Here is a 115,343-nt window from a genome sequence, read left to right as displayed (position 1 = left end):
CCGCCACCGAGGCGATCCCCGCGTCTCGGCAGGCCCGGGCGACGCGCACCGCGATCTCGCCGCGGTTGGCGATGAGCACCTTGGTGATCATGCGGTTCCCGTGTCGTCCCATCTCGCCCGCTCCGTCCGTCGTCATCCCAGCTCCCTCCGGCCCGGCGTGAGCCTAGCGAACGTCAGTGTCGTCATCTGTCCCTGCATCGGTCGGTGCACCAGGGCCACCCTCGGCCAGCGCCGTCAGGTCGTCGTGGCAGCGCCGCTCGAGGTCGTCGAGCTCGGTCAGGGCCGCCTCGACGTCGCGCTTGCGTTGCTCCAGCTCGGCCCGCCGGTCGTCGATCTGGCCAAGCAGGTACCGCAGCTGGCCGGCCTCGCCCGGCTGCTCGTCGTACATGTCGACGATCGTGCGGATCTCCTCGAGCGGGAAGCCGAGGCGCTTGCCCCGCAGCACGAGCTGCAGGCGGATGCGGTCGCGCGGGTGGAACACCCGCACGGTGCCGCGCCGCTCGGGCGAGATGAGGCCGAGGTCCTCGTAGTAGCGCACGGTGCGGTGCGTGATGCCGAGCTCCTCGGCGATCTGCGCGATCGTCCACGTGCCGCTTGCCACGCCCGGCATCCTGCTTTACGTTGACGTCAACGTCAAGGAGGACCACTGTGACCGCGTTCGAACTCAGCAAGGACCACGAGGACTTCCGGGCGGTGGTCCGCGAGTTCGCCGAGGAGCAGGTGGCCCCGCACGTCGAGCAGTGGGATCGCGAGCACCGCTTCCCGGTTGAGCTGGTGCCGCAGCTTGGCGAGCTCGGCCTGTTCGGGCTGGTCGTGCCGGAGGAGTACGGCGGCGCGGGTGGCGACTTCACTTCCCTTTGCGTGGCCATCGAGGAGCTCGGCCGCGTCGACCAGTCGATCGGCATCACGCTGTCGGCCGGGGTGGGCCTGGGCATCAACCCGATCCTCAGCTTCGGCACCGACGAGCAGAAGCAGCGCTGGCTGCCCGACCTCGTCGCCGGCCGTGCGCTCGCGGCATTCGGCCTCACCGAGCCGGACGCCGGTTCCGACGCGGGTGCGACCCGCACCAAGGCGCGCCTCGAGGGCGAGGGCGACGATGCGCAGTGGGTGGTCGACGGCGCGAAGGCCTTCATCACCAACTCGGGCAGCGACATCACGAGCGTCGTCACCGTCACCGCGCGCACCGGCACGCTGGACGACGGCCGCGCCGAGATCTCCGCGATCATGGTCCCTTCCGGCACACCGGGTTTCACCGTCGAGCCGGCCTACCGCAAGCTCGGGTGGCACGCGAGCGACACCCACGGGCTCACCTTCGACGGCGCACGCGTGCCGGCCGACCACCTGCTCGGCGGCCGCGGCGAGGGCTTCAAGCAGTTCCTCAAGACCCTGGACGACGGCCGCATCGCCATCTCGGCGCTCGCCGTCGGCCTGGCCCAGGCCTGCCTCGAGGCGACGACCGAGTACGCGAAGACGCGGATCGCGTTCGGCAAGCCGATCGGCGTCAACCAGGGTGTGTCGTTCCAGGTCGCCGACCTGGCCGTGGCGGTCGAGGCGGCGCGCATGCTCACCTACAAGGCGGCGTGGCTGAAGGACCTGCACCACGAGGGCAAGCGCTCGGTGGCCGAGGTGAAGCAGGCGGCAGCGATCGCCAAGCTGTACTCCACCGAGGCCGCCGTGTCGGCCACCCGCGTGGCGACGCAGATCTTCGGCGGCAACGGATTCATGGAGGAGTACCCGGTGGCGCGGTTCTACCGCGACGCCAAGATCCTCGAGATCGGAGAGGGGACGAGCGAGGTGCAGCGCATGGTGATCGCCCGCGGGCTGGGTCTGCCGTCGTGACGTACGCGAGCGACCCGCGCGTCGAGCAGGTGCGTGAGCGGCTCCACGCTGCGCACGAGGCCTCGGCCGCGCCCACCCCCAAGGCCGCTGACAAGCTCGCGAGCCAGAACAAGCTCTACGTCCGCGAGCGCATCGCGCTGCTGTTCGACGAGGGGACGTTCATCGAGGACGGCCGGTACGCGAACGCGATGGCCGACGGGCTGCCGGCGGACGGCGTGGTCACTGGGCGCGGGCTCGTGGACGGACGTCCAGCGATCGTCGTCGCCAACGACCCCACCGTGAAGGCCGGCTCTTGGGGTGCGCGCACCGTCGAGAAGATCGTGCGGGCCACGGAATCGGCTCTGCGCGAAGAGCTTCCGGTGTTCTGGTTCGTCGACTCCGCGGGCGCGCGGATCACCGACCAGGTCGACCTGTTCCCCGGGCGCCGCGGCGCCGGTCGCATCTTCCACAACCAGGTGGCGCTCAGCGGCAAGGTGCCGCAGATCTGCTGCCTGTTCGGCCCGTCGGCCGCGGGTGGTGCGTACATCCCGTCGTTCACGGACTGCGTGATCATGGTGGAGGGCAACGCCTCCATGTACCTCGGCAGCCCCCGCATGGCCGAGATGGTGGTGGGCGAGAAGGTCACGCTCGAGGAGATGGGCGGTGCGCGCATGCACTGCACCGTCTCGGGCTGCGGCGACCTGCTGGCCGACGACGACACCGACGCCATCGAGCAGGCGCGACTGCTGTTCTCCTACCTGCCGTCGAGCTGGCGCGACGCCCCACCGTCGTACGCGCCCGAGCCGCCGGAGTCGCCGCTCGACGCCACGGTCGTGCCGGAGGTCGAGAGCCAGCCGTTCGACGTCCACGACGTCATCGACGGGCTGGTCGACGACGGGTCGTTCTTCGAGATCAAGCCGCTGTTCGCGGCGGAGCTCGTCACGGGTTTCGGTCGCATGAACGGCGAGACCATCGGCATCGTCGCCAACAACTCGGCGGTGAAGGGCGGCGTGCTCTTCGCCGACAGCGCCGACAAGGCCGCGCGCTTCATCTGGTGGTGCGACGCGTTCAACGTGCCGCTGGTCTACCTGGCCGACGTGCCCGGCTTCATGATCGGCTCGGACGTCGAGCGCGGCGGCATCATCCGGCACGGCGCCAAGATGGTGAGCGCGGTGTCGGAGGCGACCGTGCCGCAGGTGAGCGTCGTGGTCCGCAAGGCCTACGGCGCCGGCCTCTACGCCATGGCCGGCCCCGGCTTCGGGCCCGACGCGTGCATCGCGCTGCCGACCGCCCGCATCGCCGTGATGGGGCCAGATGCCGCCGTGAACGCGGTGTACGCCAACAAGATCGCGGCCATCGAGGACGACGCCGAGCGGGCGCAGTTCGTGGCCGACCGGCGCAGCGAGTACGAGGAGGACGTCGACCTCGAGCGCCTCCTCAGCGACCTCGTGCTCGACGGCGTCGTCGAGCCCGAGGACCTGCGCGACGAGCTGGTCATGCGGCTGCGGTACGCCGCGCGCCGAGACCGCGCGTTCAGCCAGCGGCGGCGCGGCGTCCCGCCCGTCTAGGGCCGTCAGGCGAAGAGGTGGTCGGCCCAGGTGCGTGAGGGGTCGGGCAGGCCGCGCGGGCAGGCCCAGACACCGCTGCCGGTGTGCTTGATGTACTCGTTGAGGGCGTCGTGCCGCCCGAGCTTGCGCTGCAGCGCCACGAACTGCTCGGGATCGCGCTGGAACGAGATGAAGAACAACCCGGCGTCGAGCAGGCCGAGGTCGTCGATGCCGTCGGTGTAGGAGAAACCGCGCCGCAGGATGCGCAGGCCGTCGTTGTTCTCCGGGCTCGCGAGCCGGATGTGCGCCTGGTCGGGGATCACCGGCTCGCCATCCGCCGCGGTGGCTGCGTAGTCGGGGTCGTCGGACTCGGCCACGCCGGTGAGCGGTGCCCCGGAGTGCTTGCGCCGCCCGAAGACCGCCTCCTGGTCGGAGAGGACGTCGCGGTCCCACGCCTCCACGAGCATGCGGATGCGACGGGCCATGAGGTACGTGCCGCCGTCCATCCACGGCTGCCCGGAGTCGGCCCCCGCCCACACGTGCCGGCGCATGGCGGCGAGGTCCTCACCCACGATGTTGCGCGTGCCGTCCTTGAACCCCATGAGGTTGCGCGGCGTCGACTGCGTGCGGCTGGTGGTGGAGGTGCGGCCGAAGCCCAGCTGCGACCACCGCATGGCCACGGTGCCGGCCCCGATGCGCGCGAGGTTGCGGACGACGTGGAACGCGACCTGAGGGTCGTTGGCGCAGGCCTGGATCGCCAGGTCGCCGCCGCAGCGACGCGGGTCGAGCTCGTCGCCGGGTAGCGCCGGAACCGGTTGCAGGGCAGCGGGTCGCCGGGAAGCGAGGCCGAGGCGGTCGTCGAACAGCGACGGCCCGAAACCGATGGTGACGGTGAGCCCGGACGCCGGAAGTCCTATCGCCTCGCCCGTGTCGGCGGGCGGCGCCGAGGGCAGCGATGACGTGCCAGGCACCGCCGCGCCTCGGGTCATCGCCTCGGCGGCTGCCGTCCACTCGGCGAGCAGGTCGCGCAGCGCGGCGCGGTCGTCGGTGGTGACGTCGAACGCCGCGAACGCGAGGCGGTCCTGCGACGGCGTGGCGATCCCGGCCTGGTGCTCGCCGTGGAACGGCACGCGGTCGGCGACGTGCGGCGCCCGCGGTGCGCTGGCGTGCGCCGTCGCCGCGATGGCGCTCAGCCCTGCGCCGGCGCCGGCCGCACCGAGGCCGCCCAGGAACCCCCTCCGGCTGACGCTCATGCGACGAGGGGAGCGATCTTGCTGAGCGTCTCGGCGAGCGCGTTGACCTGCGTGGTCATCGTGCGTCGTTGCTCGTCGGTCACGGCGGAGTAGTCACGGTAACCGTCGCCAGTGCGGTACCGGGCCAGCGACGCCTCGACGTCAGCGAACTGCGACTTGGCTGTCTCCAGCAGGGTCGGCTGCTTCTCGCGCAGCACTGGCCCGAGGACGTCGAACGCCTGGCGAGCGCCGGCGAGGTTGGCGGCGAAGTCCCACAGGTCGGTGTGGCTGTAGCGCTCCTCCTCGCCGGTGATCTTGCTCTTGGCGACCTCGTCGAGCAGGCCGACGGCGCCGTTGGCGATCTGCGCGGCGCTCAGCTCGACGTCGTCCATCTCGCCCGACAGCTCGCGGACGTCGGCCAGCAGCTGGTCGGCGACCGGCGCCAGGCCCTTCAGGCTGCGGTCGGCCCACAGCGCCTTCTCGATGCGGTGGAAGCCGGTCCACGCGTCCGACGGGTCGACGTCGTTGACGCGCGCGTCGATCCGCGGGTCGAGGTCGCCGAAGGTCTCGGCCACCGGCTCGATCCGCTCGTACCAGCTGCGGGTCGGGGCGTAGAGCGCCTTGGCCTGCTCGACGTCACCCGCCTTCACCGCGGCGGTGAACTCGGTCGTGGCCTTCACCAGCGATGCGGTCTGCGAGAGCAGGTAGGTGCGGTACGTCGACACCGCCTCGTCGAGCCCGGCCGCAGCGGTGGTCGTCGCGGCCCCGCCCGCCGCGCCCCTGACCGTGAACGTCGACTGCTCGGTGGCGGCGTTCGGGCACAGGACGACGTACTCGCCGGCGTCCAGGCGCAGCGTGAAGGTGCCGGACAGGCCCGGTGTGAGGTTCTCCTTCTCGCCCAGGATCTTGCCGTCGCGCAGCAGCTCGACCTCGGTGACCCGGCGCGCGTCGCGGTTCGTCACCTTGAACGTCACCGGCCCGGCCGCGGACGACGCCGGCTCGGCGGTGCAGCCGTCGTCGGTGGCGGTGACCGTGACGGTCGTGGCACCGGCGGCAGCGGGCGAGGCGTCGTCGCCACAGGCGGTGAGGACCAGCAACGAGGCAGCGAGGGCGCCGGCGAGCGCGGGCACGCGGGCAGGGGACATCACGGGAAGTCCTTTCAGGGCAACGGAAGGAGGGTCAGGCGTCGGCGGGAACGCGCGGCGTGGCGGTGCTGCGCGCGGGCCGTGGCGCCCGCGGGCGCCACAGCACCACGAGCAGCATGGGCACGAGATAGAGGGCCCAGGCGAGCACCTCGATCAGTGTCGGTCGCGGCTGGATCCCGAGGACGCCGGTGACCAGAGCCGCCTGCGCCGTCCCCGGTGCGACGACTCCGGACAGGTCAGCCACCGCCTGCTGGCCGACGTTCACCCACCCCGCTTCGTGCGCGGTGTGCGCGGCCGTCATGAGCAGACCGGCCGCGACGACGACGAGCACTGCGCCGGTGGCCGTGAAGAACCGCTGCAGGTTGATGCGCACCCCGCCGCGGTAGATGCCGTAACCGATGGCGAGCGAGACGGCGATGCCCAGCAGCGCGCCGCCCGAGGCGGCCGTGGCGTTGGTGCTGCTCTGGAACACCGAGAGCAGGAAGACGGCGGTCTCGAAGCCCTCGCGCAGCACGGCCAGGAAGGCCATCACGACCAGGGCCCGGGCCGAGCCGGAGTCGAGTGCGGCGGCGGCCGCCGCCTCGAGGCCGCCCTTGAGGCGACGGGCGTTGCGGCGCATCCAGACGATCATCCAGGTCACCATCGCGACCGCCAGCAGACCGATGACCGTCTCGAGCCCCTCCTGCGCCTGCTGGGGGAGGCTGCGCTCGAGCGCGTGCAGGGCGAAGCCCACGCCCAGGCACAGGACGACGGCTGCGCCCACGCCGAGCCAGACCTGACGCAGCGCGTCACGACGCCCCTGGCGCGCGAGGAACGCAGCGATGATCCCGACGACCAGGGCGGCCTCGAGGCCTTCGCGCAGGCCGATGACGAACGTGGGCAGCACAGCGAACTCCCGCCAGTTGAGAAGGTAAGGCTTACCTAATCAACACGCGGCCCGCGGCGTCAAATCAGGCGGTGACCCACAGGTCGGTCCAGCGCACGCCGCACTCGGCGAGCAGGTCGCGCAGCACCGGCAGGCTCACGCCGACCACGGTGTGGTGGTCTCCCTCGATGCCGCGCACGAACGCACCGCCGAGCCCGTCGGTGGTGAAGGCGCCGGCCACGCCGAGCGGCTCCCCGGTGGCGACGTAGGCGGCGATCTCCTCGTCCGTGACGTCGGCGAAGTGGACGGTGGTGGAGGCGACCGCGCCGAGCGTGGCGCCGCTGCCGCCGTCGTCGGGGTCGCGCAGGTCGATCAGCCAGTGGCCGGTGTGCAGGACGCCGGAGCCGCCGCGCATGCGCTGCCAGCGGGCGGTCGCCTCCGCGGCGTCGCGCGGCTTGCCGTGCTGCTCGCCGGCCAGCTCGAGCACGGAGTCGCAGCCCAGCACCAGGCAGTCGTCGAGCGTCGCCGCGACGTCCTCTGCCTTGGCTCGCGCGAGCAGCAGGGCGACCTGGTCGGCGTCGAGCTCGCCGTAGGTCTCGCGGGCGGCGGCCTCGACGGCCTCCTCGTCGACCTGCGAGACCTGCACCTGCGGCTCGACGCCAGCGGAACGCAGCGTCTTCAGCCGCGCAGGGGACTGCGAGGCGAGGACGAGGGTGAGTGCACGAGGGTCGGGCGCGGAGGAGGTCACGCGCCCGACCCTAGTGCGAGGTGCGGCTCAGGCCGCGCTGGGCACCGGCTCTCGGGTGCGCTCGCCGGTGCCGGGCACGGCGTCACGCACCGCCTGCTCGCGGGCGTTGTAGACCGCCCGGTCGAGGATGCCCGCACGGGCCGACACGATCACGGGCACGAGCGCCTGGCCGGTCACGTTGACCGCGGTGCGGCCCATGTCGAGGATCGGGTCGATCGCCAGCAGCAGGCCGGCGCCCTCGAGCGGCAAGCCGAGCGTCGACAGCGTGAGGGTCAGCATCACGATGGCGCCGGTGAGGCCCGCCGTGGCCGCCGAGCCGACGACCGACACGAACGCGATCAGCACGTACTCCTTGACCCCCAACGGAATGCCGAACACCTCGGCCACGAAGATCGCCGAGATCGCCGGGTAGATGGCAGCGCAGCCGTCCATCTTCGTGGTGGCGCCGAACGGGACGGCGAACGCCGCGTACTCGCGCGGCACGCCGAGGTTCTCGGTGGCGACGCGCTGGGTCAGCGGCATGGTGCCCACCGACGAGCGCGACACGAACGCCAGCTCGATCGCCGGCCAGGCGCCGGCGAAGAACCGCACCGGGTTGAGCTTGGCGACGCCGGCGAGCAGCGTCGGGTAGACGACGGCGATGACGAGCGCCAGGCCGACGTACACGGTGACGGTGAAGGTGGCGAGGGGCGACAGGAGGTCCCAGCCGTAGCTGGCGACGGCCTTTCCGATGAGGCCCAGGGTGCCGAGGGGCGCGAGGCGGATGACCCACCACAGCGCCTTCTGCACGACTTCGAGCACGGCCTCCGACAGCGCGACGACGGGCTCGGCCTTGGCGCCGACGGCCAGCACGGCCGCAGCCGTGACGGCACCGAGGAACACGATCTGCAGCACGTTGCCGTCGACGAACGCGCCCACCGGGTTGGTCGGCACGATGCCGGTGAGGAAGTCCAACCACGAGCCGACGTGCTCGGGCTTGGCGGCCTTCGACACGTCGAGCTGCACGCCGCGGCCGGGGTGGGTGATGGTGCCGAGCACCAGGCCGATCGTCACGGCGATCGCACTCGTGATGCCGAACCACAGCAGGGTGCGCAGGGCCAGGCGCGCGGCGCCGGTCACCTCGCGCAGCCGCGTGATCGAGACCAGCACGGCAGTGAAGACCAGCGGCGGCACGGCCAGCTTCAGCAGCTGGACGAACAGGCTGCCGATCGTGGTGAGGGTCTCGGTGAGCCAGCCGAGGTCCTGTGCGCGGGCCAGCAGGCCGAGCGCGACGCCGAGGACCAGGCCGAGCAGGATCTGCGCGCCGAACGGCACGCGGGGCAGTGCGGACGCGCGCCGAGGGCGCGCCGAAGTGGCGGAAGACATGGGAGTCCTAGGGTGAGTGACGAAGGGGGACGGTGGCGCGCGTCAGCCGCGACAGCCGTCACCGGCCCAGCGGCGCAGGTCGAGCCAGCGCCGCGTCGTCAATCCCCAGACGTTTCCCATCTCGAGAGCAAACCCTAGGCGCCGTGCAGGGTATTCCCGAGCGGCGTCTCAGGTCGTGGGCAGCGCTCGGCCGACGAGCGCCTCGCGCAGGACGTCGAGCCCGACCGACCCCAGATCGAGCGCTCGGCGGTGGAAGCGCGCCAGGTCGAACGCGTCGCCCTCGCGCGCCCTCACCTGCTCGCGCGCGTCGAGCCACAGTCGCTCGCCAACCTTGTACGCCGGCGCCTGGCCCGGCCACCCGAGGTAGCGGTCGACCTCGAAGCGGATGAATGACTCGGGCATGTTCACCTTGTGCCGGAAGAACTCCCAGGCCTTCTCGGCGTCCCAGGTGCCACCGCCCAGCTCAGCCGGGGCGTCCTTGCGGCAGTGCACGCCGATGTCGAGGACGACGCGCGCCGCACGCATGCGCTGACCGTCGAGCATGCCCATGCGGTCGCCCGGGTCGTCGAGGAAGCCCAGGTCGGCCATCAGCCGCTCGGCGTAGAGCGCCCAGCCCTCGCCGTGGCCGCTGACCCAGCAACCGAGGCGCCGCCAGCGGTTGAGGAGGGCCGAGCGGTAGACGGTCTGCGCCACCTGGAGGTGATGGCCGGGCACGCCCTCGTGGTAGACGGTCGTGGTCTCGCGCCACGTGCCGAAGCTGGTGACGTCCTCGGGCACCGACCACCACATGCGGCCCGGCCGTGAGAAGTCCTCGCTCGGGCCGGTGTAGTAGATGCCGCCCTCGTGGGTCGGCGCGATGCAGCACTCCAGCCGGCGCACCGGGTGCGGGATGTCGAAGTGCGTGCCGGCCATGGCCACGATCGCGGCGTCGCTCAGCTGCTGCATCCAGGCCTGCAGCGCGTCGGTGCCGTGCAGCTGGCGGGCGGGGTCGTCGTCCAGTGCCTTCATCGCCTCGTCGGGCGTCGAGCCAGGCTTGATCTGCTCGGCGACCGCTCGCATCTCGTCCTCGATGCGCGCGAGCTCGGCGCGGCCCCACTCGTAGGTCTCGTCGAGGTCGACCGTGGCGCCCAGGAAGTAACGGGAGCGCAGCTGGTACTCATCGCGGCCGACAGCGTCGTCAGCGCGCGCGACGGGCAGCAGCTCGTCGCGCAGGAACCTCGAGAAGTCACCGAAGGCCTGCGCTGCAACGTTTGTAGCGTCGGATAGGTCGGACGAAACGCTCGTCGGTAGTTCGGCGTCACCGGCACGTGCACCGGACGCGAGCTCGGCGAAGAAGCCGTTCGCGGATGCGTGCTGCTCGGCCTGGGCCGCGCACTTCTCGACCTGCCGCCGCGCGGGCGTGACGCCTCGCGCCATGCCCTCGCGCAGCGACGCGACGTACTGCTGCATGGCCTGCGGCGTCCGGGTGAGGCGCGTGGCGATGGTCGCCCAGTCGTCGACAGTGCCCTTGTTCATCAGGTCGTACACCGAGCGCAGGCTCTGCAGCGGACTCGCGAGCACGTTGAGGTCGTAGTCGTCCGCACCGATGGCGTAGAGCTCCTCGGCCAGCCCGAGCCGTTCGCGCATCGCCGCGATCGTCACGCGGTCGACGTCGTCCGCGGGCTCGACGTCGTCGAGGGCTCGCAGGGTGCGCAGCCCGACCTCGCGCCGGGCCGCGTGGCCCTCGGGGGAGTAGTCGGTGAGCTCGGTCTCGTGGCCGGGCACCCCGAGCGACGTCGCGGCGATCGGGTCGAGCGCGATCTCGGCGTCGAGGTGGGCGTCGGCGATCTCGTCGACGGCGGTGCGCGGGCGAACGGCGTCTGTGGAGTCGGTCACGGCGGTCACCCTAGTGGCGCGCAGGGATAACCGTTGGCCCCCCGGCCCGCGTGCTGCCTAGCGTGGTCGCTCGTGGGCACGCTGCATCTCGACACCGTCCACCGCGTCGACCTCGCGGACGACGCGGTGCTGGCGCAGCTGTACGGCGTCGAGGCAGCCAGCAAGCGGGCCGGGCGGCCGTGGCACGATCCGGAGTCCCCGAGCGCCTTCGCCGCCGACCAGCGGTTCGTCGACCCCGCCGAGGACCACCTGCTCTGGGCGGCCTGGTGGGACGGGAGACCGGTGGGGCTCGCGCACTGCTGGTTCCCGCTGACCGACAACGTCGACAAGGCCTACTGCATGGTGGAGGTCGAGCCGCAGGCGCGCGGTCGCGGACGGGGAACCGCGCTGCTGCAGGCGGTGCTCGACGAGGTGCACCGGCGGGGCCGCCCTGAGGTGCTGTCGGAGGTGTTCGTGCCGCTGGACGCCGGCGACGAGCACCCGTACCGGCGCTTCGCCGCACGACACGGTTTCGCCGAGGCGAGCCGGGACTCCATGCGGCACCTGGCGCTGCCCGTCGACGCCGGTCGGCTGGACGACCTCGAGGCCGGCGCCCGCGCCGGCTGGTCGGGCCGGTACCGGCTGGAGACCTACGTCGACGGTGTGCCAGAACACCTGCAGGCGTCCTTGTGCGACACCGAGAACCAGCTCGCGGTCGACGCCCCGGCCGGCACGGTCGAGTACGAGCCCGAGTCGCTCACCCCCGAGCGCTACCGCGAGCGGTTGCAGCTGTTCACCGACATGGGCCGCGAACGGATCACGACCGTCGCGGTCGACGGCGACGGCCAGGTCGTCGCCTACACCGACCTCGTCATCGGCTCTGGCACGCGGACGTCGGTGTGGCAGTGGGGAACCCTGGTGCGCCGCGAGCACCGCGGCCACCGGCTCGGGCTCGCCGTCAAGGTCGAGAACCTGCGCCGCCTGCAGGCCGCCCACCCCGAGCGCACCGTCGTGATGACCGGCAACGCCGACGTCAACGCGCACATGCTGGCCATCAACGAAGCACTGGGCTTCCAGCTCGTCGAGGCGTGCCCGCAGCTGCAGCGCCGGCTCTGACTGCGTGGTTCAGCGTCGATGCCGGAGGACGACGAGCCGGCCGAGGACACCGACGGCCAGGACGCCCAGCCCGGCGAGCACCGACGCCGAGGGCAGCGTCACCACGAGCACCAGGCAGCCGACCAGCCCGACGAGCTGCAACGCCCGCGGCCAGCGCCGCTGCGCCGCCGGTTGCCGCACCGCCGACAGGTTCGCCACCGCGTAGTAGATGAGCACGCCGCAGGACGAGAACCCGATGACGCCGCGCAGGTCCGACGTCAGCACGAGGACGACGACGACCGCGCCGATCGCGAGCTGTGCGCGGTCGGGGACGTGGTGGCGGAGGTCGACGGACGCCAGCGGCCCGGGCAGATCGCGCTCGCGCGCCATCGCGAGCGTCGTCCGCCCGACGCCGGCCAGGAGGGCCAGCAGCGCACCGAGGCTCGCCGCCGCGGCACCGATGCGTACGACCGGCACGGCCCACGCTGCCCCCAGCGCGTCGACCGCCGAGGCGACCGGCGTGGCCGAGGACGGCAGGTCACGCCCCAGCACGGCCACCAGTGCCAGCCCGACCGCGAGGTAGAGCAGCACCACGACGGCCAGCGCGATCACGATGGCCCGACCCAGCTGCTCCGGACGCCGCACCTCCTCGGCCAGCGTGGCGATGCGTGCGTAGCCGGCGAAGGCGAAGAAGATCAGGCCCGCTGACTGCAGTACCCCGCCGACGCCGCCGTGCACCGGCAGAGCGGAGGGGTGCACGTCGGCAGCGCCCGTGGCGGCGAGCGCGAGGAACCCCACGAGCACCGCACCGGTGGCGACGAGCAGCACGCGCGCGGCGGCCGCCGTCCGCGTGATACCGCGCAGGTTGGCGACCGTCAGCAGCACGACAGCGCCGGCCCCCACGATCCGCTGCCAGCCGCGGCCGGCGGGCACCGCGTAGGTCGCGAACGTCAAGGCCATGGCCGCGCACGACGCCGTCTTGCCGACCACGAAGCCCCAGCCGGCGACGAAGCCCCACCACGGCCCGAGCACCTCGCGGCCGTAGACGTACGTGCCGCCGGACGTCGGGTACGCCGCCGCGAGCTGCGCGGACGACGTCGCGTTGCAGAACGCCACGACGGCGGCCAGCCCCAACCCGACCAGCAACCCCGACCCCGCGGCCTGCGCCGCCGGTGCGAAGACCGCGAAGACGCCCGCGCCCACCATGGCGCTCAGCCCGACGACGACGGCGTCCCCGGTGCCGAGGCGGCGCGCGAGCTGGTGCGGGATCGGCGCGCTCATCCCATGCGGTCCGCGATCTCGCGGGCCGCCGTCAGCAGCTCGTCGTCCGTCACGTTCGGCAGCACGTCCTCCCACAGCGGCAGCATGGCGCCGTTCGCCTCCAGCATGCCGAGCGGACGCGGCAGGAACCACACGTGGAAGTGCGCACCGCCGTCACCCCAGCGGTAGAGGTGCACGCGGCCGACGTCGCCTCGCGCGAGGATCGCCCGCTCGACGCGCGCCACCATCGGCCCGAAGGCCTCGGCCGCCGCCGGGGACAGGTCGCAGAAGGAGTCGACGTGCTCGGTGCTCGCCACCCACACGGTGCCCGGCAGGCTGCCGCCGACGGGAGTGTGCATGGTGAAGTGCGCGTCGGACCACACGGCCTCGGTCGCGTGCCCTTCGCACACACCGCACGGCGGGCCGCCCGGCTCGCCGCGCCGCGGCGGTTCCGGGACGACGCGCGGCCCGCGCTCTACGGGTGCCAGGGGTTCTGCCCAGGGAATCGTCATGCGTCCAGCGTGACCTGCGAGGCGCCGTCCAGGCTTGATCGCCGTTGCGGCGTCAGCGCTCCAGGCCGCCTGCGAAGGCTCGGACGGCGTCGGCGAAGAGGTCAGGTTGCTCGGCGTAGGTCACGTGCCCGCAGTCGGGCAGCTCGAGCAGCTGAGCCGACGGCACCGCTGCCGCGATCACCCGAGGCGTCGCTCGCAGGAACGGGTCGCTGTCGCGGCCCGCGATGGCCAGGACGGGGACCCGAACCGCCGCCAGCTCATCGGCCGTCACGGTGAGCGGTGGCTGCTGCAGGTCGGCGACGAGCATGGCAGCGCTCGCTCGGTACGGCTCCCGACCGGCGTCGTCGAGTTGGCGCCACAGCCCGGGGCACACGACCTCGAAGAACGCGTCGACCGCTCCCCGCAGGTCTCCTGCGTCCAGACGCGGCTGTACGGCCGGGACGACCCGGCCGAGGAACTCCCGACCGAGCTGCGGTTCGAGGGAGAAGACAGGTGGTTCGGAGAGCACGGCGCCGGCCAGCAGTCCGGGATGGCGCAGCGCGACGTCGAGCGCGACGCGGGCCCCGCCGCTGGAGCCGACGAGCACCACAGGTGCCAGGGAGAGGTGCTGGATGAGCGCGGCGAGGTCGTCGCCGTGCAGCGGCACGGTGTGCGGCGCGTCGGCGTCGGAGCTGGACCCGTGACCCCGTCGGTCGTACGTGATGCAGGTGAAGGCGTCCGACAAGCGCTGGACCTGGCCCTCCCACACGTCCCCTCGGCCGCACATGCCGTGCACGAAGACCAGGGGCGGCCCCTCACCGGTGACGTCGTAGTGAAGGGTGACGTCCTGCACCTGGGCCTCTGGCACGGTCGCCTCCCACGGGCTGCGCCTTCTCGCACTCTAGGCGCAGCGGGCCAGGGCTTCCAGGGGCGCGGGAGCCGCGTGGGGCACGTCGAGGTCAGCGCGGCAGGGCGCTGGCCCGCCAGCCGCCGCGGGCCGGGGCGGTCGCACCGTGCGGACGCGCCGAGGCGGCCCACCGGGACGTCGGCGCAGGAGCGGGCGCGTCGTCCCCACCACCGGCAGCCGCGAGCACCACGACGAGCGCGGCGACGTCGTCCGGCGTCGGGTTGCCGCGCACGATCCGCAGCACCGGGGGCTGCTCCTGGTCGCTCACAGCGGGATGTTCCCGTGCTTCTTGGGCGGCAGCGTCTCGCGCTTGGTCTGCAGCATCCGCAGCGCCTTGATGACGTACGACCGCGTGTAGGAGGGCGGGATGACGGAGTCGACGTATCCGCGCTCCGCCGCGATGTAGGGGTTGGCGAGGGTGTCCTCGTACTCGGTGATGAGGCGCTGGCGGGCGGCCTCGACGTCCTCGCCGCGCTCGGCGACCGCCTTCAGCTCGCTGCGGTACACGATGTTCGCGGCGCCCTGCGCGCCCATGACGGCGATCTGCGCCGTGGGCCAGGCGAGGTTGATGTCGGCGCCGAGGTGCTTGGACCCCATGACGTCGTAGGCCCCGCCGTAGGCCTTGCGCGTGATGACCGTGATCTTGGGCACCGTCGCCTCGGCGTAGGCGAAGATCAGCTTGGCGCCGCGGCGGATGATGCCGTTCCACTCCTGGTCGGTGCCCGGGAGGAAGCCGGGCACGTCGACGAAGGTGAGCACCGGGATGTTGAAGGCGTCGCACGTGCGCACGAACCGGGCGGCCTTCTCGGAGGCGTCGATGTCGAGGGTGCCCGCGAACTGCATCGGCTGGTTGGCGACGACGCCGACGCTGCGGCCCTCGACGCGACCGAAGCCGACGATGATGTTCGGCGCGAAGAGGGCGTGCACCTCGCAGAACTCGCCGTCGTCGAGCACGTGCTCGATCACCGTGTGCATGTCGTACGGCTGGTTCGCCGAGTCGGGGATGAAGGAGTCGAGGAACGCGTCGTCCTCGCCCACCTCGTCGTCCACGGCGCTGTCGAAGGCCGGCACCTCGTCGAGGTTGTTGCTCGGCAGGTACGACAGCAGCTGCTTGACGTACTCGATGGCGTCGTCCTCGTCGGACGCCATGTAGTGCGCGTTGCCGCTCTTGGTGTTGTGGGTCCGCGCGCCGCCGAGGTCCTCCATCGTGACGTCCTCGCCGGTGACCGTCTTGATGACGTCGGGCCCGGTGATAAACATCTGCGACGTGCCGTCGACCATGACGACGAAGTCGGTGAGCGCGGGGGAGTAGACGTGGCCACCGGCCGCAGCGCCCATGATCAGCGAGATCTGCGGGATGACGCCGCTGGCGTGCACGTTGCGCTGGAAGATCTCGCCGTAGAGGCCCAGCGAGACGACGCCCTCCTGGATGCGGGCGCCCCCGCCCTCGTTGATGCCGACCACCGGGCAGCCGATCTTCATCGCCAGGTCGAGCACCTTGACGATCTTCTCGCCGTAGACCTCGCCGAGGCTGCCGCCGAAGACGGTGACGTCCTGGCTGAACACCGCGACCGGGCGGCCGTCGACGGTGCCGTAGCCGGTGACGACGCCATCGCCGTACGGGCGCCGCTTCTGCTGGCCGAAGTTGGTCGAGCGGTGCCGCGCCAGCTCGTCCATCTCGACGAACGAGCCCTCGTCGAGCAGCGCCTCGACGCGCTCGCGGGCCGTCTTCTTGCCCTTGGCGTGCTGCTTCTCGACCATGCGGGCCGATCCGGCGTGCACGGCCTCGTCGTTGCGGCGGTGCAGGTCGGCGAGCTTGCCGGCGGTGGTGTGGATGTCCGGCTCGGGCGTGGTGTCATCAACGGAGAGTTCGGGCACGGCCCGCAGCCTAGTGCGCCACCGCCATCTAGCCTCAAGGTGTGACCGCTTCCACGCCGTGGGCCGACCTGTCGCGGCCGCCGTTGCGGGCGACAGCCCTGCGTCGGGCGCTGGTCGACCCGGACGGCCCGTGGACGTCGCTCGACGTCGTCGCGGCTACCGGCTCCACGAACGCCGACCTCGCGCAGCGCGCCCGTGCGGGCACGGCCACCGCGGGCGCGGTGCTCACCACGGACGACCAGCAGGCCGGTCGAGGCCGCCGCGACCGCACCTGGACGACGCCGCCGCGGTCGGCGGTGGCCGTGTCGGTGCTCCTGCAGCCGCGCGAGGTCCCGCGCTCGGCCTGGACGTGGTTGCCGCTGGTCGTCGGGGTCGGCGTGGTCGACGCGCTCGTGCGCGTCGCTGGCCTGGACGCCCGGCTGAAGTGGCCCAACGACGTGCTGGTCGGTGACCTGAAGGTCTGCGGCGTGCTCGCGGAGGTGGTGGAGACCCCTGACGGCGCGGCGGTCGTCGCCGGCGTGGGTCTCAACGTGAGCCAGTCGGCCGACGAGCTGCCCGTGCCGACGGCGACGTCGCTGGCCATCGCGGGATCGGCGACCACCGACCGCGACACCGTGCTGCGGGCCGTGCTGCGCGGTGTGGCCGCCCGGTACGGCGCCTGGGTGCGGGCGGACGGCGACCCGCGGCGCAGCAGCATCGGCGCGGCGTACCGCGAGCGCTGCGCGACCATCGGCCAGCGGGTGCGCGTCGAGCTGCCCGGAGGTGACGCTCTGGAGGGCGAGGCCGAGGGCGTGGACGACGACGGCTGCCTGCTCGTGCGCCCCTCGACCGGTGACGTGCGGGCGCTCGCGGTGGGCGACGTCATCCACGTGCGTCGCGCGGACGCCCCCTCGGGCGCGCCGGGCACGGCATGATCTGACCATGGCCTACCCGCGCAGGCTCCTGTCGCAGGACGAGGACGTCGAGCTCGAGCTGCACCCGCACTGGAAGGCGCTCGTGCTGCCGGTGCTCGCGCTGCTCGTCGTCGTGCCGTTGGCGTCCTTCGGCGCGGCGCGCGTACCCGACGGCGGCGCCCAGCCGATCGTGCGGATCGCCATCGCGACGGTGGCGGTGGTGGTGCTCGTGGCGACGACGCTGCTGCCGTTCCTGCGGTGGGTCACCACCCACTACGTCGTCACGACCCGCCGGCTCATCACGCGGCGCGGTGTCATCGCCCGCACCGGACGCGACATGCCGCTCACGCGGATCAACGACATCTCGTTCTCGCACACCGTGATCGAGCGCCTCTTGGGCTGCGGGACGCTCGTGGTCGAGTCGGCCGGCGAGCGCGGCCAGCTGACCCTCGACGACGTGCCGGGTGTCGAGGACGTCCAGCGGCGGCTGTACGAGCTGGCCGACGCCGCGGGCGAGGGTTGGGACGACCGCAGCGAGGACGACCGCCGCGACGACGAGGCGTACGACCCGCGGCATGGGTGAACCGACGGGGCCCNCGCTGAGCCCGCTGAGCCCGCTGAGCCCGCTGAGCCCGCTGAGCCCGCTGAGCCCGCTGAGCCGGATGACGAGGCGCTGCTGAAGGCACCGCGCACGCTGCGCCGTCGTGAGGTGAGCCGGGCGGCCGGTGTCTCGCTGCTGTCGGCGCGCCGGTTCTGGCGCGCGCTCGGATTCCCGATCGTCACCGACGAGGACGAGGCCTTCACCGACGAGGACGTCGCCGCCCTGCGCGCCGTCACCAGCATGGTGCGCGACGGGCTGATGGACGAGACGACGGCGCTCGGCATGACCCGGGCCGTGGGCCGCTCCGTCGACCGCCTGGCCACCTGGCAGGTGCAGCTGCTGGCCGAGTACATCGCCGGGCTCGACGCCGAGTCGGCCGCCGTCGCCACGCCTGATCGGGCGGCCGCGCGCCGTACCTCCGAGCTGTTCACGCAGATGGCCGACCGGCTCGAGCCGCTCGTGGTCTACGCGTGGCGGCGGCAGGCGGCGTCGGCGCTCGCGCGCATCATGGCCGACGCCGAGCCCGACCCGCACGTGGGTGCGGTACCCGACGAGCACGACCACGACCCGAGGACCACGGTGCGGGCCGTGGGCTTCGCCGACCTCGTGTCGTTCACCCGGGTGGTACGGCGGCTGTCGGAGCGAGAGCTCGCGGCGCTGGTGCAGCGCTTCGAGGCCGTGGCCTCCGACGTCGTCACCGCCCACGGCGGGCGCGTGGTGAAGACGGTCGGTGACGAGGTGCTCTTCGTGTGCCGTCCCGGCGCGCCGGCAGCGCAGATCGGCCTCGGCGTGGCCGAGGCGATCGGGCAGGACGACCTGCTGCCCGAGGTCCGGGTCGGCATGTCGACGGGGCCGGTGGTGGGGCGGCTCGGCGACGTGTTCGGCACGACGGTCAACCGCGCCAGCCGGCTCACCGCCCTGGCGCGCCCCGGCACGGTGCTGGTCGACGTCGCGACCGTGCACTCGCTCGCCGAGGTGCCCGACGTCGAGGTGCACCAGCTGCGTGGGCGCTCGTTGCGCGGCATCGGGCACGTCGTGCCGTGGGTGCTGCGCCGCCGCACCGGCTGAGGCGCCTGGCGGTCAGCGTCCGGGGCGCAGCCGGCGGGCCAGCGAGCGGGCCTGGCGGCGCAGGCCGCCCGCTGCTGTGGCGGGTGCGGCCGGGGCGTCGTGCCGCACCGACAGGGAACCGTGCTGGGTGCGGTACACGGCGTAGGGGTGCTGGTACGGCACCCCCGAGCGCACCTCGTGCACCACCCGCACTCGCTCCTCGCCCGGAACCTCCACCCAGAAGTCCACGATGTCACCCGGCTCGGTGGTCGGTAGCGTCACCGTGCAGGTGGCCGCGCCTCCTCGCACCGGCGTCGTGACGGCCTCGTCCGAGCCGCGCACCTGCGCGACCAGCTGGGCTTCGACGGCGAACGGCTCCGCGAACGACAGCTGCAGGCTCTCGCCGTCCCACCGGGTGGCGCTCGCGACGGGCCGTTCGGACGCCGGCGCGAAGACGCGGACGGCGAGAGTACCTCGCTGCGTGACGGCGGCCCGAGCGGCGCGACGGCCGTCCGCCGACCGCGTCCCGGTCTCTCGCGGTACCTCGGCGACGACGAGGCGGTGGACCCGTGACTCGCCCAGGAACTGGGCCCGCACGAGGACGTCCCACACGCCGTCGTCGAGACACTGGCCGAAGAGGCCGTTCCACGGGTCGATGACGCCGGACCATCCGGCCGCGAGTCGAGCACCCTGCGGCGCCTCGACGTCTGGCCGATCCTCGTCGCGAGGCAGCGGCCACTCGACACCCGACGTGCGGTGCCGCACCGTCAGCTCGAGCCGGCCGAGGTCGCTGGCCGTCAGCTCGGCGTGCGGTGCGACGCTGGTGGTCCAGCGCGAGAGGTCCAGGGCGGCTCGTGCCCCTGAGCGCGTGATGGTGACCTCGAGGTCGTCCGGCCACGAGAGCGTCGCGGTGGCCGAGAGGTGGAGCGCGCCCGCAGACCACACGGCGTGGTCGAGGTGCACCTGCACGTCCAGCGCGGCCACCATCTCCTGGAGCCGGTCGAACGTCGTCAGGTCGTCCGAGCGCAGGGCCTGGACCCGCAGACGCTTCAGCACTGGCACGAGGTGGTCGACGCGCGCCGGGATCTCGTCCTGGGCCAGCGCCGCGATCGGTGCGACGGCCTCCACGCGGGCTGCCGGGTCGAGGGCGAGGTAACCCTTGGGGCGCACCGGGTGCAGCATGCGGCCGGCCGCCCAGGCGAGGCCTGCGTCGGCCACGCGCCCAGGCCCTGCGCCCTCGTCGAACAGGTGCAACGACGTGCGGAAGTTCTCCCAGTAGCCGGGCGCTCGGAAGAGGTCCTGGGAGTTGTTCGTGCCGTCGTTGCGCAGCACCCAGCGGTAACAGGGGTAGTCCGCCACGAGGGAGATGCTCTGAGCCCTCGGCAGCAGCGGAGCCATGAACAGGTGGTCCTCGAGCGGTGCCGGACCCTCGGGGAACCGGATCGCGTGCTCGAGCAGGAAGTCGCGCCGGAAGAGCTTGTGCGTCATCCGCCAGATGAGCAGCTGGTCGTCGACCAGGTCGCCGTCGGTGAGGTTGCGGCCGGCGAGCTCCCAGAACGGCGTGTGCATGCCCTCGGTGACGAGCTTGGGGCACACGACGTCCGCGGCGTCGCGCCGACCGACGGCGTACATGCGCTCGAGCGCCTCGGGGAAGAACTCGTCGTCGTGGTCGGCGAAGAAGACGTACTCGCCGCGAGCGAGGTCCAGGCCGATGTTGCGGGGCCGGCCCGGCCACCCGGAGTTGGGGATCGTCGTGACGATCGTGCCGGGACGGTCGTCGGCGAACGAGTGCAAGCGCTCGAGGGAGCCGTCGGTCGACCCGTCGTCGACGAAGACCAGCTCGAGGTCGGCGACGGCCATCGTCTGTCGCACCAACGAGGTGAGGAGACGCTGCAGGTGGTCACCGGGGTTGTAGACGGCGACGACGACGCTGACCGGCGGACGCCCAGAGCCTGGTGCCGTCGCTGCCTGCTCCATGGGGGACATGCTATCGGCGGCTGGCGCCGTGGGCGTGCCTGCCGACCTTCGCTACGGTGCGGTCGTGACCACTGACGCCCTCGCCGCCGAGCTCCCCCGCGACCTCGAGAACATCACGCTGCGCGCCCACGGTGAGCACGTCGTCGAGCTGGTGCTCGACCGCCCGCAGGCGCTCAACGCGGTGTCGACGGCGATGGCGCGCGACCTGGTGGCCGCCACCTCGGCGCTCGCCGCCAGTGCCCGCACCCGGGCGGTCGTGGTGTCGAGCGCCGCCGACCGCGCCTTCTGCGTAGGTGCAGACCTGAAGGAGCGCAACGGTCTCAGCGACGCCGACCTCGCGGCCCAGCGGCTGGTGACCGGCCCGGCGTACCGCGGGGTGCTCGACCTGCCCATGCCGGTGGTGGCGGCGGTGCACGGCTTCGCCCTGGGCGGCGGTTTCGAGATCGCGCTGTCGTGCGACCTGGTGGTCGCTGACGAGACCGCGGTGGTCGGCCTGCCCGAGGTGAGCGTCGGCGTGATCCCCGGGGGCGGCGGCACCCAGCTGCTCACGCGTCGCGTCGGCTGGTCACGCGCCGCCGACCTCATCTTCACGGCGCGTCGTCTCACCGCCGCCGAGGCCCTGGCGCACGGCTGCATCGACCGGGTCGTGCCCGCCGGCGCCGCCCGCGACGCCGCGATCGAGCTGGCCACCACGATCGCCGCGAACTCCCCGATGGGGGTGCGGCAGGCCAAGCGCGCCATGCGCCTCGGGCTCGACGTCGACCTCGCGACCGGGCTGGCCGTCGAGGACTCGGCCTGGCGCACCACGGCGTTCTCGCCCGACCGCGCCGAGGGGGTGCAGGCCTTCAACGACCGGCGTTCGCCGAGGTGGCCGAGCGACGACCAGCCCCTACGATGACCGCCATGACTCGGGTGCTGCTCGCGGAGGACGACGCGTCCATCGCCGAACCACTGGCGCGCGCGCTGCGCCGGGAGGGGTACGACGTCGACGTGCGGTCCGACGGCCCCGGCGCGCTCGAGGGTGCGCTCGAAGGCGTCGACCTGGTCGTGCTCGACCTCGGGCTGCCCGGCATGGACGGCCTCGACGTGTGCCGCGAGCTGCGTTCCCAGGGCAGCGAGGTGCCGGTGCTGGTGCTCACCGCGCGGGCCGACGAGGTCGACACCGTCGTCGGCCTCGACGCCGGCGCTGACGACTACGTCACCAAGCCCTTCCGGCTCGCCGAGCTGCTCGCCCGGGCGCGGGCCCTGCTGCGCCGCGGCGGCCACGAGGCCGCCGACCCGCCCGTCGCCACCGGTCGCGTGCGGATCGACGCCGAGGCCCGTCAGGCCTTCCTCGACGACGATGAGCTGCAGCTCACCGCCAAGGAGTTCGACCTGCTGCGCGTGCTGGTGCGTGAGGCCGGCCGCGTCGTCCCCCGCGAGCAGCTGATGCGTGAGATCTGGGACGCCGACTGGTACGGCTCCACCAAGACGCTCGACATGCACGTGTCGTGGTTGCGCCGCAAGCTCGGTGACGAGGCGGGGCAGCCACGGTTCATCGCCACGGTGCGGGGGGTTGGCTTCCGCTTCGAGCGCGACGCCTAGGCGCTACGGTGCGCGCCCGGCTGCTCCGCTCGTCGCTGCTGGCAGTGGCAGTCGGCGTGCTGCTCGTCGGGCTGCCGCTGCTCGGCCTGGCCACGTGGGACACCACCCGCCAGGCCCGGCACGACCTCGAGCAGCGCGGCGACGACATCCTCCTGGTGCTGCAGACCCGGCCCGCGGCACCTCTCGAGGGCACGCGCGACCAGGTGCAGGCGGTGCTCAGCGGGGGACGGTACGGCTCTCAGCTGCGGGCCACCATCACGACCAGCGGGGGACGGCTGGTCGTCGGGCCGGCTCCTGATGGCGGCGTCCTGACGCGCACCCGATCGCAGGGCGGTGACGTCGTCACCGTGGCGGTGCCGCGCGCTGCAGTCACCGCGCAGGTGGCCCGCTGGGCGGTCGCCATCGTGCTGCTCTCGGTGGTCGCCTTCGCCCTCGCGGCGCTGACTGCGGTCGTGCAGGCCCGACGGCTGACCCGGCCGCTCGATGTCCTGGCCGACAACGCCGAGCGTCTCGGGCGTGGCGAGTCGCGCCTGCGCACCGTGCGCTCGGGCGTGCCCGAGCTCGACCGGGTGGCCGACGGGCTGGCGCGCAGCGCCGAGTCGATGGCCGCGGCGCTCGCGGCCGAACGCGACTTCGCCTCCGACGCCAGCCACCAGCTGCGCACGCCGCTCACCGCCCTGTCGATGCGGCTGGAGGAGATCTCGACCAGCTGCGACCTCGACGAGGTGCAGGAGGAGGCGCGCATCGCGCTCAACCAGGTCGAGCGGCTGACGCTCGTCGTCGACAGTCTCCTGGCGCGCTCGCGCCGCACCCGCCGCACCGCCATCGCGCCGATCGACCTGCAGCTGGTGCTCGAGGAGCAGATCGAGGAGTGGGAGCCGGCGTTCCGGGAGCGCCGGCGGCGCCTGGTGCTCGGGCCGCTCGAGCCCGTGCGCGTGATCGCGACGTCGGGGGCGCTGTCGCAGGTGCTGGCCACCTTGATCGAGAACAGCCTGCAGCACGGTGCCGGCACGGCGACCATCACGGCCCGCCGCACCGGGCGGTCGGTGGTCGTGGAGGTCACCGACGAGGGCGCCGGCGTGCCCGCTCACCTGGGGTCACGGGTGTTCGAGCGCACCGTGAGCTCCAGCGGCAGCACCGGCCTGGGGCTGGCGCTCGCGCGCGACCTCGCCGAGGCGGACGGCGGCCGGCTGGAGCTGGTGCGCGCGAGCCCGCCGGTGTTCGCGCTGTTCCTCAACGCTCCGGAGCAGTCGACGTGAGGTCGGCGCCGTTGTCGGGGCCGCCGTCCGGAACGACACCTTCATCGACGAGCTCGCGCCGGAAGACGAAGGTGCGGTAAGCCCAGAAGCGAAACAGCGTGCCCAGCACCAGGCCGACGCCGTTGGCCGAGATGTTGTCAGCACGCGCCGAGCGCAGATCGAGCCCGTAGTGGCTCACGGCGAGGCACCCGAGCGCGATGAGCATGCCGGCGATGTTGAACACCACGAACAGCGCGAGCTCGTGGCCGGCGTGGTTGCGCCGTCGGTGGCGGAAGGTCCAGACCCGGTTACCGACCCACGCGACGACGGTCGCAACGGACGCCGAGACCACCTTCGCCGACAGCGGCTTGCTCTCGAGCGGTCCGCCGTCGCCCAGGCCGAAGCGCAGCAGGTTGAACAGGCCGATGTCGACGACGAAGGCGAGGGCCCCGACGGCACCGAACTTCACCATCTCGCGCACCACGACGTCCATGGCCCCGCGCAGCCGACCGTAGAGCGAACGCGGCGAGGTCATGGCGTCAGGCTAGCTCCACACCATCTAGGCTGCGTGCCGTGGCGAACCCCACCGCAGACACCAGTCCTGACGTCGTCCGGCACCCCGGTGGCTTCCCCCTCGTCGGGGTCGTCGGTGCTGGCCAGCTCGCGCGCATGATGTACGCGCCGGCCGTGGCTCTGAGCATCGGCTTGCGCGTGCTGTCGGAGGCCGGGGACGCGAGCGCCGCCCTGGTCGCCGCGCAGGCTCCGGTGGGCGCGCACACCGACCTCGACGCCCTGCACCAGCTCGCGGCGGACTGCGACGTCGTGACGTTCGACCACGAGCACGTGCCCACCGAGCACCTGCACGCGCTGGAGGAAGCCGGGGCCGTCGTCCGGCCAGGGCCGGCTGCGCTCGTGCACGCGCAGGACAAGCTGGTCATGCGCCAGCGGCTGTCGGCGATCGGGGTGCCGTGCCCGCGCTGGGCGGCGGTGGGGTCGGCCGAGGAGCTCGAGGCGTTCGGCGCCGAGGTCGGATGGCCGCTGGTGCTCAAGACCCCGCGGGGCGGCTACGACGGCAAGGGCGTGCTGGTGGCGCACAGCCTGGACGACGCCGCCGACTGGCTCGGGCGGCTCGACGCGGGCGGCCACCTGCTGGCCGAGGAGAAGGTGGCGTTCCGCCGCGAGCTCGCGGTGCTCGTGGCCCGCAGCCCGATGGGGCAGGCCGCCGCCTGGCCGGTGGTGGAGACGGTGCAGGAGAACGGGATCTGCACGGAGGTGATCGCTCCCGCGCCCGAGCTGAGCGAAGACCTCGCGGCCGCGGCCACCGAGGCGGCGCTGCGGATCGCGGGTGAGCTCGGCGTCACCGGCGTCATGGCGGTCGAGCTCTTCGAGGTGGACGGCGGCGCCGACGTCGAGACGGATGGCGCGCAGTTCGTCGTCAACGAGCTCGCGATGCGGCCGCACAACAGCGGGCACTGGACCATCGACGGCTCGGTGACGAGCCAGTTCGAGCAGCACCTGCGCGCGGTGCTCGACCTACCGCTCGGAGACACGCGAGCGCGGGCCCGGTGGACCGTCATGGCCAACGTGCTCGGCGGCGACTACGACAACCTCTACTCGACGTACAAGCACGTGCTGGCGCACGACCCCGAGCTGAAGGTGCACCTGTACGGCAAGTCGGTGCGCCCGGGACGCAAGATCGGCCACGTCACGGTGTGCGGTGACGACCTCGACGACCTACGTGAGCGCGCACGGCACGCGGCCGACTACATCCAGGGAGTGGTGACGCAGTGAGCGAGACGGCGCAGGTCGGCGTGGTCATGGGCAGCGACTCGGACTGGCCGGTCATGGAGGCTGCCGCCGCGGTGCTCGAGGAGTTCGGCGTGCCGTACGAGGTCGACGTCGTCTCGGCGCACCGGATGCCGCGCGAGATGGTCGAGTACGGCGCGAACGCGGCCGAGCGTGGGCTGCGGGTCATCGTGGCCGGGGCCGGGGGAGCGGCGCACCTGCCGGGCATGCTCGCGTCGGTGACGCCGCTGCCGGTGATCGGGGTGCCGGTGCCGCTGCAGCACCTCGACGGCATGGACTCGCTGCTGTCGATCGTGCAGATGCCGGCGGGCGTGCCAGTGGCCACGGTGTCGGTGGGCGGGGCGCGCAACGCCGGGCTGCTCGCCGTTCGGATCCTGTCGGCCGGCTCGGACTCCGCCGCAGGCGCGCTGCGCGGCAAGATGGTGTCGTTCCAGGACGACCTCAACGCGCAGGCCAAGGCCAAGGGCGAGCGGCTGCGGTCGCGGCGTTCGGGGGGCGTCGGGTTCGGTCGCTGAACCGCGTGGATCGAGTGCAAGGGCGCGTCCCGGTAGGTTGGCGGCCATGACGTGGCTGGTGACGGGTGGGGCGGGGTACATCGGCGCGCACGTGGTGCGCGCCCTGCGCGAGGACGGCGTCGACGTCGTGGTGCTCGACGACCTGTCGACCGGTGACGCGTCGCGGATCGGCGACGTGCCGCTGGTGCAGGCATCGCTGCTCGATCGCGACGCGGTCGACCGCACGATCGTCGAGCACGACGTCCGCGGCGTCGTGCACATCGCGGCGAAGAAGCAGGTCGGGGAGTCGGTGGCCGACCCCTTCTACTACTACCGGCAGAACGTGCTGGGCCAGCTGGTGCTCATGGAGTCCATGCGCGACCACGGCGTCGGGCGGTTCGTCTTCTCGTCGTCGGCCGCGACGTACGGCGCGCCTGACACCGCGCTGGTGGAGGAGAAGTCGCACCTCGAGCCGGAGTCGCCGTACGGGCAGACCAAGGTCGTCGGCGAGTGGCTGGCGAAGGACGCCGAGGCCGCGTACGGCGTCCGGTCGGTGTGCCTGCGCTACTTCAACGTGGCCGGTGCAGCGACACCCGAGCTCGGCGACCCCGAAGCGCTCAACCTGATCCCGATGGTGTTCGAGCGGCTCACGCGCGGCGAGCGCCCGCAGATCTTCGGTGACGACTACCCGACGCCGGACGGCACGTGCATCCGCGACTACATCCACGTCGCCGACATCGCGACGGCGCACGTGTCGGCCGCGCGGTACCTGGAGGGGGAGGGCTCCTCGCTGGTGCTGAACATCGGGCGCGGCGAGGGCTCGTCGGTGCGCGAGGTGATCGACATGGTCGGTGAGGTCACTGGCCTCGACGTCACCGCGGACGTGGTCGCCCGGCGTCCCGGTGACCCACCGCGCACCGTCGCCTCGGCCGACGGCATCCGGCGCTGGCTGGGCTGGGAGGCGCAGTACGACCTGCGCGACATGGTGAGCTCGGCCTGGGACGGCTGGACGCTGCGGCACCCCGAGGCGCTCGACCTGCCCCGCCGTCCTTAGCTCCGTCCTTAGCTCCGTCTTCAGGCCGTCACACCAGCCGCGGGTACTCGATGCGCGGGCAGGTGTCCATGACGACGTCGAGCCCGGCGTCACGGGCTCGCGCGGCGGCGTCCTCGTCGACGACGCCGAGCTGCAGCCACACGGCACCGATGCCGAGCCGCTCGCGCTGGGCGATGGCCTCGTCGACCACCTCGCCGACCCGGCTGCTGTTGACGTAGCAGTCGACGACGGCGACCTGCTCGCCGTCGGGGATCTCGCTCAGGCTGCGGTAACCCGGCTCGTCGAACACGCCCTCGCCGCGTGGGTTCACCGGCACGATGCGCATGCCGAGCGTCGCGGCGACCCAGCCGCTGACGCTGTGAGCGGTGCGTGCGGTGTTGGCCGACAGCCCCACGACGGCCCACGTGGCGGGGGTCGTGAGCAGGCGGCGGACGACGTCGGCATCGTTCGTGTGGGTCATCCGGCCAGCGTAGGAGCCGCCCGGCACGTGGCTCTCGAAGGGTGCGACTTGACGGTCAGGGACCCACGATCGGTATGTTCCTCGCGGGCCGAGTGCCCCTCTCATCCGCGTGGAGGCTCCAGGGGGCAACGTCATGTCGTTCGCGACGCCCATGTTCTTGTGGGTGTTCCTTCCCGCGCTGCTGCTCACCTACTGGCTGCTGCCGGCCCGCTGGCGCGGCGGGGTGGTCTCCGCCGCGAGCATGCTGTTCTACACCTGGGGCGGCGGCCCGTTCATCGCCCTGCTCCTGGGCTGCATCGCGGTCAACTTCGTGGTCGGCATCGCCGTCGCGGCGCCCCAGCGCAGCCAGGCCTGGAGACGCCGGCTGCTCCTGTTGGCCGTCGGTTTCGACCTCGGCGTGCTGGCGGTGTGGAAGTACGCCGACTTCGCCTCGCGCCAGGTGCACGCGCTGGCCGACGTGCTGGGTGCGGGCTCGACGCCGGTCGTCAGCCTGGCGCTGCCCATCGGGATCTCGTTCTTCACCTTCCACCACATCTCCTACATCGTCGACGTCTACCGCGGCAGCAAGCCGGCGCAACGCAACCTGCTGCGGTTCGTGACGTACATCGCGATGTTCCCCCAGCTGATCGCCGGGCCGATCGTGCGCTACCACGAGATCTCCGACCAGCTCGACGACGTGCCTCGCCACCGGGTCGACGACTTCGTGGCCGGCTTTCCCCGGTTCGCCCTCGGCCTGGCGAAGAAGGTCGTGGTCGCCGACACCGTGGCGCCGATCGCGGACGCCGGCTTCGCGACGGGCGCGCCGTTGACGACGGCGACCGCCTGGGTGGCGGCGTTGGCGTACACGATGCAGATCTACTTCGACTTCTCCGGGTACTCCGACATGGCGATCGGGTTGGCCCGCATGCTGGGTTTCACCTTCCCGGAGAACTTCGCGCGGCCCTACTCAGCGGTGTCGATCACGGACTTCTGGCGGCGCTGGCACATGTCGCTCTCCCGCTGGTTCCGCGACTACGTCTACATCCCGCTCGGCGGCAACCGGCGCGGGGGAGCGCGGACGTACCTCAACCTCCTCGTCGTCTTCGTCCTCACCGGCTTCTGGCACGGTGCCGCGTGGACCTTCCTCGCGTGGGGCCTCTACCACGGCGCCTGGCTGGTCGTGGAGCGCGCTTCGGGCTACGGGCGCAGCGACTCGGCCCGGCTGGAGTGGCTGCGGCGCCCGGTCACCTTCGTCATCGTGGTGTTCGGCTGGGTGCTCTTCCGCGCCGACTCGATCGGCCAGGCCGCGGCCATGATGAAGGTGATGGTGGTGCCGGTCGGCGGGGGTCTGACCGACCGGGTGGCCGTGGCGCTCACCCACGAGCGCTCGGTCGTGCTGGCGCTGTCGCTGCTCGTGCTGCTCATGCCCCGAGACGTCGTGCTGGGCCGGCTCATCGACGCCGGCCGCGGCGCGAGGGCTACGGCCCTGCGGCTGGCGAGCAGCTGGGTGGCGGCGCCGCTCGCCGGCATGCTCGTCGCCGTCGGCTCGCTGAGCCCGTTCCTGTACTTCCAGTTCTGAGAGGCGTCCTGTGGCAACCCCCGAGCCCCCGCTCGACCGACGTTCCCGGCCTCGACGCCCCGTGGGCCGCGCGAAGGCGGTCATCGCGGTCGCGGCCTTCGGCTTCGTCCTGGCGCCGGTGGTGGCCTTCGCGCTGGGAGGTCGCGCGACCGAGCTGGAGAACCGCGAGCTGGCGCCGCCGCCGTCGGCGTCCGACGGGTGGAAGGTCTTCGACCGCGCCTCCGAGTACACCACCGACCACCTGCCGCTGCGGCCCGCGGCGGTGCGGGCCAACGAGGAGCTCACCCGCGAGGTCTTCCGGCAGCCGCCCGACGTCGCGACCATCACCACGGCCGACGGCACGCAGTACCCCCGCGTCGTCGTCGGCGAGGACGGCTGGCTCTACTACGGCGGGGACTTCCTCAACCCCTGCACCGCTCGTGGCCCGGTGAAGGCACCGATCGACCAGCTGCGCCGGTTCACCGCACTGCTGCGGGCCAGTGGGCGCCACGTGGCGGTCGTGGTGGTTCCCGACAAGAGCGATGTCGCGGTGGAGCACCTGCCGCACCGGTACATCGGGCGAGTCTGCGCCGCCGAGCGACGCCGCGCGTTCTGGCAGGCCTACGACGCAGTGGACGACCCCGGCTTCGTCGACCTGCGCGCGCCGCTGCGTCACGCGCAGCGGGAGCCGGGCGGCACCTACCTGCGCTCCGACTCGCACTGGACGGCGCTCGGCCAGGTCATCTACGCCCGAGAAGTGCTGCAGACGATCGCCCCGGGAGTCTGGGACCCCGAGGCGGTGCACCAGCGGGGCACCTTCCGAAAGCGGGGTGACCTGGGGCCGTTCGTCCAGGCCGAGCGCGTCGACGTCGTGCCCGGCTACGTCATCGAGCGGCCAGCGGTGCGCCTGGACGCCGAGGCGTTCCCGTCGTCCAAGCACCTGAGCCCGCGGCTGCGGGCCACCGCCAGGCCGGAATCCACCGGTGACCCGTCGAGGCTCGTCCCCGGCCGCACGGTGCTGATCGGGGACTCGTTCACCTACAACTCGGTGCCTGGCTGGCAGCCGTGGTTCAGCGACATCACCCCGTACCACCGTGAGCGGTCGTCGCGGGCGCAGATGGTGCGGGCGGTCGCCGGCGCCGACACCGTGGTGCTCGAGGTGGTGGAGCGCGACGCGGTGGCCGGGCGGTTGATGCCGGGCTGGGGCAGCTTCCTGAAGAACCTGCAGTCGGCGCTCGCTGAGCAGAAGAAGTAGCGCCCGCCTAGGCTGCGGCCATGCGCTTCGGACTCTTCATCCCCCAGGGCTGGCGGCTCGACCTCGTCGGCATCGACCCGGCCCAGCAGTGGGACGCCATGCGAGGGCTGGTGCAGCGCGCCGACGCCGGCGACGTCTGGGAGTCGGTCTGGGTCTACGACCACTTCCACACGGTGCCGGTGCCCACGGACGAGGCGACGCACGAGGCGTGGACGCTCATGGCCGCGTTCGCCGCCGTGACCTCCCGCGTCCGGCTGGGGCAGATGTGCACCTGCATGAGCTACCGCGACCCGATGTACCTCGCGAAGGTCGCCGCCACCGTCGACGCCGTCAGCGGCGGACGCACCGAGATGGGCATCGGCGCAGGCTGGTACGAGCACGAGTGGCGCGCCTACGGGTACGGCTTCCCGCGCGCCGGCGAGCGCATCGCCCGACTCGACGAGGGCGTCCAGATCATGCGCCAGGCCTGGACCCAGGGCACGGCCACCCTGAAGGGCGAGCACTACCAGGTGGACGGCGCCATCTGCCGCCCGCTGCCCCTGCAGGACGGCGGCATCCCACTGTGGATCGCCGGCGGGGGAGAGAAGAAGACGCTGCGGATCGCGGCGCAGTACGCGCAGTACACCAACTTCGACGGCGCACTCGACGGCTTCACGCACAAGTCGCAGGTGCTCGCCGAGCACTGCCGCGACGTGGGCAGGGACTTCGACTCGATCACCCGCAGTGCCAACTACAACGTGGTGATCGGGCGCGACGAGGCCGAGGTCGAGGAGCGGTTCGCGTGGATCGAGGAGCACTACCGGCCTGTGCTGGGCGACGACGGCGCGCGCAAGCGCGCGGCGGAGTTCCGAGATGGTCCGGCCGTCGGCACGCCGGAGCAGATCGTCGAGACGCTGCGCGAGCTGAAGGACGCCGGCCTGACCTACGCGATCACGTACTTCGCCGACGCGGCCTACGACACCTCGGGCATCGAGCTGTTCGAGACCGAGGTCGTGCCCGCGTTGAGGTGACCGGTCGGTAACATCGTCTCGTGAGCGACTTCGACCTGTACCGGCTGAGCGACGACCACGAGGCCCTGCGAGAGGCGGTGCGGGCCGTCGTCGACGCGAAGGTCGCGCCCCACGCGGCCGAGGTCGACGAGAAGAGCGCCTTCCCGCAGGAGGCGTACGACGCCCTGCGCGCCGCCGACTTCCACGCACCGCACATCCCCGAGGAGTACGGCGGTGCGGGCGCCGATGCCCTCGCCACCTGCCTGGTGATCGAGGAGGTCGCCCGCGGCTGCGCGTCGTCGTCCCTGATCCCGGCGGTCAACAAGCTCGGCACGATGCCGCTGCTGCTGGCCGCGAGCGACGAGATCAAGCAGCGCTACCTGCCCCCGGTGGCCACGGGCGAGGCGATGTTCAGCTACGGCCTGTCCGAACGCGAGGCCGGCAGCGACACCGCCAGCATGCGGTGCAAGGCCGTCGAGGACGGCGACTCCTTCGTGCTGAACGGCCAGAAGTCGTGGATCACCAACGCCGGGATCAGCGAGTACTACACGGTCATGGCGGTCACCGACCCCGACGCTCCGCGCGGCCGTGGCGTCACCGCCTTCGTCGTCGAGAAGACCGACGAGGGGTTCACGTTCGGTGAGCCTGAGCGCAAGCTCGGTATCAAGGGCAGCCCGACGCGCGAGCTGCACTTCGACAACTGCCGCATCCCGGCCGACCGCATGGTGGGCGAGCGCGGCGAGGGCCTGAAGATCGCGCTGCGCACGCTCGACCACACGCGCGTCACCATCGGCGCCCAGGCGGTCGGCATCGCGCAGGGGGCGCTCGACGCGGCCCTCGCCTACGTCAAGGAGCGCCAGCAGTTCGGCAGGGCGATCGCCGAGTTCCAGGGCGTCCAGTTCATGCTCGCCGACATGGCGATGAAGCTCGAGGCCGCCCGTCAGATGGTGTACGTCGCGGCCGCCAAGAGCGAGCGCTCGGACGCCGACCTGTCGTTCTTCGGCGCCGCCGCCAAGTGCTACGCCTCGGACGTCGCCATGGAGGTCACCACCGACGCCGTCCAGCTGCTCGGCGGCGCGGGCTACGTCAAGGACTTCCCGCTCGAGCGGATGATGCGCGACGCCAAGATCACCCAGATCTACGAGGGCACCAACCAGATCCAGCGCATCGTGATGGCCCGCCAGCTCCTGGCCGGCCGATAAGGGCAGCCGCGCTCACGCGCCCCTGAGCCGCGCAGCCGACACGCCCACCACATCTGGGTGTCGGATCGTCGTGACACCGCCAGATATGGTGTTACCTGCAGCTGGTTCGGCCGCCCATNGGTCGTCGCAAGAGGGAACCCGGTGCGAGTCCGGGACTGCCCCGCAGCGGTGAGTGGGAACGAACGCCGTCACCAAGCACTGGACGCGAAGCGTCTGGGAAGCGACGGCCAGTAGGCGAGCTCGCCGCACCGATCGGCCACGGCCGAATCGGTGCGGCTCTCCGGCCCACGAGTCCGAAGACCTGCCAGCGCACCGCACGGGACGCCCCGTGCGGTGGTCCGCGGCCTCGTGGGAAGGCCAGGGGACACTGTGACCGCGCCCCTGGCGTGCCCTCACCGGCCCCTGCCCGCTCCTGCCGTCGTGGACCTCACCACGACGAGCGAGGAGTCAGCCGTGAGTGTCAGCGTGACCAAGCGGGACGGCAGCCGCGAGCCGTACGACGCGGATCGGATCAACCGGGCCATCGAACGGGTCACCGACGACCTGGCCGACGGCATGGCGATCACCATGCAGATCGCGTCCGAGCTGGGGATCACCCTCTTCGACGGGATCACCACCGAGCAGCTGGACCAGGCAGCCATCCAGGTCGCCGTGCAGAACGTCAAGGACGACCCGCAGTTCGACACGGTCGCGGCCCGGCTGCTGCTCAAGACCATCTACAAGCGGGTGCTCGGCACCTACGAGACCCAGACCGAGCTCGCGCTGCTTCACCGGGCGCGCTTTCCCGGCTTCATCCGCGACGCGGTCGACGACGGCGTGCTCGACCCGCGCCTGGCCGAGCGCTTCGACCTCGAGCGCCTGGCGGCCGAGCTCGACCACACGCAGGACGAGCTGCTGCGCTACATCGGCATCGTGACGTTGCGGAACCGCTACTTCGTGACTGGACCGGGCCGCCGTGAGCTCGAGGTGCCCCAGTACTTCTGGATGCGCGTCGCGATGGGCATCGCGCTGGACGAGGACGACGCCACCGACGTGGCGATCCGCTTCTACCGCAAGATGTCTCGGCTGGAGTACCTCGCGGCCGGCTCGACCCTGGTGAACGCCGGCACCGTCAACCCGCAGCTCTCCAACTGCTTCGTGATGCAGATGGAGGACGACATCGACCACATCGCCAAGAGCGTGCGCGACGTCATGTGGCTGACCAAGGGCACCGGCGGGATCGGGCTGTCCGTCACCAAGCTGCGCGCCGAGGGCTCGCCGATCCGCAGCAACCACACGACCTCGACCGGCCCGATCCCCTTCATGCACACCATCGACTCGACCCTGCGTGCGGTGTCGCGCGGCGGCAAGAAGTTCGGTGCGCTCTGCTTCTACATGGAGAACTGGCACCTGGACTTCCCCCAGTTCCTCGACCTGCGGCAGAACTCCGGCGACCCCTACCGGCGCACCCGCACCGCCAACACGGCGGTGTGGATCTCCGACGAGTTCATGAAGCGCGTGGCGGACGACGAGGCGTGGTACCTCTTCGACCCCCTGGAGACGCCGGACCTGGTCGAGCTGGTCGGTGCGCAGTTCAGCGCCCGGTACCGGGAGTACGTCGCGCTGGCAGAGGCCGGCGGCCTGCGAGCCTTCAAGAAGGTCCGCGCACGCGAGCAGCTCACGGCGATCCTGGTGTCGCTGCAGACGACGTCGCACCCGTGGCTGACGTGGAAGGACACGATCAACACTCGAGCGCTGAACGACAACACGGGCACGATCCACCTGTCCAACCTGTGCACCGAGATCACCCTGCCGCAGGACAGGGACAACGTCTCCGTCTGCAACCTCGCGTCGATCAACCTCGCCCGCCACCTCGTCGACGGGTCGAACGGCCCGCAGATCGACTGGCCCCGGCTGGAGGAAAGCGCTCGGCTCGCGGTCCGCCAGCTCGACGACCTGATCGACATCACGCGGTCGTCCGTGCCGGAGTCCGAGCACTCCAACGACCAGAACCGGGCCATCGGCCTGGGGCTCATGGGCTTCACCGACGTTGTCGAGCGCCTCGGCCTGAGCTACGAGAGCGAGCCGGCGTACGAGCTCATCGACCGCGTGACGGAGTTCATCAGCTACCACGCGATCGATGCCAGCGCCGACCTGGCGGCCTCGCGTGGTGCGTACGCCAACTTCAGCGGCTCACGCTGGTCAAAGGGTCTCGTGCCCTTCGACACCCTTGACGAGCTGGCCCGTGACCGGAGCGTGCCGGTAGACGTCGACCGCACCGCCCGCCTGGACTGGGACATGTTGCGGGCCAAGGTGTCTCAGGGCATGCGGAACGCGACCCTCATGGCCATCGCGCCCACTGCGTCCATCGGGCTCGTGGCCGGGACCACGCCCGGCCTCGACCCGCAGTTCTCCCAGCTGTTCAGCCGGGCCACCAGCTCGGGCAAGTTCCTGGAGGTCAACCGCAACCTGGTGCGCGCGCTGCAGGAGCGGGGACTGTGGGAGCAGGTGCGCGAGGAGCTGCTGCGCTCACAGGGCGACATCCAAGGCATCGAGGCCATCCCCGCTGATCTGCGGGCGGTCTACCGCACCTCCTTCCAGCTGTCTCCCTACGCCTTCCTGGAGGTGGCGGCCCGCGCCCAGAAGTGGATCGACCAGGCCATCAGCCGCAACATGTACCTGGAGACGAGGGACGTCGGCGACATGGCTGACATCTACTCGGCCGCCTGGCGCAAGGGCGTCAAGACCACGTACTACCTGCACATGAAGCCGCGGCACACCGCCGAGCAGTCCACCGTCAAGGTGAACAAGGCCGTGGCCAGTGGCCGGGCCGCCGGGTTCGGGTTCGCCACCACCCGCTCCGCGCTGACGGAACCCGCAGCCGTTGCGCCGGTCGAGACAGCGCTGATCGCCGCGCTCGAGGACGACGCGACCTGCCCGGTCGACCCGCAGGAGCGCCTGCAGTGCGAGGCCTGCCAGTAGGCCCGACCCTCGCCTCTCACCCCTGATCGACCCAGACCCCAAGGAGTTTCCCCATGACCACCAACGACCAGCCCGCACGCTCGATCCTCGGCACCGGCATCAGCGACGGCCTGCTCCTGAAGCCGATCCGCTACGAGTGGGCCTACGACCTGTACAACCAGGCGGTCGCGAACACGTGGTTCCCCCACGAGATCCAGCTCGGCGAGGACCTCGCTGACTTCGGCCGGATGACCGACGAGGAGCGGCACGCCGTCACCTTCTTGATGAGCTACTTCAACCCCAACGAGCTGCTGGTGAACAAGGCCCTCGCGTTCGGGGTGTACCCCTACGTCAACGCCCCTGAGGCGCACCTCTACCTGGCCAAGCAGATGTGGGAGGAGGCGAACCACTGCATGGCGTTCGAGTACGTTCTCGAGACCTTCCCGATCGATCGGGACGAGGCGTACGCGGCCCACGTCGCCGTGCCCTCGATGGCGGCCAAGGAAGAGTTCGAGGTCCGCTACATCTCCCGGATGGCCGAGCAGACGCTCGACATCAGCACCCTCGAGGGCAAGCGCGACTTCGTCCGCAACCTGGTCGCCTACAACGTGGTGCTCGAGGGCATCTGGTTCTACAGCGGCTTCATGGTCGCGCTGAGCTTCCGGCAGCGGAACCTGCTGCGCAACTTCGGGTCGCTGATCGACTGGATCGTGCGCGACGAGAGCCTGCACCTGAAGTTCGGCATCAACCTCGTCCTCACGGTGCTCGAGGAGAACCCCGAGCTGGCCACGGCCGAGTTCGCCGCCGAGATCCGCCAGATGATCCTCGACGCTGTCGCGATGGAGGAGCAGTACAACCGCGACCTGCTGCCGAACGGCATCCTCGGGCTGAACTCGACGTACATCAACAGCTACGTCCGGTATCTCGCCGACCGGCGCCTGGAGGAGCTCGGCTTCGCGACGCACTTCGGCGACTCCAACCCGGCCAAGTGGATGGCCACCGCCAACGACACGCTGCAGCTGGTGAACTTCTTCGAGGCCACCAACACCAGCTACGAGGTGAACGCCATCGCCCGGGCTCAGCGATGACGGCTCCAGCGCTGACGGCGCCGAGGCCGCGGCTCGCCGGCCCGGCCGCCCTGGGCCCGGCGTTCGTCGCCGCGGTGGCGTACGTCGACCCCGGCAACGTCGCCACCAACACCTCCGCCGGAGCGGCGCACGGGTTCCGGCTGCTGTGGGTGGTCGTGCTGGCCACGGTGATGGCCGGCCCGGTGCAGTACAGCGCGGCCAAGCTCGGGCTGGTCACGGGGCAGTCGCTGCCCCGGCTCGTGGCGAACCGGTCGAGGCGAGGGCCCCGCATCGCCTACTGGGCCCAGGCCGAGGCCGTCGCCGTCGCCACCGACGTCGCGGAGGTCGTGGGGGCCGCGGTGGGTCTGCACCTGCTGTTCGGCCTGCCGTTGCTCGTGGGCGGCGTGCTGGCGGGAGCAGTCAGTCTCGGTGTCCTCGTGGCGCGTGACCGCCACGGCGCGCGCTTCCTCGAGCGGTTCAGCGTCGGCTCCCTGCTCCTGGTCGCAGTCGGCTTCGCCGTGGGGCTGGCCCTGGCGCCGCCTCGCCCCGCCGACCTCGTCGCAGGGCTCGTGCCGCGCCTCGGGGGCGCCGACACCGTGCTTCTGGCGGCCGGGATCGTCGGGGCCACGGTGATGCCGCACGCCGTCTACCTGCACTCGGCGTTGACCGCAGAGCGGGCGACGTCGAGCGCAGGCGGCTCGGCCGACCGGACGCTGCGGGCCATGCGCTGGGACGTCGGGCTGGCCATGGTGGCGGCGGGCGGCATCAACGTGGCGATGCTCGTGCTGGGCACCGCGGTGCGAGGGGCGCAGGGGTCTCTCGGTGCCGCGGCGGGCGCTCTGGCCGATCGGGCGGGGTCGGCTGCCGCGGTGGCCTTCGCGGTGGCGCTGACCGTGTCCGGCCTCGCCTCCACGGCAGTCGGGACTCAGGCCGGGTCCGTCATCATGAGCGGGCTCCTGCGTCGGCGGGTGCCCGGGCTCGCCCGTCGGCTCGTCGCGTTGGTGCCCGCGCTGCTGCTGCTGGCTTCGGGCCACGACCCGCTGCACGTCCTCGTGCTGTCGCAGGTCTGCCTCGCGGTCGGTCTGCCGTTCGCGCTGGTCCCGCTGCTGCGCTGCTGCGCCGATCGCGCGCTGGTCGGCGTTGACGTCCACCGCCGCGGCACGACGGGGATCCTCGGTGCCATCGTCGGTGTCGTCGTCCTGCTCGACCTGGCCCTCGTGGCGCTGACCGTGAGGGGAGCCGCATGACCGCGCCGTCCGACACCCGGCTCACGCTGTCGCACGTGATGAGTGCCCACGACACCAACCTGATGGGCACGGTGCACGGGGGAGTGGTCATGAAGCTCGTCGACGACGCGGCGGGTGTGGTGGCGGCGCGCTACGGCCAGGGAGCAGCCGTCACCGCCGCCATGGACGAGATGGTGTTCGTGACGCCGGTGCGGGTCGGTGACGTCCTGACGATCAAGGCGCAGGTGAACTGGGCGGGCCGCTCCTCCATGGAGGTCGGTGTGCGGGTCGAGTCGACCCGATGGGACGACCTCACCCCGCCCGTCCACGTCGCGAGCGCCTACCTCGTCATGGTCGCGCTGGACGCAGCGCGACGACCGCGCCCGGTCCGCCCGCTCACGCCCTCGACGCCGGACGAAGCTCGGCGGCAGCGGGAGGCGCTGATCCGTCGCGAGCACCGCCTCGCGCGGCGCCGCGCGATCGTGGACTCACGCAGCTGACGGCCGTCACCGGGCTGACGGGTCGGGCTGCTCGTGCCGGTGCGAGGAGGCCAGCCACCGTTGGGCCGTCTGCGTGGAGACCCCGTAGTGTCCTGCGATCAGAGGGGACGGCGCGACGCCCCAAGGCTTGCCGGCCGCGGTGAGCTCCTGAAGCCGGCGGCGCGGCGGCGCCGTCAGCAGGACGCTGGCCAGCTCGGCGTACGGCACGTACTGCTCGGCGGCCGCCGAGCCGCGCCCGACCAGGCTCGCGAGGTGGTGCAGCCGTTGGTAGCCGCGGGCGAGCAACCGCCATTCCGGCAGCGGCACGGCGTCGCGCACCTGCTGCAGGGCCTCCGGCAGCGCGACGTGGCGGGCGCTGGCCTCGACGAGGTCTCGGTCGTGCCCCGCGAACAGCAGCCCGAGGTGCCACGCGCAGTCGGCGCAGTCGTCCGCTGTGCCGGCCGGGTGCACCTCGATACGCACCTGCCCGGGTTGGGGGACCACGCACCGCACCGACATGGTCGCGCGCGTGATCGTCAGGGTGGGTGGGTCCATCAGCGGCCTCCGTCGCAGCAGCTGTCGGCGAAACACGTTGGCAGGTCTTCGGACTCGTGGGCGCGTGCTCGGCCGCGTGGTGCAGCGCCGCACTCCTACTGGCCGTCGCTTCCCGGGTGGTCGGCACCCAGTGCGTGTGACGGCGGNCACTCACCGCTGCGGGGCAGTCCCGGACTCGCACCGGGTTCCCTCTTGCGACGACCGACCTGGCGAGCCGGTCGAACCAACGATCGACCCACCCTACTGCGAGCGCGCCGCACGGCGGGGGGTGCGCGACAGCCACGGGGCTAGACTCGGCGCGTGGATGTCAGGGTCGTGACCACCGTCTTCGGTGCGCTCATCCTGCTGGGAATCGTGGAGATGCTCCGCCGCAGGCGGCTGCGGGAGAAGTACGCGGTGCTCTGGCTGATCACCTGCATCCCGATCATCCCGCTGGCGGTGTTCCCGTCCGCCCTCGACCACTTGAGCACCGCGGTGGGCGTCAGGAACGGCGTGAGCCTCGTGCTGTTCCTGGCGATCGTCTTCCTGCTCGCCCTCTCGATGCACCTGTCGTGGGAGGTCAGCACGCTCGAAGAGGAGACGCGCACGCTCGCCGAGGAGATCGCTCTGCTGCGCCTCGAGCTGCGCGGCGACACCCCGCGCGAGACCGTCGAGGGCGGCCCGTGACGTCAGCGCGCGTGCTCGTGATCATCCCGGCGTTGAACGAGCAGGACGCCATTGCCGGGGTCGTCCGCGAGGTGCGTGAGTGCCTGCCCGACTGCGACGTCCTGGTCATCGACGACGGCTCGCGCGACGACACCGCCGCGCGCGCTCGGGCGGCGGGCGCGCGCGTCGCCGTCCTGCCGTACAACCTCGGTGTCGGTGGGGCGATGCGGCTCGGCTACCGGTACGCCGTGAGCCGCGGGTACGACCGGGCGGTGCAGGTCGACGCCGACGGGCAGCACGACCCGCGTTTCGTCCCCGAGCTGCTCGCCCGGGTCGATGAAGGGGCCGACCTCGTGATCGGCGCGCGGTTCGCGGGCGCCGGCGACTACGAGGTGCGGGGCCCGCGCCGCTGGGCGATGCGTCTGCTCAGTGGCGTGTTGTCACGCGTCGCCGGGACTCAGCTGACCGACACCACGTCGGGCTTTCGCGCCACGTCGCGGCCGATGATGACGCTCTTCGCCGACGCCTACCCGGTGGAGTACCTGGGTGACACGGTCGAGACCCTCGTGCTCGCCGCTCGCCGCGGGTACACCGTGCGCCAGGTGCCGGTCTCGATGCGCGTGCGCACCACGGGGCGCCCGAGCCACTCACCCACGAAGGCGGCGATCTACCTCGGGCGGGCCTTCCTCGTGCTCCTGCTGGCACTCATCCGCAACTGAGCCGAAGCCCCCGGGTAGCATCCTTCGGGTGAGTCACTGCGTCCCCGGCCCGCCTATGCCCGTCCTGGAGCTGGTCCGGGCGAGGTCGACGCGCGAGTCCGACGCCCGGTGATTCCCGCGGACCCGACGTCCTGGGCGGCGGCCTGGCCGGCAGTGGTGACGCTGCTCGCCGTGCTGTTCCTGCCGGGCGGCGCCATCGCCGCGGTGCTGGGGCTGCGCGGTCTGGGGGCGGCCGCGGTGGCGCCCCTCGCGTCGGCCGGCGTCATCGCCACCGGGGGAGTGGTCTGGGCCGCCCTCGGCCTGCGGTGGTCGCCGTGGGCGCTGCTCGTCTGCACCGTCGTCGGCGTGGGGATCGCGGCCGCTGCCGCAGTCGCCACGCGCCGCCGAGGTGGCCGGCTCGCCGCAGCGCCGGACGACGCCGCGCCGGACGACGCCGCGCGGCCGGTTGAGCCCGTCGCCGTGCTGCTCGGGCTGGGGGTGGCCGCGCTGCTGGTGGGCGCGACCTACATCCACCTGACGGGCACCGCGAGCGCGTTCCCGCAGCAACCGGACACGATCTTCCACCTCAGCGCCCCGCAGTGGATGCTCGACCACGCGGACATCTCGTCGTTGCACGCCAACGGCTACTCGACGCCGAGCGGCACGGGCTTCTACCCCGCTGGCTGGCACGGGATCGTCGTGTGCGCCGTCCAGCTGTCCGGGGCGCCGATCGTGGTGACGTCCTCGGCGCTCGCACTGATCACCAGCGCGGTCGTGTGGCCGCTGGGCTGCATGCTCCTTGCGCGGCTGGTGGTCGGGCCCGGGCCGGCCGTCCTGCTGGCCGCCGCGGTGACCTCGACCGCGGCGACGGCGCTGCCGTTCTGGCTGTGGGGCTACGGCGTCCTGTGGCCGCAGCTGCTCGGCTTCTGCCTGCTCCCCGCTGCCCTCTCGGTGGGCGTGCTCCTGCTGCGTCCGCACCTCGGGCCGGTACGGCTGCTGCCCGCGGTGGTGCTGGCGCTCGGTTGCGTCGCGGGACTGGGGCTGACCCATCCGAGCGTGGCTATCGCGCTGGCCGGCTTCGCGGTGCCGGCCGTCGCCGAGCGGCTGGCGGAGCGGGGCGGTCGCCGGGGGTGGCTCGCAGCGGCCGCCGTCGTCGTCGTGGCCGCCATCGGGTGGCTCGTCGTGAGCAGCCAGGCCGGTCACATGCGCGCCTCGAACCCGCCGGGGCCCGAGGTGTCGCTGAGCGGAGCCATCGCCGACGCCGTGCTCCTGGCCCCGCGCGGCGCCCCGCACCTGTGGGTGCTGGGCGCGGTGGTGGGAGTCGGCGCGGTCGTGCTCCTGCTGCGGCGGGGCTCGCGCTGGCTCGTGGTGGCGCTGGCCGCCAGCGCCGTGCTCTACGTGCTCATCGCCGGCGTCGACTCGCCCACCACCCGGTGGCTCACGTGGCCCTGGTACAACAACACCCCCCGGCTGGCGAGCCTGCTCGCGGTGCCCGCCGTCATCGCCGCCGCCGCGGGACTGAGTGCGATGGCCGCCTGGCTGACGCGCGCCGGCGCGCGAGCCAGAGGCGGGGATGGCCGGGCCCCCGCGCAGCGGGCGCTCCTCACCTGGGCGCCCACGCTGCTGCTGACGGGCGCGTTCCTGGTGGTGACGGGTGGCGGCTACGTGCGCAGCCACCTGGCCGTCGACCGTCCCTACTTCGAGCCCTCCGTCGATCGCTCGTGGGTCAGCCCGCAGGAGCTCGACGCGCTGCGCGAGCTGGCTCGCGAGATCCCGCCCCAGGCCGTCGTGGCCGCCAACCCCTGGAACGGCGGCACCTACCTCTACCCCGTCAGCGGACGGCGGTTGCTCGTGCCCACGGAGAAGTCCCCCATCGACGCCGACCGCGCCCTGCTGGTGAAGCACCTGGCGGACGCCGGCGACGTGCCCGGCGTCTGCGCGGCCGCGCAGCGGCTTCACGTGCAGTACGCGCTCACCGGCGGGCGCCCGTGGGCCAAGCGGTCGCAGTCCGCGTGGCGCAACTACTCAGGCATCGACCGCGTGCCCGAGTCCCCGGCGTTCACGAAGGTCGCGACGTCGGCGCCGTACACGTTGTGGAAGCTCACGGGGTGCTCGTCGTGAGCGCGGACGAGCTGGCCCCGGACGTGGCCGTCTCGGTCGTGATGCCGGTGCTCAACGAGGAGCGCCACCTGGGCGAGGCGGTGGCGGCGGTGCTGCACCAGCGGTACCCGGGCGAGCTCGAGGTGGTGCTGGCGCTCGGCCCGAGCACCGACCGCACCGACGAGATCGCTCGCGCACTGGCTGCGGCGGACGAGCGAGTGCGGCTCGTCGACAACCCCAGCGGTCGCACCCCTCTCGGGCTGAACGCGGCCATCGAGGCCGCTCGGCACCGCGTCGTCGTCCGCGTCGACGGGCACGGGCTGCTCCACCCCGACTACGTGGCCACCGCGGTGCGGCTGCTGCGTGAGACCGGCGCGGCCAACGTCGGCGGCGTGATGGCGGCAGAGGGCACCACGACGTTCGAGCGAGCGGTGGCGGCAGCCATGACCTCGCTGTTCGGCGTCGGCAGCGCGGCCTTCCACGTCGGTGGCCCGGCCGGGCCGGCCGACACGGTGTACCTCGGCGTCTTCCGTCGCAGCTGGCTCGAGCGCGTGGGGGGCTACGACCCGAGGTTCACGCGAGCGCAGGACTGGGAGATGAACCACCGCATCCGGCGCCTCGGCGGTCTGGTGTGGTTCTCACCCGAGCTGCAGGTGACCTACCGCCCGAGAGCGAGCGTGCGCGCGCTGGCTCGCCAGTACCGGGACTACGGGCGGTGGCGGCGCGTGGTGGCACGCACCCACGAGGGCACCATCAACGTGCGCTACCTGGCACCCCCGTCGGCCGTCCTGGGGATCGCGGCCGGCCTGCTCGGCGCGGTGATCACCCCGTGGACCCTCGTGCTGCCCGCGGGGTACGTGGCGGTCGTGGCTGTCGGGACCGTCGCGGCCGGACGCGGGCTGCCATGGCCGGCGCGCGTGCGGCTGCCGGTGGTGCTGGCGACGATGCACCTGTCGTGGGGGTGGGGCTTCCTCACCAGCCCAGCCTCGCTCGTGCCCGCCTGAGGCGTCGCAGCGCGCGCTCGGGCCACGACGGCTGCGGGCCGAGCTGGCGCAGGGACGCCGATCCGTGGGCGGTCTCGTACGCGCGGGCCGGGCCACCGTCGCTCACCTGCGCTCGGCCGAAGGCCATCCGGTGCTCGTGCTGCGCGTCATCGTCGAGCCGCGACCGCACGTACAAGTCGAGCAGGTCGCCGCGGCGACCCGGGGGCAGCCGCAACCGGGCCCGGCCGGCCCGCAGGGGGGCCTCGGTCTGCCCACCGTCGGCCCGCCGGCGCAGCACGACCGTCGCGCCGGACTCCGGTGCCTGCGGGCCGTCCACGTCGACGACGAACCGGCCTCTGTGCCAGCGCAGCGCGCGCAGAGCGTACGGGCGGTCTGGACGTCGCGAGTGGCCCGGGGCGCCGATGCTGAGGGCGAGCCGGCCGGTGCCGTCCGCTCGCAGGGCGGCCGCGCGGTCGCCGAGCGGCTCCTCCTGCTCGGGCACGGCCACGGAGTCGTCGACCTGCAGGTCCTGGGTGCGCCCCTCGCCCAGCAGGTCGCTGCGCACCAGGAGCTGCCAGCCTCCTACCTCCAACGACTGGCCGAACCACCCGTGGGCCGGGTCGATGGTGGCGGTGCAGGCGACCTCGAGGGGTCCGCTGGCGCCGGCCGGCCGGACGGGTTCGCTGGTGCAGGGCAGGGGCCACTCGATCCCGGTGCCACGGTGGCGGACCGTGACCTCGAGCTGGCCCAGGGCGTCCCAGGCGGGGAGCGCGTCGACGACGTCGGCGAGCGGCCCGGCGGCCAGGACGGGGCCGGTTCCGGCGTCCGCCACGACGACCGGCTGGCCGGTGCGATCGGTGAGCGTTCCGCGCACGCGCAGGCGGACGGCGCCGTCGTCCCACGCGACGTGCTCCAGGCGGTGTCGCAGCCGCAGCGCCGCGCGGACCTGCAGCACCTTCTCGAAGGCGGCGTCGTCGCCGGTGCGCAGGGCCCGGACGACGGCGCGCTTGAGCGCGGGCAGCTGCGGGTCGACGTCGCGGGGCACGCATCGCTCGACGAACCGCCTGAGCAGGGCAGTGGTCGTGCCGCGTTCGGCGACCGGCATGGCCGCCCAGGCCCGGGGGCGCACCGGCAGCAGCATGCGGTCGACGCCTACGACGGCGATGGCGCGGCGGACCCGCTCGGGCACCTGAGGGGTCTGCAGCAGCTGCACCGACTCGGTGAAGTAGTGGAAGTACTCGGTGAGGTCGGGACGTCGGGCCGAGGTGTTGGTGCCGTCGCTGCGGTGGATCCAGCGGTAGCAGGGCTGGCTCGCGAGCACGCTGACCCGCGGGCTGTGCGACAGCACCTGCCCCATGAAGTGGTGGTCCTCGAGCCGGACCTTGCCTTCGAGGAAGCGCACGCCGTGGTCGAGAAGGAACTGTCGGCGGTAGAGCTTGTGCGTGCTGCGGGAGTCCAGCAGGTGGTCGTCGACCAGGTCCGCGCCGTGCACGTCGCGGCGGGCGAGGCGCCAGTACGGCGTGCGGGCGCCGACGCGCACGACCTTGCCGTAGACGACGTCCGCGCGGTCTGCGGTGGCCATGGCGTGCATGCGGCCCAGCGCATCGGGGAAGAACTCGTCGTCGTGGTCGGCGAAGAAGACGTAGTCGCCCTGCGCGTGCGCCAGGCCGACGTTGCGGGGGCGACCGGGCCAGCCGGAGTTCTCGATGGTGTGCACGTGGACGTCGGCCCGGGTGCGGGCCAGCTCCTGCAGCAGCGCCGGGGTGTCGTCGCTCGACCCGTCATCGACGAGGACGACCTCGAGCTCTCCCTCACCGAGGTGCTGCTGCTCGCCGAGGGAGTCCACGAGCGCTCGCAGGCGTTCACCGGTGTTGTACACCGCCACCACGACTGACACCTTCACCGATGCAACCCCCTGCGACGCACTCGTGCGCCGCGTGTGCGTGCGGCGACCGAACGAGCCCCAGTATCGCGCCTCAGCCGCGAGCACGCACCGCCCTCACGGCAGTGCGCACCCAGTGTTGGAGGCCTCGTCGCTCGGGCGTTGCCAGGTGTTTGACCGACAGCGACCCGTTCGTCGTGGCGTACACCCGCAGCGGAGCTCGGGACGCGCACTCACCCCCGAAGCCCACCCGCCAGTCACCGCCGGTGGGCGTCACGACCGACACGTCGACGATCTGCCCGGCCGCGGTGCGGGGGAGCTCGACCACCGTCTCGCCCTCGCGGACCGGCGCGCTGGTGAACGGCTGCACCTCGGCGTCGCCGTCTCGTACCCGGGCGACCACCAGGGCCGGGCGCGTCACCGGGTCGAGCCGCATCGTGAGCCGGTCGCCGTCGCACCGCACCGCGTGCGCCTGCGGCCGGCGCGCCGAGCCCACCGTCACGCCCAGCTGTCCGGCGTCGCTGGCGACGGCCGTGGCCGCGGAGGCGCTGCCATCCGGGGGCGTCGAGTCGGGCAGCACGTCGGGGGCCACCGCCAGGCGGCGCACGCGGCTCTCGCCGAGGAGCTCCACCCTTCCCATTACCATCCACGAGCCCGGGCCGAGGGGCTGTCCGAAGACCCCGGCGTCGGCGTCGAGCACAGCCTGCACCCGAGCCCTCACCTCACGTCGGCCGTCCGCGACGGCGGTGCTGACGTCGCCGTGCTGAGCAAGCGGCCACTCCAGGCCGCTGCGGGCGCGCCGGACGCTGAGCTCCAGCGAACCGACGCCCTCCCAGCCGGTGAGCGTGCGCAGCTGCGGCGGCAGAGCCCGCTCGGCCACCGGCGACCGGGGGACGAGGGTGGGCGCCCCCGCGACGTCCTCCACCGTCAGCACGGTCTCGAGGTCCGCGAGCAGGTCGACATCCGCAGTGACGAGCAACCGGGCGCCGTCCCAGCGCACCTGCTGCGCAGTCGGTCTCGCGTCGATGAGCCGGCGCAGCTCCTGCACGGCGTCGAACGCCTCGAGGTCGTGCTGGCGCAGCGCTGCGACGGCCGCGCGCTTGATGACGCCGAGGCGGTGGTCGGCCTCTGGCGGCACGCAGGCGTCGACGAACCCCGCCAGGGTGTGGACGGCAGCGCTGCGGTCGTCGGTGGCACGCGCAGCCCACGAGCGCGGCGGCACCGCCATGAACATGCGCTCCGCGCCGACCGCCGCGGCCTGCAGCCGCACCTCCGACGGCAGCGACGGAGCCTGCAGCAGCTCGACAGACCGGCGGAAGAAGCCGAAGTACCAGTCGAGGTCGACGTGCCCGGACGAGGAGTTGGACCCGTCGTTGCGGTGGATCCACCGGTAGCAGGGGACGCTGGCGAGGACGCTCACCCGGGGGTCGGCGGCGAGGGCCTGTCCCATGAAGTGGTGGTCCTCGAGCCGAACCCGTCCTTCGAGGAACCGGATGCCGTGCTCGTCGAGGAAGCGTCTGCGGTAGAGCTTGTGAGTGCTCCGCGACTCCATGAGGTGGTGCTCGACCAGCCGGGCGTGCGCGACGTCGGCGCGCGCCAGCGGCCAGTACGGCGTCGGCCGGCCGGACCGCACGACCTTGCCGTAGACGATGTCGCTGTCGTCGGCGCGGGCCGTGTCGTACATCTCCTCCAGCGCGTACGGGAAGAACTCGTCGTCGTGGTCGCTGAAGAACACGTACTCGCCGCGGGCGTGGGCGAGGCCGACATTGCGCGGGCGCCCCGGCCACCCGGAGTTCTCGATCGTGTGCACCCGCACGTGCGGACGCCTGCGGGCCACCTCACGCAGCAGTGCCGGGGTGTCGTCGGTCGAGCCGTCGTCGACCAGCAGGACCTCGAACTCGGCCCGCGGCAGGCTCTGCACGTCGAGGGAGTGCATGAGCTGCAGCAGGTTCGGCCCCGTGTTGTACACGGCGACGACCACACTGACCTTGAGGGTCACAGCAGCGGCCCGAAGACGCGGTCGACCAGGCGGCCGGCGGCGCCCCCGTCGTCATGGGGGCTGAAGCGCTCGATGAAGGTGTCGTAGCGGTCGGAGTACCTGCGCTGCAAGGCATCCAGGTCGGACAACGCGTCGAGCAGGTCGTCCTCCGTGGTGACGACCGGGCCGGGCACGGTGTCGATGTAGTCGAGGTAGAAGCCCCGCAGGTTGTCGCGGTACGCCTCGAGGTCGTAGGCGTAGAACACCATGGGCCGCCGCAGGTTCGCGAAGTCGAAGAACACCGATGAGTAGTCGGTGACGAGCGCGTCGCTGACCAGGAAGAGCTCCTGGATCTCGGGGTAGGACGACGCGTCGATCACGTGCTCGCTCAGGTGCGGCGGGATCGTGATCGCCTGACGCACCAGCACGTGCATGCGCAGCAGGAGCACCACGTCGTCGCCGAGCCGCTCGTGCACGCGCTCGAGGTCGAGCGGTAGCCGGAACGCGAAGGCGCTCCCGCCGAGCGCCTGGTCGTCCCGGAACGTCGGTGCGTAGAGCACCACCTTCTTGTCGGGAGCGATACCCAGCCGCCTCCGGACGCCGGCCGCGACCGCCTCGCGGTCATCGCGGAAGAAGAGGTCGTTGCGCGGGTAGCCGACCTCCAGCACCTCGCCGCCGTACCGGAACGCGCTGCGCATGGCCTGCGTGGCGAAGCGGCTCGGAGACGCGAGGAGGCTCCACTGCGCGGACGCCCGGGTGACGCGGTCGAGGTACCCGGCGTCCCGGCCGTGCACGACGTCGAGGTCGTGGAGCATGCGCTTCAGCGGTGTGCCGTGCCAGGTCTGCAGGTACACGCCGTCGGCGCGCCGCTGCACGTAGTGGGGGAAGTTCTGGTTGTTGACCCAGTACCGGGCCCGCGCCAGGTGGTAGAAGTACGCCGGCGAGAGGCGGTCGACGACGGTGGTGCGGCTGTCGGTGCCGTGCAGCTGCCCGGAGTAGGCCCAGACCGCCTTGACGTCGACCCCGCGCCGCATGAGCTCCTCGTAGACGTAGCGGGGGCTGTCGGCGTACTGCTTGCCCACCCCCGACTCGAAGACGACGCGCCGGTCGTCTGCCGGCAGCCGCTGGACGAGGCGGAACATCACGCGCATCAACGGGAACCAGTATCGGCGGCGGTTGAGGCGCGGGTCGGACGTGCGCCAGCGCCGGCGCCAGGCCACGCGCCGCCAGGGCAGCCGCTCGCGGTGCGCGGCTCGGGCGGCAGCGACGATCCGGGCGCTGCTGGAGCGGTCGCGGTGGGCGATGAACCGGTCGGCGCGGCGCACGTGCTCCGGCGACATCGTGAAGTCGTCCGCCGCCGCGGCCTCGACGGCGGCGAGCACCGCGCTCACGCGAAACGCGATGGGCCCGGGTAGCTCGGCGTCGAGGTCGAGGTGCGAGCCGCGCGGGCCGAGGAAGCGCTGCTGGTCGAACTGGTAGTAGACGACGGGGCGGTGGAGGAACGAGAAGTCGAAGCCCACGCTGGAGTAGTCCGTGACCAGCATCGCGCTGGACTTCAGCAGGTGCTGGACGTCGACCTCACCGAAGTTCACCACGCGCGCCGGGACGTCGGAGAACAAGTGCGTGAACTGCGCCATGTTGGGGTGCAGGGCGAAGACAACCTCGAAGCCGTGCTGCTGCTCCAGCTCGCGAAGTCGGGGGTGGTGCAGCAGCTCGGACCAGCGCTCGTGGTATTCCGACTCCAGGTACGTCTCGTCGTCCTGCAGCCAGTCGCGCCAGGTAGGCAGCACGAGCAGCTGGCGACGCACCTCGACATCGCTCGCGAGCAGGGAGTCGAAGCGCGACAGGCCGGTGACGGCAACCTCGTCGGGGTCGTACCCGAAGTCCCCGACGATGTACTCCTTCTCGCGCTCGCTGCTCACGATGAACAGGTCGGTGCGGAAGTCGCCGACGCCCTTGCCGTAGTTGGGCACCATCCACTTGGTGCCCATGACTCCGTGCTGCAGGAAGATGCGTGTGGCCCGCACCGCCCGGCTGAACCGCTTGGTGCGCAATGGGTAGACGAAGTCGGGGTGGTGCGACCCGAGGACGCGGTCGGCTCGCAGCGCGACGTTGATGTGCTCGCGCGAGCGGTGCGCCAGCACGTTGCCCAGCGGTGCGACATTGCGGTAGTCCGGCGCGCTGGGGTCCATGACGTAGTAGGCGTCAAGCTCCGGGTGGTGCTCGCGCAGGTGGCGGAAGAGCGCGAAGCCGGTGTCCTGGGCCTTGTTCGGCCGCTCGCCGACGAGCCAGAGCGGGCGGGCCGAGGCGTTGAGCGCGTGCCGGGCGCGCACCAGGTGCCGCCAGCGCAGCTGCTGGCGCAGGTACGCCATCGCCTCGGGCTCGAAGCGGTCGACCTGGAACGACGTCTTGCGGCTCTTGAACGTGTAGTACGGCGTCACCGCCGCCGCACCCGCCTTCGACGACATCCACCCAGGGCGGGTCAGGCGGCGGGTGACGAACTTCGTCTTGCCGACGCGCGAGGTGAACGGCTCGGGCTGCTGGCGGCTGGTCAGGACGAACCACGCGTCGTAGATGTCGTCGCCGACGTCCGGCTGGTCCAGCAGCGCGTGCAGGTCGCCGCGCACCTCGAAGCGGTACCAGCGGTGCCCGAAGGCTCGGCGAGTTCTGCTCGGGTCGGGGTCGAAACGGACGGGCACGGTGAGCCGGTGCCCGCTCGTGCGGCCCTTGAGCAACAGCTCGGCGGCCGCGAGGGCCTCGTGGCGTGACGACAGCCGACCGGTCATCACGAGGTGACCCCCGCGCACGCTGAGCCAACGCACGAGCACGTCGGTGAACGGCTTCAGGGGGCGGTCGACGGCGACTGCGAGGTAGCCGCCCCGGTTGACGTAGACCGCGGCCTCGTGGCCGCGCTCCTGCACGGGCAGCAGGACCCCGCCGTCGGTGTCGTGGAACTGCCCGAAGCGCCGGCGGTACCGCGCCCGCTCACCCTGGCCGCCCCGGCGCTCGACCAGGGGGCTGAGCGTGACGGCACTCGCCTCGTCGGAGTCGAGGACGTCGTGCTCGACGTCGACGAACAGCTGACCGGTGACGCCCTCGGGCTCGTCAGCCGCCAGGTCCAGCGGCAGCTCGACCCGCGCCTCGTAGCCCTCACCGACGCGCCGGCAGGTGCCTGCGCGGCGCCAGGAGCCGGCCACGGCGTCCTGCCACCACAGGTCGTGCACCACGACGTCCGGTCGGGTGGTGAAGCGCAGCTCCAGCGCCGCGTCGACCTGCCGGTAGCCCAGCGTGTCCAGCACGGGGCGGCGACGGCGACCGCGGACGAGCCGGGTGAGGAGGCCCTTCATCGCGGCCTCCGCAGAGCATCGGCGCCGGTCTCGAACGAGGACGGGCGGGGGAAGTAGGACTCGAGGAAGTCCACCATGAGGCGGTGACCCGGATGCCCACCGGGGGTGTCCGTCTCGTTGAGACAGAAGACGTCGGCGTCCCGGCGGCGGGCCAGGCGCTGCAGCTTGATCGGCGCGCGCCGCTCGGTGACGTCGCAGTACAGGTACGAGAGCGTGCCGGGCACGGCCCGGCCGGAGGCGTAGCCGACGTAGTGGGCGAGGGACGACGGCACCGACAGGTCGCTGGGGCTGCGGAACCTCGAGCGGACCGTGGCCTCGAGCTCGTCCGGCAGCTGCGCCTCGATCTGCTCGAGCGTGCTGCGCCGCTGCGGATGGGCGACGTGCTGGAACCGCTGGGTGACGGTGCGGCTGTGCAGCCGCTCCACGACGGCCCGGGTCTGCTTGGCCGCGCTCGCGACGGGCAGGTCGCGGGCGGAGGGGCCGGCCAGGTCGATCAAGGCGTCGGTGAGGAAGAAGCGCGCGAGCCCCGACGCCTCGAAGAACAGCTCCGGACGCACGGGCCGGCCGAAGAACACGTCGTCATTGAGGTAGAGGAAGTGCTCGGAGAGGCCGGCCACGTGGTGCAGCCGGGCCTCGATGGCGTGCGAGTTGAACGTCGGCAGCGCCTGCGTGCCCGCGAACAGCTCGCGGTGGTCGACGACGCGCAGGCGCGGGTGGTCGGTGCGCAGCCACGCGGGCCGCTGGCCGTCGGTCACGACGTAGACCGTGCGGACCCAGTCGGCGTACGTCTCGAGCGAGCGCAGCGAGTACCGCAGCTCGTCGTGGGACGCGAAGCGCGAGCTCGTGACGGCCGACGGGTGGTGGTGCTCGGGGTGGAGCGCCACCCAGGCCTGCTCCTTGCGGCGCTGCCAGGCGGGGTCCGCGCCGTCGACCCAGGTGTAGACGACGTCGATGGGGAAGTCGACGTCGAGCAGGTGCGGCTTCAGCAGCCCCGAGTACGTCGGCACGTCCTGTCCACCGACCTGACCCCTGGCTGCGACGCGCTCGCCCGGCTCGAGGTAGCGGACCCAGCGGTTGGCGCGCGGGGCCAGGGCGGTGCCGGGCACGTACGCGCCGCCGTCCGGCCGCGGGCCGGAGCCCACCAGCGGCCAGATCTCGACGTCGCAGCCGAAGGCAGGGTCACCGTGGTGCAGGCGCAGCACCGCCGATCCCACCGGCTGCACCACGGCCGAAGTGGCGGCCAGCGCTCGCCGGGCGGCGTCGCCGTGGTCGCCGGTGACGACCACGACGCGGCGACGCATCGTGCCCGCCTCGAGGACGGCGCACGGGACGCCGCCAGCCTGCAGCGCGTCGAGCGCGGCGAAGAGGGCGGCGTCCAGCCGCGCCACACCGCTCAGCGGCTGGTCGCGTCCCAGTGGGCTGCCTGGTGCCGACCGCCCGTGCAGCCGGCGCTGGAGCGCGGTCTCGCCGTGCCAGAGCGCCGAGAGGCGCACCAGCAGCGGTGGTGGCACGTGGGCGCCGAGACGCCGCGCCGCCCGGACGGCCCTGGTCATCGACCCTCCCACGAGCGCCTAGGCGCCGGCCTCACGGACCGCGTTGGCTCGAGTGAGGTCCTCCTCGAAGTCCACCTCGACGGCGAACAGGTCGGAGATGTCGACGGGCACGACCTGGACGCCCTCGCGCTCGATCGCCAGCTCCAGCCCGCGCTCGAAGTAGTCCTGGTCGGCGCAGTCGGTGAGCCCGCGCACGAACGCGGCCTTGTCGGCGTCGCTGATGACGTTGATGCCCACCGCCTCGCCGAGGCCGCCGACGACGGTCTTGGAGAGCTCGCGGACGAACCCGGCGTCGTCGACGGTGTACTTGACCTCCTCGTCGGCGACGGTGGAGGTGTTGACCGCCACCGCCGAGCGGCCGGCGTCCAGGTGTGGCTGCAGCCGGCGCAGCACCTCGGGGTCGAACACGACGTCGCCGTTCATCCAGAGCACCGGACCCTCGTGCGAGGACCGCAGCGCCTTGAGCAGGCTCTTGCACGTGTTGGTCTGGTCGTAGTTCTCGTTGTACGCGAACAGCGCGTCCGGCACGGCCTCCATCACCAGGTCGTGCTTGAAGCCCACGACGACCGTCAGCCGCAGGTCGTCACCGAAGACCGTGTGGAGGTTGTCGAGCTGCTGCTGCAGGATGCTGCGCCCGTCGTGCAGCTGCGTGAGTGGCTTGGGGAACGGTCGGCCGAGCCGGGTGCCCATACCTGCCGCGAGAATCGTCGCCTGCACCGCGCTCACCGCTCGTTCTCCTGCCGTCGGGGTCGCCACAGCGTAACGGTGCCCACTGGGATGCGGCGCCTTCGACGCTGTCGCGTACGCTGTTCGCCGATCACGGTCGCGCACTGGCGACCGCCCGGTTCCGACGGAGGTCTGCATGAGCCTGGCCGCGCGGGCTCGTGCCCTCTGGCAGGTGCGCTCGGTGCTGTGGCTGCTCATCCGCCGCGATCTCAAGGTCCGCTACGCCAGTTCGGCCCTGGGTTACGTCTGGACGATCCTGGACCCGTTGCTCATGACCGGCGTGTACTGGTTCGTCTTCACCGTGGTCTTCATCCGCAAAGGCGGCGAGCAGCCCTACATCCTGTTCCTGATCCTCGGCCTGTTGTCGTGGCAGTGGTTCTCCTCCACGGTCACCGAGACCTCCCGCGCCCTGACGTCGGAGACCCGGCTGGTGCGCTCGACCCGGCTGCCTCGCGAGATCTGGGTGCTCAAGGTGGTGGGGTCGAAGGGGCTGGAGTTCCTCTTCTCGCTGCCGGTCGTGGTGCTGTTCATGGCGATCTACCGCAAGCCGCCTGCCTGGGAGATCGTGCTGTTTCCCCTGGCGGTGCTGCTCCAGGCGGTGCTCCTGACGGGCATCGGGATGGCGCTTGCTGCCGCCACGGTGCTCGTCCGCGACCTGCAGCGCGTGGTCCGGATCGCCCTGCGGGTCATGATGTACCTGTCGCCCGTCCTCTACTCGGTCAACGCCATCAACATCGGCCCGATCAAGGCGCTGTTCGCGATCAACCCGATGACGGGGATCATCGAGCTGTACCGCGCGCTCGCCTTCCCGGATGAGTTCGCCGGCTGGGCCGTCGTGGGCGTCGCCGCCCTCATCAGCGTCCTGATGCTGCTGATCGGCGCGGCGGTCTTCCGCCGGCTCGAGAACGCCGTCCTGAAGGAGCTCTGAGCCATGGCCGTCATCGAGGTCGAGGGCGTGGGCATCGAGTTCCTGCGCAACCGTCGTTACCGGCTGTCGCTGCGCGAGATGCTGCTGCAGGGCCGGTCCACGACGCCGAAGGGCAGCTTCTGGGCCCTGCGCGACGTGAGCTTCACCGTGGAGCGCGGCGAGGCGGTGGGCCTCGTGGGCGCCAACGGCCAGGGCAAGAGCACCCTGCTCAAGATGATCGCCGGCGTGCTCCTGCCGGACGAGGGCTCGGTCACCGTGGACGACGGCGTGGCGCCTCTCATCGAGCTCACCGGCGGGTTCGTCGGCGACCTCACCGCGCGCGACAACATCTGGCTCACCGCTGGGCTGCACGGCCTGAGCAAGGAGCAGATCGAGGAGCGCTTCGACGACATCGTGGCCTTCGCCGAGATCGGCGACTTCCTCGACACGCCCTTCCGGCACTTCTCCAGCGGCATGCAGGTGCGGTTGGGCTTCTCCGTCGTGACGACGCTCGACGAGCCGATCATCCTGGTCGACGAGGTGCTGGCCGTCGGTGACAAGCGTTTCCGGGAGAAGTGCTACGGCCGGATCGAGGAGATCGTCGGCGACGGACGCACCTTGTTCCTCGTCAGCCACAGCGAGAACGACCTCCGGCGGTTCTGCACTCGGGGCCTCTACCTCGACGGCGGCCGGCTCAAGGCCGACACCTCGATCGACGAGGCGATCGACACCTACAACACGGACCAGGGAAAGAAGAAGTGACGGCGGTGGCCGCGACCGAGGTGCTGGTCGTGGTCGACCCCACGGTGCCCGGGAGCGCGCCGGTCGCCGAGGTGGCCCGGCGAAGCGTCATCGACGGCGGCCGGCTGGTCGCCACGGTCGAGCAGCCCAGCGTCACCGCAACGGTCGACGTGGTCGTCGCGGCGCTGCGGCACCAGGACGACGCGCCCCTGGCGCTCGTCGACGCGGCCCTGGTGACCGTCCCCACGGTCTACGGCGACGTGATCGCCGAGCCGGACGCCGGCGGGCGCATCCTGCGGCTGGACGGCGGCGAGGTGGCCGCACTGCGCGTGCCGGCCGCCGCGCGGTCCGACCTCGCGGACGCGCTGAGCCGCACGGTGGCGACCTGGCCGCGCGAGCGCGTGCTCGACGTCGTCGCCACCGCCCTCGACGACCTCGCGGGGGCCGGTCACGAGATCGGCCCCGGGGCCTTCCCGGCCCGGTTGGCCCTCACCCCCGACGACGCGGCGTCGGCGCTCGCGGCCGCGGACGCCGTCGACGAGCCGGCCCTGCGGCTGCGGCGGGCCTCGCGCTCGGACGACGGCTTCCTGTCGACCTTCCTCGTCCGGCCCCTCTCGCGCCGGCTGACCCGCCGGGCCGTGGCCCTGGACGCGCGCCCAGCGCAGGTCACGGCGGTCGCGCTCGCCCTGGGCCTGCTGGCAGCGCTCGCCTACAGCGGTGGAGGGCGCGGCTGGCTGGTGCTCGGCTCGTTGCTGTTGCTCGCGTCGCTGGTGGTCGACTGCGTCGACGGAGAGGTCGCCCGCTACACCCGCACCACCTCGCCGCTCGGTGGCTGGCTGGACGTCGGCGCCGACCGGGTCAAGGAGTACGCGGTGTACGGCGCGCTCGCGGCGGGTGCGGCGACGCGCGCCGCGTGGCTGCTGGCGCTGGCGTCCCTGGCGCTGCTGGTGACGCGGCACTTCGTGGACTTCGGGTTCGCGGCGCGGCGCGCGCGAGCGACGGCCGCTGTCGAGGACGGCGCCGTCGGGCGCTGGTCGGCCGGCACCGACCGGCGGTCGGCCGTGCGGTACGCCAAGCGGGCCGTCATCGCCCCGGTCGGTGAGCGCACCATCGTGCTCGCCGTGCTGGCGCCGCTGGTCGGTGTGCGCTGGACCTTCGTCGTGCTGCTGGTCATGGGCGTCGTCGCGGCGGCGTGGACGACGGCTGGCCGGGTCGGCCGGGCGCTGGCCTGGACGGCCCCGCTCGGGCAGCCGGCCCGCCGGCTGCTGCAGACGCAGGTCGACGGCTCGCCCGTACCCCGCACGTGGTGGCCGCTCGCCACGCGCTTCGGCTGGCTGCTGCCTGCCCTGGCCCGGGCCCTCGAGCAAGGGGGCACCGTGCTGCTGCTGGCCTGGCTCGCGCCGTCGGCGCTGCCCGGTGCGTTCGTCTGGCTGGCGGTGGTCGCGATCGGGGAGTACGACCTGACCTACCGCGGGCGACTCACCGGCACCGCGGACGCCGCCGGGCCGCTGGCCGTCGCCGGCTGGCCACTGCGGCTGGTCGGCGTGCTGGTGCTGGCGCTGCTGGTGCCCACGCAGGCGCTGGGTCGCGCGCTGGCCGTCGCCGGCGCCGTGCTCGCCGTCGCGGTGATCGCCTCGTCCGCCGCCTTCTGGCGACGCTCGCTACCCTCGTCGCCGTGAGCTTCCCGCCGTCCAGCGGCCACCCGGCCCGCCCGTCCCTCGCCGAGCTGCGGGCGATCACCCAGCCGCAGTCGACCATGTCGCGGCGCAACGCCGAGCACTGGATGGCGCGCTGGTTCCTGCGCGCGGTGTCGCTGCGGGTCACCGCGTTGCTGATCCGCACACCGGTCACCGCCAACCAGCTCACCGGGCTGATGATCGTGGTGGGACTGCTCGCCGCCATCCCGCTCGGCGCGTCCGGTGTCGTCACCGCGGTCGTGGGGGTCGTGGCGATCTGGGTGTACTTCCTGCTCGACCTGTGCGACGGCGAGGTCGCGCGCTGGAGACGGCAGACCAGCATCAAGGGCGTCTACCTCGACCGCGTCGGCCACTACCTCGTCGAGGCGGCTGTGATCAGCGCCTACGGCTGGCGGGCCGCCGACCAGCACCTGGGCGGCTGGACCACCCTCGGGGTCCTGGGCGGACTGCTCGTGGTGCTGGTGAAGGCCGAGACCGACCTCGTCGACGTCGCCCGCACCCGCTCGGGGCTCGCCGCCGCCAGCGAGGAGTCCGTCGAGCTGCGCAGCTCCGCGCTGGGCATGCTGCGCCGGGCCGCGCAGGTGCTCAAGGTGCACCAGCTGACCGGTGCGCTGGAGTCGTCGCTGCTGCTGCTCGTGGCCGCCGTCGTCGACGCCGCGACCGGGTCCCTCGTCGGCACTCGGGTGCTGCTCGTGGCGCTCGCGGCGATCGCCGGCGTCATGACCGTGCTGCACCTGGCGAGCATCCTGCTCTCGCGGCGGCTCGACTGATGGGGCTCGACTGATGGGGCTCGACTGATGGGGCTCACGCTCGGCGTGGTGGTGCTCACCATGGGCGACCGGCCGGTCGAGCTGGCCCGGGCCGTCGAGAGCCTGCGCCGCCAGACCCGCCCGCCGGAGTCGGTGCTCGTCATCGGCAACGGCGCCGACGTGCCCGACCAACCTGATTTCGTGCGCGTGCTGCGGCTGCCCGACAACCTCGGCATCGTGGGCGGGCGCGACCTCGGCTGGCGCGAGCTCGACACCGACCTCGTGCAGTTCCTGGACGACGACGCCTGGCTGCTCGACGACGACGTCCTGGCGGGCGTCGTGCGGCGGTTCGAGGACGATCCGCGCCTGGGCATCGTGTCGATGCGGATCGTCGACCCCGACACCGGCCTCAGCTCGCGCCGGCACGTGCCGCGGCTGCGCACGAGCGACCCCGAGCGCTCGTCGGACGTCACGACGTTCCTCGGGGGCGCCAGCGTCGTGCGGCGCGAGGTGCTCGAGCGCTGCGGGGGGCTGCCGGCGGCCTTCTGGTACGGCCACGAGGAGACCGACCTGGCCTGGGCGGCGCTCGACGACGGCTGGCGGATCCACTACGCCGCCGACGCCGTGCTCGGGCACCCGACCACCACCCCCGCACGCCACGCCACGTACTACCGGCTCAACGCGCGCAACCGCGTGTGGCTCGCGCGCCGGCGCCTGCCCTGGCCGCTGGCCGCCGTCTACCTCGCGGTCTGGACGGCCCTCACCGTGGTGCGGGTGCGTGACAGCGCGGCGCTGCGGACCTGGGCTCGCGGTTTCGTCGAGGGCTGGCGCACCGACGCGGGGCCGCGGCGCCCGATGCGGTGGTCGACCGCGTGGCGCATGACCCGGCACGGGCGCCCACCCGTCGTCTGAGCCCGACCGGACGGACGATCCATATCACTGTCCGTTACCTGACTGTGACATTGTGCAGGCAACCAACCCCGCGGGGTTCCTTGGTTTTTCCTTGGTGCTGGCCGACGCTGAATGTATGCCTTCGTCACGCCCGCACCTCCTGCCCCGCCGTGTCCGCTTGCGGCTGCCCGCGATCGCGGTGAGCACCCTCGCCCTGGTGGCCGCGCCGACCGCGATGTCGGGGCTGAGCTGGGCGCAGGGTGCCGGGCCCGGCGCGACGCGACCCGGCTCGATGCGCGAGGTGGCGCTGAGCGGGCTGGACGCCCACGGGGCCCGGGAGCCCGGTGCGGTGAGCCGCGCTGCGGTGGTCGCGCCGGGGGCGCGGTCGCTGGCGGCTGATGGCACGCCGGCGACCACTGCGGTGACGCCGGCGCTCGACCTGCCGGGCGAGGTGGCGGTGGTCGGCGCGAGCTGGCCGGCGTCCGGTCGGCTCGGCCGGGGCGGCGAGGTGCAGGTGCGCACTCGCTCGCACGGGCAGTGGGGGGCTTGGCAGGCCCTCGACACCGACGACGCCCACGGCCCTGACACGACCGGCCCGGGCGCGGCCGAGGGCCGAGCCGCGCGCTCCGGCACCGCGCCGCTCGTGGTGACCGGCGCCGAGGCCGTGCAGGTGCGCGTCGAGGGGAGCGCCCCGGCGCCGAGCACCCGCGTCGAGCTGGTCGACCCCGGCGAGAAGGCCGCCGACCCCACCGCGGGGGCGACTCGCCCCGACGCCGCGGCAGCCGCCGCGAGCCGGCCGACCATCTACAGCCGCAAGGCCTGGGGAGCCGACGAGTCGCTGCGCAAGGGCGGCGTGGCCTACGGGTCGGTGCAGGCGGCGTTCGTGCACCACACGGTGAGCACCAACAGCTACACGGCGGCCGAGGTGCCGGCGATCATCCGCGGGATCTACCGCTTCCACGTCCAGGGGCGGGGCTGGAACGACATCGGCTACAACTTCCTGGTCGACCGCTTCGGCCGGATCTGGGAGGGCCGGTACGGCGGGGTCGCCCTGCCCGTGATCGGTGCGCACACCCAGGGCTACAACGCAGAGGCGTTCGCGATGTCGGCCATCGGCAACTTCGACGTCGCCAAGCCGCCGGCGGCCATGGTGTCGGCCTACAGCCGGCTGTTCGCGTGGAAGCTGGGTCTGCACGGCGTCCCGGCCACCGGCGCCGTCACGCTCAACGGCACGCGCCTGCAACGGATCAACGGGCACCGCGACGCCGGCCAGACCGCGTGCCCCGGTCGCTACCTCTACGCCCGGCTCGCCACCATCCGGTCGGCCACCGCGGCCGCCATGGGACCTCTGAGACGAGACGGGGTGGCGCGCAGCGTCGACGGGGGCGGCACCCCCGACGTGCTGGCCTCGGCAGGTACCGGGAGCGCAGCCGGTCTGGTGCTGCGCGAGTCGACGGCGGCCGTCGCCGGCGCGCGGGTCGTCGGCGCCTCGGGCTGGCAGCGTCTCGGTCTGCTCACCCTCTCACCCGATCTGACGGGCGACGGGCGCCCGGACCTGCTCGGGCGCGACAGCTCGGGCCGCGTCCGCGTCTACCCGGGCACGGGCACGGGGCGCCCCGGGACCCCTGCCGTCTACGGTCGCGGGTGGGGTGCGATCCAGCGGCTCATCGCCCCCGGCGACCTCGACCGCGACGGCCGCAACGACCTGCTCGCGGTCGACGCTCGCGGCGGCCTGCGGTTCTACCCCGGCACGGGCCGGGGCTGGGTGCGCGCTCCGCGGCTGGTCGGCACCAACTGGCTGTCGCTGTCGCTGGTGGTCGCTGCGCGCGACCTCACCGGTGACGGCGTCCCGGACCTGCTGGCGGTGCGCAAGCGGGACGGCGCCCTCGTGCGCTACGCCGGTGACGGCCACGGTGACGTGCGTCCCGCGGCGACGATCGGCCGCGGCTGGTCGTCGTTCGACGCGGGCATCGGTGGGGACTTCGACGGTGACCAGCACCCCGACCTCGTCGTGCGTGAGCGGCGCGGCACGATGCGCACCTACTACGGCACGAGCTACGGCACCGTGCGGTGGCGCGTCACGTGGGGGCGGGACTGGCAGACGCTCTCCAGCCTCACGGGCGGTCTCGACGTCGACGGCGACGGCGCGCCCGACGTCCTGGCCGTCACGTCGGCGGGCTCGTTGCGGCTGCTCCCCGGCGTCGCGACCCGCGAGTACCGCAGCGGGTCCACGAGTGCCGTCGACCTGAGCCGCGCCGACCGCGCGTTCGTGGCCGGTGACCTCGACGGCGACGGCCGGGCCGAGGTCGTCACCCGCGATGCGGCGACCGGCGACGTCACGGCGTGGGACGGCGCGCGGTCGGTCGGTGCGAGCAGCCCGGCCGGCACCCGGCTCGCGTCCGGGTGGGCCGGCGCCGACCTGCTCGCGCCCGCCGGCGACATCAGCCGCGACGGGCGTCCGGACCTGCTGGTCGAGGACGACGCCGACCAGGTGCTGTACCTGTACCCGACGACGTCCAGCGGGGCCCTCGGGCAGCGCTACGTGATCGCCACCGGCTGGCCCCGAGGCGCGCAGGCCGTCGGTGTGGGGTCGTGGGACGCCGACGCCGCGGCGGACGTCATCGCGCTGCTGCCCTCGGGCGAGCTGCGGCTGTACCCGGGCAACGGTCCGGGTCGCCTGCTCGCGCCGCGCCGGCTCGCGGCCAGCTCGCCGCTGACCCGGCTGCTGGGAGCGGGCGACGTGGACGGCGACGGGGCCAGCGAGCTGCTCGGCTCCGATGCGTCCGGCCGGCTCCTGGCGGTGCACGTCGGCACCGGTGGCTCGCTCGGCACCGTGCGGGTGATGGTGCTCGACGCCCGGGCGGGCGGCCGGCTCGTGGGGTAGCCGCCGAGGCTGGCCGGCCGAGCGGTCAGGAGCGCTCGAGCACGTACAGGCTCTGGCCGTCGGTCTCCTGACCGTGCTCGGTCGAGCGCACCCGCAGGCCGGCCTGCTCGACGAGCTCGGCCCACCGGTCCTGCGAGAAGCGCACGCAGTGCAGGGGGCCGGTCCACTGCAGCGGGCCGTAGCCCGCGGGGTTCTCGGCCTCCGGCTCGACGTCGGGCTCGACGAAGGCCGTGACGAAGGCGAAGCCACCCGGCGCGAGCAGCCGGGCCACCTCGGCCAGGTAGGGACCGGCGTCCTGCGAGCCCATGTGGCTGAACACCGAGTAGGCGTAGAACGCGTCGTAGGCGCCGGACTCGGCGGGGATCGAGTGCCGCGCGGACCCCGAGGGGTTGTAGCGCGCGTTCTGCACGTTGACGTGCGTGAAGGAGTAGCCGGGGTGCTGGATGTGCTTCTGCGCCCAGCGGATGAGGTGCTCCTGGACGTCGACGCCGTGGTAGCGGACGACACCGCCCCACTCCTCGAGCGTGCCGAGGGCCAGTCGGCCGGCGCCGCAGCCCCAGTCGAGCAGACGCGACTCGCGGGTGAGGCCGGCGGCCGCTAGGCGGCGCACCTCCTGGCGTGCCGACCCGATGAAGGCCTCGTCGGTCTCGAAGTGGCGTCCGCCCATGCGGAAGGCGGTGGGGGGCAGGGGCAGCCCACCCGGGCTGCGGCCGTGGGTGCGCGAGACGAGCAGGCGGTCGCGGGTGCTCTTGGCCAGGCGAGCGGCAGCGTTCGACATGAGGCCTGAAGGTACCCCACCCACCTGCCCGTATCCTGGCCCGGTGGCAGAGCCCCCCGCGTCGTGGCGTGCGCTCGACCTCAACGCACCCATCGAGGGACAGGTCACCTCACGCGTCGCGCTCAGCACGGCCGGGATGGTCAGCCAGGGCGGTGTCCGGTTCCTGTACAGCGTGCTCATCGGCGGCGTCATGTCGTCGGCGGTGCTCGGCACCGTCAACAGCGCCCTGTCGCTGTCGATGTTCGCCGCCATGCTGTGGCCGACCTCCACCGGCGTGGCGGCCAGCAAGTACGTCGCGCTGTCACGGGGTGCGGGCGGCGGCGAGCAGGTGCTGGCCGTCGCGGCGCACCTCGCCCGCCGCGTGCTGGTCTCCTCGCTCCTGCTCGCGGTGGCGTCCGTCGTCGTCGCCCGCACCGCGTTGGAGGCCACGTGGAGCACGAGCCTGTTCTGCGGTGCGCTGGTGTTCACGTACTCGGCGTACACGTTCGTCCGCGGGCTGGCCTTCGGTGCCGGGCAGGTGCGGCGCGCGACCACGTGGGACGTCGTGTCGTCGTCGCTCGCCCTCGGGGGGCTGGTGCTCGTGCTGGTGCTGCGGGCCGAGCCGTGGCTGCTGGCGCCCATCACCGCCGGCTACGGGCTCTACGCCCTGGGGGGTTGGCCGCGCACGCGCGGAGCCGGCCCTCGAGGCGAGGTGCGGCGCGAGATGGACCAGTTCGTGTTCTTCGGTGTCGTGGGCGTGCTGGCGAGCGCCGGGCTGCTGCAGCTGTCGATGGTGGTCGCCAAGCTGGCGACCGGGGCGCACGATGCGGGCCAGTACGCCGCAGCGCTGTCGCTGGCCACGCCGAGCTCCATGCTGGCCAACGCGATGACCCTCGTGCTGTTCCCGGCGCTCTCGGCGGCCTACGGGCGAGGTGAGAGCCACGTCGTGCACCACATGACCAACCTCGCCACGCGAGGCCTGGTGGCCGGGATGGTCGCCATCTTCGGGGCGCTGATCCTGCTGAGCGACGTCGTGGTGGCGGTGATCTACCCCCATGGGTTCGCAGCTGCGGCGCACGTCCTGCCGGTGCTGCTGGCCGCCGTGCTGATCACGACGCTGGGCGTCGCGTCCACGACCAGCCTGCTCGTCACCCGCGTCGACGGGCAGAAGATCATCGCGGCGCTCAACGTGGTCGGGTTCGCCGTGGGGTGTGCCGCCTGGGCCGTGCTGCTGCACTCCCAGGCGAGCATCGAGCGCGTGGCACTCGGCTACCTCGTCGCCGCCGTCGTGATCGGCACCGCCCCCGTCGTCATCGTGTGGCGCACCGAGGGTCAGCCGTGGCGGTGGCTCACGGTGCGGGCGCTGTCAGGCGGCCTGCTCGTGGCCGCGGCGGCATGGGTCGAGCACGCGGCCGGGGCGGGCACCGTCGGGCGCCTGCTGGTGACCCTCGGCTTCGAGGTGCTGTGGCTGGCGCTGTGCCAGCGCGACCTGCGCCGACTGGCGTCGGAGGTGCTGGGCCGCCGGTGAGGCCGCTGGCTCACCAGCCGCGGCGTCGTCCCTCACGAGCCCAGTAGGCGAGACCTTCGTACTGCACGCGGGCCACCCAGCCTCGCCGCCGGCCCGATCCGGTGGACGCGTGCGCGCGGTGCCGAAGGCGCAGGGCCGGTACGTAGCGCACCTCGCCTGCGAGCCGTTCCACCTCGGCGCCGATCCACAGCTCCTCGCCGAACAGCGGGAAGGGGTAGTCCAGGCTCCCGCCGCGCGCGAAGAACTCCGGCGCGAACACGACGCACGACCCGTGCCCCGACCACATGGTCTGCCCCTCGACGCCGTTCTTCACGACCAGGCTCGAGTGGCCGCCGCGGCGCAGCAGCATCACGTCGGCGAGCGGCGGGAAGCGGTGCAGGATCGCGAGCCCCCGCAGCCACCAGGTGGGCCGGGGGCGCAGCAGGTGCGGGTTCTGGTCCTGACCCAGCTCGTTGACGATGCTGGGGGCCAGGGTGAGGGCCCGCGGGAAGCGCGCGAGGGCCTCGCGCAGGGCCGGCAGGAACGCGGCGTCGGCGGTGAGGTCGCAGTTCGACAGCACCACCGCACCGTCGGCCTCGACCTGGCTCAGCGTGCGGCGCAACGCGGGCAGGTACCCGGGGTTGTCCGGGAAGTCCAGCACGGTGACGCCGCCTCGGGCCAGCTCGTCGGCGAAAACCCGGCGCGCCAGGTCGCCGTCTCCCGCGCCGTTGCAGGCGATCACCACGTGCGCGTCGCGCGCGGGGTCGCCGGGCTGGATGGCGAGGGAGTCGTAGAGCTCGCGAGCGTCGTCGACACCGCCGTAGCTGACCATCACCCACGTCACCGTGGGCTCCTGGGCGGACGGCCGGTCAGGCACGGCGGCTCCTCGCGTCGTCGATGCCGGAGGCTGCCGGCGGGTGGCCTAGGTTATCGCCCATGCGGTTGTCGGTGCTCATGACCATCTACGCGAAGGTCAGCGTCGAGGAGCTGCGCCGCTCGCTGTCCAGCGTGCTCGAGCAGAGCCTGGCGCCGGACGAGGTGGTCGTCGTCGAGGACGGCCCGCTCCCGCCCGATCTGCGTCAGGCCGTCGACGAGCTCGCCGCGACCCACCCGCAGCTGCGGCTGGTGAAGCTGGCCGTGAACGGGGGTTCCGGCGTGGCGTCGGCGGCCGGTCTGCGGGCGGCCCGCGGTGACCTGGTGGCGCGCATGGACGCCGACGACATCTCCCTGCCGCACCGGTTCGCCCAGCAGGTGACGCTCATGGAGCGCGACCACCTGGACATCTGCGGCTCGAGCGTCCTGGAGTTCCACGGCGATCCCGACCACGTGATCGGGGTGCGCCGGCTGCCGTCGACGCAGGCCGACATCGAGCGCTACGTCCGCATCAACAGTCCGTTCAACAACCCGTCCGTCGTGCTGCGGCGCGAGCTCGCCCTGCGTGTCGGCGGCTACCACGACCTGCGCTACATGCAGGACTACGACCTGTTCGCGCGGATGCTGGCCGCCGGGGCGCGCGTGGCCAACATCGACGAGCCGCTCGTGCTCTTCAGCGCCGGCTCGACCATGCTGCGCCGCCGCTCGGGGCTGGAGATGGTGCGGCGCGAGTGGGACCTGCAGCGGCGCCTGCGCCGGTACGGCACGGTGGGGCGCTGGGGCATGGTGCGCAACCTGGTGGTGCGCAGCGCGTTCCGGCTGCTGCCGGCGCCGGTGCTGACCTTCGCTTACCGGGTCCTGTTCCGACGCGCCCACGAGGGGCCTGACACTTCCGTCACAGGCGTGTCATCCTGAAACAGGAGGCTCGCGCGGGGGCACAGCGGGTCGCCTCGTCTGCTGCCCCTGTGGAGTCTCCTGTGGTTCTCGGTACGTTGCTCTCCCGTTCGCGCCGCCGCGCTGTCAGCGTGGCGGCGGCCGTGCTCTCGACCGCCGCGTTGTCGGCCGCCAGCCTCGCCGGTGCGCCGGCGGCCCGCGCCGCGACGTGTCCATCGCCGTCGGCGGGTTCGGTCGCGGAGGCGGTGGGGCCCGTCGACGTCGACGTCGTCGTGCGCGGGCACGGCTGGGGCCACTCGCTGGGCATGAGCCAGTACGGCGCTCAGGGGGCGGCACTGCTCGGCTGCAGCGCGAGCAAGATCCTCACGACGTACTACACCGGCGCGAAGCTGACGTCGGTCGCGCTTCACTCGGCGGTGATCCTGGACCTGCTCGCCGGAGGATCGCGCGGCACCGTCGCCGCCGAGACGGGCACGGTGACCTGGACGGCGCCCGGGACGACGCAGCGCGCCGTGCAGCCCCAGGGCGCCACGTGGACAGTCACCAAGACCTCGACCGCGCAGGTGGTCACCGACGCCGGTGGCAAGGCCGTCATCACCGTGCCCTTCTCCAACGAGGTGCGGGCGATCGAGACGGGCCACGTCGTCCGGATCACGGGCTACGGCGCCGCCGCCGCGCCCGCGCTGCGCACCCGGTGGGACTACACGCGGTTCGTCAGCGACTCCTCCGGCCTGACCATGCGCCAGGTGATCGAGGACAACGCCTCCGGCGCCGGCGTGCAGAAGTACCTGTGGGGCCTCGCCGAGGTGCCCGTGTCGTGGCCGGTGGAGGCGTTGAAGGCCCAGAGCATCGCGGCGCGCACGTACCTCGCGGGTCGCTGGAACTCGGCCTCCGGCGCCTACGTGATCGGGACGACCCAGGCGACGCAGGTCTACACCGGCTACGCGCACGAGCTGGACGACGCCACCTACCGCGGCCACTGGCGCGACGCCGTCAACGCGACGGCCGGTCAGCTGCTGCGCACCTCCACGGGGGGGCCACTGACCGCCATGTACACCTCGAGCCACGGCGGCTGGAGCGAGGACTACCGCTACGTCTACGGCTCGGACGTGCCGTACCTGCGCGCGGTCGACGACAGCGCCTGGGACAAGGCGTCCAGCAACCCCTACCGCTCCTGGTCGCAGGGCCGGACGCTCGCGTCGCTCGCCTCGGCGTTCGGGCTGGACTCGGTCGCCGCGATCGAGGTCGCGCCCCAGGGCAGCACGGCGCGGTGGGCCGGCGTGACCGTGCACGGCACCCGGGCCGGTCTGGTGGCCACCCGCACGGTGGACGGCGCGGCGGTGAGGTCGCTGCTCGGCGTCCGATCACCCGCCGTCACCTTCCGGCTTGCCCCTCAGACGCTGGTGGGGGACTGGGACGGCGACGGGCGCAGCGACGTCGGCTGGTACGACAACGGCCGGGTGACGCTCTCGGTCGCTGGCAAGACCGTGCGCTTCACCCTGGGGCGGCCCGGCGACCGGGCGGTCGCCGGTGACTGGAACGGCGACGGCAAGGACACCCTGGCGATCTTCCGGCTGGGGCAGTGGTACCTGTGCTCGACGCTGGCCGGGGGCACCTGCGGCACGACGTTCCGGTACGGCACGGCGTCGGACCTTCCCGTCGTCGGTCGCTGGCCCGGCGCGGCGCGCGACGGCGTGGGCGTCGTGCGTGGCAACCAGTGGCTGCTGCGGATGTCGGCCGCCGGCGGCGCAGCCGACACGTCGTTCCAGTGGGGCCTGCCCACCGACACGCCCGTGGTCGGGGACTGGGACGGCGACGGCTTCGACACGCCGGGGGAGCGGCGCGGTGGTGTCTGGTATCTCGCCAACCGACTCGCTCCCGCGTTGTCGGACGCGCGGGCCTCGTACGGCGCCGCGAGCGACAAGCCGGCCGTGGGGGACTGGAACGGCGACCGTCGTGACTCGCTGGGCGTCGCTCGCGCGGGGACGACCTTCTACCTGCGCGACGACCTGCGCGGCGGTCCGGCCGAGCGGACGGTGAGCTTCTCGCGCTGACGCGCCGCAAGTCACGGGTCAAGGCGAGCAGCCAGGCGTCCGAGGCAGAAGGGGAAGCCTGTACACATACGTCACGCCTGGGAGCCCCGTCATGCCGCTGCGCCGTTCACGTCCCGTCCCGCGAAGCGGCCCGACCCGCCGGCTGCTTCCCGTCGGGGCGGTGGTCTCGGCGGTGCTCACCGTGCTGTCGACCGCGCTGACCGCCTCGAGCGCGGTGGCTGCCGTGCCGACGCCGACCCCGGCCCAGGCGCTCCCCGCTGCCTATGACGCGGTGCCTCGGTACAACGAGCAGCGCAGCTGCGACCCGGCGGCCAAGCCGGGCGTGGAGGCCTACGCCCGCATGGTGCTGACGACCTACCGGCAGGGCCACAGCGGCGGGATCGTGCGCGGGTGCGGCCTGGGATCGACGTCGGAGCACAAGGAGGGGCGGGCCTTCGACTGGATGGTGAGCGTCAACGTGCCGGCCGAGAAAGCCGCGGGTGACGCGCTGACCACCTGGCTCACGGGCCGGGACTCGCACGGCGTCGTCGGGGGCAACGCACGCCGGCTGGGCGTGATGTACGTGATCTGGAACCGGCGGATCTGGAGCACCTACCGGATCGGGGACGGGTGGCGCGCCTACTCCGGTGCCAGCGCCCACACCGACCACGTTCACACGTCGTTCACCTGGGACGGCGCGATGAAGCGCACGTCGTGGTGGGACGGCACGGCCACGGTGAACGACGACTCGGGCCCGTGCCGCGTCTACTCCGGCCAGCCGGCCCCCGTCTACACCGGCGTCCGGCACACCAGCGCCTGCGCCAGCACGCTGCCCGCCGCTCCTGCGGCCAAGTACGCCATCGTCTGGCCGGGGCAGTCCGGCTCGGCGGTCAAGGTGGCGCAGCAGAAGCTGGGCGTCACGGCGGACGGCGTGTTCGGCTCCGTCACGCGCAGCCACCTCTTCACGTGGCAGCGCGGCCGCAAGGTGCCGGTGACCGGCGTCCTGGACAAGCCGACGTGGGCGCGCATGCTGGCGGCTGCCCCGACGCCGACCCCGACTGCGACGCCGACCCCGACGCCGACCCCGACGCCGACCCCGACGCCGACGCCGACCCCGACGCCGACCCCGACGCCGACCCCGACGCCGACCGCGCCCCTGCAGGCGCTCGCGGGTGACTGGGACGGCGACGGGCGTTCGGACGCGGGGTGGTACGCGAGCGGCAAGGTGACCGTGCGCGTCGGAACCCGGACGGTGCGGTTCACGCTCGGACGCAGCGGTGACGTGGCGGTCGTCGGCGACTGGAACGGCGACGGCAAGGACACCCTGGGGGTCGTGCGAGCGGGTCACTGGTACCTGTGCGAGCGCCTGGACGGCGCCAGCTGCGGCCGCACCGGGTTCGTCTACGGCGCCGCCACCGACCGACCCGTGGTGGGCCGGTGGCCGGGCGCGAAGCGCGACAGCGTCGGCGTGGTCCGCAGCACCACGTGGTACCTGCGCATGTCCGCCTCAGGCGGCAGCGCGCAGGCCCGCGTGCGCTGGGGACGTCCCGCCGACGTGCCTCTGACGGGCGACTGGGACGGCGACGGGTTCGACACCCCGGCGCTGCGCCGCGGTGCGACGTGGTACTTCTCCAACAACCTCACAGGTGTGGCGAGCGCCAGCGCGGTGTACGGCCGCAGCAGCGACCTGGCAGCCCCCGGTGACTGGGACGGCGATGGGCGCGACAGCCTCGCCGTGGCCCGCCCGGAGCGCACCTTCTTCGCGCGCTCCGCGCTCACGTCGGGCCCGGCGACCTTGAGCCTGGTGTTCGGGCGCTGAGCCGGCTGGGTGACGTGGTGGACGCCGGCCGAGCGCCGATGTCACTCTGACCACTCAAGTCACGGCCGTCACTGCCGACGGCAGTGCTGTCAAGCGACGCGCCGGGACGGCATGCGCCGCAGTCGTGCGAGGAGGAACGTCGATGTCCGGCCGCCACCGCCAGCTCCGCCGCTCGTCCGTGAGCGCGCCGGCGCGCGTGGCGCTCACCGCCTCGGCGGCGGCGCTGGCCGTTCAGCCCATGGTGGCGCAGGGCGCCACCGCCGCGACGCCGGTGCCGACCCCCGTCCGAGCGCTGCCGAACGCGCTGGACGTGGTGCCGCGCTACAACGAGCAGCGCAGCTGCGACCCGGCCGCCAAGCCGGGCGTGGAGGCGTTCGCGCGCATGGTGCTCTCGACGTACCGGCAGGGCCACTCCGGTGGCATCGTGCGCGGCTGCGGCCTGGGCTCGACGTCCGAGCACAAGGAGGGTCGCGCCTTCGACTGGATGCTGAGCATCAACAACCCCGCCGAGAAGGCGGCCGGCGACGCCTTCACCCAGTGGCTCACCGGCCGCGACGCCCACGGGGTCGTCGGCGGCAACGCGCGTCGCCTCGGCGTCATGTACGTCATCTGGAACCGCCGCATCTGGAGCACCTACCGGATCAGCGACGGCTGGCGGCCGTACTCGGGCGCGAGCTCGCACACCGACCACGTCCACACGTCGTTCACCTGGGACGGCGCCATGGGCCGAACGTCGTTCTGGGACGGCACCGCGACGACGAACGACGACAGCGGCCCCTGCCGGGTGTTCGCCGGGCAGCCCGCACCGCTGTACACCGGGGTGCGGCACACCGCGCCCTGCTCGACGCGCCTCCCCGCCGCCCCGTCGTCGCCGTACGCGCTCATCTGGCCCGGGCAGACCAGCTCGGTCGTCAAGGTGGCCCAGGCGCGCCTCGGCCTGGCCGCTGACGGCGTCTTCGGCTCGGGCACGCGCTCGAGGCTGCTCAGCTGGCAGCGCTCGGCCGACGTTCCGGTCACTGGCGTGCTCGACAAGCCGACCTGGCACGAGCTCGTGCCGGCCGCGACGACGCCACCGACCCCTTCGCCGACGACCCCGCCGACCACCCCGACCACCCCGACGCCGCCGCCGACCACTCCGACCACCCCGACCACCCCGCCGATGCCGCCGACGCCGCCGACGCCGCCGACCACCCCGCCTCCCGCACCGGCGCCGTCGGCAGCCACCACCACGACGCTGACGCCGTACGTGACGACCGTGCTGCGCACCGGGTCGCGCGGCGCGGCGGTGTCCGCGCTGCAGCACGCCCTGGGTCTGCAGGCCGACGGCGTCTTCGCCTCGGTGACCGCCACTGCCGTTCGACAGCTGCAGAGCGCCCAACGCCTGGCCGCGACCGGCGTGGTCGACGCCCCCACCTGGGCCGCCCTCGAGCGCGCCGCGTACCCGCTGCTGCCCTACCGCACCACCGTGCTGCGACAGGGCTCGCGGGGCAGCGCCGTCATCGCGTTGCAGCGGGCGCTGCACGTCACCGCCGACGGCGCCTTCGGCCCCCAGACCGCGGCTGCCCTGAAGGCCGCGCAGACCCGCGCGCGCCTGAGCGCCACCGGCGTCACGGACGTCGCCACCTGGGTCGCCGTGGAGCAGGCCTCGTACCCGCTGGGCCGCCCGATCGTGCCCGCCGCGACGCCGACCACCACCGCGCCGAAGCCGCCGACGCCGCCCGCTCCCACGCCGACGACGCCTGCGCCCAAGCCGGCACCTACGCCGTCGTCGGCCCAGACCCTCGCCACGACCACCAGCGTCTCGCCCTACAAGGCGACGGTGCTGCGGCAGGGCTCGCGGGGTGCCGCGGTGAAGGCGCTCCAGCGCGCGCTGGGCATGGCGCACGTCGACGGTGCGTTCGGCCCGATGACGGCGGCGACGGTGCGCTCGTTCCAGAAGTCGCGTCACCTGCCGCAGACCGGCGCGGTCGACCGCCGCACCTGGGACGCCGCCGAGCGGGTCGCCCACCCGCTGCTGCCGTACCGCACGACGGTGCTGCGGCAGGGCTCGCGCGGCACTGCTGTGAGGGTGCTGCAGAACGCGTTGCACCTCACCGCGGACGGCGCCTTCGGTCCGCAGACCGCTGCGGCGGTCAAGGCGGCTCAGCGCAAGGGCCACATCGCGGCCACCGGCACCGTCGCGACCCTCACCTGGGTCACGGTCGAGAAGCTGGCGTTTCCCCTGGGGCGCAAGCGCTGGTGACCCGCTCGGCGGCCCACCGCTCTGCGAGAGCGTCGGGGTCGCCGTCGCGCACGAGCACGACCGATCCGTCCAGCGCCCACACCGCGAGCGCGTCGACGAGCAGCGCGCCGCCGTCCGCCCCGACGCGGGCGCCGGGTGACGGCACGAGCGCGACCCGCTCGCCGTGCGCCCACCCCGCGTCGGCCGCTCGGCGCGCACAGCGCTCGTCGAGTGCCGCGGCCGTGAGCTGCTCACCGCCTGCCACCCACGCGTCGTCGCCGTCGTCCGGCTCGTCGAAGGGCTCGAAGACGTCGGGCTGGCTGAGCAGGTCGGCCGCCTCGTCGATCGCGCCGTCCAGGGAGCCGCCCACCCAGCTGCGCGCCAGGGCCGGGAGGCTGACGGCCACGACGCGCGCTCCCGGGGTCGCGACGTCCTGCGGGCGGTCGGTCACCACGACAACGGCCCGCGAGTCGGGCTCCAGGGCGATCACGGCACCGACGCGCCACGCCGCCAGCGCCCAGTACACCGCCCGCCAGTGAGCGGGCAGGTCGAGCACGACGACGTCCCCGCGCTCGACGTCGAGCTCGTCGGCCAGCAGGTTGGCGGCCTTGGCCACCCAGTTGGCGACCACCCGGCCCGACAGCTCGATGCGCTCACCGCGGGTGAGCCCGTCGGCGTCGTCGTAGTACGTGATCCGGGGGCGCGTGGGGTCGCTCGCCGCCAACGCAGCGGGCAGGTCGGCAAGGCGACTCACCCGTCGATCACCGCCCACCCTGGCGGGCCTTGAGCTGCTCGCGAAAGGCCAGGGCCTGCTCGTACGACGGCAGCAGACCGTCGGCCTGCGCTTGCGACAGCGTCGGCGCGGCGAGGTCCTTCGGCGACAGCTGGGGTGTCACCGGGCGCCCGAGCCGGTCGGTCGTCGGCCAGTCGATGGCGAGCTCGGGGCACATCGGGTGGACGCCGTGCTCGCGGCCGGGCGCGTACGGCGCCGAGCAGAGGTAGGCGAAGACCGCGCCGTCGGTGAGCGCCATGTACGCGTGGCCGAGGCCCTCGCTCAGGTACAGCGCCACCCGGTCGACGTCGTCGAGCACCACGGCCTCGTGCTGGCCGAACGTCGGCGACCCCACCCGCAGGTCGACCACGACGTCGAGCACCGCACCGGCCGGGCACGTCACGTACTTGGCCTGGCTGGGTGGGAGCTCGGCGAAGTGCACGCCCCGCACCACGCCGGCGGCGGACGTCGAGATGTTGGCCTGGGCGAGGTCGAGCGACTGCCCGGTCGCCTCGACGAAGCTCGCTCCCGCGAACCACTCCAAGAACGTCCCGCGCTCGTCGGTGTGCTGGCGGGGGACGACCTTCCACGCGCCCTCGATCGACAGGGGGGTGATCTGCATGGCTGCGACACTATCCGCATGAGCGACACGCACCCGGAGCCCCCTGCCACCTCCACCCTCGGCCGCTGGCTGCTCGTCGGGGGCCGCGGCATGCTCGGCCAGGACGTCGCGGCCGCCCTGTGCGCCGCGGGGGTGGCGCCCACGGTGGCGGGCAGCGCCGAGCTCGACGTCCGCGACGCGGCGGCCTGCGACGAGGCGGTGGCCGGCGCCGACGTCGTCGTCAACTGCGCGGCGTACACGGCGGTCGACGACGCCGAGTCCGAGGAGGCGGCGGCCTTCGCCGTCAACGCCGTCGGCGCCCACCACCTGGCCGTCGCGAGCGCACGCCACGGCGCCCGGCTGGTGCACGTGTCGACCGACTACGTGTTCGCCGGAACGGCGAGCGAGCCCTACGCCGAGGACGCGCCCGTCGCGCCGCGCTCGGCCTACGGTCGCACCAAGCTGGCGGGGGAGTGGGCCGTGCAGGCGTCCGGCGCGGACGCGCTCGTCGTCCGCACGGCGTGGCTGTACGGCGCGGGAGGGCGGTGCTTCCCGCGCACGATCGCCGGCGCGCTGTCGCAGCGGGACGTCCTCGACGTCGTCGCCGACCAGGTCGGCCAGCCCACGTGGACCGTCGACGTCGCGCGCGTCGTCCTCGACCTCGTGCGCGTGCACGCGCCGGCCGGCACCTACCACGCGACGTCCGGCGGGCAGGGCACGTGGCACGACCTCGCGCAGGCCGTGGCCCGCGCCGCCGGTGCCGACCCCGAGCGGGTGCGCCCGACGACGTCCGAGCAGTTCGTCCGCCCGGCGCCGCGACCGGCGTACTCGGTGCTCGGTCACGACGCACTGCTCACGGCCGGCGTGGAGCCGATCGGCCCGTGGCAGGAGCGGTTCGAGGTGGCCGCGCCTTCAGTGCTGGGCGGCCAGGAGGGCTAGCAGGTACTCGCCGTACCCGGACTTGGCCAGCGCCTCGCCGCGCTCACGCAGCTCGTCGTCGGTGAGGAAGCCCGCACGCCACGCGACCTCCTCCGGGCAGCCGATCTTCAAGCCCTGCCGCGCTTCGATGACGCGCACGTACTCGCCGGCGGCCATGAGCGTGTCGAAGGTCCCGGTGTCGAGCCAGGCCGTGCCCCGAGGCAGCACCTCGACGGCCAGCGTGCCGCGCTCGAGGTAGGTGCGGTTGACGTCGGTGATCTCGTACTCACCACGCGGGGACGGCGTGAGACCCGCCGCGATCTCGAGCACGTCGTTGTCGTAGAAGTAGAGCCCCGGGACGGCGTAGTCGCTGCGCGGCGCGGTCGGCTTCTCCTCGAGCGAGACGGCCCGGCCGTCGGCGTCGAACTCGACCACGCCGTACGCCGTCGGGTCGCTCACGCGGTAGGCGTAGACCAGGCCGCCGGTGAGGTCGGTGTGGCGCCTCAGCTGGGTGCCCAGCCCCGGGCCGTAGAAGATGTTGTCACCGAGCACGAGCGCGACCTTGTCGCTGCCGACGAAGTCGGCGCCGATGACGAAGGCCTGCGCGAGGCCGTTGGGGTTGGGCTGCGTGGCGAAGGTGATCGAGATGCCGAACTGCGAGCCGTCACCCAGCAGCCGCTCGAACTGCGCGGCGTCGTGCGGTGTCGTGATGACCAGCACGTCCCGGATGCCTGCCATGATGAGCATGGAGAGCGGGTAGTAGATCATCGGCTTGTCGTAGACGGGGACGAGCTGCTTGCTGACGCCGAGGGTCACGGGGTGCAGCCTCGTCCCGGAGCCACCTGCCAAGATGATTCCGCGCATGGCGCCTGACCCTACCGTCCCACGTCACGATCACCACCCGGAGGTTGCACCCGTGAAGGTCCTCGTCACCGGAGGGGCCGGCTTCATCGGCTCGCACTACGTCCGCTGCGCGGTGCAGGGGGACTACCCCGGCCTCGCCGAGGCGGACGTGGTGGTGCTCGACAAGCTCACCTACGCCGGCAACCGGGCCAACCTCGCGCCGGTCGAGGACTCCCCGCGGCTGCGGTTCGTGCAGGGCGACATCTGCGACGCCGGACTCGTCGACGACCTCATGGCCGAGGTCGACCAGGTCGTGCACTTCGCGGCCGAGTCGCACGTCGACCGCTCCATCGCCGGTGCCACCGACTTCGTGATGACCAACGTGGTGGGCACCCAGACGCTGCTCGACGGCGCGCTGCGCCACGGCGTCGAGAAGTTCGTGCACGTCTCGACCGACGAGGTGTACGGCTCGATCGAGTCCGGTTCGTGGACCGAGCACGAGCCGCTGCTGCCCAACTCGCCCTACTCGGCGAGCAAGGCCTCCAGCGACCTGCTGGCCCGCGCCTACCACCGCACCCACGGGCTGCCGGTCAACATCACGCGCTGCTCCAACAACTACGGGCCCTACCAGTACCCCGAGAAGGTTATCCCGCTGTTCGTCACCAACCTCATGGACGGCGAGCAGGTGCCGCTTTACGGCGACGGCCTGAACGTGCGCGACTGGCTGCACGTCGACGACCACTGCCGGGGCATCGAGCTGGTGCGCGCCGGCGGCCGCCCCGGCGAGATCTACAACATCGGTGGTGGCACCGAGCTCACCAACCGCGAGCTGACCGAGCTGCTCGTGAAGGCGTCCGGCAAGGACTGGAGCAGCGTGCGGCCGGTGGACGACCGCAAGGGCCACGACCGCCGCTACAGCGTCGACATCACCAAGATCGCCGACGAGCTCGGGTACGCCCCGCAGGTGCCCTTCGAGCAGGGGCTGGCCGACACCATCGAGTGGTACCGCACCCACCGCGACTGGTGGCAGCCCCTCAAGCGCGGCTGAGCTTGCTGTCGACCGCGGTCTCGCGCGGCGGCGTCGCCGCGGCGGCGTGGGCCCTGCTCGTGGCCGCGGCCGCCGTCCCCCTCGCGGTGCTGGGCGGGTGGGCGCCCTGGCCGGCCGCAGTGGTGCTGGTGGTGGCCGGCGTGGTCGCCGTCGTCGTCAGCCGGTGGGTCCCGGTCGTGCCGGTGCCCCGCGCCGCCGGGCTGCTGCTCGTGCTCGTGGCCGTCGGTGCGGGCGTCTGGGCCGGTGCCACGCACGCCGAGCACGTGGTGCTGCGACGTGACGCCGGCACCTACGCGTTGTCGGGTCAGCACCTCGCCACCGCGCACCAGGTGCGCGTCGACGTGCACGCGGCCGATATCGGCGGCCCCGCGCTGCTGAGCCGGCCCGGCGTGACCGTCGGCTCGCCCGGCTTCTACGAGCAAGGGCGCGGCGCCGACGTCCACGTGGTGCCGCAGTTCCTGCTCGCGACGACGGTGTGGCTGTCGGTGGGGTGGTGGCTCGGCGGCTGGACCGGCCTGCTGCTCGTGCCCGCCGTCGTCCTCGGGGCCGCGGTGCTGGCGTTCGCGGGGCTCGCGGTGCGCGTCGTCGGCCCGTGGTGGGCCGTGCCGGCCACGGCGACCTTGGCCGTCGCCGCACCGGTGCTGCACGCGGGACGCGCCACCTACTCCGAACCGCTCGCGCTGCTGGCGGGGTGCGCCGCCGGCGCGCTGCTCGTGGCCGTCTGCGGCTCGCGCGGCGAACCGCCGCGGCGCCTCGCGGTGCTGGCCGGTGCGCTGGCCGGCGGGGTCGCTCTGGTGCGCGTCGACGCCCTGCGAGAGAGCTCGCTGCTGCTGCCCACGCTGGCGCTGTTGGCCGTCGCGGGCGGCCCCGCAGTGCGCCGCGTCGTGGGGCCGGTGCTGCTCGGACTGCTCGGGGCCACGGTGGTCGCGGCCGCCTCCGCGGGGCTCACCTCGCGGCCCTACCTCGCCTCGCTCGCCGGCTCGCTCGTGCCGCTCGCCGCCGGGGCCGTCGTGCTCGCGCTCGGGTCGGTGTCCGCCGTGCTGCTGGCCCGCCGAGGCGTGCGGCTGCCCCACGCGCTGCGCTCGCGGCTGCCGCTGCTGCTCTCCCTGGCCGTGGTCGTGGCCGGGCTGGCCCTCGCCACGCGGCCGTGGTGGCAGACCGTGCGGCAGAGCGCCGCCGACCCCGGCGCGCGCGTCGTGGCTGGGCTGCAGCTTCGGCAGGGTCTGGCGGTCGACGGCGGACGCACCTACGCCGAGCACTCCGTGCAGTGGGTGGGCTGGTGGGTCGGCGTGCCGGCGCTCGTGCTGGCGCTGGCGGGTGCCGGCTACGCCGCGTGGCGACTGGGCCGGGCCTGGCGCGACGGCGACCCGCTGCCCGCGTGGACCCCCGTGGCCGTCGTCGCCGTCGGCTCCACCCTGCTCACCCTCTACCGCCCCGGCATCACGCCCGACCACCCGTGGGCCGACCGTCGGCTCGTTCCGGTGGTGCTGCCGGCGGTCGTGCTGCTCGCCGTCGCCGCTGTGGCGGCCGCGACGCGGCTCACCCGCCGACGTCGGCCTGGGCCAGCCTCCCGGCTCGTGGCCGCGGCCGGTGCCGTGCTCGTGCTCGCGCCGACGGCGTGGGCGACGGCGCCCGTGGCGACCCAGCGCACCGAGCGCGGCGAGGTCGCCGCGGTGCAGCGCGCGTGCGCTGCCTTCGGGCCGGCCGACTCGGCCATCCTGCTCGACAGCCGTGCCGCGAACGAGTGGACCCAGGTGCTGCGCGGCGTGTGCTCGGTGCCCACCGTCGTCGTCCGCGCGACCTCGGCCACGCCCGCCGACCGCGCCACGGTCCTCGCGCTCGCGCAGGCCATCGCCCGCACCGGGCGCCGCCCCGTGCTCGTGGCCGCCGAGTCACCGGACGCCGTGCGGCGGGTGGGGGCCGAGCCGACCCACGTGGTGCACCTCGCCACCATCGAGGACCAGCGGTTGCTCACCCGGCGTCCCGACGGCGCGGCCGCGCTCGGCGTCGACCTGTGGCTGGCGCCGGCGACGTGAGGGACGCGGCGCGCTCACCGGTACGCTCGACGCCGATGAGCGCGCACCCCGCCCCCGAGCTTTCGGCCACCCAGCCCCCGCCGTACGTCACGGTGGTGCTCCCTGCCTACAACGAGCAGGACCACGTGCTCGCGGAGGTCGAACGCATCTGCGCCGCTCTCGACGCGAGCCCCTACGGCTACGAGGTGCTGGCGATCGACGACGCCAGCACCGACGGCACGCTCGCCGTGCTGCACGAGGCCGCAGCGAGGTTCCCGCACGTGCAGGTCGTGCCGTTCCGGCGCAACGGCGGGTCGGGCACGGCTCGCCGCATCGGCACGCAGATGGCGCGCGGGCAGATCGTGGTGTGGACCGACGCCGACCTGACCTACCCGAACGAGCGCATCCCCGAGCTGGTCACCTTGCTGCACGACGACCCGTCGTACGACCAGGTCGTCGGTGCGCGCACCACCGAGGAGGGCACGCACAAGATCCTGCGCGTGCCCGCGAAGTGGCTGATCCGCAAGGTGGCCGAGCGGCTCACCAACCAGCGCATCCCCGACCTCAACTCCGGGCTGCGGGCGTTCCGGCGCGAGGTGGCGCTCCCGTACCTGCGCTTGCTCCCGCCGGGGTTCAGCTGCGTCACGACGATCACGCTGGCCTTCCTGAGCAACCAGCACGACGTGAAGTACGTCGACATCGCCTACGCCAAGCGCGCCGGGCAGAGCAAGTTCCACTTCGTGCGCGACGCCTACCGCTACATCCTGCAGGTGCTGCGCATGGTGATGTACTTCGACCCGCTCAAGGTGCTCATGCCGCCCGCGCTGTGGCTCGTCGCCATCGGGGTGGTCAAGGGCGTCGTCGACATGGTGCGTCACCCGTTCTACTTCCCGGCCAGCACCGTGCTCCTCTTCGTCACGGGGCTGATGATCGGCTCGCTCGCGCTGCTGTCGGACCTCGTCGTCCGCTCCCGAGACGGCGTCTGACGTGCGGGTGGCGGTCGTCGGCCCCACCCACCCGCTCAAGGGCGGCGTCGCGGCCCACACCACCGAGCTGGCCCACCACCTCGCCGCGGCCGGTCACGACGTCGAGCTCGTCTCGTGGTCACACCTGTACCCGTCGCTGCTGTATCCGGGCGAACAGGCTGTGCCGCAAGGCATCCCGGACGTCGCGCCGTTCGCTCGCACGAGCCGCGACCTGTCGTGGGCCCGGCCCGCGTCGTGGTGGCGCGCCGGTCGCCGGCTGCGCGGCGTCGACCTCGTCGTGATCGTGCACGTCGTACCCGCAGTGGTGCCCGCGCACCTGGCGCTGCTGCGCGCGCTCGGGCGCTCGACGCCGGTGGTCGTCATCGCCCACAACGTGCTGCCGCACGAGGCCCACGCCGGGGCGGCCGGGCTCGTGCGGGCACTGCTCGCGCGGGCCGACCGCGTCGTCGTCCACTCGAGCGAGCAGGCCCGGTTGGCCTGCGAGCTGGGGGCGCGGGACGTCGTGCAGGCCCCGCTGCCGCCGCACCTGCCCGGTGGTGCGCCCGTCGACCGGACGGCGCCCGACGGCCCGCTGCGACTGCTCGCCCTCGGGGTCGTGCGCGACTACAAGGGCGTCGACCTGCTGCTCGAGGCGCTGCGTGAGGTACCGGGGCCGCAGGTGACGGTGGCGGGGGAGATGTGGGGTGAGGCGGGCGAGCGGGTCCGGCGGCTGGCGGCCGACCCGGCGCTCGCGGGGCGGGTCGACGTGCGCGCCGGCTACGTGCCCGCCCCCGCGCTCGCGCCGCTGCTGGCGGCGCACGACGTGCTGGCGCTGCCGTACCGCGCCGCAACGGCGTCGCAGAACGCCCTGCTCGCCTTCGCTCACGGCCTGCCCGTGCTGGCGACGCGCACCGGCACGTTCACCCACGACGTCCGCGACGGCGTCGACGGCCTGCTCGTCGAGCCGGGCAGCGTGCCGGCGCTGGCCGACGCGCTGCGCACGCTCGCCGAGCCGGAGCGACTGCACGCACTGCGTCGCGGAGTGCGCCCACCCGACCTCGAGACGCCGTGGCGGCAGTACCTCGACGCGGTGCTGGACGGCGGCTCATGACCCGATCACGCGTCATCTCGGTGGCGCGCATCGTCCTGGCGGTGCTCGTGGTCGCTGCGGTGGTGTGGGCCGTCGCCCGGTCGTGGGACCAGGTGAGCGCCGAGCTGGCGCGCGTCTCGGTGGGCGCTCTCGTGGCGGCGTCCGCGCTGGCCCTGCTCGGCCTGGTGCTCACGCTCGTCGGCTGGCGGGCGCTGCTCGCCGACCTCGGCTCGCCGCTCGGGTGGGGCGCGGCGTCCGGCGTGCTGTTCATCGGCCAGCTGGGCAAGTACCTGCCGGGCACGGTGTGGACCGTGGTGCTGCAGACCGAGGTCGCCAGCACCGTCGGGGTGCCGCGCAAGCGAACGGCCGTCGTCGGGCTGCTGTCGATGGGGCTGAGCGCGCTCGCCGGCCTGGGGGTGGGCGTGCTCGCGCTGCCGGCGCTGCTGTCGTCCGGCGGCGGGCGGTGGTACCTGCTCGCCCTGCTGGTGGTGCCCGTCGGAGCGGTGGTGCTTCACCCGCGGGTGCTCAACGCGCTGGTCGGCTGGGCGCTGCGGGTGGTCAAGCGCGCACCGCTCGAGGAGCGGCTGTCGGGCCGGGCCATCGCGGTCACCATGACGGCGTACGTCGCCACCTGGCTGTGCCTGGGGCTGCACGTGTGGGTGCTGGTGCACGACCTGGGGGCCGACGCCGTCGACGCGCTGTTGCCGGCGGTGTTCGGCTACGCGCTCGCGGCCTCGCTCGGCATGGTGGCCGTCCTGCTGCCGGCGGGTATCGGGCTGCGGGAGGTGGTGCTGGTGCTGCTGCTCACCGGCCCGCTCGATCGGCCCGGAGCCACCGCGGTCGTCTTGCTCTCGCGGTTCATCGTGACCGCCTCGGACGTCGTCGCCGCGGCGGCCGCGTGGCTGTACGACCGCAGCAACCACCTCATGACCAGGTGACGGTCGGCTCATGTGCTCCCGCTGAGCCCCTCCGGCAAATTCCCAAGAACTTCGACGCCTGGGCGATCCCAGGCGTGCAAGTTCTTGGGAATTTGCCGACGGGGTGGGGCTACTGGGCGCCGGGCTCGGGGGCCTCGTTCTCCGGGTGCGCCTTGATGAAGGACGCGACGACCTCGCCCGAGACCTTGCCGCACAGCTGGCGGTGGCCGGTCTGCTTCTTCAGGTCGCTGGGCTGGGCCGACCAGTGGGACAGCGCGAAGTGCTTGCCGGCGGGGAAGTCGCCGTAGGCGGTGTCCCAGGCGCTGACGATGAACTTGTTGCGTGCCTCGGCGCTGTCGTTGGCCTCACGGCTGATCGCCTTGAGCTGCGAGATCTGCTCGGCCGTGGCCGTGCCGTCGTACCAGAGGACGGTGTACCCGTGCTCGAGGTTGTGCACGAGGTTCTCCATCTTCGGCCGGTCGGCCGCGGTGTAGAACTGGCGCGCGGGGTACTCGGGCGCGGCGAAGTGCGGACCGGACGACGGCGGCACCGTCGAGTACTTGACCGTGGTCTCGTCGGGCTTGTCAGTGCCGGGGCCGACGTGCGCCCCGCCGCCCGACGCGTCGTCGTTGGTCACGGGGTCGCAGGCGGCCTGGTCGGCCGGGACGCCGAGGCTCGCCAGGCTGCCCGACGGCACCCGGGAGGTGTCGCGCACGATGGCGAAGGTGACCGCCCCGGCGATCACGACGACCACCGCGACGGCGGCCCCCACCACCGCGAGCGTGCGACGTCGCTCGGCGGCCTTGGCCTGTCGCTGCATCTCGGCGATCTTGGCCTTGCGGTCGACGTCGGCCTTCTTCGCTGCCACCGGTGGTCCTTCGCTCGTGGGGCTCGGGGTCTCGTGCGCGTGCACACGGCCAACGAGGGTCGTGTGCACGCGGTTCCCGCACTGTTCCCTGACATCGTACGGGCCGGGCCGTCGGGGGTGGGTGAGACCATGGCGGGCGTGAGCGCTGCGCCGGACGTCGTGAGCCGCTGGCGTCCCGGCCGGCCGGTCGACCTCGTCGGCACGCTCGGCACGCTCGTGCGCGGGACTGGTGACCCGACTCATCGGGTGGCCGCTGACGGCAGCTTCTGGCGGGCGTGCGTGACGCCTCTCGGCCCAGCCACCGTGCACCTGCAGCTGGCGGGCGACGAGGTGGTCGTGAGCGGCTGGGGTGAGGGCGCGCACTGGGTGGTCGACTCGGCGCCCGCGCTGCTCGGGGCGGATGACGACGACAGCGGGTTCGCGCCCGAGCACCCCCTGCTGCTCGAGTGCCGGCGGCGCCGGCCAGGGTGGCGGGTGCCGCGCACCGGGCTCGTGATCGACGCGCTCGTGCCCGCGGTGATCGAGCAGAAGGTGACCGGCCACGAGGCGTTCGGTGGCTTCCGACGGCTCGTGCAGCGGTTCGGCGCCGTGGCGCCCGGGCCGGCAGGGGAGTCTGGGCTGCGCTGCCCGCCCAGCGCCGCGCAGTGGGCGCGCATCCCGTCGTGGGAGTGGCTGCAGGCGGGCGTCGACGGCGCGCGGTCGGGCACCGCCGTCCGGTGCGCGCAACGCGCCGGCCGCCTCGAGCAGACGCTGGACGTCGACCCGGCCGAAGCCGAGCGGCGGATGACCTCGATCGCCGGGGTCGGCGTGTGGACGGCTGCCGAGGTGCGTCAGCGCGCCCACGGCGACGCCGACGCCGTGAGCTTCGGCGACTTCCACGTGCCGCGCGAGATCGGGCTCGCCCTCACCGGAGAGGCCGTGGACGACGACGGGCTGGCTGAGCTGCTCGAGCCCTACCGGCCGCACCGGTACCGCGTGCAGCGGCTGCTGCAGCTGGCCGGCCCGCGCCGTCCTAGGCGCGCGCCTCGACCCGCACCACGAGCGCACCTTCCGGTGCGGTGAGGTCGCCCTCGACCTGGCCAGCGAGGTCCTCGGCCCACAGGGCGGCGAGGAGCCGTTCGCTGACGGCCCCGAGCTCGAAGTCGCTGCCGCGCAACGAGATGGACACCCAATCGGTGCGTCCGGTCACGTCCGCTTGGACGCTGTCGTGACCCACCAGGGCGACCTGCAGTGCGCGGTTCGCCTTGTGGGCCAACGCTTCTGGCGTGACTGAGGGGGCCTCCACCGCGTCGGCGGCGACGCCGAGCGCGAGGCGCACCGCCTCGACGTGGCCGTGGCGGAACCAGTCACTCGCCGTCCGTACCAGTGAGCGAGCGCCGGGGCCGTCGTCCTCGGTGACGAAGGCGCTCAGACCGCGCACGAGGGCGACCGGCGTGTCGGAGGCCTTGCCCTTCACCAGGTCTGCCGCCGCCGCGATCTCGTCGGCGACCGCGCGCTCGGTGACCTCGAGCTGCTGCCCGAACGTGTCGGTGGTGCCGCGCAGGTCGTCGACCACCACCAGGCCGGCGGCACCCAGCGCGAAGTCCGTCTGGCCGGTGCGCCAGGCGCGGCCGGCGGTGTCGCTGATGACGACGGCGTGCAGCGCCAGCCCGAGGGCGCGCAGGTCGCGGCGCAGCTGCCGGGCGACCTCGTCGGCGTCGTGGGGGAGCGTGAGCACCGTGCCGGGCGCGGTGTTGGACGCGTCGACGCCGGCCGCCGCCATCACGGGTCCGGCGGCCGACTCCACGATGCTCGCCGTGCCGCGAGGAGTGCGCCGGGTGGCCACGACGCGCACGGACTCGCGCGCGACGACGTCGTCACGGGCCGTCGTCTCGACCAGGGCGAGGGCCTTTGAGACCACCTTGGACGACACGACCAGCACGTCGCCCGGCTCGAGCACATAGTGGCTGTCGACCAGGGCCGTGCGAATGAGGTCGGCCAGCGAGTCCCCGGGCTGGACCTCCGGGAAGCCTTGGAGCGGCACGACTCCCACGCCCTGGGGCTCGGCGTCAGGCACGCTGGTCCTTCAGCTCCACGGCCAGGTCGAGGGCGGCGCCGGCGATCGCGGCGGTGGCCTCGACGTCCGTCATGAGCAGCGGGCGCGAGCGGACGGTGAGCCGTGCCGGCCAGCGCTCCTGCTCGTCAGCCGCGTCGACGAGCCAGCCGTCGAGGAAGTCCTCGTAGAGCCCGGCCACGGCGCGCGACGTCGTCTCGACGCCGATGGCGGCCAGGCAGGCGTCGGCGTGGCCGCGCACCGGGCGTCCACCGACCAGTGGTGACACCCCCACCACCGGTGCCCGTGTGCCGCGGACGGCGTCCCGCACGCCCGGCACACCGAGCACGATGCCGATCGACACCACCGGGTTGCTCGGTGGCAGCAGCACGACGTCGGCGTCGCGGATCGCGTCCAGCACGCCGGGTGCGGCCGTGGCCCGCTCCATCCCGACCGACAGGATCTGTTGCGCGGGTAGCGACGCCTGGTGGCGCACCCACCACTCCTGGAAGTGGATCGCGCGCCGGCCTTCGTCGTCCTCGACCACCACGTGCGTCTCGACCGAGTCGTCACTCATCGGCAGCAGGCGCACGCGCCGGTCGGGCAGCCCCCACCGCTCGCACAGGACGCCGGTCACCTCCGACAGCGGCAGGCCGAGGCCCAGCAGCTGGGTGCGGGCGATGTGGGTGGCGAAGTCGCGGTCGCCGAGGCCGAACCACTGCGGCTGCGCGCCGTACGCCGCGAGCTCGCCCTGCACCACGTGCGTCTCGTCGTCTCGCCCCCAGCCCTGGGCGTCGTTGATGCCACCGCCGAGCGTGTACATCACGGTGTCGAGATCAGGGCACACCCGCAGGCCGAACAGCGTGATGTCGTCCCCGGTGTTGCCGATCACCGTCACCTCGGCGGTGCGTCGCTCGGGGTCGTCGCTGGTCTCGAGGTGCGCGAGCAGTCCGCGCAGGAACCGGGCGCCGCCGACGCCACCGGCCAGGGCTGTGATCCGCATGCCGCGAGTCTGTCAGCCCGCCCTGTTGCCTCGGCATGCGGTCCACTGCCACCGCCCAGTCCGCCGTCGTGAACTCATGCCCCAAGGGGCTATTACGAAGACGACCCGGCCCACACCATCACCCGAGGCGACACCACCATGACGCTGGCCTTGGACGCCGGCGGGCGCCGGACCGTGGCAACCACCACGACCACCTCGGGGACCAGCACGGCGACCTCGACGCTGGAACGGCACTACGCCGACGCCAGCGACAACCCGGCCTGGACCGTGGCCACCGACACCGCCGGCACGACAACCACGACGACGACCACCCGGTACGGCGAGTCGTTGAGCGGTGACCTGGCCGCCACCATCGCTTCCGACGGGGCCGCCGAGCTCACGCTGGCGAACCTGCACGGTGACGTCGTCACCACCATCGACATCCCCACCACCCAGGCATCCAGCGACCCGGCCACGTCGATGACCGGCTGGGCCGACTACAGCGAGTACGGCAACCCCTGCGGTCCGGCCACCACGTCGGCAGCTGTGGCAGGCAAGGTCGGGTATGGGTGGCTCGGCGCAAAGCAGCGCTCCACCACTGCTGAGACCGCCGGCCTCACGTTGATGGGCGACCGCCTGTACAACCCGGCCGTCGGCGCCTTCACCAGCACCGACCCCGAACCCGGCGGCAACACCACCGCCTACACCTACCCCCAAGACCCCATCAACGCGGTTGACCTCGACGGCCACTGGGGGCTCAGCAAGAAGTGGAAGCGCCGGTTCGCCAGCGCGGCGCGAGGGCTCTCTATTGCGAGCAGTGTCATCTCTTGGTGCCCGCTGGCGCAGTGTCAGGCTGTCTCCGTCGCAACGGGGTTGATGGCAGCAGGTGCATACCGGCTTGCCGGCAACCGTTCGGCCGCCAGGCGACAACTCATTACAACTGCGCTGAACGTGGCAATGGGCGGCCGCGGGAGGCTACTGCGCAAGTCGTTTGTTCCCTCCAGGCTCAGGACCGGGAGTGTCTTCCGTGCACTCCACCGTCGGCGCGGAGGGCTCATCGGCATGGGATGGCGGGCTGCTTCACGACGCGGCGGTGCTTCCTACAGCAGGTACCACCACAAGTACGTGGCACTCTGGCTGATGAACCAGGGTGCCCAATCTCAGCCTGCGGCACGACGGACCGGATAAGAGGGACAGTGGCATGGAGCTGATACCTGCGACTGCATTCTTTCTGGCCGGCGCTTGCGCAGTCGTCTTCGTGATTAGGAGACAGTGGCCGGGGGGGCGTTCTCGCTCGACGGCCACATTTGCCGTCTTGCTGGCAGGACTTGGGGCGGTCTCTGGCGCCGTAATCAAGGGGTACTCGGTAGTCCTTACGCTGTCCACTGGTGCCGTGGGGCTCTTTCTGACCGCGGCCCTCATCGCGTGGGTTCGACCGGAGCCTTCGAGCATGTTTGGCGAGGACTACGGCGAAGACTGGTCGGAGGAGGATAAGCGAGTCGACAAATGGGTCACCGCTTTTGGTGCGATCGCACTCGTGGTCGTTACTGGCTTGCTGTACTGGTGGCTGTGAGGTTAGCTCTTGCCGTCAACGCGGATGGCATTCGAAGTGGCTGGAGCCTGACGCGCTTCTCCGGACACCTGATCTGAGGCGATGATCGCCTCGGAAGGGAGTCTGGGATGCCTGCAGCCAAGCCGCCGGAGTTCCGGCGTCGCGCTTTGGGTCTTGGTCGAGGCGGGTGAGCCGGCGGCCCAGGTCCCGAGGACCTTGGGGATCAGCGTGTCGTGCCTTGGCGGAGGCTGGGGGATGCAGGGCCAGTACGCGTGGCAATCGCGCTCTCGTCACACGCAGCACCACTATCGCCATGGTTCATACTCGCTCGGGAGCGGGGGCGGATTGTGGGGAGGTGCGGGATACACTCACACCTGGCGTATTCCTAAGATTTGGCACTAAGTCAGCCAGGCACCTATCCAACTATGAAGAAGACGAAGAAACCCTAGATGGCTTTCCTGCGACACTGGAAGGCTCTGTTCCTTCTTGGTATGTGTTTCGTGGCGTTGGGTGCCATCACCGGCATCTCTACAGTTGCCTCATTGGACTCTTTCGAGCAGCGCGACGTCACGGTCAAGTCGGTGCGAGCGCTTGCCGAGAGGGGTCGAACTTGTGGCCGAAGCCGACGGATCTACGGTTCGAGTGCTCGCGTCGAGCGATTCCCGCACGGACTATAGGGCGGGTCAGCAGTTGCACGTATACCGACAGCGCAACGGGGAATATGTCGAAGCCAGCGGCCCATTGGGCCACGAGGTTCCGTTGATCGTTCTTGGCATCGGGGCCACCTTTGTCGGAATCGCACTACTGAAGAAGCGCGCTGGCTGAACGGCGCGTCTCAACACCGCATCGCGCTTTCATGCTGGACGCGCACGGTCGACGCGTCCAGGCCGACACCACCCACACCGACCAGGCGACGTCAGCGGAGACCAATAGCCGCACGGTCCGGCACTACACCGACGAGTCCGACAACCCGTCCTGGACCGTCACCACCAACCCCGCCGACACCAGCGAGCCGGCGTCGGTGACCCGGTTCGTGGAGTCCCTCGGCGGGGACCTGGGTGCCACCATCACTGCGTACGGCTCCGACGCCGGCACCGTGCAGTTGATGCTGGCCAGCCTGCACGGCGACGTCGTCACCACCATCGACCTCCCTGCAGCTCAGGACAGCAGGACCGCGGCCACGGCCATCACCGGGTGGGCCGACTACACCGAGTACGGACCGCTGCCGTCGGCGCTCCGGGCCAGCGTTCCGGCGTTCAGCCGCTTCATGGCCTGTGCGCGAAGCGCCTGCTGGCGATGTGCTGGGGGAGCGACCGGGGGCTGCGGGCCCTCGTCGCCTGCGGTGCGGTGAGCTGCAGCCGCCGACGTGGCTGGCGGGTGATGCTCTGCCGCGACAGCGGGGGAGCTGAGCGAGGCCGCTGCTACGGCACTGATGCTGAGCGCTGCCAGGAGACCGGCTGCCGAGTGTCTGCGCATGAGGGCACCTTTGACTCGGGTGACGGACGGCCGGAAATATTTCACATGTCACACCGCTCTGAATAGGCCGCAATTTCACCGGAACGGGGGCGCAGGAGACACGAGTCGGCCGGGTGGCAGTCGTCGCGCGAGCGCTCGTCGGAGCGGGGCATCGTTCACCCATTCGGACGCATCCGCGAGCCCGCGGGTAAATATCACCGTTCGGCTTGACGAGGAGGGCATGACACGCGTGTAATTCCAAGCATGTCGCGCCGCTCTCCGGGGAGGGGGACGGCGGACATCTAGGGTCGAGGAGGGGCCGTGAGCAAGCTGATCGCAGTGAGCGAGGCCGCATCGGTGACAGAGCACGAGGCTGCAGCGCAGCACCTGTCCGAAGAGTTTCCCGGGATCGACCACCCGCCCGCGGGCGAGAGCTTCGACGCGTTCCTGCGCCGGGAGGGGTCCGTCGCCCCCGCACCGGTCGTGGCACTGGGTGACCAGCAGTCATCCGCCATCCTGCTGCTGACGGAGCAGGATGACGAGCTGTCGTGGCAGGAGCGCGCCCTGTGCGCACAGACGGACCCGGAGGCGTTCTTCCCCGAGAAGGGCGGCTCCACCCGCGAGGCCAAGAAGGTCTGCGTGTCGTGCGAGGTGCGCGCCGAGTGCCTCGAGTACGCCCTCGCGCACGACGAGCGGTTCGGCATCTGGGGCGGCCTGTCGGAGCGTGAGCGGCGCCGACTCAAGAAGCAGGCGGGCTGATCGCCCTCACCTCGCCGGCACCACCGGACGCCGCACCCACCGCTGTGCGGCGTCGGGGTGCCCCCGCACGCCAGCACGTCGTCGCCGTCATCGTCTGCCACGACGGCGAGCCCTGGCTCCCGCGCGCGCTGGAGGCGCTGAGCCGACAGACCCGGCGGCCCGACGTCGTCGTCGCCGTCGACACCGGCTCCACCGACGCCTCACCGTCGCTCGTGCGCGAGGCCCTCGGGGACGACCACGTCGTCACGGCGCCGCGCGACTGCGGTTTCGGTGCAGCCGTGCGTCGCGGCCTGGAGCACGCCTCGACCCTCGTCGCGGCAGGCGCCGACACCGCCGGTGGTGAGGTCACCCGGTGGCTGTGGGTGCTGCACGACGACTGCGCTCCTGACCCCCGGGCCCTCGAGCTGCTGCTCGACACCGCGACGACGTCGTCCTCGGCCGGCGTCGTCGGCCCCAAGATCGTCGCCTGGGACGACCCCCACCGGCTGCTCGAGGCCGGCCTCACCGTGAGCCGCGCCGGCCGCCGCAGCACCTTCCTCGACGGCGTCGAGCGCGACCAGGGCCAGCACGACCACCGCTCCGACGTCCTCGCCGTGTCGTCGGCGGGCATGCTCGTGCGCCATGACGTCTGGGACGATCTCGGCGGCTTCGACCCCGCGCTCAAGCTGCTCCGCGACGACATCGACCTGTGCTGGCGCGCTCACCTCGCCGGCCACCGGGTGCTGCTCGCCCCCCGTGCGGTCGTGGCTGACGCCCAGGCGGCCACCGGTGGGTTGCGCGCCGTCGACGCCGTCCCTGCGGCCGTCCAGCGGGTCGACCGGCAGCACGGGCAGCACGTGGCGCTGGCTCGCTGCACCTGGCTCGCGCTGCCGTGGCTGATCGCCCGCCTGGTCGCGGTCGGTGTCGGGCGAGCCCTGCTGCTGCTGGCCGCCAAGTCACCGCGCCGAGCGGGCGAGGAGCTGCACGCGCTCGCGGTGACGCTCCTGCTGCCCTGGCGCTGGCTCGGGTCACGCTGGCGCGCGCGCGGACGCCGGGTGGTGGCGGCGCGCAGCCTGTCGGGTCTGCTCACCCCGCGCTTCGCGGCGGTGCGCCACACGGTCGACGTGCTCGGCGGCTGGGCGGCGCGCGACAGCGAGCACGAGCCCGCGGACGCCGGCGAGACCGTCGTCGAGAGCGGGCCCGTCGCCGAGGAGGCCGAGCCGGTCGTCGCTGCTCCGGCGGGACTGGGCAAGCGGCTGCTGCGCCACCCGCTGACCCTGGTGACCGTGGCGCTCGCGGTGATGACGGGCGTGGCCTGGCGCCACGTGCTGGGCACGCTGTTCGCCTCAGGTGCCCTCGTCGGCGGTGAGCTGCGCGGCGGCCTGGCCGACGCCGGGGCGCTCTGGCACGCCGGGCTCGACCCGTTGCGCGGCGCGGGCCTCGGCACCACCGCCCTGGCCTCGCCCGCCGTGCTGCTGCGCGCGCTCGGCACGTGGGTGCTGCACCCGGTGGCCGGGACGGCGGCCCCGGGCCTCGCGATCACCCTGCTGCTGCTGCTCGGCCCGCTGCTCGCCGGCTGGGCCGCCTATCTCGCAGCCGGTCTGGCGACGTCGTCGCGGTGGGCCCGCGCCTGGGCAGCGTTCGCGTGGGGCAGCGCACCGGTGCTGTTCTCGGCCGTCGGCGCCGGACGCCTCGGGCCGGTGCTGGCCGCCGTGCTGCTGCCGCTCACCGCCGCCGCCACCGCCCGCGCCCTCACGCGAGGTGCCGCCGGCGCACTCACCGCCACGTTCGCCGCAGTGCTCGGTGCGGCCGCGCTGGGCGCCACGGTGCCAGCGCTCGGAGCCGCCGTCGTGGTCGTCGCCCTGCTGGGCACGCTGTGCCGCGGCGCCGCCCGCTGGCGGGCGCTGACGCTGGCGGTGCTGCCCGTCGCGCTGCTCGGCCCGTGGGTCGCCGACCTCGCGGCGGACCCCCGGCTGCTGCTCGGCGGCGCCGGTGCGGTGGCCGACCCCACCCCCGCGCTCGCCCTGCCCGCCGGCCTGCACCTGCCCGGTGCCTGGACCACGCTCGTCGCCCTGCCCGCCCACCAGCCGCACTGGGTCGCAGCGCTCTGGCTCGCACCCCTGGTGCTCCTGGCCGCGCTCGCCCTGGTGCGCGGTGGTCGACGCGGCCGGGTCGTCACGGCCCTCGGGTGGCTGGCCGTGGCTGGTCTCGGCCTGGCCGTGCTGGCCCCGGCCACGGTGCTCGACCGCCAGCAGTCCGACGCGCTCGTCGGCTGGGCCGGCACGGGCGCCCTGCTCGGGCTGCTCGCGCTCGTCGCGGCCCCCCTGGTGGCAGCCGACGGCCTGCAGACGCGGCTGGCGCGGCACGGCTTCGGCTGGCGCCAGCTGCTGCTCGCGCCCGTCGCGGCGCTCGCCGTCCTCTCGCCGGTGGCCGCCGCGGCCGTCGGCGCCTGGGTCGGCGTCCACCCGATCCATCACAGCGCCGCCGTCGGGCTGCCCGCTGTCGCGGCCGACGCCGCCACCGGCCCCACCGCCTCGCGCACGCTCGTGCTGGCCGCCGTCGACGGCCAGCTCACCTACCGGCTCGACGGCGGCGAGCCGGGGCCGGCCGTGCGCGACGTCACCGGCGCCACCCCCGCGTCGGTCGATGCCCCCGTGCGCTCGGCGGTCGAGGCCCTCACCGACCCCGGCGACGCGGCGTCCGCCGACGCGGTCGTCACCGACCTGCACCGGCTCGCGGTGCGCTTCGTGCTCGTCCGACGGCCCGTGCCCGCCGCCCTGGGTGACCGGCTGGACGCCACGGCCGGGTTGTCGCGCATCGGCAGCGCGCCCGAAGGGCAGCTGTGGCGCGTGGGCTCCGGCCCGGCCGCGCAGGCGGCTCGCGCTCGCATCGAGCGCGCCGACGCCCGGGTGCTGGCGGCCGTCCCCGTGAGCGGGCCGCACGCCAGCGTCGACACCGCCATCGCCGCCGGGCCGAGCGGTCGGCTGCTCGTGCTGGCCGAGACGCCCTCGCCGCTGCGCCGGGCCACGCTCGACGGGCAGCGGTTGCGGCCGGTCACCCTCTCGGACGCCGGCTCCTGGCGCCAGGCCTACGCGCTGCCCGCTCAGGGTGGGCACCTGGTGGTGCGCACCGTCGACCCGACCCTGGTCTGGTGGCGGTGGGGCCAGCTGGGCTTGCTCGCCCTCGTGGCGCTGCTGGCGCTTCCGGTGCGTCGTCCGAGCGGAGAGCTGCGATGAGCGCGCGCCGCGCGGCCCGGCTGGCCGAGGTCGTCGCCAAGGTGTCGGTGCCCGTACTCGCCGTGGGGCTGGCCGGCTACGTGCTCGTCGAGCCGCCGAAGCAGCTGGCGCGGGCCGCCGTCCACCACCAGCCGACCGCGGTGCCGCTGGAGTCGACCGCGCTCGTCTGCCCAGGCCCAGAGACCGTGGGGGTCCGTGGTGCGGACGCCGACCACCCCGCCACCCCGCCCTCGCCCGCGCAGGTCGCAGCAGCCGCCCCACCCGACACGGTGCGGCCGGCAGGCGTCGGTGGCGCGGGTGGTCGTGTCGTGATCGGCCGCGGCGCCGACGCGGTCGCGGTCGACCGCTCCGGCACCGCCGCGCTGCTGGCCCAGGCGTCGACCTCCGCCGCGGCGTCGGTGCCCGTCACCGCCGTGGAGGCCGCCGCACCGGGCCTGGTGGCCGAGCAGCTCACCGTGACCCGCCGCGGTGACGAGCGGGGCGCGGCCTCGGCGACGTGCCTCGCGGCGTCCGACGACCAGTGGCTCGTCGGGGGCGGCACCGACGTCGGCCGCCGGGGACGGCTGGTGCTCGCGAACCCGCACGACGCCTCGGCCGACGTCACCGTCGACGTGCTGTCCACCCAGGGCGCCGTCGCTCGCACACCCGGTAGCACCGTCGCCGTGCCGCCGCACTCGCGCGTCGTCCTCTTGCTCGACGCGCTCGCCGCCAAGGCGACCTCCCCAGTGGTGCACGTGCGCAGCACGGGCGGGTCGGTGACCGCAGTGCTCTCCGACACCTACCTCGACGGCACGACCCCACGCGGGATCGACGACGTCGTCGCCGCGATGCCGCCCGCCCGGCAGGCGCTCGTGCCCGGCGTGCGCGTCGATGGTCGCGCGGTGCTGCGGCTCGCCGTGCCGGGGGACGCCGAGGCCGTCGTGCAGGTGAGCGCTCTGGGGCGCAGCGGCGCCACCGACCTGCCCGACGGCGGGGTGGTGCGCGTGCCCGCGGGCACGACGCGCGACGTCTCGCTGGACTCCCTGCCGAAGGGCGACTACGGCCTGAAGGTCGTCTCCGACGTCCCCGTGGTGGCCGGCGCCTGGGTCGAGCGGCGGGCCGGGGGCATCGGTGAGTTCGCCTGGTCGGCCACGAGTGGCCCGGTCACCTCGCTCGCCGGCGTCGCCCGCGCCGACGTCTCGGGCGGTCGCACCGACATCGTGCTCACCGCGCCGCGCCAGGACGCCCATGTCGACGTCGTCACTGTCGCCGCCGACGGCACCGCCACCACGCGCGAGGTCGACGTGGCCGCCGGCACCACTCAGGCCGTGCAGGTCTCCGGTTCGGTGTGGGTGCGCCCGAAGCAGGGCAGCGGCGAGGTCGTCGCGGCGCGGTTCACCCAGTACGACGACGCAGCCGGCCCGCTGGTCACCACCGGCCCGCTGCGCCAGGTGGCGCTCACCCGCGTGCCCACCGACCTCGCGCCCGCCGACCGCTGACCCCCGGGCCCCCGCCGCCCCCGCCCGTTGATCACGTTATGTGGGCGACACTCCGCTTGCCGAGGGTTGCACCCCTCGACAAGTGGACGGATCCCTCGACAAGTGGACGGATCCCTCGACAAGTGCAGGGTCGGCCTGCCGGCCGGGACGCCGGCCGAGCCCGCCGTCAGTCGTCGCCCAGCCGCGGGTCGACCTGCTCCGGCTCCAGACCCAGCAGGTGCGCCACCTGCTCGACCACGACCTCGTGCACCAGCGGGGCGAGCGCCGCGCGGTCGGAGGCCCGGGTCTCCACCGGACGCCGGTACACCACGATGCGGTGCGACAGCGCTCCCTGCGCGGGGAAGAACCGCCCCAGCGGCACCTCGCCGTGCTCCCAGGGCGCCGGGTCGCTCGGCGGGACGTCCTCGACGGCGAACTCGACGCCGTCGAGCTCGCGCGACCAGCGCTCCTCGAGGCGTTCGGCTGCGTCGAGCACGAGGTCGTCGAACTGCTCGCGGCGCGTGCGGTGCGCCGGCAGGTCAGCGGGCGCGAGGGGCCCGCGCAGCCCGCGGCCGTGGCGGTCTCGCCGCCGCACGCGCGGACGCGAAGGCACCGGGCCGTCGGAGCGGGGCCTGCGCAGCACCACGCCAGTCTAGGTCGGCCCGACACACCCGGCAGCCGCCCGGTCAATCCGCAGAGCGCGAGCCGCCGGACGGTAGCGTGAGCGATCGTGAAGTCCCTGCGTCGCTGCACGCGCACCGCCTGCGGCCGGCCCGCCGTCGCGACGCTCACCTACGTGTACGCCGACTCCACCGCCGTGCTCGGACCGCTCGCCACCTACGCCGAGCCGCACTGCTACGACCTGTGCGCGGAGCACGCCGAGCGGCTCACCGCCCCGCGCGGCTGGGAGGTCATGCGCCTGGCGCCGGACCTCGACGCGCCCGGCCCGAGCGACGACGACCTGCTCGCACTCGCCGACGCCGTGCGCGAGGCGGCGCGCCCCGCCCCCGCGCCGGTGAGCGAGGCCCGCACCGTCGAGGTCGGCCGGCGCGGTCACCTGCGCGTACTGCGTGACTCCGACCGCACCTGACGCCACCTCACCGCACCCGACTCCACCTCACCAGCGCCTCGCCCTGCTCTGGCGTGCATGATCACGGGCGGGGGAGGGGGTGTCCGATATGTCGCGACACGCCGTCCGCTAAAGGTCGTCATCCGTTTGGCCGAAAGCACTCAGGTCGCCACCACCCGGCGGCCCCCCGCTCGCCTCGGAAGGCTCCTGACATGGCTCGCACCGCCGCTCGCCCCTCCCTCCCGCTCGGCTCCCTGACCCAGCGCGAGGCTCGGATCACGGTCGGCTGCACCGCCTGCGGCTCCGCCCGGGTCACCAGCCTGTCGATGCACCTCACCGACGGGACCCCGGTCGACTTCATCTCCTGCCGCGTCTGCAGCCACAAGAGCTGGAGCCACGAGGGCGTCGAGCTCACGGTGAGCGAGGTCATCGCCCGCACGCGCAAGGTCAGCTGACCCCCTAGGCTGCTGCGCGCACCGCCACCGCGGCGTGCGCCGAGCAGACCGAGGAGACCCACCGAGTGCGCGACCTGTCCGGCATCGTCAAGGCCTACGACGTGCGCGGGGTGGTGCCCGACCAGCTCGACGAGCCGGTGGCCCGAGCGCTCGGGGCGGCCTTCGCCCAGGTGGTGGCGGACGACGGCACCGCGCCGGTCGTCGTCGCCCACGACATGCGGCCCTCTTCACCCGCGCTCGCCTCCGCGTTCGCTGCCGGAGTGCAGAGCCAGGGCCGCGACGTCGTCCTCGCCGGCCTGGCCTCCACCGACGGCCTCTACTACGCCTCCGGCGCGCTGCAGGCCCCCGGCGCGATGTTCACGGCCAGCCACAACCCGGCGCAGTACAACGGCATCAAGCTCTGCCGCTCGGGCGCACGGCCGGTCGGCGCCGACACCGGTCTCGCCGACGTCCGCCGGCTCGCCGAGCAGTACCTCGACGCCGGGCAGCTGCCGACCGCAGACCGCCGCGGCGAGCGCCACGAGCGCGACCTGCTCGCCGACTACGCCCGGCACCTGCGCGGCCTGGTCGACCTCAGCGCCGTGCGGCCGCTCACTGTCGTCGTCGACGCCGGAAACGGCATGGCCGGCCACACGGTGCCGGCGGTGCTCGAGGACGCCGCCGGGTTGCCGCCGCTGCCGATCACCGTCGTCCCGCTGTACTTCGAGCTCGACGGCACGTTCCCCAACCACGAGGCCAACCCGCTCGACCCGGCCAACCTGCGCGACCTGCAGTCCGCCGTCGTCGCGCACGGCGCCGACCTCGGCCTGGCGTTCGACGGCGACGCCGACCGCTGCTTCGTGATCGACGAGCGTGGCGAGCCGGTGAGTCCCAGTGCCGTGACGGCGCTGGTGGCAGCCCGTGAGATCGCGCGCGACCTCGCCGCCGGTGGTACGCCCACGGTGATCCACAACCTCATCACCTCGCGCGCCGTGCCCGAGATCGTCGCCGAGCGCGGGGGGCGGCCGGTGCGCACGCGGGTCGGGCACTCGTTCATCAAGGCCGAGATGGCGCGCGAGCAGGCTGTCTTCGGCGGTGAGCACTCGGCCCACTACTACTTCCGCGACTTCTGGTTCGCCGACACCGGCATGCTCGCGGCGATGCACGTGCTCGCGGCGCTGGGGGAGCAGCCCGAGCCGCTGTCCCAGCTGGCCGCCGAGTACGAGCGGTACGTGGCCTCGGGCGAGATCAACAGCACGGTGACGGACGCCGCCGACCGCACCGCCGCCGTCCGCGACGCGTTCAGCCGGGACGACGTCGCCGCCGACACCCTCGACGGCCTGACCCTGACGTGCGACGACGCCGACGGGCACCCCGTGTGGTGGCTCAACGTGCGGGCCAGCAACACCGAGCCGCTGCTGCGTCTCAACGTCGAGGCGCGCGACCGCGAGACGATGGAGCGCGTGCGCGACGAGGCTCTGGCCCTCATCCGCGCCTGACCTGGCAGGCTAGAGGCATTCCTGAACCCCTGGAGGCACCGTGACCAGCAGCCAGCAGACCGGCGCGCTCGAGCCGTGGCTGCGCGAGATCCTGCGCTGCCCGAAGTGCCACAGCGAGCTGCGTGACGACTCCGGCCCCGACGGGGGCCCCGAGCTCGTCTGCACGTCCGCCGAGTGCGGGCTGGCGTACCGCGTCGACGGCGGGATCCCCGTCATGCTCGTCGACGAAGCGCGTCCGACGCGAGGCTGACGTGGACGAGCGGGCCGAGCAGGTCCTCGACGACGCCGACGCCATCGCTGCCGCCGACCCCACAGGGGTCCTGCGGGCGCTGGCGACGGCCGGGGCCCAGGTGCGCGAGGCCACCGTGCGCGGTGCAGAGGCCGGCGTGCGCGGCATCGGCGACGGAGACCGGCCGCGGTCGGTGGTGGTGGCTTCGCTCGGTGGCTCGGCGCTGGTGGCCGATGTGCTGGCCCTGCTGGCTGGCGCGGGCTCGCCGGTGCCCGTCGCCGTACGGCGCGGCCTGCCGCTGCCCGGGTGGGTCGGCCCGCTCGACATGGTGGTCGCGGTGTCGCTGTCCGGCCGGGCGCGGGGGCCACTGGCGCTGGCCGCGGAGGCCGGACGCCGAGGTGCCCGGCTGCTCACCGTGGGCGCCCCCGACTCCCCGCTGGCCGACGTCTGCGCGCGCGCTCGCGGGGTGCACGTGCCGGTGCAGCGGCCGCACGAGCCGGGACGCACGACCGGCGGGACGTCGTCGCGCACCTCGCTGTGGTCGCTGCTCGTGCCGGTGCTGCAGGCCGCCGACAGCCTCGGCATCATCGAGGTCACCGACGACCTGCTCGCCAGCGTGGCCGACCGGCTCGACGACCAGGCCGAGGCCTGCCGCCCGGGGTCGGAGTCGTTCGTCAACCCGGCCAAGGTGCTGGCGCTGCAGCTGGCCGGCTCGGTGCCGGTGGTGCTGGGCGACGGTCTGGTGACCGGCGTCGCGGCGGCGCGCGCCGCCGCCATGCTGGCCCGCACCGCTCGCACCCCGGCGGTGCATGGCTCGCTGCCCGACGACGCCAGCGAGGTGGTCGCCACCTTCGACGGGCCGTTCACCGCCCAGTCCCACGACGTCTTCGCCGACCCGTTCCTGGACGCACCCCGTGGCCCGAGCCTGCGCCTGCTCATGCTGCGCGAGCCGCCCCCGGTGCCCGAGCAGGACGACCAGGCCGCTTTCGAGGCCGCTGCGCTGGCCGACCGGGTGCGGGGCCTCGCCGAGGACGTCGGGGTGGCCGTCAGCGAGCTCGCGGCCGAGCCGGGGCACCCCCTCGAGCGGCTCGCCGGGCTCGTGGCCCACACCGACTTCGCGGCGGCCTACCTCGCCATCGCGCTGGGGCTCGACCCCGGCCTGTCACCGCACGTGGCCGACCTGCGCGACGCGCGCTGAGCGACGTCCCTCGCGGCCTGCTTCCCAGCGTCCCTCCCAGCCTTTGTCCTCGGCCTCATCCGATCCACCAAGGAGCACCACGGCATGTCTTCAGGCGGCGGTACCAAGGCGATCGTGGCGGCCCTGTCGGCCAACCTCGGCATCGCGGTCACCAAGTTCGTGGCGTTCCTGCTCACGCACTCGAGCTCGATGCTGGCCGAGTCGATCCACAGCCTCGCCGACTCCGGCAACCAGGTGCTGCTGCTGGTCGGCGGCAAGCGAGCCCAGCGCGCTGCGACCCCGCAGCACCCGTTCGGGTACGGGCGCGAGCGGTACGTGTACGGCTTCGTCGTGTCGATCGTGCTGTTCACCGTGGGCGGTCTGTTCGCGCTCTACGAGGCGTACCACAAGTGGCACGACCCGCACGGGATCGACTCGTGGCAGTGGGTGCCGGTGGTCGTGCTGGTCGCCGCGATCGGTATGGAGTCCTACTCCTTCCGCACGGCGATCCACGAGTCCAACGCGGTGCGCGGTGACCGCTCGTGGAAGGACTTCGTGCGCACGGCCAAGGCGCCCGAGCTGCCCGTGATCTTGCTCGAGGACCTCGCCGCCCTGCTCGGCCTGGTGTTCGCGCTCTTCGGCGTCACGCTCACCCTGCTCACCGGCAACGGCCGGTGGGACGCCGTGGGCACGGCCGCGATCGGCGTCCTGCTCGTGGTGGTGGCGGCCGTGCTGGCGGTCGAGATGAAGTCGCTGCTGCTGGGCGAGTCCGCCAACCCCGAGGCCGTGCGCCGCATCGAGGCCGCGCTCGTGGGCCCCGGCGTCAGCTCGATCATCCACATGCGCACGCTGCACCTCGGGCCGGAGGAGCTGCTGGTGGCGGCGAAGATCGCCGTGCCGCCCACCGAGTCGGCGGCCGACGTCGCCGAGGCGATCGACGCCGCTGAGGTGCGCGTGCGCGAGGCCGTGCCCATCGCCCGGGTCATCTACCTCGAGCCCGACATCCGCCGCGCTGCGGTGTCGGACCCGCGGGCTACGGTCGAACCATGAGCGACCTCCCAGAGCAGCGGATCCTGCTCGTCCACGCCCACCCCGACGACGAGTCGATCGGCCAGGGCGCCACGATGGCCCGCTACGCCGCCGAGGGGCGCGGCGTCACCCTCGTGACGTGCACGGCCGGTGAGCTCGGCGAGATCGTCGTCCCCGACCTCGAGCACCTCGCCGACGAGCGCGACGGCGGTCTCGGCGAGCACCGTCGCGGCGAGCTCGCGGCCGCGATGGCCGCGCTGGGCGTCACCGACCACCGGTTCCTGGGCGGCTTCGGCCGCTACCGCGACTCGGGCATGAAGTGGCACGAGGACGGTCACGCGGTGGCCGCGGACGACGTCCACGAGAGCGCGTTCTGGAACGCCGACCTCACCGAGGCCGCGACCCTGCTGGTCGAGATCGTCCGCGAGGTGCGCCCGCAGGTGCTGGTGACGTACGACGAGTTCGGCGGCTACGGCCACCCCGACCACATCCAGGCACACCGTGTCGCGATGTACGGCGCGCAGCTGGCGGCCGTGCCGTCGTACCGGCGTGACCTCGGTGAGGCGTGGGACGTCCCGAAGATCTACTGGGGCGCGATGTCGGAGAGTCGGATGCGCGAGGGGCTGCGGCGGCTGCGTGAGTCCGGCGACACCACGACCTTCGAGGGCATGGACCCCGACGGTCCGCTCCCGCCGTTCGTCACACCGGACGCCGACCTCGCGGCCGTCGTCGACGCGCGCGAGCACACCGACCGCAAGGTCGCGGCGATGAAGGCGCACCGCAGCCAGATCGCACCCGACGGCCCCTTCTTCGCCGCCTCGGGTGACGTCGCCGAGATGTGGGGCCTCGAGTACTTCCGGCTGGCGAAGGGACGTCAGGGGCCGGTCGGCGACGAAGGTCTCGAGACCGACCTGTTCGCCGGCCTGTGACCCGTGGCCACCTGAAGCCGGCTCGTGAGCGGAGGTCCGGTCGCCGGTGCACCGGTTTGGGGGAGAGACGGCCGAGGGTTCGGCGGTAGACTGGTGGGCGTTCCGGCGTCGGTGATGCCGCAGGCCCAGAGGGGCTGCGCCGGCTCCCTACCGGAACACACCCCCGACCCGAAAGGTCCCTTCATGTCGTTCGACTACAAGGTCAAGGACCTCGGCCTCGCCGAGGCCGGCCGTCACCAGATCCGTCTCGCCGAGCACGAGATGCCGGGCCTGATGGCCCTGCGCGAGGAGTTCGGCCCGACGCAGCCCCTCCAGGGCGCGCGTATCGCCGGCTCGCTGCACATGACCGTGCAGACCGCCGTCCTCATCGAGACCCTCGTGGCGCTCGGTGCCGAGGTGCGCTGGGCCTCCTGCAACATCTTCTCGACCCAGGACGAGGCCGCGGCCGCTGTCGTCGTGGGCCCGAACGGCACGCCGGAGAACCCTCAGGGTGTGCCGGTGTTCGCCTGGAAGGGCGAGACGCTCGAGGAGTACTGGGACTGCACCGTGCAGATCCTCACCTGGCCGGCCGGCGCTGATGGCCAGCGCGGCCCGAACCTGATCCTCGACGACGGCGGCGACGCCACCTTGCTCGTGCACAAGGGCAAGGAGTTCGAGCTCGCCGGTGCCGTCCCGCAGACCACCGAGGACGACAACGAGGAGTACCGCGTCATCCTCGACGTCCTGCGCCGCACCATCGCCGACGAGCCGCAGAAGTGGACGACGATCGCCGCCGGCCTCAAGGGCGTCACCGAGGAGACCACCACCGGCGTCCACCGCCTGTACCAGCTCGCCGAGGCCGGTGACCTGCTCTTCCCGGCCATCAACGTCAACGACTCGGTCACCAAGTCCAAGTTCGACAACAAGTACGGCTGCCGGCACAGCCTGATCGACGGCCTCAACCGCGCCACCGACGTCCTGATCGGCGGCAAGGTCGCGGTCGTCTGCGGCTACGGCGACGTCGGCAAGGGCTGCGCGGAGTCGCTGCGTGGCCAGGGCGCGCGCGTCATCGTCACCGAGGTCGACCCGATCTGCGCGCTGCAGGCCGCGATGGAGGGCTACCAGGTCGCGCGCCTGGAGGACGTCGTCGCCGACGCCGACATCTTCATCACCACCACCGGCTGCTTCAACGTCATCACGGCCGAGCACATGGGCCAGATGAAGCACCAGGCGATCGTCGGCAACATCGGCCACTTCGACAACGAGATCGACATGGCCGGTCTGGCTCGCACCCCCGGCATCACGAAGACCGAGATCAAGCCGCAGGTGCACGAGTGGACCTTCTCCGACGGTCACTCGATCATCGTGCTGAGCGAGGGTCGCCTGCTGAACCTCGGCAACGCCACCGGCCACCCGAGCTTCGTGATGAGCAACTCGTTCTCGAACCAGACGATCGCGCAGATCGAGCTGTTCACCCGCGGCGAGGAGTACCCGCTCGGCGTCCACGTGCTGCCCAAGCACCTCGACGAGAAGGTCGCGCGCCTGCACCTGGACGCGCTCGGCGTCAAGCTCACCGAGCTCACCAAGCCGCAGGCCGAGTACCTCGGCGTGCCGGTCGAGGGCCCGTTCAAGCCCGACCACTACCGGTACTGATCCCGTCGGCTTCGGCCGACGCGAGATGTGAGCAGTGGCCCACTCCGAGCGATCGGGGTGGGCCACTGTTGCGTTGTCGGTGAGTGGCCCGTCAGGGACGCCGGACGCGCGCCAGCGCCGCGTCGACGGAGTCGACAGCGGCCAGGCGCCTTCGCGCGTGCTCCTCGCGGGCCAGCCGCTCGAGGTCGCGCCGACGGCGCTCGGCCAGGACGGCGGCCAGGAAGTCCTCGGGGTGGGTGCCCGCAGGTGGTGCGGGCGCGACGTGAGCGGAGACTGCCTGCGCCAGCTGGCGCGCCATCGCGTCGCGGGCGCCCGCGTGCATGCCGGGGGCCCGGCTGAGGAACTGGCGCACCGACAGCGCGAGGGCGTCCGGCAGGCGGCCGATGTCGACCGTGTGCGCCCACCCGGCCAGGTGCGGCGGCAGGTGGGCCATCGCCGAGGCCTGTCGAGCAGCGCGCTCGCGGACGACGTAGGTGCCCGCGGCGAGGTCGCCCAGCCGCTGCGAACGCGGTGACAGCAGTGAGCAGATGAGCGCCGGCACCCCCATGAGCAGATAGAGCTCGACGAAGCCGACCAGTGCCCGCACGACGGCATGCCGCAGCCGGATCGGGCCGCCGTCGTCGCGCACGGTGCGCAAGCCCATCACGAGCTTGCCGAGCGTGCGCCCGCGCGTCAGGGTCTCGACGACGACCGGCACGCCCACCGCCACCGCCACGAACACCACGAGCATCAGCGCGCTGGCCGCGGCCTCGTCGAGGCTGCTCGCGAGACCCGCCACCACGAACAGCATCGCGAACAGCGCGATCCCCGCCACGGCGAGGTCGATGGCACCGGAGACCGCGCGTGAGGCGAACGAGGCCGCCCTGATGTCGAGCAGCACCGCCTCACCGGTGACGACACCCGCGCCCCCCGACGTCATCGCCATGCCCGCCAGCGTAGTCGCGCCCTCCTGGGTGGTGGTGCCGTGATGGGTGCAGTGATGGGTGCAGCGATGGGTGCAGCGATGGGTGCAGTGATGGGTGCAGCGAGACGGTGGTGATCACCCCGAACTGGATGTATCCACGGCTGCACCCTCGCGGTGGCCGCCCGTCGGGTGCGGCGGGGGACGTCGCCCAGTGACGACTGCTTCGACGGCTAGGCTCGCGGCTGTGGACCTCGACGCCTACGTGAGCGCGCACCGCGAGGAGTGGGCGCGGCTGGCCGAGCTGAGCGGCCGGCGTCGACTGGACGGCGCGGAGTCCGACGAGCTGATCGCGCTGTACCAGCGGTCGGCCACGCAGCTGTCGGTGGTGCGCTCGGCCGCGCCCGACCCGGCGCTGGTGACGCGCTTGTCGACGCTCGTCACGCGGGCGCGCGCGGCGATCACCGGCGCACCGGAAGGCGCGTGGAGCGACCTGGCGCGCTTCTTCACCCGCTCGTTCCCGGCGGCGGTCTACCGCGCCCGGCGCTGGTGGGCGGCCACCCTGGCGGTCAGTCTCGCGGTCGCCGCGGTGATCGGCTGGTGGGTGGCCACCCACCCCCAGGTGCAGGCCGCCGTCGCGAGCCAGGACCAGGTGCGCCAGCTGGTGCAGAACGACTTCGAGTCCTACTACTCCGAGTACGCCGCCAGCAGCTTCGCCGCCCAGGTCTGGACGAACAACGCGTGGGTCGCGGCGCTGAGCATCGCCTTCGGGATCCTCGGCCTGCCGGTGGTGTACGTGCTCTTCCAGAACGTCGCGAACCTGGGCCTGGTGGGCGGGTTGATGGCCGCCGGCGGCCGGCTGGACCTGTTCTTCGGGCTCATCCTGCCGCACGGCCTGCTCGAGCTCACGGCCGTGTTCGTCGCAGCGGGGACGGGGCTGCGGCTCTTCTGGGCGTGGGTCGATCCCGGCCCGCGGACCCGCGCGCGGGCGCTCGCGGAGGAGGGGCGAGCCGCGGTCGGAATCGCCATGGGGCTGGTGGTGGTGCTCGCGGTGTCCGGTGTGATCGAGGCGTTCGTGACACCGTCGGGGCTGCCGACCTGGGCGCGCATCGGCATCGGGGCGCTGGCCGAGCTCGCGTTCCTCACCTACGTGTTCACGCTCGGGCGCTGGGCGGTGCAGCGCGGCGACATCGGTGACCTGGACGCCCGCGACGTCAGCGACGTGCTGCCCACCGCCGGCTGAGGCGGGCGCCGAGGCGGCGCTCACTGGGATGTGTCCCATTGCGAGCCCAGGATCCTGAGACTGACCAGGCATGGCAGTCGGGTTGCGAGGTACAGCTCGGGGTCACGCCCGTTCATGCCGCGTAGCGCCGGCCTCCAGTGCATTGCCTCCCGCCGGGCGCACCGCCGTCCTGGACCCGCTGCCGAATGCACTCTTCTGCCGCGTAGTGCGCTCAGCTCTGGTGATGTGCGGGGGGCAACGACAAGCCCCACCTTGCGGCAAGGACTGGTTACTTACCTCGCCGCAATCGACGACGTCGAGTGCGTCCGCTGCCGCCCCGGACGCCCGTCCAGCTCTGGGGCTGCGACGCGATCTCCCTCAGCAGCAGGTCGTTGACCTGCCAGAACAGCGGCAGCAGTGGATGGTTCATGGCGTGCTCGCGGGTCAGCCGGACCCCCAGGACGTCCGCGTCATCCGGCGCCTGGTGGCCGCCGGTGACCAGACTGGACACATCTCCTTCGGTGCCCTCGATGCGACCCGTGCGCGCCCCGAAGGTCTCGTGATCGTCGGCGGCGTCCGCCCCCCAGGTGCCGAAGACCGCATCGATGAACACCTCACGGTCTCCGTCATGCTCGTACAGATAGGTCAGGAACACCGCGACCGTCTCCACGTCCGGGCTGAGAACCTCACCGGAATAGAACTTGCGACGGCCACCACAGTCAGTGCAGCGCTGGAGTTCCGGCTCGTCCCACAACTCGATGGCCAGTTCCATGGCGGCATTCTGACGTAGCCGCTGTCATAGCCGGGGCATCGACTCGCAGCTGTGACCGCGCTTGGCGTCCTTCCTGCGCCCGTTGGCACCGCGGCGCGGCCCTCAGCCTCGCGCGCCGCCCAATGGGATCCACCCAGTCAGAGTCGGCCGGCAGCCTTGAGCGCGAGGTAGCGGTCGGCCAGCCGCGGCGCGAGGTCGTCGGGCGGCGCGTCGACGACGTCGGCTCCGAGGCGCGTCAGCAGGCGCTCGACGCGGTCGCGCTCGAGTGCCCCGCGCTCGGCGGCGGCGGCGTCGTAGACCTCCTCGACGGTGTCGCGCTTGCGCCGCAACGCTTCCACCTCAGGGTCGGCGACCGACGCCACGACGACCTGGTGCCGGCGGGTCAGCTGTCCGAGCACCGGCAGCAGGCCCTCCTCGACCGCCGCGGCCTCCAGCGGAGTGAGCAGGACGACGAGCGCCCGGTGGCTCAGCCGGCCGAGCACCGTGCGCACGGCGAGCGCCCAGTCGCACTCGACCAGCTCGGCCTCCAGCGGCGCCAGGGCCGTCACCAGGCTCGACAGCAGCGTCGCCGGGGACGCCCCTTCCACCCGGGCGCGGACCCGCCGGTCGAGCGCGACGAGGTCGACCCGGTCACCGGCGCGGGAGGCGAGCGCCGCCAGCAACAGCGCGGCCTCCATGGCAGCGTCCAGGCGCGGTGCGTCACCGACGCGACCGGCCGACGTCCGGGACGTGTCGAGCACGATCAGGACGTGCCGGTCTCGCTCGGGCCGCCACGTCCGGACGACCACCTGCCGCCGCCGCGCGGTCGCCCGCCAGTCGATGCTGCGCACGTCGTCCCCCTCGACGTAGTCGCGCAGCGAGTCGAACTCGGTGCCCTGGCCGCGGATGTTGGTGGCCGAGCGGCCGTCGATCTCGCGCAGCCGCGCGAGGCGGCTGGGCAGGTGCCGGCGGGACGCGAACGGCGGCAGCACGCGCAGTCGACCCGGCACCTCGAGCGAGCGCTGGCGGCCGCCGACCCCGAGCGGGCCGAGCGAGCGCACGGTGACGCGGTCGGCGACGCGGTCGCCCCGCCGCGTCGGCTGCAGCGCCGTGCTCACTCGACGCCGTTCGCCACCCGGCAGGGACAGCGCGTGCCGGTCCTGGTCGGCTCCGGCCGACGGCGGCCACGCGTCGCGCACCCGGCCGCGCAGCCGACGCCGGCCTCGGTTGGTGAGCGTCAGCACGCTGGTGGTGGGCTCGCCCAGTCGCACCGAGGCCGCGGTCTCACGGGTCACCGTGAGGTCCCGCGGGCTGGCGGCGAGCACGACGTCCACCGTGACCGCCGCGACGACGACAGCCAGCCACACCAGCACGCCGTCCCAGTCGGGCTGCACGAGCCCGACCCACAGGACGCCCAGCGCGGCGAGCAGCGCCGCGCGGCCGGTGACGACCACGGCGGTCAGCGCGGTACCGGCACGGACGCCAGCACGCCGTCGAGCACCGAGTCGACCGTGACGCCCTCGAGCTCGGCCTCCGGACGCAGCGACACCCGGTGGCGCAGCGTCGCGCTCGCGAGGGCCTTGACGTCGTCCGGTGAGACGTAGTCGCGGCCGCTGAGCCACGCCCACGCCCGGCTGGTGGCCAGCAAGGCCGTCGCGCCGCGCGGTGAGACGCCGAGGGACAAGGACGGCGAGGTGCGGGTGGCGCGGGCGAGGTCGACGACGTACCCGAGCACATCCGGAGCGACGTGCAGCCTGCGCACCGCGGCGGCGCCGGCGGCGAGGTGGTGGGCGCCGGCCACGGGGCGCACGCCGGCCGCCGCCAGGTCGCTGGGGTCGAAGCCGGCGGCGTGCCGCTGCAGCACCTGCACCTCGTCCTCGCGCGGCGGCAGCGGCATCGTCAGCTTGAGCAGGAAGCGGTCGAGCTGGGCCTCGGGCAGCGGGTAGGTGCCCTCGTACTCCACCGGGTTCTGCGTCGCGCAGACCATGAAGGGGTCGGGCAGCGGCCGCGGCCGGCCGTCGACGCTCACCTGCCGCTCCTGCATGGCCTCCAGCAGCGAGGCCTGCGTCTTGGGGGGAGTGCGGTTGATCTCGTCCGCGAGCAGCAGGTTCGTGAACACCGGCCCCTCGCGGAACGAGAACTCCGCCGTGCGCGCGTCGTACACGAGCGACCCGGTGACGTCGCCGGGCATGAGGTCAGGCGTGAACTGCACGCGGGTCGTCTGCAGGTCGAGTGCGGCCGACAGCGCCCGCACGAGCAGCGTCTTCGCCACGCCGGGGACGCCCTCGAGCAGCACGTGGCCGCGAGCGAGCAGGGCGATGACCAGGCCGGTCACGGCGGCGTCCTGGCCGACCACCGCCTTGGCCACCTCGGCGCGCACGGCCTGCAGCGCACTGCGCGCCTCGTCGTCCGGGCCGTCGGTGCGCTCGCCGGTGGGGGTGGGCTGGTCGGTCACGGTCGCTGTGCCTCTCTCTCCAGGGACTGCAGGTCACGCGCGAGGGTCACCAGGTGCGCGTCGTCGCGCGGGTCGGGGCCCACGAGCAGGGAGCTGACGTCGCCGGCCGGCCTGCGGGTGAGGACGCTCGCCGCCGCCACCACCTGCTCGACGTCGGCGGTGCGCGGCAGGCCGCACCGTACCGCCAGCCGGCGCACGGTCGCGGCGCGCAGCACCTGCGCGGCGCGACCCCGGGCCCGGGCCCGGCGGTAGAGCCGGCCGCGGCCGACCGTGGTCTCGGCCGCCCGCACCACCACGGGCAGCGGCTCGGGCACCAGCCGCCCGAAACGGCGGCCGCGCCACAGCACCAGCACGAGCACGACGACGAGCAGCTGCACGGCGCCGAACCGGACGCCGTCGGGCAGCAGCGAGCTGAGGCTCGCAGGCTCGTCGGACGCGACGCCGTCGAGCGGGTCCGGCGTCCACCACACCACGGTGCGGTGCCGGCCGAGCGTGCCGATCGCGAGCGCCGCGTCGCCGGCGTCGGTGAGTCGGTCGTTGGTGAGCGCCGCGCCTGAGCCGAGCAGCACCGTCGCGCCCCCGCCGGTGCGAGCGAGCTCGACGTACGTCGGCTGGCCGTCGACGCGGTAGCAGGCGGCCACAGGGGCCGCGGCGGCAGCGGCTGGCTGACTGCCGTAGCCGAAACCGCCCAGGACGGCGTCGCCGGCACGCGTCGGCGTCGCGGCCGAGCAGCCGGGTTCGACCACGGCCGGATCGCTGACGGGCGCGGCGCCCACCGGAGCATCGAGGTCGCTCAGCAGGCCGTTGTCGGCGCCCACCACGACGAGCGTCGTGCCGCCGTCAGCCACCAGCTCGCGCAGGTCACCGCCGCGGCCCGGAGCCAGCCGGTCGGGCCGGGCGAGCACGAGCGTGACGTCGGGCGCGGCGGCGTCCACCGCGGCGCGGACGTCGTCGAACCGTCGTGCATCGCGCACCTCGACGCCCTGGCTGCGGAGCACCTGGGCCAGTGCGCGGGCGCCGTCGGGCGCGGGGCTGGTGGGATCGAGCGCGCCCGCACCGGTGGGCCGCGCCAGCAGGACGCCGCTGGCTGTGGCGACGACGATCACGAGCACCACCAGGGCCACCCCGCGCCACGAACGCAGCCGCTGCCGCACGTCGCTCACGCGAGCTCCAGGCGGGCGGCCCGCACGGCGTCGTCGAGTCGGCGCAGCCGGGCGTCGTGCTCGGGCGTGGCCGTCCGGTCGCCGTAGCAGACGTCGTCGAAGAGCCGCGCGCCCGCCGCCAGCTCGTCGGCCAGGGAGGGCAGCGCGGCCGCGGCCTCGGCCGCCGCTTCGTCAGCCGTGCGCCCCGGTCGCTCGTCGAGCACCACGCGCTCTTCGAGGGAGCGCACCACGGCGCGGAACCGCTCGCGTACGGCGTCGGCCCAGCGCCCGGCGTGCGCCGCCTCGTCGGCTCGTGCGCGGTAGGCGGCGGCGTCGAGCGCGCGGCCGGAGAACACCGCCTCGGACGACGCCCGCCGGCCGGGCCCGCGCAGCCGGCCGGTGCGCAGCAGCACCACGGTGACGACCAGCACGACCACCAGCACCAGCAGCACCAATCCGGTGCGCGGGTCGGCGACGAGCGACGACGACACGTCGATGCCCTGCAGGCGCTCGATGACCCACTCGACGAACCGCTGGAGCAGACCGGGCCGGGCCTTGGCGTACACGGGGTCGCTCAGCTCGCGGCGGGCCCACTCGCGCGCCACGTCGCGAGTGGGGTCGACCGGCGGCGCGGTGAGCACCGCGCTGAACGCGGCGCCGGCCAGTGCGTTCACGGTCAGACGGCGCTGGCGGCGCGGGCGAGGGCGACGTCGAGACCCTCGCGGCGGATCCGCAGGTCGATGTAGAGCAGCGAGGTGACGCCGGCGGTGAAGGGTGCGACCACCGCTGAGCCGAGCACACCGCCGAGGTTGGCGATCGCGGTCGCCACGACGAGCTGGGTGGCCTCGGAGGGCTGCGCACCCGCAGCGGCCAGGGCCGCCAGCTGACCCAGCAGGCTGAACGGCAGCTGCAGCAGGCTGGATGCGGCCCACGCGATCGCCGCGCTGAGCAGCAGGATGCCGAAGACCCGCCAGAACGACCCCGCCACCAGCCGCCACGACCGGCGCAGGGCCGCCACCACGCCGAGCTCCTCGAGCAGCAGCGACGGCGCGGCGAAAGCGAGGCGCGTGAACAGCACGACCCCGATCACGACGAGCAGCGGCAGCCCCAGGAACGTAGCCACGACACCCGCCGGCACGGCGACGACGTACAGCAGCGCGACGGGCACCACGACCACGGCGAGCACCACGACCGAGAGGACGCCGGTGAGCACCGAGAGCAGCAGCAGGCGGCCGACGCCGCGCCAGCGCACGCGGTGCAGGACGTCTCCGACGCTGGGGCGCCGTCCGATCACCGCCTCGCTCACGGCGATGATCAGGATGCCGTTGAGCACGGCGAGCGCCAGAGCCTGGAAGACGGCAGGCACCAGGAAGCCGACGACGCCGCCGCTGATGGCCGACGCCACCTGCGCGGAGTCGATGGAGCCCCCGGCCGCCGCGCTGTCGGCGAGGTCGGCGGCGGCCATGAGCTGCGGCACTCCCACGAACAGCAGCGCGGATGACACCACCGCCGCCAGACCAGCGACGAGCGCCGACAGGCCGAACATCACGCGCGGGTTGTGCCGCATGGTCTGCACGGCGCCGTCCAGGATCTCGCCGAGCCCGAGCGGGCGAAGCGGCACCACGCCGGGGCGGGGCGGTTCGGGAGGCGGCAGGTAACCCGGCCCGACCGCCGGGCCCCAGGCAGTGGTCGGCTGACCCCAGCCGGTCGGCGGCGCACCCGCAGGTGGCGGCCCGGGGGACCCGGTCGGCGTGGCCGCCGACGGGGGAGGTCCAGGCACGGAGGAGCCGGGCGGCTGCCACGCCGGCGGCTCGCTCATCTGCTCCCCCTCGGCCTCGGCGGCCCGCTCGTGCGCACCGACGTCGGCGCGCGGTCGGCGGCTGGTGACCGCCGTCTCATGACGGCCACCGACTCAAGACCATCGTGCCATGGTGACCACTCGCGCGGCGGCACCCTGTGGACGATGCGACGCGGTCGCCAGGCGCAGGTGCGACGATGGTGCGGCCGAGGGGCGCGAGGTGAGCCAACGGGACGAAGGAGACGCGAACCGATGAAGGGTCGAGTACTGGTCGTCGACGACGACACGGCGCTGGCCGAGATGCTCGGCATCGTGCTGCGCGGCGAGGGCTTCGACCCGGTGCACTGCGGCGACGGCGAGGCGGCGCTCGCGGCCTTCCGCGACCTGCGCCCTGACCTCGTGCTGCTGGACGTCATGCTCCCGGGCGTCGACGGCATCGAGGTGTGCCGCCGGATCCGGTCGGAGTCCGGCGTCCCCATCGTCATGCTCACCGCCAAGAGCGACACCATCGACGTCGTCGTCGGTCTCGAGTCCGGCGCCGACGACTACGTCGTCAAGCCGTTCAAGCCCAAGGAGCTCATCGCCCGGGTGCGGGCGCGGCTGCGCAGCTCGGGGGAGTCGGCGCCTGAGCGCCTCGACATCGGCGACCTGACCATCGACGTCGCCGGCCACACCGTGACGCGGGGCGGCGAGCCGATCTCCTTGACGCCGCTGGAGTTCGACCTGCTCGTGGCTCTGGCGCGCAAGCCCTGGCAGGTGTTCTCGCGTGAGGTGCTGCTGGAGCAGGTGTGGGGTTACCGGCACGCGGGCGACACGCGGCTGGTCAACGTCCACGTCCAGCGGCTGCGCTCGAAGATCGAGCGTGACCCCGAGCACCCCGAGATCGTGGTGACCGTGCGCGGTGTCGGGTACAAGGCGGGCGCGTCGGGGTGAGGGGGCGGCTGCGCCTGCCGGCGGTGCTCAGCCGGCCGCTGACCGCGGTCCGGCGGCGCTGGCGTCGGTCGCTGCAGCTGCGGGTGGTCGCCGCGACCATGCTGCTCGGGCTGGTCGTCGTGCTGGCGCTCGGCACGCTGCTGCTGCAGCGGATCCAGGCCGGCCTGATCGAGGAGCGGCTGGCGGCGGCGCGGGGGGAGGCGGCGCGCGGCCTGCGGGACGCCCAGGCCCAGCTCGACACGGTCAACGACTCGTCCGGCCTCAACGTGCTGGTCAACGACATGCTGCCGCGGCTCGCGTCGCCCGAGCCGGACGACAGCCGCGACGTGATCCTGCTGCGCGGCCTCGGCAACGACCGCCCGTCGGTGCTGCCCGACCTGAGCTCGCGCGACGTCGACCGCCAGATCATCCCGATGGAGCTGCGCCAGCGCGTCATCGCCTCCGGCCGCCAGGAGGGCCAGTACGTCCGGCTGCGGTACACGGGGTCGAGTCGCAGCACACCCGGCATCGCCATCGGCTCGCGCGTGACGGTGCCGATCGCCGGCGAGTACGAGCTGTACTTCGTGTTCAGCCTCGACCGCGAGCAGGAGACCATCAACCTGGTGCGCCGCAGCCTCATCGGTGGCGGTATCGCGCTGGTGCTCCTGGTCGGCGGGGTGGCGTACATGGTGACCCGGCAGGTCGTGCGGCCGGTGCGCCAGGCCGCCATGGTGGCGCAGCGGCTGTCGTCGGGACGGCTGCAGGAGCGCATGGTGGCGCGGGGAGAGGACGACCTCGCTCGGCTCGCGGCCTCGTTCAACACCATGGCCCACAACCTGCAGAGCCAGATCAGCCAGCTCGAGCACCTCTCGCGCGTGCAGCAGCGGTTCGTCAGCGACGTGTCGCACGAGCTGCGCACACCGCTGACCACGATCCGGATGGCGGGCGACGTCCTGCACGAGGCTCGGGACGACTTCGCCCCTGAGGTGGCGCGCTCGGCCGAGCTGCTGCAGACCCAGCTCGACCGGTTCGAGGCCCTGCTCGGCGACCTGCTCGAGATCAGCCGGATCGACGCCGGCGGTGACCTGCTCGACGTCGAGCCGGTCGACCTGCGCGACCTGGTGTCGCGGGTCGCCGAAGGCGCCGGGCCGCTCACCGAGACCAGCGGCAGCCTGCTCGTCGCTGACCTCTCGTGCGGTCCGGCGGTGGCGGAGGTCGATCCCCGGCGGATCGAACGCATCCTGCGCAACCTCGTGGTGAACGCTCTGGAGCACGGCAACGGCAAGCCGGTGGAGGTGCGGATCGGCTGCGACGAGCACGCCGTCGCGGTGTCGGTGCGCGATCACGGGGTCGGCTTGCGCCCGGGAGAGTCCGCGCTGGTCTTCAACCGCTTCTGGCGCGCCGACCCCTCGCGCGCCCGCACCGTGGGGGGCACGGGTCTCGGCCTGTCGATCGCCATCGAGGACGCCCGGCTGCACCGCGGCTGGCTGCAGGCCTGGGGTGAGCCGGGTGAGGGCTCGTGCTTCCGGTTGACTCTGCCGCGCACGGCGGGCGGCGAGCTGACCTCCTCGCCGCTGCCGCTGGCGCCGCCCGAGGACGAACCCGTCGTCGGGCGTCCCTACCAGCGGCTGCCCGTACGCCCTGCGCCGCTGCTGCCGCCGCCCTGGCCAGGAGCCCGGTGATGCACGCCCTGCGTCACCGCGACCAGTGGACTCGGGCGCTGGGGGGCGCGCTCGCCGCGGTGCTGCTCGCCGTGCTGGCCGCCTGTGGCGGCAGCATGCCCGACTCGGGCCAAGCCGGCGCGGGGCGCGAGATCGGCGACGTGTCCGCCGACCCGTTGCGGGTGGTGCCCGAAGGGCCTGCGCCCGGCGCCGAGCCGGCCGCGGTCGTCAGCGGCTTCCTGCGCGCCGGCGCCGGCTTCGACGACGACCACGCGGTCGCCCGCACGTTCCTCACCGCCCAGGCGTCGTCGGTGTGGAACCCCACCCAGGGCACCGTCATCTACCCCGACGACACCTCCCTGAGCGTCGTGACGCGAACGCGCGGACACGACCGCGAGGTGGTCGTCTCCGCGCCCGTGTGGGCGGTGATCGACGAGCTCGGCCAGCTGGTGCTCGCTCGACCCGGCACCACGACGTCCACGTCGTTCGAGCTCACCCGCACCGACGGCGACTGGCGTGTGAGCACGCTGCAACCCGACCTCGGGCTGTGGATGCCACGCTACGAGTTCGAGCGGGCCTACACGCCGCTGCGGCTCTACTTCGCCGCGACCGGCACGCGGGTGCTGGTGCCCGACCTGCGCTGGTTCGCCGGCCCGCGCGCGGGGCTGGCCACCGAGATGGTCCGGGCGCTGCTCGCGGGCCCGGCGCCCTACCTGCGGGGGGCGGTCACCTCCGGCGCCCCCGGCATGACGACCCTCGGGGTCGACGCCGTCCCCACCTCAGACGGCACGGCGCAGATCGACCTGTCGTCGTCCGCGCTCGCCGCCAGCCCCGAGCAGCGCCAGCAGCTGTGGGCCCAGCTGACCGCCAGCCTGCGCCAGCTGCCGACGGTGAGCGGCATCTCGCTGACCGCCGACGGCGCCGCGTACCCCGTGGCGGGCCTGCCCGACAAGGGTTCGGCCGGTGACCTGGGTTACGCCGAGGACGTGCGGGTGGCCGGGCCCGTCGTCGTGCTGAGCGAGGGGCGCCTGCGCCAGGTCGACCCGGGCACGGGCGCGCTGGCCGGCGCTCCCGCCGGCCGCTACGCGGGGATCGACGTCGGGGGCCTGCGAGCCGTAGCGGCCGGCACTGACGACGACCTGCTGCTCGGCATCGACAGCGGCGGGCGGCGGCTGCTGGCGCTGGCCGCCCAGCAACCTGCCACCACGCTCTACGCGGGCGCGGACCTCACCAACCCCGTGATCGACGTCCACGGCTGGGCCTGGACGGCCGATCGAGCCCGAGCCGGCGCGCTCGCCGTGGTGGCGTCGACGTCGTCGACGGCGGCCTCAGCGGGGCAGACCAGCGCCGCCCGGCTGCTGCGGCCGGGGTGGCTCAGCGGACGCCGCGTGCTGGCGCTCGACGTCTCGCGCGACGGGTCGCGCCTGGCCGTGGTCTCGGCCACGAGCGGCGGCCCGAGCCGCCTGGACGTCGCCGGCATCGTCCGCGACAGCACGGGCCGGCCCACCAGCCTGGCCCCACCGCGCAGCGCCGCCCGCTCGCTCCCCAGCGTCCGCGACGTCTCGTGGGCCGACCGCACCAACCTGGCCGTGCTGGCCGGTCCACCTGGTGCGGCCCAGCCGTACCAGGTCGAGGTGGGGGGCCTGGTGGGCGCGCTGCCGCCGGTGCAGGACCCCGTGACGATCAGCGCTGGTGACGGCCTGCGCGCCGTGTACGTCGTCACCGGCTCCGGGCGCGTGCTCGTGCGCACCGGCAACGGCTGGCGCCCCCTCGGGCCCGGGACGTCCGTCACGATCCCGCAGTGACCTGGCGGGGTCTCGCCGGGGCCCTGGAGGCAGCCGCCGACCTCGTCCTGCCGCGATCGTGCGCCGGCTGCGGTGCGGCCGCGACGCGCTGGTGCCCCGGCTGCGCCGCGAGCCTCGCCGACCCACCACCCGCACGCGTGCTGGCCGACGGCACCAGCGTGTGGTCAGCGGCTCGCTACGAGGGCGTCGTGAGAGACGCCGTGAACGCCTGGAAGGACCGCGACCGGGCCGACGTCACCGACGTCCTGGCCCACGCCGTGGCGACGGCGTACGCCGGCAGTGGCCTGGCCGCCGCCGCGCTCGTGCCGGTGCCGTCGACCGCCGCCGCGCGGCGCCGCCGCGGCCGCGCCCCGGTCGACGACCTCTCGCGCCGGGTGGTGCGCGGGCTGCGACGCGGCGGCGCGGACATCGGCCTGTGGCCCGTGCTGCGGGTGCGCCGGCGGCTGGCCGACCAGTCCGGGCTGACCGCCGCCGCGCGGGCGGTGAACGTCCACGCCGCCCTGCACGTCCCGGCGGCCGTGGCCGCGCGCACGCGCGGGGCCACGGTGGTGCTCGTCGACGACGTCGTCACCAGCGGCGCGACCCTGGTCGAGGCGGCCCGCGCGCTGCGCGCGGCCGGCGCCGACGTGTCGGGTGCCGTCACGCTCGCGACCACTGAGCGTCACCGGCGCGGCGCGTCCGGGTGACCTCGCGCGCGCCACGAGAATCGCCCCCTCCTTGGCTGCCACAGCGAGCGTTCCTGGCGTACGGTCAAGGCATGGGTCCGCGGACCACCGCCTGGGTCTCCAGGTGCCCGCACCACCCGAGCTCCACGGGAGCTCGCCGGGGGTGGTGCCGCGGCTGAGCGCGGGCGTGAGCAGCCCATCCCCATCGCAGTCACCGTCCAACGCGCGTCACGACCGTCCGGTAGTGGGCGGTCGGGCGCGTCGATGAGGAGGTCCATCGTGGAGATCGTGGTCACCGGCCGGCACGTCGAGGTCAAGGAGCGGTTCCGCCGCCACCTGCAGGAGAAGCTGGCCAAGGTGCCGCAGCTTGCTCCGCGGATCCAGCGACTCGACGTGGTGATCTCGCACGAACCCAACAAGCGGCAGACCGACAGCTGCGAACGCGTCGAGATCACCTGCATCGGCAAGGGTCCTGTCGTGCGCGCGGAGGCGGCAGCCGACGACGCGTACGCGGCACTCGACTGCGCCTACGCCAAGCTGCTCGAGCGGCTGCGGCGCGCACACGACCGCAAGGTGGTCAAGCGCCGGCGCGGCGCCGAGTCCCTGGCCCAGGCCGCGGCCCGCCTGGCCCCACCGGCCGACCTCAGTCCCGAGCCGGAGCAGGAGGGCGAGGGCCCGACGTCCGAGCTCGACGACAGCCCGGTGCAGATCCGCGAGAAGGTGCACGCCGCCGTACCCATGACGCTCGAGCAGGCGCTGTACGAGATGGAGCTCGTCGGACACGACTTCTACCTGTTCTGTGACGCCGAGAGCCGTCGTCCCAGCGTGGTGTACCGGCGGCGCGGGTGGGAGTACGGCGTGCTGCACCTGGACGTCGACCACAGCGCTGTCGCTGGCGGCCCAGCCAGCAGCAACGGCACGTCCAGCAGCAACGGCGTGCACGCCGCGCCCACGACGGCGGGCGACGACTACCCAGCAGTAGCGGCCGGGTGATGGTCGGCCCGTAGACTGTCCTGGTCGCCGGACCTCCGGCTGACTGATTGGGGGTCCGGTGACCGAGGGCGAGTCCATCCGGGTGTTGGTCGCTGACGACCACGCCCTCTACCGGCGTGGGCTGGAGATGGTGCTCAGCGCCGAGGAAGGCATCGAGATCGTCGGCGAGGCCGGTGACGGTGCCGAGGCGATTCGCCGCGTCGAGGAGCTTCTGCCCGATGTCGTCCTCATGGACATCCGCATGCCCCGCCGCTCGGGCATCGAGGCCTGTACCGCCATCAAGGACGTCGTGCCGTCGACCAAGATCGTGATCCTCACGATCTCCGACGAGGAGTCTGACCTCTACGAGGCGGTGCGCGCCGGGGCCAACGGCTACCTGCTCAAGGACGTGCCGGGCGAGGAGATCGCGGCCGGCATCCGCGCCGTGGCCGAGGGCCAGTCACTCATCAGCCCGTCGATGGCGAGCAAGCTGCTCACCGAGTTCGCGGCGATGATCAAGAAGAGCGAGGAGCGCCCGCAGCTGCCGGTGCCGCGGCTCACCGACCGCGAGCTCGAGGTGCTCAAGCTGGTCGCGCGCGGCCTGGCGAACCGCGACATCGCCAAGGAGCTCTTCATCAGCGAGAACACCGTGAAGAACCACGTGCGCAACATCCTCGAGAAGCTGCAGCTGCACTCGCGCATGGAGGCGGTCGTGTACGCCGTGCGCGAGAAGATCCTCGACCTCGGCTAGCCGTGACCGGGCTGGGTCCGCGCCAGCGGCGGGCGCTAGAGCACGTCACCGCGCTCTCTCGGGGAGCGCCGCTCGGCCCCGGCCTGCGCGTGACGCTGCACTTCCACCCCGACCGGCTCGTGGGGGAGCGGCTCGTCCTCGAGGCGCTCGCGGACGACGGCCGGTATCGCTCGCAGTTCGAGACCGGCACGAGCAACGGCGGCCTCACAGCCCACCCCGGCGGCGACCGCTGGCGCTGGGAGAGCCGGATGTTCGGTGGCGCGTACGACGACGCGTCGGCGAGCCAGCGGCCGGTGTACGGCGCCCTCAACCACCGCGGCCGCCCCG

Annotated in this window: 102 protein-coding genes and 2 riboswitches (2 of these 104 only partly in view); of the genes, 64 read left to right on the top strand and 38 right to left on the bottom strand. The window is 73.1% G+C overall.

Going from position 1 to position 115,343, the window contains the following annotated elements; translation table 11 throughout:
• Both ASD06_RS02910 and ASD06_RS02905 read right to left on the bottom strand, forming a co-directional pair.
• Positions 1–136, bottom strand: partial view of a biotin carboxylase N-terminal domain-containing protein gene (locus tag ASD06_RS02910; RefSeq protein WP_235502182.1) — the 5' end (the start) only. Its footprint begins 1,709 nt before the window's first position; only the first 136 of its 1,845 coding nucleotides appear in the window; its start codon is at positions 134–136; its stop codon lies off the left edge, out of view.
• A gap of 27 nt (positions 137–163) precedes the next feature.
• Positions 164–610, bottom strand: a complete 447-nt coding sequence (locus ASD06_RS02905; RefSeq protein ID WP_056672649.1) for a MerR family DNA-binding transcriptional regulator — start codon at positions 608–610, stop codon at positions 164–166.
• Between the two features lie 38 nt (positions 611–648).
• Between ASD06_RS02905 and ASD06_RS02900 the strand changes: the two genes are divergently transcribed.
• Together ASD06_RS02900 and ASD06_RS02895 are read left to right on the top strand one after the other, a co-directional pair.
• Positions 649–1,839 (top strand): acyl-CoA dehydrogenase family protein, encoded by a 1,191-nt coding sequence (locus ASD06_RS02900; RefSeq protein ID WP_056672647.1) that lies wholly within the window; start codon positions 649–651, stop codon positions 1,837–1,839.
• Entirely contained in the window at positions 1,836–3,386 is a 1,551-nt protein-coding gene (locus ASD06_RS02895; protein WP_056672645.1) for an acyl-CoA carboxylase subunit beta, read from the top strand. The genes ASD06_RS02900 and ASD06_RS02895 overlap by 4 nt, the downstream gene beginning before the upstream one ends.
• Before the next feature lie 5 nt (positions 3,387–3,391).
• On the opposite strand, the gene efeB is transcribed toward ASD06_RS02895, so the two are convergent.
• The 6 genes from efeB to ASD06_RS02865 form a co-directional block, all read right to left on the bottom strand.
• Complete coding sequence (gene efeB / locus ASD06_RS02890) at positions 3,392–4,618, bottom strand: iron uptake transporter deferrochelatase/peroxidase subunit (protein WP_056672643.1); 1,227 nt, start codon at positions 4,616–4,618, stop codon at positions 3,392–3,394.
• Entirely contained in the window at positions 4,615–5,742 is a 1,128-nt protein-coding gene (gene efeO, locus ASD06_RS02885; RefSeq protein ID WP_056673087.1) for an iron uptake system protein EfeO, read from the bottom strand. Before efeO ends, efeB begins: the two co-directional genes overlap by 4 nt.
• Before the next feature lie 34 nt (positions 5,743–5,776).
• Positions 5,777–6,628, bottom strand: a complete 852-nt coding sequence (gene efeU / locus ASD06_RS02880) for an iron uptake transporter permease EfeU (RefSeq protein ID WP_056672641.1) — start codon at positions 6,626–6,628, stop codon at positions 5,777–5,779.
• A gap of 64 nt (positions 6,629–6,692) precedes the next feature.
• Entirely contained in the window at positions 6,693–7,355 is a 663-nt protein-coding gene (locus ASD06_RS02875) for a nucleoside triphosphate pyrophosphatase (protein ID WP_056672639.1), read from the bottom strand.
• A 27-nt stretch (positions 7,356–7,382) separates the two neighbouring features.
• Positions 7,383–8,720 (bottom strand): dicarboxylate/amino acid:cation symporter, encoded by a 1,338-nt coding sequence (locus ASD06_RS02870; RefSeq protein ID WP_157371452.1) that lies wholly within the window; start codon positions 8,718–8,720, stop codon positions 7,383–7,385.
• Positions 8,721–8,888: 168 nt separating this feature from the next.
• Positions 8,889–10,595, bottom strand: a complete 1,707-nt coding sequence (locus ASD06_RS02865; protein WP_056672637.1) for a DUF885 domain-containing protein — start codon at positions 10,593–10,595, stop codon at positions 8,889–8,891.
• A 72-nt stretch (positions 10,596–10,667) separates the two neighbouring features.
• Here ASD06_RS02865 and ASD06_RS02860 point away from each other — a divergent pair, with 72 nt between their 5' ends.
• The gene (locus ASD06_RS02860; protein ID WP_200941814.1) at positions 10,668–11,690 is read left to right on the top strand and encodes a GNAT family N-acetyltransferase; all 1,023 of its coding nucleotides are present in this window, start codon (positions 10,668–10,670) and stop codon (positions 11,688–11,690) included.
• A gap of 9 nt (positions 11,691–11,699) precedes the next feature.
• Here the strand turns inward: ASD06_RS02860 and ASD06_RS02855 are convergent, their stop codons facing one another.
• The 5 genes from ASD06_RS02855 to ASD06_RS02835 all read right to left on the bottom strand — a co-directional run bounded on the left by ASD06_RS02855 (position 11,700) and on the right by ASD06_RS02835 (position 16,205).
• Positions 11,700–12,950, bottom strand: a complete 1,251-nt coding sequence (locus ASD06_RS02855; RefSeq protein WP_056672635.1) for an APC family permease — start codon at positions 12,948–12,950, stop codon at positions 11,700–11,702.
• The gene (locus tag ASD06_RS02850; protein WP_162248030.1) at positions 12,947–13,288 is read right to left on the bottom strand and encodes a hypothetical protein; all 342 of its coding nucleotides are present in this window, start codon (positions 13,286–13,288) and stop codon (positions 12,947–12,949) included. The genes ASD06_RS02855 and ASD06_RS02850 overlap by 4 nt, the downstream gene beginning before the upstream one ends.
• A gap of 205 nt (positions 13,289–13,493) precedes the next feature.
• Positions 13,494–14,288 carry an alpha/beta fold hydrolase gene (locus tag ASD06_RS02845; RefSeq protein WP_056672632.1) on the bottom strand — a complete coding sequence of 265 codons (795 nt, stop codon included), beginning with the start codon at positions 14,286–14,288 and terminating at the stop codon, positions 13,494–13,496.
• A 91-nt stretch (positions 14,289–14,379) separates the two neighbouring features.
• Positions 14,380–14,595 carry an acyl-CoA carboxylase epsilon subunit gene (locus tag ASD06_RS19085; RefSeq protein ID WP_056672630.1) on the bottom strand — a complete coding sequence of 72 codons (216 nt, stop codon included), beginning with the start codon at positions 14,593–14,595 and terminating at the stop codon, positions 14,380–14,382.
• Entirely contained in the window at positions 14,592–16,205 is a 1,614-nt protein-coding gene (locus tag ASD06_RS02835; protein WP_200941813.1) for an acyl-CoA carboxylase subunit beta, read from the bottom strand. The genes ASD06_RS19085 and ASD06_RS02835 overlap by 4 nt, the downstream gene beginning before the upstream one ends.
• Positions 16,206–16,246: 41 nt before the next feature.
• Between ASD06_RS02835 and ASD06_RS02830 the strand changes: the two genes are divergently transcribed.
• The 3 genes from ASD06_RS02830 to ASD06_RS19880 all read left to right on the top strand — a co-directional run bounded on the left by ASD06_RS02830 (position 16,247) and on the right by ASD06_RS19880 (position 18,767).
• The gene (locus ASD06_RS02830) at positions 16,247–17,119 is read left to right on the top strand and encodes a biotin--[acetyl-CoA-carboxylase] ligase (protein ID WP_056672625.1); all 873 of its coding nucleotides are present in this window, start codon (positions 16,247–16,249) and stop codon (positions 17,117–17,119) included.
• Between the two features lie 7 nt (positions 17,120–17,126).
• Positions 17,127–17,681 (top strand): PH domain-containing protein, encoded by a 555-nt coding sequence (locus ASD06_RS02825; protein WP_056672623.1) that lies wholly within the window; start codon positions 17,127–17,129, stop codon positions 17,679–17,681.
• A gap of 258 nt (positions 17,682–17,939) precedes the next feature.
• Positions 17,940–18,767 (top strand): adenylate/guanylate cyclase domain-containing protein, encoded by an 828-nt coding sequence (locus ASD06_RS19880; protein ID WP_369853659.1) that lies wholly within the window; start codon positions 17,940–17,942, stop codon positions 18,765–18,767.
• A gap of 12 nt (positions 18,768–18,779) precedes the next feature.
• On the opposite strand, the gene ASD06_RS02815 is transcribed toward ASD06_RS19880, so the two are convergent.
• On the bottom strand, positions 18,780–20,723 hold the full coding sequence (locus tag ASD06_RS02815; RefSeq protein WP_056672619.1) for a glycosyltransferase family A protein: 1,944 nt from the start codon (positions 20,721–20,723) through the stop codon (positions 18,780–18,782).
• Between ASD06_RS02815 and ASD06_RS02810 the strand changes: the two genes are divergently transcribed.
• Genes ASD06_RS02810 through ASD06_RS02800 form a run of 3 tightly spaced genes read left to right on the top strand, consistent with a single transcriptional unit; the run spans position 20,722 to position 23,566 of the window.
• Positions 20,722–21,621, top strand: coding sequence for an enoyl-CoA hydratase-related protein (locus ASD06_RS02810; protein ID WP_369853644.1), 900 nt, complete (start codon positions 20,722–20,724; stop codon positions 21,619–21,621). The genes ASD06_RS02815 and ASD06_RS02810 overlap by 2 nt on opposite strands.
• 5 nt (positions 21,622–21,626) lie before the next feature.
• Positions 21,627–22,307, top strand: coding sequence for a response regulator transcription factor (locus tag ASD06_RS02805; protein WP_056673074.1), 681 nt, complete (start codon positions 21,627–21,629; stop codon positions 22,305–22,307).
• A gap of 8 nt (positions 22,308–22,315) precedes the next feature.
• Positions 22,316–23,566: a HAMP domain-containing sensor histidine kinase gene (locus ASD06_RS02800; protein WP_056672617.1), complete on the top strand. Its 1,251-nt coding sequence runs from the start codon at positions 22,316–22,318 to the stop codon at positions 23,564–23,566.
• On the opposite strand, the gene ASD06_RS02795 is transcribed toward ASD06_RS02800, so the two are convergent.
• The gene (locus ASD06_RS02795) at positions 23,541–24,080 is read right to left on the bottom strand and encodes a GtrA family protein (RefSeq protein WP_056672615.1); all 540 of its coding nucleotides are present in this window, start codon (positions 24,078–24,080) and stop codon (positions 23,541–23,543) included. The two genes, ASD06_RS02800 and ASD06_RS02795, sit on opposite strands and share 26 nt — an antisense overlap.
• A gap of 134 nt (positions 24,081–24,214) precedes the next feature.
• Between ASD06_RS02795 and ASD06_RS02790 the strand changes: the two genes are divergently transcribed.
• From ASD06_RS02790 to galE, 3 genes are read left to right on the top strand one after another with little or no spacing between them, the layout of a single operon-like run.
• Positions 24,215–25,336 (top strand): 5-(carboxyamino)imidazole ribonucleotide synthase, encoded by a 1,122-nt coding sequence (locus ASD06_RS02790; protein ID WP_369853657.1) that lies wholly within the window; start codon positions 24,215–24,217, stop codon positions 25,334–25,336.
• Entirely contained in the window at positions 25,333–25,866 is a 534-nt protein-coding gene (purE, locus tag ASD06_RS02785) for a 5-(carboxyamino)imidazole ribonucleotide mutase (RefSeq protein ID WP_056672611.1), read from the top strand. Before ASD06_RS02790 ends, purE begins: the two co-directional genes overlap by 4 nt.
• A gap of 46 nt (positions 25,867–25,912) precedes the next feature.
• Positions 25,913–26,899, top strand: a complete 987-nt coding sequence (gene galE, locus ASD06_RS02780) for a UDP-glucose 4-epimerase GalE (RefSeq protein WP_056672609.1) — start codon at positions 25,913–25,915, stop codon at positions 26,897–26,899.
• A gap of 28 nt (positions 26,900–26,927) precedes the next feature.
• Here galE and ASD06_RS02775 read toward each other — a convergent pair whose 3' ends face one another.
• On the bottom strand, positions 26,928–27,359 hold the full coding sequence (locus tag ASD06_RS02775) for a CoA-binding protein (RefSeq protein ID WP_056672607.1): 432 nt from the start codon (positions 27,357–27,359) through the stop codon (positions 26,928–26,930).
• Between the two features lie 133 nt (positions 27,360–27,492).
• On the opposite strand from ASD06_RS02775, the gene ASD06_RS02770 reads away from it, so the two are divergent.
• The 8 genes from ASD06_RS02770 to ASD06_RS02735 all read left to right on the top strand — a co-directional run bounded on the left by ASD06_RS02770 (position 27,493) and on the right by ASD06_RS02735 (position 38,075).
• Positions 27,493–28,917: an MBOAT family protein gene (locus tag ASD06_RS02770; protein ID WP_056672605.1), complete on the top strand. Its 1,425-nt coding sequence runs from the start codon at positions 27,493–27,495 to the stop codon at positions 28,915–28,917.
• A 61-nt stretch (positions 28,918–28,978) separates the two neighbouring features.
• Complete coding sequence (locus ASD06_RS02765) at positions 28,979–30,151, top strand: hypothetical protein (RefSeq protein ID WP_056672603.1); 1,173 nt, start codon at positions 28,979–28,981, stop codon at positions 30,149–30,151.
• A 20-nt stretch (positions 30,152–30,171) separates the two neighbouring features.
• The gene (locus ASD06_RS02760; RefSeq protein WP_056672601.1) at positions 30,172–31,161 is read left to right on the top strand and encodes an LLM class F420-dependent oxidoreductase; all 990 of its coding nucleotides are present in this window, start codon (positions 30,172–30,174) and stop codon (positions 31,159–31,161) included.
• A 20-nt stretch (positions 31,162–31,181) separates the two neighbouring features.
• The gene (locus ASD06_RS02755) at positions 31,182–32,342 is read left to right on the top strand and encodes an acyl-CoA dehydrogenase family protein (RefSeq protein WP_056672599.1); all 1,161 of its coding nucleotides are present in this window, start codon (positions 31,182–31,184) and stop codon (positions 32,340–32,342) included.
• Between the two features lie 85 nt (positions 32,343–32,427).
• Positions 32,428–32,666: riboswitch (cobalamin riboswitch) on the top strand.
• A 129-nt stretch (positions 32,667–32,795) separates the two neighbouring features.
• On the top strand, positions 32,796–35,303 hold the full coding sequence (locus tag ASD06_RS02750) for a ribonucleoside-diphosphate reductase subunit alpha (RefSeq protein ID WP_056673069.1): 2,508 nt from the start codon (positions 32,796–32,798) through the stop codon (positions 35,301–35,303).
• 53 nt (positions 35,304–35,356) lie between these two features.
• Complete coding sequence (locus ASD06_RS02745; protein WP_056672597.1) at positions 35,357–36,370, top strand: ribonucleotide-diphosphate reductase subunit beta; 1,014 nt, start codon at positions 35,357–35,359, stop codon at positions 36,368–36,370.
• Positions 36,367–37,596, top strand: coding sequence for an Nramp family divalent metal transporter (locus ASD06_RS02740; protein WP_056672593.1), 1,230 nt, complete (start codon positions 36,367–36,369; stop codon positions 37,594–37,596). Before ASD06_RS02745 ends, ASD06_RS02740 begins: the two co-directional genes overlap by 4 nt.
• On the top strand, positions 37,593–38,075 hold the full coding sequence (locus tag ASD06_RS02735) for an acyl-CoA thioesterase (protein WP_056672591.1): 483 nt from the start codon (positions 37,593–37,595) through the stop codon (positions 38,073–38,075). The genes ASD06_RS02740 and ASD06_RS02735 overlap by 4 nt, the downstream gene beginning before the upstream one ends.
• Positions 38,076–38,081: 6 nt before the next feature.
• On the opposite strand, the gene ASD06_RS02730 is transcribed toward ASD06_RS02735, so the two are convergent.
• On the bottom strand, positions 38,082–38,609 hold the full coding sequence (locus ASD06_RS02730) for a hypothetical protein (protein ID WP_056672589.1): 528 nt from the start codon (positions 38,607–38,609) through the stop codon (positions 38,082–38,084).
• Positions 38,610–38,630: 21 nt separating this feature from the next.
• A riboswitch (cobalamin riboswitch) is annotated at positions 38,631–38,852 on the bottom strand.
• 57 nt (positions 38,853–38,909) lie between these two features.
• Between ASD06_RS02730 and ASD06_RS02725 the strand changes: the two genes are divergently transcribed.
• The 4 genes from ASD06_RS02725 to ASD06_RS02710 all read left to right on the top strand — a co-directional run bounded on the left by ASD06_RS02725 (position 38,910) and on the right by ASD06_RS02710 (position 43,056).
• Positions 38,910–39,275 carry a DUF2304 domain-containing protein gene (locus ASD06_RS02725; RefSeq protein ID WP_056672587.1) on the top strand — a complete coding sequence of 122 codons (366 nt, stop codon included), beginning with the start codon at positions 38,910–38,912 and terminating at the stop codon, positions 39,273–39,275.
• On the top strand, positions 39,272–39,973 hold the full coding sequence (locus tag ASD06_RS02720; RefSeq protein ID WP_056672585.1) for a glycosyltransferase family 2 protein: 702 nt from the start codon (positions 39,272–39,274) through the stop codon (positions 39,971–39,973). The genes ASD06_RS02725 and ASD06_RS02720 overlap by 4 nt, the downstream gene beginning before the upstream one ends.
• Before the next feature lie 108 nt (positions 39,974–40,081).
• Entirely contained in the window at positions 40,082–42,073 is a 1,992-nt protein-coding gene (locus ASD06_RS02715; RefSeq protein WP_157371450.1) for a DUF6541 family protein, read from the top strand.
• Complete coding sequence (locus tag ASD06_RS02710; protein ID WP_200941812.1) at positions 42,070–43,056, top strand: glycosyltransferase family 2 protein; 987 nt, start codon at positions 42,070–42,072, stop codon at positions 43,054–43,056. The genes ASD06_RS02715 and ASD06_RS02710 overlap by 4 nt, the downstream gene beginning before the upstream one ends.
• Here the strand turns inward: ASD06_RS02710 and ASD06_RS02705 are convergent.
• From ASD06_RS02705 to ASD06_RS02685, 5 genes are all read right to left on the bottom strand, one after another.
• Positions 43,025–44,938, bottom strand: coding sequence for a glycosyltransferase family 2 protein (locus ASD06_RS02705; protein WP_162248029.1), 1,914 nt, complete (start codon positions 44,936–44,938; stop codon positions 43,025–43,027). The genes ASD06_RS02710 and ASD06_RS02705 overlap by 32 nt on opposite strands.
• A gap of 73 nt (positions 44,939–45,011) precedes the next feature.
• Positions 45,012–46,916: a glycosyltransferase family 2 protein gene (locus ASD06_RS02700; protein ID WP_056672579.1), complete on the bottom strand. Its 1,905-nt coding sequence runs from the start codon at positions 46,914–46,916 to the stop codon at positions 45,012–45,014.
• Positions 46,913–50,242: a CDP-glycerol glycerophosphotransferase family protein gene (locus tag ASD06_RS02695; RefSeq protein ID WP_082537610.1), complete on the bottom strand. Its 3,330-nt coding sequence runs from the start codon at positions 50,240–50,242 to the stop codon at positions 46,913–46,915. Before ASD06_RS02695 ends, ASD06_RS02700 begins: the two co-directional genes overlap by 4 nt.
• Positions 50,239–51,795: a stealth family protein gene (locus ASD06_RS02690; RefSeq protein WP_056672577.1), complete on the bottom strand. Its 1,557-nt coding sequence runs from the start codon at positions 51,793–51,795 to the stop codon at positions 50,239–50,241. The genes ASD06_RS02695 and ASD06_RS02690 overlap by 4 nt, the downstream gene beginning before the upstream one ends.
• Positions 51,796–51,813: 18 nt before the next feature.
• Complete coding sequence (locus ASD06_RS02685; protein ID WP_235502181.1) at positions 51,814–52,521, bottom strand: NTP transferase domain-containing protein; 708 nt, start codon at positions 52,519–52,521, stop codon at positions 51,814–51,816.
• Between the two features lie 136 nt (positions 52,522–52,657).
• On the opposite strand from ASD06_RS02685, the gene ASD06_RS02680 reads away from it, so the two are divergent.
• The 6 genes from ASD06_RS02680 (at position 52,658) to ASD06_RS02655 (ending at position 60,390) form a co-directional block, all read left to right on the top strand.
• Positions 52,658–53,449: an ABC transporter permease gene (locus ASD06_RS02680; protein ID WP_056672575.1), complete on the top strand. Its 792-nt coding sequence runs from the start codon at positions 52,658–52,660 to the stop codon at positions 53,447–53,449.
• Between the two features lie 3 nt (positions 53,450–53,452).
• Entirely contained in the window at positions 53,453–54,190 is a 738-nt protein-coding gene (locus ASD06_RS02675) for an ABC transporter ATP-binding protein (protein WP_056672573.1), read from the top strand.
• Between the two features lie 5 nt (positions 54,191–54,195).
• Positions 54,196–55,848, top strand: coding sequence for a DUF5941 domain-containing protein (locus tag ASD06_RS02670; RefSeq protein ID WP_162248027.1), 1,653 nt, complete (start codon positions 54,196–54,198; stop codon positions 55,846–55,848).
• The gene (locus ASD06_RS02665; protein WP_200941811.1) at positions 55,845–56,636 is read left to right on the top strand and encodes a CDP-alcohol phosphatidyltransferase family protein; all 792 of its coding nucleotides are present in this window, start codon (positions 55,845–55,847) and stop codon (positions 56,634–56,636) included. Before ASD06_RS02670 ends, ASD06_RS02665 begins: the two co-directional genes overlap by 4 nt.
• A 27-nt stretch (positions 56,637–56,663) precedes the next feature.
• Positions 56,664–57,527 (top strand): glycosyltransferase family 2 protein, encoded by an 864-nt coding sequence (locus tag ASD06_RS02660; protein WP_056672569.1) that lies wholly within the window; start codon positions 56,664–56,666, stop codon positions 57,525–57,527.
• A 115-nt stretch (positions 57,528–57,642) separates the two neighbouring features.
• Positions 57,643–60,390: an FG-GAP-like repeat-containing protein gene (locus ASD06_RS02655; protein WP_157371449.1), complete on the top strand. Its 2,748-nt coding sequence runs from the start codon at positions 57,643–57,645 to the stop codon at positions 60,388–60,390.
• A 25-nt stretch (positions 60,391–60,415) separates the two neighbouring features.
• Here the strand turns inward: ASD06_RS02655 and ASD06_RS19080 are convergent, their stop codons facing one another.
• Positions 60,416–61,168 (bottom strand): bifunctional 2-polyprenyl-6-hydroxyphenol methylase/3-demethylubiquinol 3-O-methyltransferase UbiG, encoded by a 753-nt coding sequence (locus ASD06_RS19080; protein ID WP_056672565.1) that lies wholly within the window; start codon positions 61,166–61,168, stop codon positions 60,416–60,418.
• Positions 61,169–61,211: 43 nt separating this feature from the next.
• Between ASD06_RS19080 and ASD06_RS18310 the strand changes: the two genes are divergently transcribed.
• A complete protein-coding gene (locus tag ASD06_RS18310; protein WP_056672563.1) occupies positions 61,212–62,675 on the top strand; it encodes a lipopolysaccharide biosynthesis protein in 1,464 nt (487 codons plus the stop codon).
• Positions 62,676–62,685: 10 nt separating this feature from the next.
• Here the strand turns inward: ASD06_RS18310 and ASD06_RS02640 are convergent, their stop codons facing one another.
• Positions 62,686–63,531: a glycosyltransferase family 2 protein gene (locus tag ASD06_RS02640; RefSeq protein WP_056672561.1), complete on the bottom strand. Its 846-nt coding sequence runs from the start codon at positions 63,529–63,531 to the stop codon at positions 62,686–62,688.
• Between the two features lie 59 nt (positions 63,532–63,590).
• Here ASD06_RS02640 and ASD06_RS02635 point away from each other — a divergent pair, with 59 nt between their 5' ends.
• The 4 genes from ASD06_RS02635 (at position 63,591) to ASD06_RS02620 (ending at position 70,515) form a co-directional block, all read left to right on the top strand.
• On the top strand, positions 63,591–64,442 hold the full coding sequence (locus tag ASD06_RS02635) for a glycosyltransferase (RefSeq protein WP_056672559.1): 852 nt from the start codon (positions 63,591–63,593) through the stop codon (positions 64,440–64,442).
• 110 nt (positions 64,443–64,552) lie between these two features.
• On the top strand, positions 64,553–66,475 hold the full coding sequence (locus tag ASD06_RS02630; RefSeq protein ID WP_056672557.1) for a SpoIID/LytB domain-containing protein: 1,923 nt from the start codon (positions 64,553–64,555) through the stop codon (positions 66,473–66,475).
• A 91-nt stretch (positions 66,476–66,566) separates the two neighbouring features.
• The gene (locus tag ASD06_RS19220; protein WP_200941810.1) at positions 66,567–68,273 is read left to right on the top strand and encodes a peptidoglycan-binding domain-containing protein; all 1,707 of its coding nucleotides are present in this window, start codon (positions 66,567–66,569) and stop codon (positions 68,271–68,273) included.
• A gap of 142 nt (positions 68,274–68,415) precedes the next feature.
• Entirely contained in the window at positions 68,416–70,515 is a 2,100-nt protein-coding gene (locus tag ASD06_RS02620; RefSeq protein WP_056672552.1) for a peptidoglycan-binding protein, read from the top strand.
• Here ASD06_RS02620 and ASD06_RS02615 read toward each other — a convergent pair.
• Both ASD06_RS02615 and ASD06_RS02610 read right to left on the bottom strand, forming a co-directional pair.
• Entirely contained in the window at positions 70,469–71,248 is a 780-nt protein-coding gene (locus tag ASD06_RS02615; RefSeq protein ID WP_157371447.1) for a TIGR03089 family protein, read from the bottom strand. The genes ASD06_RS02620 and ASD06_RS02615 overlap by 47 nt on opposite strands.
• Before the next feature lie 7 nt (positions 71,249–71,255).
• Positions 71,256–71,888: a dTDP-4-dehydrorhamnose 3,5-epimerase family protein gene (locus tag ASD06_RS02610; protein WP_056672548.1), complete on the bottom strand. Its 633-nt coding sequence runs from the start codon at positions 71,886–71,888 to the stop codon at positions 71,256–71,258.
• An 18-nt stretch (positions 71,889–71,906) separates the two neighbouring features.
• Here ASD06_RS02610 and rfbD point away from each other — a divergent pair, with 18 nt between their 5' ends.
• Positions 71,907–72,806 carry a dTDP-4-dehydrorhamnose reductase gene (gene rfbD, locus ASD06_RS02605; protein WP_056672546.1) on the top strand — a complete coding sequence of 300 codons (900 nt, stop codon included), beginning with the start codon at positions 71,907–71,909 and terminating at the stop codon, positions 72,804–72,806.
• On the opposite strand, the gene rfbA is transcribed toward rfbD, so the two are convergent.
• On the bottom strand, positions 72,780–73,649 hold the full coding sequence (gene rfbA, locus ASD06_RS02600; protein ID WP_056672544.1) for a glucose-1-phosphate thymidylyltransferase RfbA: 870 nt from the start codon (positions 73,647–73,649) through the stop codon (positions 72,780–72,782). The two genes, rfbD and rfbA, sit on opposite strands and share 27 nt — an antisense overlap.
• A gap of 52 nt (positions 73,650–73,701) precedes the next feature.
• Here rfbA and rfbB point away from each other — a divergent pair, with 52 nt between their 5' ends.
• The 5 genes from rfbB to ASD06_RS02575 are packed head-to-tail and all read left to right on the top strand — an operon-like array spanning position 73,702 to position 79,684.
• Positions 73,702–74,676 carry a dTDP-glucose 4,6-dehydratase gene (rfbB, locus tag ASD06_RS02595; RefSeq protein ID WP_056672542.1) on the top strand — a complete coding sequence of 325 codons (975 nt, stop codon included), beginning with the start codon at positions 73,702–73,704 and terminating at the stop codon, positions 74,674–74,676.
• A gap of 2 nt (positions 74,677–74,678) precedes the next feature.
• Entirely contained in the window at positions 74,679–76,712 is a 2,034-nt protein-coding gene (locus ASD06_RS02590; RefSeq protein ID WP_157371446.1) for a hypothetical protein, read from the top strand.
• A 35-nt stretch (positions 76,713–76,747) separates the two neighbouring features.
• Positions 76,748–77,677 (top strand): glycosyltransferase family 2 protein, encoded by a 930-nt coding sequence (locus ASD06_RS02585; protein ID WP_056673055.1) that lies wholly within the window; start codon positions 76,748–76,750, stop codon positions 77,675–77,677.
• Position 77,678: 1 nt separating this feature from the next.
• Positions 77,679–78,767, top strand: a complete 1,089-nt coding sequence (locus tag ASD06_RS02580) for a glycosyltransferase family 4 protein (protein WP_056672539.1) — start codon at positions 77,679–77,681, stop codon at positions 78,765–78,767.
• Positions 78,764–79,684, top strand: coding sequence for a lysylphosphatidylglycerol synthase domain-containing protein (locus tag ASD06_RS02575; RefSeq protein WP_056672536.1), 921 nt, complete (start codon positions 78,764–78,766; stop codon positions 79,682–79,684). The genes ASD06_RS02580 and ASD06_RS02575 overlap by 4 nt, the downstream gene beginning before the upstream one ends.
• A gap of 109 nt (positions 79,685–79,793) precedes the next feature.
• Here ASD06_RS02575 and ASD06_RS02570 read toward each other — a convergent pair whose 3' ends face one another.
• Positions 79,794–80,531, bottom strand: coding sequence for a DUF3105 domain-containing protein (locus ASD06_RS02570; protein WP_200941809.1), 738 nt, complete (start codon positions 80,529–80,531; stop codon positions 79,794–79,796).
• Between the two features lie 129 nt (positions 80,532–80,660).
• On the opposite strand from ASD06_RS02570, the gene ASD06_RS02565 reads away from it, so the two are divergent.
• The gene (locus ASD06_RS02565; RefSeq protein ID WP_056673049.1) at positions 80,661–81,593 is read left to right on the top strand and encodes a DNA-3-methyladenine glycosylase; all 933 of its coding nucleotides are present in this window, start codon (positions 80,661–80,663) and stop codon (positions 81,591–81,593) included.
• On the opposite strand, the gene cofE is transcribed toward ASD06_RS02565, so the two are convergent.
• Both cofE and cofD read right to left on the bottom strand, forming a co-directional pair.
• Positions 81,544–82,587, bottom strand: coding sequence for a coenzyme F420-0:L-glutamate ligase (gene cofE / locus ASD06_RS02560; RefSeq protein ID WP_200941807.1), 1,044 nt, complete (start codon positions 82,585–82,587; stop codon positions 81,544–81,546). The two genes, ASD06_RS02565 and cofE, sit on opposite strands and share 50 nt — an antisense overlap.
• A complete protein-coding gene (cofD, locus tag ASD06_RS02555; protein WP_056672534.1) occupies positions 82,580–83,566 on the bottom strand; it encodes a 2-phospho-L-lactate transferase in 987 nt (328 codons plus the stop codon). Before cofD ends, cofE begins: the two co-directional genes overlap by 8 nt.
• A gap of 138 nt (positions 83,567–83,704) precedes the next feature.
• Here cofD and ASD06_RS02550 point away from each other — a divergent pair, with 138 nt between their 5' ends.
• The 6 genes from ASD06_RS02550 to ASD06_RS02525 all read left to right on the top strand — a co-directional run bounded on the left by ASD06_RS02550 (position 83,705) and on the right by ASD06_RS02525 (position 92,004).
• A complete protein-coding gene (locus ASD06_RS02550; RefSeq protein WP_056672532.1) occupies positions 83,705–84,733 on the top strand; it encodes an RHS repeat-associated core domain-containing protein in 1,029 nt (342 codons plus the stop codon).
• Positions 84,734–84,938: 205 nt separating this feature from the next.
• Positions 84,939–85,118 carry a hypothetical protein gene (locus ASD06_RS18680; protein WP_157371445.1) on the top strand — a complete coding sequence of 60 codons (180 nt, stop codon included), beginning with the start codon at positions 84,939–84,941 and terminating at the stop codon, positions 85,116–85,118.
• 835 nt (positions 85,119–85,953) lie between these two features.
• Positions 85,954–86,448, top strand: a complete 495-nt coding sequence (locus tag ASD06_RS02540; protein WP_056672528.1) for a hypothetical protein — start codon at positions 85,954–85,956, stop codon at positions 86,446–86,448.
• Between the two features lie 593 nt (positions 86,449–87,041).
• The gene (locus tag ASD06_RS02535; protein ID WP_235502197.1) at positions 87,042–87,311 is read left to right on the top strand and encodes a WhiB family transcriptional regulator; all 270 of its coding nucleotides are present in this window, start codon (positions 87,042–87,044) and stop codon (positions 87,309–87,311) included.
• A 44-nt stretch (positions 87,312–87,355) separates the two neighbouring features.
• Positions 87,356–90,526 carry a glycosyltransferase family 2 protein gene (locus ASD06_RS02530; RefSeq protein WP_056672526.1) on the top strand — a complete coding sequence of 1,057 codons (3,171 nt, stop codon included), beginning with the start codon at positions 87,356–87,358 and terminating at the stop codon, positions 90,524–90,526.
• The gene (locus ASD06_RS02525) at positions 90,523–92,004 is read left to right on the top strand and encodes a DUF5719 family protein (protein ID WP_056672524.1); all 1,482 of its coding nucleotides are present in this window, start codon (positions 90,523–90,525) and stop codon (positions 92,002–92,004) included. The genes ASD06_RS02530 and ASD06_RS02525 overlap by 4 nt, the downstream gene beginning before the upstream one ends.
• Positions 92,005–92,170: 166 nt before the next feature.
• On the opposite strand, the gene ASD06_RS02520 is transcribed toward ASD06_RS02525, so the two are convergent.
• Complete coding sequence (locus tag ASD06_RS02520; protein WP_082537603.1) at positions 92,171–92,629, bottom strand: metallopeptidase family protein; 459 nt, start codon at positions 92,627–92,629, stop codon at positions 92,171–92,173.
• An 84-nt stretch (positions 92,630–92,713) separates the two neighbouring features.
• Here ASD06_RS02520 and ASD06_RS02515 point away from each other — a divergent pair, with 84 nt between their 5' ends.
• The 8 genes from ASD06_RS02515 (at position 92,714) to ahcY (ending at position 99,981) form a co-directional block, all read left to right on the top strand.
• On the top strand, positions 92,714–93,073 hold the full coding sequence (locus ASD06_RS02515) for a DUF3499 domain-containing protein (protein WP_056672522.1): 360 nt from the start codon (positions 92,714–92,716) through the stop codon (positions 93,071–93,073).
• 191 nt (positions 93,074–93,264) lie between these two features.
• Positions 93,265–93,507 (top strand): hypothetical protein, encoded by a 243-nt coding sequence (locus ASD06_RS02510; RefSeq protein WP_056672520.1) that lies wholly within the window; start codon positions 93,265–93,267, stop codon positions 93,505–93,507.
• A 65-nt stretch (positions 93,508–93,572) separates the two neighbouring features.
• The gene (locus ASD06_RS02505) at positions 93,573–94,985 is read left to right on the top strand and encodes a phosphomannomutase/phosphoglucomutase (protein WP_056672518.1); all 1,413 of its coding nucleotides are present in this window, start codon (positions 93,573–93,575) and stop codon (positions 94,983–94,985) included.
• Positions 94,986–95,025: 40 nt separating this feature from the next.
• Entirely contained in the window at positions 95,026–95,235 is a 210-nt protein-coding gene (locus tag ASD06_RS02500; RefSeq protein ID WP_056672516.1) for a Trm112 family protein, read from the top strand.
• 1 nt (position 95,236) lies between these two features.
• The gene (locus ASD06_RS02495; RefSeq protein ID WP_056672514.1) at positions 95,237–96,412 is read left to right on the top strand and encodes an SIS domain-containing protein; all 1,176 of its coding nucleotides are present in this window, start codon (positions 95,237–95,239) and stop codon (positions 96,410–96,412) included.
• Between the two features lie 84 nt (positions 96,413–96,496).
• Positions 96,497–97,441: a cation diffusion facilitator family transporter gene (locus ASD06_RS02490; RefSeq protein WP_056672512.1), complete on the top strand. Its 945-nt coding sequence runs from the start codon at positions 96,497–96,499 to the stop codon at positions 97,439–97,441.
• Complete coding sequence (gene mshB / locus ASD06_RS02485) at positions 97,438–98,349, top strand: N-acetyl-1-D-myo-inositol-2-amino-2-deoxy-alpha-D-glucopyranoside deacetylase (RefSeq protein WP_056672510.1); 912 nt, start codon at positions 97,438–97,440, stop codon at positions 98,347–98,349. Before ASD06_RS02490 ends, mshB begins: the two co-directional genes overlap by 4 nt.
• A gap of 183 nt (positions 98,350–98,532) precedes the next feature.
• A complete protein-coding gene (gene ahcY / locus ASD06_RS02480; protein WP_056672508.1) occupies positions 98,533–99,981 on the top strand; it encodes an adenosylhomocysteinase in 1,449 nt (482 codons plus the stop codon).
• Between the two features lie 91 nt (positions 99,982–100,072).
• On the opposite strand, the gene ASD06_RS02475 is transcribed toward ahcY, so the two are convergent.
• A complete protein-coding gene (locus ASD06_RS02475; protein ID WP_056672506.1) occupies positions 100,073–100,906 on the bottom strand; it encodes an RDD family protein in 834 nt (277 codons plus the stop codon).
• Between the two features lie 223 nt (positions 100,907–101,129).
• Between ASD06_RS02475 and ASD06_RS02470 the strand changes: the two genes are divergently transcribed.
• Positions 101,130–102,125: a stage II sporulation protein M gene (locus ASD06_RS02470; RefSeq protein ID WP_056672505.1), complete on the top strand. Its 996-nt coding sequence runs from the start codon at positions 101,130–101,132 to the stop codon at positions 102,123–102,125.
• Positions 102,126–102,393: 268 nt separating this feature from the next.
• On the opposite strand, the gene ASD06_RS02465 is transcribed toward ASD06_RS02470, so the two are convergent.
• From ASD06_RS02465 to ASD06_RS02440, 6 genes are all read right to left on the bottom strand, one after another.
• A complete protein-coding gene (locus ASD06_RS02465; protein ID WP_056672502.1) occupies positions 102,394–102,876 on the bottom strand; it encodes a hypothetical protein in 483 nt (160 codons plus the stop codon).
• A 137-nt stretch (positions 102,877–103,013) separates the two neighbouring features.
• Complete coding sequence (locus tag ASD06_RS02460; RefSeq protein ID WP_056672500.1) at positions 103,014–104,309, bottom strand: DUF58 domain-containing protein; 1,296 nt, start codon at positions 104,307–104,309, stop codon at positions 103,014–103,016.
• A 5-nt stretch (positions 104,310–104,314) separates the two neighbouring features.
• Positions 104,315–105,310: a MoxR family ATPase gene (locus ASD06_RS02455; protein WP_056672499.1), complete on the bottom strand. Its 996-nt coding sequence runs from the start codon at positions 105,308–105,310 to the stop codon at positions 104,315–104,317.
• Positions 105,307–106,473, bottom strand: a complete 1,167-nt coding sequence (locus ASD06_RS02450; protein ID WP_056672497.1) for a DUF4350 domain-containing protein — start codon at positions 106,471–106,473, stop codon at positions 105,307–105,309. The genes ASD06_RS02455 and ASD06_RS02450 overlap by 4 nt, the downstream gene beginning before the upstream one ends.
• The gene (locus tag ASD06_RS02445) at positions 106,470–107,126 is read right to left on the bottom strand and encodes a DUF4129 domain-containing protein (protein WP_200941806.1); all 657 of its coding nucleotides are present in this window, start codon (positions 107,124–107,126) and stop codon (positions 106,470–106,472) included. Before ASD06_RS02445 ends, ASD06_RS02450 begins: the two co-directional genes overlap by 4 nt.
• Positions 107,127–107,128: 2 nt before the next feature.
• Positions 107,129–108,271 (bottom strand): glycerophosphoryl diester phosphodiesterase membrane domain-containing protein, encoded by a 1,143-nt coding sequence (locus ASD06_RS02440; protein ID WP_157371443.1) that lies wholly within the window; start codon positions 108,269–108,271, stop codon positions 107,129–107,131.
• A 231-nt stretch (positions 108,272–108,502) separates the two neighbouring features.
• Here ASD06_RS02440 and mtrA point away from each other — a divergent pair, with 231 nt between their 5' ends.
• From mtrA to ASD06_RS02405, 7 genes are all read left to right on the top strand, one after another.
• The gene (mtrA, locus tag ASD06_RS02435; protein ID WP_056672493.1) at positions 108,503–109,183 is read left to right on the top strand and encodes an MtrAB system response regulator MtrA; all 681 of its coding nucleotides are present in this window, start codon (positions 108,503–108,505) and stop codon (positions 109,181–109,183) included.
• The gene (mtrB, locus tag ASD06_RS02430; protein WP_200941805.1) at positions 109,180–110,844 is read left to right on the top strand and encodes an MtrAB system histidine kinase MtrB; all 1,665 of its coding nucleotides are present in this window, start codon (positions 109,180–109,182) and stop codon (positions 110,842–110,844) included. Before mtrA ends, mtrB begins: the two co-directional genes overlap by 4 nt.
• Positions 110,844–112,628 (top strand): LpqB family beta-propeller domain-containing protein, encoded by a 1,785-nt coding sequence (locus ASD06_RS02425; protein ID WP_056672491.1) that lies wholly within the window; start codon positions 110,844–110,846, stop codon positions 112,626–112,628. The genes mtrB and ASD06_RS02425 overlap by 1 nt, the downstream gene beginning before the upstream one ends.
• A complete protein-coding gene (locus ASD06_RS02420) occupies positions 112,625–113,314 on the top strand; it encodes a phosphoribosyltransferase family protein (RefSeq protein WP_056672490.1) in 690 nt (229 codons plus the stop codon). The genes ASD06_RS02425 and ASD06_RS02420 overlap by 4 nt, the downstream gene beginning before the upstream one ends.
• Before the next feature lie 258 nt (positions 113,315–113,572).
• Positions 113,573–114,286: a ribosome hibernation-promoting factor, HPF/YfiA family gene (hpf, locus tag ASD06_RS02415; RefSeq protein ID WP_056672489.1), complete on the top strand. Its 714-nt coding sequence runs from the start codon at positions 113,573–113,575 to the stop codon at positions 114,284–114,286.
• Between the two features lie 43 nt (positions 114,287–114,329).
• Positions 114,330–115,016 carry a response regulator transcription factor gene (locus ASD06_RS02410; protein ID WP_056672488.1) on the top strand — a complete coding sequence of 229 codons (687 nt, stop codon included), beginning with the start codon at positions 114,330–114,332 and terminating at the stop codon, positions 115,014–115,016.
• A gap of 2 nt (positions 115,017–115,018) precedes the next feature.
• Positions 115,019–115,343, top strand: partial view of a DUF3626 domain-containing protein gene (locus ASD06_RS02405; RefSeq protein ID WP_200941804.1) — the 5' portion only. Its footprint extends 518 nt past the window's final position; the window shows 325 of its 843 coding nt (coding positions 1–325); the start codon lies at positions 115,019–115,021; the stop codon falls past the right edge of the window.

Origin of the sequence: Angustibacter sp. Root456, from assembly GCF_001426435.1 — a bacterium.
Classification (GTDB): Bacteria; Actinomycetota; Actinomycetes; order Actinomycetales; family Angustibacteraceae; genus Angustibacter.
Note: the sequence above shows the minus strand (reverse complement) of the source record. Positions and strands in the feature narration are given on the sequence as shown.

Bases quoted from the DNA above. Each gene is read 5' to 3' on its own strand.
- ASD06_RS02795 (WP_056672615.1), bottom strand. From the start codon at position 24,080: ATGACCTCGCCGCGTTCGCTCTACGGTCGGCTGCGCGGGGCCATGGAC.
- ASD06_RS02550 (WP_056672532.1), top strand. From the start codon at position 83,705: ATGACGCTGGCCTTGGACGCCGGCGGGCGCCGGACCGTGGCAACCACC.
- ASD06_RS02475 (WP_056672506.1), bottom strand. From the start codon at position 100,906: ATGGCGATGACGTCGGGGGGCGCGGGTGTCGTCACCGGTGAGGCGGTG.
- ASD06_RS02775 (WP_056672607.1), bottom strand. From the start codon at position 27,359: ATGACCCACACGAACGATGCCGACGTCGTCCGCCGCCTGCTCACGACC.
- ASD06_RS19080 (WP_056672565.1), bottom strand. From the start codon at position 61,168: ATGTCGAACGCTGCCGCTCGCCTGGCCAAGAGCACCCGCGACCGCCTG.
- ASD06_RS02815 (WP_056672619.1), bottom strand. From the start codon at position 20,723: ATGGAGCAGGCAGCGACGGCACCAGGCTCTGGGCGTCCGCCGGTCAGC.
- ASD06_RS02585 (WP_056673055.1), top strand. From the start codon at position 76,748: ATGAGCGCGCACCCCGCCCCCGAGCTTTCGGCCACCCAGCCCCCGCCG.
- ASD06_RS02790 (WP_369853657.1), top strand. From the start codon at position 24,215: ATGATGTACGCGCCGGCCGTGGCTCTGAGCATCGGCTTGCGCGTGCTG.
- ahcY (WP_056672508.1), top strand. From the start codon at position 98,533: ATGTCGTTCGACTACAAGGTCAAGGACCTCGGCCTCGCCGAGGCCGGC.
- ASD06_RS02770 (WP_056672605.1), top strand. From the start codon at position 27,493: ATGTCGTTCGCGACGCCCATGTTCTTGTGGGTGTTCCTTCCCGCGCTG.
- ASD06_RS02810 (WP_369853644.1), top strand. From the start codon at position 20,722: ATGGGGGACATGCTATCGGCGGCTGGCGCCGTGGGCGTGCCTGCCGAC.
- ASD06_RS02425 (WP_056672491.1), top strand. From the start codon at position 110,844: ATGCACGCCCTGCGTCACCGCGACCAGTGGACTCGGGCGCTGGGGGGC.
- ASD06_RS02635 (WP_056672559.1), top strand. From the start codon at position 63,591: ATGCGGTTGTCGGTGCTCATGACCATCTACGCGAAGGTCAGCGTCGAG.
- ASD06_RS02540 (WP_056672528.1), top strand. From the start codon at position 85,954: ATGCTGGACGCGCACGGTCGACGCGTCCAGGCCGACACCACCCACACC.
- ASD06_RS02510 (WP_056672520.1), top strand. From the start codon at position 93,265: ATGGCTCGCACCGCCGCTCGCCCCTCCCTCCCGCTCGGCTCCCTGACC.
- rfbA (WP_056672544.1), bottom strand. From the start codon at position 73,649: ATGCGCGGAATCATCTTGGCAGGTGGCTCCGGGACGAGGCTGCACCCC.
- mtrA (WP_056672493.1), top strand. From the start codon at position 108,503: ATGAAGGGTCGAGTACTGGTCGTCGACGACGACACGGCGCTGGCCGAG.
- ASD06_RS02675 (WP_056672573.1), top strand. From the start codon at position 53,453: ATGGCCGTCATCGAGGTCGAGGGCGTGGGCATCGAGTTCCTGCGCAAC.
- galE (WP_056672609.1), top strand. From the start codon at position 25,913: ATGACGTGGCTGGTGACGGGTGGGGCGGGGTACATCGGCGCGCACGTG.
- efeB (WP_056672643.1), bottom strand. From the start codon at position 4,618: ATGAGCGTCAGCCGGAGGGGGTTCCTGGGCGGCCTCGGTGCGGCCGGC.
- ASD06_RS02735 (WP_056672591.1), top strand. From the start codon at position 37,593: ATGACCGCGCCGTCCGACACCCGGCTCACGCTGTCGCACGTGATGAGT.
- ASD06_RS02610 (WP_056672548.1), bottom strand. From the start codon at position 71,888: ATGCAGATCACCCCCCTGTCGATCGAGGGCGCGTGGAAGGTCGTCCCC.
- ASD06_RS02660 (WP_056672569.1), top strand. From the start codon at position 56,664: ATGGGGCTCACGCTCGGCGTGGTGGTGCTCACCATGGGCGACCGGCCG.
- ASD06_RS02825 (WP_056672623.1), top strand. From the start codon at position 17,127: ATGGCCTACCCGCGCAGGCTCCTGTCGCAGGACGAGGACGTCGAGCTC.
- efeO (WP_056673087.1), bottom strand. From the start codon at position 5,742: ATGTCCCCTGCCCGCGTGCCCGCGCTCGCCGGCGCCCTCGCTGCCTCG.
- ASD06_RS02695 (WP_082537610.1), bottom strand. From the start codon at position 50,242: ATGAAGGGCCTCCTCACCCGGCTCGTCCGCGGTCGCCGTCGCCGCCCC.
- ASD06_RS02690 (WP_056672577.1), bottom strand. From the start codon at position 51,795: ATGACCAGGGCCGTCCGGGCGGCGCGGCGTCTCGGCGCCCACGTGCCA.
- ASD06_RS02870 (WP_157371452.1), bottom strand. From the start codon at position 8,720: ATGTCTTCCGCCACTTCGGCGCGCCCTCGGCGCGCGTCCGCACTGCCC.
- ASD06_RS02760 (WP_056672601.1), top strand. From the start codon at position 30,172: ATGCGCTTCGGACTCTTCATCCCCCAGGGCTGGCGGCTCGACCTCGTC.
- cofD (WP_056672534.1), bottom strand. From the start codon at position 83,566: ATGCGGATCACAGCCCTGGCCGGTGGCGTCGGCGGCGCCCGGTTCCTG.
- ASD06_RS02525 (WP_056672524.1), top strand. From the start codon at position 90,523: ATGAGCGCGCGCCGCGCGGCCCGGCTGGCCGAGGTCGTCGCCAAGGTG.
- ASD06_RS02850 (WP_162248030.1), bottom strand. From the start codon at position 13,288: ATGCACACTCCCGTCGGCGGCAGCCTGCCGGGCACCGTGTGGGTGGCG.
- ASD06_RS02730 (WP_056672589.1), bottom strand. From the start codon at position 38,609: ATGGACCCACCCACCCTGACGATCACGCGCGCGACCATGTCGGTGCGG.
- ASD06_RS02855 (WP_056672635.1), bottom strand. From the start codon at position 12,950: ATGAGCGCGCCGATCCCGCACCAGCTCGCGCGCCGCCTCGGCACCGGG.
- ASD06_RS02745 (WP_056672597.1), top strand. From the start codon at position 35,357: ATGACCACCAACGACCAGCCCGCACGCTCGATCCTCGGCACCGGCATC.
- ASD06_RS02490 (WP_056672512.1), top strand. From the start codon at position 96,497: ATGTCTTCAGGCGGCGGTACCAAGGCGATCGTGGCGGCCCTGTCGGCC.
- mshB (WP_056672510.1), top strand. From the start codon at position 97,438: ATGAGCGACCTCCCAGAGCAGCGGATCCTGCTCGTCCACGCCCACCCC.
- rfbD (WP_056672546.1), top strand. From the start codon at position 71,907: ATGAGCGACACGCACCCGGAGCCCCCTGCCACCTCCACCCTCGGCCGC.
- ASD06_RS02805 (WP_056673074.1), top strand. From the start codon at position 21,627: ATGACTCGGGTGCTGCTCGCGGAGGACGACGCGTCCATCGCCGAACCA.
- ASD06_RS02565 (WP_056673049.1), top strand. From the start codon at position 80,661: ATGGCGGGCGTGAGCGCTGCGCCGGACGTCGTGAGCCGCTGGCGTCCC.
- ASD06_RS02655 (WP_157371449.1), top strand. From the start codon at position 57,643: ATGCCTTCGTCACGCCCGCACCTCCTGCCCCGCCGTGTCCGCTTGCGG.
- ASD06_RS19880 (WP_369853659.1), top strand. From the start codon at position 17,940: ATGGTGCGCGACGGGCTGATGGACGAGACGACGGCGCTCGGCATGACC.
- ASD06_RS02440 (WP_157371443.1), bottom strand. From the start codon at position 108,271: ATGAGCGAGCCGCCGGCGTGGCAGCCGCCCGGCTCCTCCGTGCCTGGA.
- ASD06_RS02680 (WP_056672575.1), top strand. From the start codon at position 52,658: ATGAGCCTGGCCGCGCGGGCTCGTGCCCTCTGGCAGGTGCGCTCGGTG.
- ASD06_RS02905 (WP_056672649.1), bottom strand. From the start codon at position 610: ATGCCGGGCGTGGCAAGCGGCACGTGGACGATCGCGCAGATCGCCGAG.
- ASD06_RS02575 (WP_056672536.1), top strand. From the start codon at position 78,764: ATGACCCGATCACGCGTCATCTCGGTGGCGCGCATCGTCCTGGCGGTG.
- ASD06_RS02740 (WP_056672593.1), top strand. From the start codon at position 36,367: ATGACGGCTCCAGCGCTGACGGCGCCGAGGCCGCGGCTCGCCGGCCCG.
- ASD06_RS02620 (WP_056672552.1), top strand. From the start codon at position 68,416: ATGTCCGGCCGCCACCGCCAGCTCCGCCGCTCGTCCGTGAGCGCGCCG.
- ASD06_RS19220 (WP_200941810.1), top strand. From the start codon at position 66,567: ATGCCGCTGCGCCGTTCACGTCCCGTCCCGCGAAGCGGCCCGACCCGC.
- ASD06_RS02465 (WP_056672502.1), bottom strand. From the start codon at position 102,876: ATGGAACTGGCCATCGAGTTGTGGGACGAGCCGGAACTCCAGCGCTGC.